104 protein-coding genes and 4 pseudogenes (2 of these 108 cut by a window edge) are annotated in these 114,874 nt (G+C 60.7%); 73 read left to right on the top strand and 35 right to left on the bottom strand.

The window, feature by feature from the left end:
* Positions 1-457, bottom strand: partial view of a 3-hydroxybutyrate dehydrogenase gene (locus FHT82_RS02835; protein WP_183726117.1) — the 5' portion only. The gene continues 374 nt to the left of window position 1, outside the view; the window shows 457 of its 831 coding nt (coding positions 1-457); it begins with the start codon at positions 455-457; the stop codon falls past the left edge of the window.
* A 181-nt stretch (positions 458-638) separates the two neighbouring features.
* On the opposite strand from FHT82_RS02835, the gene FHT82_RS02840 reads away from it, so the two are divergent.
* The 4 genes from FHT82_RS02840 to FHT82_RS02855 all read left to right on the top strand — a co-directional run bounded on the left by FHT82_RS02840 (position 639) and on the right by FHT82_RS02855 (position 4,073).
* Positions 639-1,535, top strand: a complete 897-nt coding sequence (locus FHT82_RS02840) for a LysR family transcriptional regulator (protein WP_183726119.1) — start codon at positions 639-641, stop codon at positions 1,533-1,535.
* A 194-nt stretch (positions 1,536-1,729) separates the two neighbouring features.
* Positions 1,730-2,230 (top strand): cupin, encoded by a 501-nt coding sequence (locus tag FHT82_RS02845; protein ID WP_183727243.1) that lies wholly within the window; start codon positions 1,730-1,732, stop codon positions 2,228-2,230.
* 91 nt (positions 2,231-2,321) lie between these two features.
* Positions 2,322-3,527 (top strand): MFS transporter, encoded by a 1,206-nt coding sequence (locus tag FHT82_RS02850; RefSeq protein ID WP_183726121.1) that lies wholly within the window; start codon positions 2,322-2,324, stop codon positions 3,525-3,527.
* A gap of 63 nt (positions 3,528-3,590) precedes the next feature.
* Positions 3,591-4,073 carry a DUF302 domain-containing protein gene (locus FHT82_RS02855; RefSeq protein ID WP_246698035.1) on the top strand — a complete coding sequence of 161 codons (483 nt, stop codon included), beginning with the start codon at positions 3,591-3,593 and terminating at the stop codon, positions 4,071-4,073.
* 396 nt (positions 4,074-4,469) lie between these two features.
* Here FHT82_RS02855 and FHT82_RS02860 read toward each other — a convergent pair whose 3' ends face one another.
* The gene (locus FHT82_RS02860) at positions 4,470-4,736 is read right to left on the bottom strand and encodes a hypothetical protein (RefSeq protein ID WP_183726123.1); all 267 of its coding nucleotides are present in this window, start codon (positions 4,734-4,736) and stop codon (positions 4,470-4,472) included.
* Positions 4,737-5,097: 361 nt separating this feature from the next.
* Here FHT82_RS02860 and FHT82_RS02865 point away from each other — a divergent pair, with 361 nt between their 5' ends.
* Positions 5,098-6,156, top strand: coding sequence for a LysR family transcriptional regulator (locus FHT82_RS02865; RefSeq protein ID WP_183726125.1), 1,059 nt, complete (start codon positions 5,098-5,100; stop codon positions 6,154-6,156).
* Here the strand turns inward: FHT82_RS02865 and FHT82_RS02870 are convergent.
* Positions 6,122-6,349 carry a hypothetical protein gene (locus FHT82_RS02870; protein ID WP_183726127.1) on the bottom strand — a complete coding sequence of 76 codons (228 nt, stop codon included), beginning with the start codon at positions 6,347-6,349 and terminating at the stop codon, positions 6,122-6,124. The genes FHT82_RS02865 and FHT82_RS02870 overlap by 35 nt on opposite strands.
* Positions 6,346-6,897 (bottom strand): hypothetical protein, encoded by a 552-nt coding sequence (locus FHT82_RS02875; protein ID WP_246698036.1) that lies wholly within the window; start codon positions 6,895-6,897, stop codon positions 6,346-6,348. The genes FHT82_RS02870 and FHT82_RS02875 overlap by 4 nt, the downstream gene beginning before the upstream one ends.
* Before the next feature lie 86 nt (positions 6,898-6,983).
* Between FHT82_RS02875 and FHT82_RS02880 the strand changes: the two genes are divergently transcribed.
* Positions 6,984-7,184 (top strand): hypothetical protein, encoded by a 201-nt coding sequence (locus FHT82_RS02880; protein WP_183726129.1) that lies wholly within the window; start codon positions 6,984-6,986, stop codon positions 7,182-7,184.
* Positions 7,185-7,234: 50 nt separating this feature from the next.
* Positions 7,235-7,588: a helix-turn-helix transcriptional regulator gene (locus FHT82_RS02885; RefSeq protein ID WP_183726131.1), complete on the top strand. Its 354-nt coding sequence runs from the start codon at positions 7,235-7,237 to the stop codon at positions 7,586-7,588.
* A 102-nt stretch (positions 7,589-7,690) separates the two neighbouring features.
* Here the strand turns inward: FHT82_RS02885 and FHT82_RS02890 are convergent, their stop codons facing one another.
* From FHT82_RS02890 to FHT82_RS02915, 6 genes are all read right to left on the bottom strand, one after another.
* A complete protein-coding gene (locus FHT82_RS02890) occupies positions 7,691-8,632 on the bottom strand; it encodes a dihydrodipicolinate synthase family protein (protein WP_183726133.1) in 942 nt (313 codons plus the stop codon).
* A 155-nt stretch (positions 8,633-8,787) separates the two neighbouring features.
* Positions 8,788-9,492, bottom strand: coding sequence for a GntR family transcriptional regulator (locus FHT82_RS02895; protein ID WP_183726135.1), 705 nt, complete (start codon positions 9,490-9,492; stop codon positions 8,788-8,790).
* 140 nt (positions 9,493-9,632) lie between these two features.
* Positions 9,633-10,406, bottom strand: a complete 774-nt coding sequence (locus FHT82_RS02900) for a FadR/GntR family transcriptional regulator (protein WP_183726137.1) — start codon at positions 10,404-10,406, stop codon at positions 9,633-9,635.
* 105 nt (positions 10,407-10,511) lie between these two features.
* Complete coding sequence (gene araH / locus FHT82_RS02905) at positions 10,512-11,468, bottom strand: L-arabinose ABC transporter permease AraH (protein WP_183726139.1); 957 nt, start codon at positions 11,466-11,468, stop codon at positions 10,512-10,514.
* A gap of 16 nt (positions 11,469-11,484) precedes the next feature.
* Positions 11,485-12,990, bottom strand: coding sequence for an L-arabinose ABC transporter ATP-binding protein AraG (araG, locus tag FHT82_RS02910; RefSeq protein ID WP_183727247.1), 1,506 nt, complete (start codon positions 12,988-12,990; stop codon positions 11,485-11,487).
* 69 nt (positions 12,991-13,059) lie between these two features.
* On the bottom strand, positions 13,060-14,043 hold the full coding sequence (locus FHT82_RS02915) for an arabinose ABC transporter substrate-binding protein (protein WP_183726141.1): 984 nt from the start codon (positions 14,041-14,043) through the stop codon (positions 13,060-13,062).
* Between the two features lie 440 nt (positions 14,044-14,483).
* Between FHT82_RS02915 and FHT82_RS02920 the strand changes: the two genes are divergently transcribed.
* The 7 genes from FHT82_RS02920 to FHT82_RS02950 all read left to right on the top strand — a co-directional run bounded on the left by FHT82_RS02920 (position 14,484) and on the right by FHT82_RS02950 (position 22,682).
* Positions 14,484-15,260: an SDR family oxidoreductase gene (locus FHT82_RS02920; protein ID WP_183726143.1), complete on the top strand. Its 777-nt coding sequence runs from the start codon at positions 14,484-14,486 to the stop codon at positions 15,258-15,260.
* Between the two features lie 135 nt (positions 15,261-15,395).
* Positions 15,396-16,382: a BMP family protein gene (locus FHT82_RS02925; RefSeq protein WP_183726145.1), complete on the top strand. Its 987-nt coding sequence runs from the start codon at positions 15,396-15,398 to the stop codon at positions 16,380-16,382.
* 12 nt (positions 16,383-16,394) lie between these two features.
* Positions 16,395-17,843, top strand: coding sequence for an amidase (locus FHT82_RS02930; RefSeq protein ID WP_183726146.1), 1,449 nt, complete (start codon positions 16,395-16,397; stop codon positions 17,841-17,843).
* Positions 17,840-19,369, top strand: a complete 1,530-nt coding sequence (locus tag FHT82_RS02935) for an ABC transporter ATP-binding protein (RefSeq protein ID WP_183726148.1) — start codon at positions 17,840-17,842, stop codon at positions 19,367-19,369. The genes FHT82_RS02930 and FHT82_RS02935 overlap by 4 nt, the downstream gene beginning before the upstream one ends.
* A complete protein-coding gene (locus FHT82_RS02940; protein ID WP_183726150.1) occupies positions 19,359-20,408 on the top strand; it encodes an ABC transporter permease in 1,050 nt (349 codons plus the stop codon). Before FHT82_RS02935 ends, FHT82_RS02940 begins: the two co-directional genes overlap by 11 nt.
* Entirely contained in the window at positions 20,405-21,349 is a 945-nt protein-coding gene (locus tag FHT82_RS02945) for an ABC transporter permease (protein ID WP_183726152.1), read from the top strand. The genes FHT82_RS02940 and FHT82_RS02945 overlap by 4 nt, the downstream gene beginning before the upstream one ends.
* A gap of 37 nt (positions 21,350-21,386) precedes the next feature.
* The gene (locus FHT82_RS02950; protein ID WP_183726154.1) at positions 21,387-22,682 is read left to right on the top strand and encodes an amidohydrolase family protein; all 1,296 of its coding nucleotides are present in this window, start codon (positions 21,387-21,389) and stop codon (positions 22,680-22,682) included.
* A gap of 17 nt (positions 22,683-22,699) precedes the next feature.
* On the opposite strand, the gene FHT82_RS02955 is transcribed toward FHT82_RS02950, so the two are convergent.
* Positions 22,700-23,716 (bottom strand): GntR family transcriptional regulator, encoded by a 1,017-nt coding sequence (locus FHT82_RS02955; protein WP_183726156.1) that lies wholly within the window; start codon positions 23,714-23,716, stop codon positions 22,700-22,702.
* The gene (locus FHT82_RS02960; protein WP_183726157.1) at positions 23,688-24,677 is read right to left on the bottom strand and encodes an alpha/beta hydrolase; all 990 of its coding nucleotides are present in this window, start codon (positions 24,675-24,677) and stop codon (positions 23,688-23,690) included. The genes FHT82_RS02955 and FHT82_RS02960 overlap by 29 nt, the downstream gene beginning before the upstream one ends.
* A gap of 151 nt (positions 24,678-24,828) precedes the next feature.
* On the opposite strand from FHT82_RS02960, the gene FHT82_RS02965 reads away from it, so the two are divergent.
* The 7 genes from FHT82_RS02965 (at position 24,829) to FHT82_RS02995 (ending at position 32,833) form a co-directional block, all read left to right on the top strand.
* Complete coding sequence (locus tag FHT82_RS02965) at positions 24,829-25,854, top strand: sugar ABC transporter substrate-binding protein (protein ID WP_183726159.1); 1,026 nt, start codon at positions 24,829-24,831, stop codon at positions 25,852-25,854.
* Between the two features lie 85 nt (positions 25,855-25,939).
* Positions 25,940-26,959: an ABC transporter permease gene (locus tag FHT82_RS02970; protein WP_183726161.1), complete on the top strand. Its 1,020-nt coding sequence runs from the start codon at positions 25,940-25,942 to the stop codon at positions 26,957-26,959.
* Positions 26,956-27,912 carry an ABC transporter permease gene (locus FHT82_RS02975; RefSeq protein WP_183726163.1) on the top strand — a complete coding sequence of 319 codons (957 nt, stop codon included), beginning with the start codon at positions 26,956-26,958 and terminating at the stop codon, positions 27,910-27,912. Before FHT82_RS02970 ends, FHT82_RS02975 begins: the two co-directional genes overlap by 4 nt.
* 1 nt (position 27,913) lies before the next feature.
* Entirely contained in the window at positions 27,914-29,437 is a 1,524-nt protein-coding gene (locus FHT82_RS02980) for a sugar ABC transporter ATP-binding protein (protein ID WP_183726165.1), read from the top strand.
* An 8-nt stretch (positions 29,438-29,445) separates the two neighbouring features.
* Positions 29,446-30,564: a mandelate racemase/muconate lactonizing enzyme family protein gene (locus tag FHT82_RS02985; protein WP_183726167.1), complete on the top strand. Its 1,119-nt coding sequence runs from the start codon at positions 29,446-29,448 to the stop codon at positions 30,562-30,564.
* Between the two features lie 4 nt (positions 30,565-30,568).
* Positions 30,569-30,898: an L-rhamnose mutarotase gene (locus FHT82_RS02990; RefSeq protein ID WP_183726169.1), complete on the top strand. Its 330-nt coding sequence runs from the start codon at positions 30,569-30,571 to the stop codon at positions 30,896-30,898.
* A 162-nt stretch (positions 30,899-31,060) separates the two neighbouring features.
* A complete protein-coding gene (locus tag FHT82_RS02995; RefSeq protein ID WP_183726171.1) occupies positions 31,061-32,833 on the top strand; it encodes an SLC13 family permease in 1,773 nt (590 codons plus the stop codon).
* Positions 32,834-33,090: 257 nt separating this feature from the next.
* On the opposite strand, the gene FHT82_RS03000 is transcribed toward FHT82_RS02995, so the two are convergent.
* On the bottom strand, positions 33,091-34,038 hold the full coding sequence (locus tag FHT82_RS03000; RefSeq protein ID WP_183726173.1) for a LysR substrate-binding domain-containing protein: 948 nt from the start codon (positions 34,036-34,038) through the stop codon (positions 33,091-33,093).
* A 120-nt stretch (positions 34,039-34,158) separates the two neighbouring features.
* Here FHT82_RS03000 and FHT82_RS03005 point away from each other — a divergent pair, with 120 nt between their 5' ends.
* Both FHT82_RS03005 and FHT82_RS03010 read left to right on the top strand, forming a co-directional pair.
* Positions 34,159-34,704, top strand: coding sequence for a peroxidase-related enzyme (locus tag FHT82_RS03005; protein WP_183726175.1), 546 nt, complete (start codon positions 34,159-34,161; stop codon positions 34,702-34,704).
* A gap of 56 nt (positions 34,705-34,760) precedes the next feature.
* Positions 34,761-35,393, top strand: coding sequence for a pyridoxamine 5'-phosphate oxidase family protein (locus FHT82_RS03010; RefSeq protein WP_183726176.1), 633 nt, complete (start codon positions 34,761-34,763; stop codon positions 35,391-35,393).
* A gap of 61 nt (positions 35,394-35,454) precedes the next feature.
* On the opposite strand, the gene FHT82_RS03015 is transcribed toward FHT82_RS03010, so the two are convergent.
* Positions 35,455-35,676 (bottom strand): hypothetical protein, encoded by a 222-nt coding sequence (locus tag FHT82_RS03015; RefSeq protein ID WP_183726178.1) that lies wholly within the window; start codon positions 35,674-35,676, stop codon positions 35,455-35,457.
* Positions 35,677-36,014: 338 nt separating this feature from the next.
* Between FHT82_RS03015 and FHT82_RS03020 the strand changes: the two genes are divergently transcribed.
* The gene (locus FHT82_RS03020) at positions 36,015-36,524 is read left to right on the top strand and encodes an Hsp20/alpha crystallin family protein (protein ID WP_183726180.1); all 510 of its coding nucleotides are present in this window, start codon (positions 36,015-36,017) and stop codon (positions 36,522-36,524) included.
* Positions 36,525-36,599: 75 nt separating this feature from the next.
* Here the strand turns inward: FHT82_RS03020 and FHT82_RS03025 are convergent.
* Positions 36,600-37,006 (bottom strand): annotated as a pseudogene (locus FHT82_RS03025) (hypothetical protein).
* Positions 37,007-37,218: 212 nt separating this feature from the next.
* Between FHT82_RS03025 and FHT82_RS03030 the strand changes: the two are divergent.
* Positions 37,219-37,773, top strand: a complete 555-nt coding sequence (locus FHT82_RS03030) for a hypothetical protein (protein WP_183726182.1) — start codon at positions 37,219-37,221, stop codon at positions 37,771-37,773.
* Between the two features lie 225 nt (positions 37,774-37,998).
* The gene (locus FHT82_RS03035; RefSeq protein ID WP_183726185.1) at positions 37,999-38,742 is read left to right on the top strand and encodes an SDR family NAD(P)-dependent oxidoreductase; all 744 of its coding nucleotides are present in this window, start codon (positions 37,999-38,001) and stop codon (positions 38,740-38,742) included.
* A gap of 63 nt (positions 38,743-38,805) precedes the next feature.
* On the opposite strand, the gene FHT82_RS03040 is transcribed toward FHT82_RS03035, so the two are convergent.
* Complete coding sequence (locus FHT82_RS03040) at positions 38,806-39,510, bottom strand: transcriptional regulator NanR (protein WP_183727249.1); 705 nt, start codon at positions 39,508-39,510, stop codon at positions 38,806-38,808.
* A 181-nt stretch (positions 39,511-39,691) separates the two neighbouring features.
* Here FHT82_RS03040 and oiaX point away from each other — a divergent pair, with 181 nt between their 5' ends.
* The 9 genes from oiaX to FHT82_RS03085 all read left to right on the top strand — a co-directional run bounded on the left by oiaX (position 39,692) and on the right by FHT82_RS03085 (position 50,578).
* Entirely contained in the window at positions 39,692-40,948 is a 1,257-nt protein-coding gene (gene oiaX, locus FHT82_RS03045; RefSeq protein WP_183726187.1) for a 3-oxo-isoapionate-4-phosphate decarboxylase OiaX, read from the top strand.
* A gap of 5 nt (positions 40,949-40,953) precedes the next feature.
* Positions 40,954-42,288 (top strand): four-carbon acid sugar kinase family protein, encoded by a 1,335-nt coding sequence (locus tag FHT82_RS03050; protein ID WP_183727251.1) that lies wholly within the window; start codon positions 40,954-40,956, stop codon positions 42,286-42,288.
* Positions 42,289-42,439: 151 nt separating this feature from the next.
* Positions 42,440-43,267: a phosphogluconate dehydrogenase C-terminal domain-containing protein gene (locus FHT82_RS03055; protein ID WP_183726190.1), complete on the top strand. Its 828-nt coding sequence runs from the start codon at positions 42,440-42,442 to the stop codon at positions 43,265-43,267.
* 159 nt (positions 43,268-43,426) lie between these two features.
* A complete protein-coding gene (locus FHT82_RS03060; RefSeq protein ID WP_183726192.1) occupies positions 43,427-44,368 on the top strand; it encodes a D-ribose ABC transporter substrate-binding protein in 942 nt (313 codons plus the stop codon).
* Between the two features lie 77 nt (positions 44,369-44,445).
* A complete protein-coding gene (locus FHT82_RS03065; protein WP_183726194.1) occupies positions 44,446-45,090 on the top strand; it encodes a DUF2291 domain-containing protein in 645 nt (214 codons plus the stop codon).
* Positions 45,087-46,637, top strand: coding sequence for a sugar ABC transporter ATP-binding protein (locus tag FHT82_RS03070; RefSeq protein ID WP_183726196.1), 1,551 nt, complete (start codon positions 45,087-45,089; stop codon positions 46,635-46,637). Before FHT82_RS03065 ends, FHT82_RS03070 begins: the two co-directional genes overlap by 4 nt.
* The gene (locus tag FHT82_RS03075; protein ID WP_183726198.1) at positions 46,634-47,698 is read left to right on the top strand and encodes an ABC transporter permease; all 1,065 of its coding nucleotides are present in this window, start codon (positions 46,634-46,636) and stop codon (positions 47,696-47,698) included. Before FHT82_RS03070 ends, FHT82_RS03075 begins: the two co-directional genes overlap by 4 nt.
* A gap of 1 nt (position 47,699) precedes the next feature.
* Complete coding sequence (locus tag FHT82_RS03080; protein ID WP_183726200.1) at positions 47,700-48,734, top strand: Gfo/Idh/MocA family oxidoreductase; 1,035 nt, start codon at positions 47,700-47,702, stop codon at positions 48,732-48,734.
* On the top strand, positions 48,731-50,578 hold the full coding sequence (locus FHT82_RS03085; protein WP_183726201.1) for a hypothetical protein: 1,848 nt from the start codon (positions 48,731-48,733) through the stop codon (positions 50,576-50,578). Before FHT82_RS03080 ends, FHT82_RS03085 begins: the two co-directional genes overlap by 4 nt.
* 117 nt (positions 50,579-50,695) lie before the next feature.
* On the opposite strand, the pseudogene FHT82_RS03090 reads toward FHT82_RS03085, so the two are convergent.
* Positions 50,696-50,901 (bottom strand): annotated as a pseudogene (locus FHT82_RS03090) (IS6 family transposase); the annotation flags it as partial.
* On the opposite strand from FHT82_RS03090, the gene FHT82_RS03095 reads away from it, so the two are divergent.
* Entirely contained in the window at positions 50,824-51,180 is a 357-nt protein-coding gene (locus FHT82_RS03095) for a hypothetical protein (RefSeq protein ID WP_183727341.1), read from the top strand. The pseudogene FHT82_RS03090 and the gene FHT82_RS03095 overlap by 78 nt on opposite strands.
* 138 nt (positions 51,181-51,318) lie before the next feature.
* Positions 51,319-53,388 carry a choice-of-anchor Q domain-containing protein gene (locus FHT82_RS03100; protein ID WP_183726203.1) on the top strand — a complete coding sequence of 690 codons (2,070 nt, stop codon included), beginning with the start codon at positions 51,319-51,321 and terminating at the stop codon, positions 53,386-53,388.
* Positions 53,389-53,462: 74 nt separating this feature from the next.
* Here FHT82_RS03100 and FHT82_RS03105 read toward each other — a convergent pair.
* A pseudogene (locus FHT82_RS03105) lies at positions 53,463-53,585 on the bottom strand (ATP-binding cassette domain-containing protein); the annotation flags it as partial.
* 512 nt (positions 53,586-54,097) lie between these two features.
* Between FHT82_RS03105 and FHT82_RS03110 the strand changes: the two are divergent.
* From FHT82_RS03110 to nuoG, 14 genes are all read left to right on the top strand, one after another.
* Positions 54,098-54,598: an NADH-quinone oxidoreductase subunit J gene (locus FHT82_RS03110; RefSeq protein ID WP_183726205.1), complete on the top strand. Its 501-nt coding sequence runs from the start codon at positions 54,098-54,100 to the stop codon at positions 54,596-54,598.
* A complete protein-coding gene (gene nuoK / locus FHT82_RS03115; protein ID WP_007819572.1) occupies positions 54,598-54,900 on the top strand; it encodes an NADH-quinone oxidoreductase subunit NuoK in 303 nt (100 codons plus the stop codon). Before FHT82_RS03110 ends, nuoK begins: the two co-directional genes overlap by 1 nt.
* Positions 54,901-54,905: 5 nt before the next feature.
* Positions 54,906-56,369, top strand: coding sequence for a monovalent cation/H+ antiporter subunit D family protein (locus tag FHT82_RS03120; protein ID WP_183726207.1), 1,464 nt, complete (start codon positions 54,906-54,908; stop codon positions 56,367-56,369).
* The gene (locus tag FHT82_RS03125; RefSeq protein ID WP_183726208.1) at positions 56,366-56,620 is read left to right on the top strand and encodes a hypothetical protein; all 255 of its coding nucleotides are present in this window, start codon (positions 56,366-56,368) and stop codon (positions 56,618-56,620) included. The genes FHT82_RS03120 and FHT82_RS03125 overlap by 4 nt, the downstream gene beginning before the upstream one ends.
* Positions 56,613-58,388 carry a Na(+)/H(+) antiporter subunit D gene (locus FHT82_RS03130; protein ID WP_183726210.1) on the top strand — a complete coding sequence of 592 codons (1,776 nt, stop codon included), beginning with the start codon at positions 56,613-56,615 and terminating at the stop codon, positions 58,386-58,388. The genes FHT82_RS03125 and FHT82_RS03130 overlap by 8 nt, the downstream gene beginning before the upstream one ends.
* Before the next feature lie 8 nt (positions 58,389-58,396).
* Complete coding sequence (locus FHT82_RS03135) at positions 58,397-59,872, top strand: NADH-quinone oxidoreductase subunit M (protein WP_183726212.1); 1,476 nt, start codon at positions 58,397-58,399, stop codon at positions 59,870-59,872.
* Complete coding sequence (locus FHT82_RS03140) at positions 59,869-61,308, top strand: NADH-quinone oxidoreductase subunit N (protein WP_183726214.1); 1,440 nt, start codon at positions 59,869-59,871, stop codon at positions 61,306-61,308. The genes FHT82_RS03135 and FHT82_RS03140 overlap by 4 nt, the downstream gene beginning before the upstream one ends.
* Positions 61,309-61,436: 128 nt before the next feature.
* A complete protein-coding gene (locus FHT82_RS03145) occupies positions 61,437-61,802 on the top strand; it encodes an NADH-quinone oxidoreductase subunit A (protein WP_183726216.1) in 366 nt (121 codons plus the stop codon).
* Complete coding sequence (gene nuoB, locus FHT82_RS03150) at positions 61,790-62,293, top strand: NADH-quinone oxidoreductase subunit NuoB (protein WP_183726218.1); 504 nt, start codon at positions 61,790-61,792, stop codon at positions 62,291-62,293. Before FHT82_RS03145 ends, nuoB begins: the two co-directional genes overlap by 13 nt.
* Positions 62,290-62,826 (top strand): NADH-quinone oxidoreductase subunit C, encoded by a 537-nt coding sequence (locus FHT82_RS03155; RefSeq protein WP_183726220.1) that lies wholly within the window; start codon positions 62,290-62,292, stop codon positions 62,824-62,826. Before nuoB ends, FHT82_RS03155 begins: the two co-directional genes overlap by 4 nt.
* Before the next feature lie 28 nt (positions 62,827-62,854).
* Positions 62,855-64,069, top strand: coding sequence for an NADH dehydrogenase (quinone) subunit D (gene nuoD, locus FHT82_RS03160; protein ID WP_183726222.1), 1,215 nt, complete (start codon positions 62,855-62,857; stop codon positions 64,067-64,069).
* A gap of 16 nt (positions 64,070-64,085) precedes the next feature.
* The gene (gene nuoE, locus FHT82_RS03165) at positions 64,086-64,595 is read left to right on the top strand and encodes an NADH-quinone oxidoreductase subunit NuoE (protein WP_183726224.1); all 510 of its coding nucleotides are present in this window, start codon (positions 64,086-64,088) and stop codon (positions 64,593-64,595) included.
* Between the two features lie 4 nt (positions 64,596-64,599).
* On the top strand, positions 64,600-65,904 hold the full coding sequence (gene nuoF / locus FHT82_RS03170; protein ID WP_183726226.1) for an NADH-quinone oxidoreductase subunit NuoF: 1,305 nt from the start codon (positions 64,600-64,602) through the stop codon (positions 65,902-65,904).
* Complete coding sequence (nuoG, locus tag FHT82_RS03175) at positions 65,897-68,476, top strand: NADH-quinone oxidoreductase subunit NuoG (protein WP_183726228.1); 2,580 nt, start codon at positions 65,897-65,899, stop codon at positions 68,474-68,476. The genes nuoF and nuoG overlap by 8 nt, the downstream gene beginning before the upstream one ends.
* 75 nt (positions 68,477-68,551) lie before the next feature.
* On the opposite strand, the gene FHT82_RS03180 is transcribed toward nuoG, so the two are convergent.
* The 4 genes from FHT82_RS03180 to FHT82_RS03195 all read right to left on the bottom strand — a co-directional run bounded on the left by FHT82_RS03180 (position 68,552) and on the right by FHT82_RS03195 (position 71,495).
* The gene (locus tag FHT82_RS03180; protein ID WP_183726230.1) at positions 68,552-68,992 is read right to left on the bottom strand and encodes a CBS domain-containing protein; all 441 of its coding nucleotides are present in this window, start codon (positions 68,990-68,992) and stop codon (positions 68,552-68,554) included.
* Positions 68,993-69,037: 45 nt separating this feature from the next.
* The gene (locus FHT82_RS03185) at positions 69,038-69,604 is read right to left on the bottom strand and encodes an NADH-quinone oxidoreductase subunit I (RefSeq protein ID WP_183726232.1); all 567 of its coding nucleotides are present in this window, start codon (positions 69,602-69,604) and stop codon (positions 69,038-69,040) included.
* A gap of 10 nt (positions 69,605-69,614) precedes the next feature.
* Positions 69,615-70,616, bottom strand: coding sequence for an NADH-quinone oxidoreductase subunit NuoH (nuoH, locus tag FHT82_RS03190; RefSeq protein WP_183726234.1), 1,002 nt, complete (start codon positions 70,614-70,616; stop codon positions 69,615-69,617).
* Between the two features lie 195 nt (positions 70,617-70,811).
* Positions 70,812-71,495, bottom strand: coding sequence for a helix-turn-helix domain-containing protein (locus tag FHT82_RS03195; RefSeq protein WP_348647580.1), 684 nt, complete (start codon positions 71,493-71,495; stop codon positions 70,812-70,814).
* A gap of 166 nt (positions 71,496-71,661) precedes the next feature.
* On the opposite strand from FHT82_RS03195, the gene FHT82_RS03200 reads away from it, so the two are divergent.
* From FHT82_RS03200 to FHT82_RS03210, 3 genes are read left to right on the top strand one after another with little or no spacing between them, the layout of a single operon-like run.
* On the top strand, positions 71,662-72,636 hold the full coding sequence (locus tag FHT82_RS03200) for an efflux RND transporter periplasmic adaptor subunit (protein ID WP_246698076.1): 975 nt from the start codon (positions 71,662-71,664) through the stop codon (positions 72,634-72,636).
* Between the two features lie 6 nt (positions 72,637-72,642).
* Positions 72,643-73,884, top strand: a complete 1,242-nt coding sequence (locus FHT82_RS03205) for an ABC transporter permease (protein WP_183726240.1) — start codon at positions 72,643-72,645, stop codon at positions 73,882-73,884.
* Positions 73,881-74,582 (top strand): ABC transporter ATP-binding protein, encoded by a 702-nt coding sequence (locus tag FHT82_RS03210; protein ID WP_183726242.1) that lies wholly within the window; start codon positions 73,881-73,883, stop codon positions 74,580-74,582. Before FHT82_RS03205 ends, FHT82_RS03210 begins: the two co-directional genes overlap by 4 nt.
* A 181-nt stretch (positions 74,583-74,763) precedes the next feature.
* On the opposite strand, the gene FHT82_RS03215 is transcribed toward FHT82_RS03210, so the two are convergent.
* Both FHT82_RS03215 and FHT82_RS03220 read right to left on the bottom strand, forming a co-directional pair.
* The gene (locus tag FHT82_RS03215) at positions 74,764-75,537 is read right to left on the bottom strand and encodes a slipin family protein (RefSeq protein ID WP_183726244.1); all 774 of its coding nucleotides are present in this window, start codon (positions 75,535-75,537) and stop codon (positions 74,764-74,766) included.
* A gap of 31 nt (positions 75,538-75,568) precedes the next feature.
* Complete coding sequence (locus tag FHT82_RS03220) at positions 75,569-76,897, bottom strand: nodulation protein NfeD (RefSeq protein WP_246698077.1); 1,329 nt, start codon at positions 76,895-76,897, stop codon at positions 75,569-75,571.
* A 705-nt stretch (positions 76,898-77,602) separates the two neighbouring features.
* Here FHT82_RS03220 and FHT82_RS03225 point away from each other — a divergent pair.
* Entirely contained in the window at positions 77,603-78,583 is a 981-nt protein-coding gene (locus FHT82_RS03225) for an AraC family transcriptional regulator (protein WP_183726248.1), read from the top strand.
* Between the two features lie 59 nt (positions 78,584-78,642).
* The gene (locus FHT82_RS03230; protein WP_183726250.1) at positions 78,643-79,851 is read left to right on the top strand and encodes an MFS transporter; all 1,209 of its coding nucleotides are present in this window, start codon (positions 78,643-78,645) and stop codon (positions 79,849-79,851) included.
* Positions 79,852-79,974: 123 nt separating this feature from the next.
* On the opposite strand, the gene FHT82_RS03235 is transcribed toward FHT82_RS03230, so the two are convergent.
* On the bottom strand, positions 79,975-80,895 hold the full coding sequence (locus FHT82_RS03235) for a DNA-binding response regulator (protein ID WP_183726253.1): 921 nt from the start codon (positions 80,893-80,895) through the stop codon (positions 79,975-79,977).
* A complete protein-coding gene (locus tag FHT82_RS30615; protein ID WP_183726255.1) occupies positions 80,888-84,265 on the bottom strand; it encodes an ATP-binding protein in 3,378 nt (1,125 codons plus the stop codon). The genes FHT82_RS03235 and FHT82_RS30615 overlap by 8 nt, the downstream gene beginning before the upstream one ends.
* Positions 84,266-84,611: 346 nt before the next feature.
* Between FHT82_RS30615 and urtA the strand changes: the two genes are divergently transcribed.
* From urtA to FHT82_RS03275, 7 genes are all read left to right on the top strand, one after another.
* Positions 84,612-85,874 carry an urea ABC transporter substrate-binding protein gene (gene urtA / locus FHT82_RS03245; protein WP_183726257.1) on the top strand — a complete coding sequence of 421 codons (1,263 nt, stop codon included), beginning with the start codon at positions 84,612-84,614 and terminating at the stop codon, positions 85,872-85,874.
* A gap of 81 nt (positions 85,875-85,955) precedes the next feature.
* Positions 85,956-86,882 carry an urea ABC transporter permease subunit UrtB gene (gene urtB / locus FHT82_RS03250; protein ID WP_183726259.1) on the top strand — a complete coding sequence of 309 codons (927 nt, stop codon included), beginning with the start codon at positions 85,956-85,958 and terminating at the stop codon, positions 86,880-86,882.
* Positions 86,883-86,895: 13 nt separating this feature from the next.
* Positions 86,896-88,029 carry an urea ABC transporter permease subunit UrtC gene (gene urtC / locus FHT82_RS03255; RefSeq protein WP_183726261.1) on the top strand — a complete coding sequence of 378 codons (1,134 nt, stop codon included), beginning with the start codon at positions 86,896-86,898 and terminating at the stop codon, positions 88,027-88,029.
* Between the two features lie 12 nt (positions 88,030-88,041).
* Positions 88,042-88,794: an urea ABC transporter ATP-binding protein UrtD gene (urtD, locus tag FHT82_RS03260; RefSeq protein ID WP_183726263.1), complete on the top strand. Its 753-nt coding sequence runs from the start codon at positions 88,042-88,044 to the stop codon at positions 88,792-88,794.
* Positions 88,795-88,803: 9 nt separating this feature from the next.
* Complete coding sequence (gene urtE, locus FHT82_RS03265) at positions 88,804-89,493, top strand: urea ABC transporter ATP-binding subunit UrtE (RefSeq protein WP_183726265.1); 690 nt, start codon at positions 88,804-88,806, stop codon at positions 89,491-89,493.
* Positions 89,494-89,535: 42 nt separating this feature from the next.
* Positions 89,536-90,768 carry a formamidase gene (gene fmdA / locus FHT82_RS03270; protein ID WP_183726267.1) on the top strand — a complete coding sequence of 411 codons (1,233 nt, stop codon included), beginning with the start codon at positions 89,536-89,538 and terminating at the stop codon, positions 90,766-90,768.
* A 68-nt stretch (positions 90,769-90,836) separates the two neighbouring features.
* Positions 90,837-91,169, top strand: coding sequence for a zinc ribbon domain-containing protein (locus FHT82_RS03275; protein WP_183726269.1), 333 nt, complete (start codon positions 90,837-90,839; stop codon positions 91,167-91,169).
* A gap of 305 nt (positions 91,170-91,474) precedes the next feature.
* Here FHT82_RS03275 and FHT82_RS03280 read toward each other — a convergent pair whose 3' ends face one another.
* The gene (locus tag FHT82_RS03280; protein ID WP_183726271.1) at positions 91,475-92,122 is read right to left on the bottom strand and encodes a TetR/AcrR family transcriptional regulator; all 648 of its coding nucleotides are present in this window, start codon (positions 92,120-92,122) and stop codon (positions 91,475-91,477) included.
* Positions 92,123-92,188: 66 nt separating this feature from the next.
* Between FHT82_RS03280 and FHT82_RS03285 the strand changes: the two genes are divergently transcribed.
* Positions 92,189-93,349 (top strand): serine hydrolase domain-containing protein, encoded by a 1,161-nt coding sequence (locus FHT82_RS03285; protein ID WP_183726273.1) that lies wholly within the window; start codon positions 92,189-92,191, stop codon positions 93,347-93,349.
* A gap of 334 nt (positions 93,350-93,683) precedes the next feature.
* Here FHT82_RS03285 and FHT82_RS03290 read toward each other — a convergent pair whose 3' ends face one another.
* The 3 genes from FHT82_RS03290 to FHT82_RS03300 form a co-directional block, all read right to left on the bottom strand.
* Entirely contained in the window at positions 93,684-95,828 is a 2,145-nt protein-coding gene (locus FHT82_RS03290; protein ID WP_183726276.1) for a methyl-accepting chemotaxis protein, read from the bottom strand.
* A gap of 14 nt (positions 95,829-95,842) precedes the next feature.
* Positions 95,843-96,772: a substrate-binding domain-containing protein gene (locus FHT82_RS03295; protein WP_183726278.1), complete on the bottom strand. Its 930-nt coding sequence runs from the start codon at positions 96,770-96,772 to the stop codon at positions 95,843-95,845.
* A gap of 141 nt (positions 96,773-96,913) precedes the next feature.
* Entirely contained in the window at positions 96,914-97,450 is a 537-nt protein-coding gene (locus FHT82_RS03300; protein WP_183726280.1) for a YqhA family protein, read from the bottom strand.
* 119 nt (positions 97,451-97,569) lie between these two features.
* Here FHT82_RS03300 and FHT82_RS03305 point away from each other — a divergent pair, with 119 nt between their 5' ends.
* The 4 genes from FHT82_RS03305 to FHT82_RS30620 all read left to right on the top strand — a co-directional run bounded on the left by FHT82_RS03305 (position 97,570) and on the right by FHT82_RS30620 (position 103,657).
* On the top strand, positions 97,570-98,268 hold the full coding sequence (locus FHT82_RS03305) for an MgtC/SapB family protein (RefSeq protein WP_183726282.1): 699 nt from the start codon (positions 97,570-97,572) through the stop codon (positions 98,266-98,268).
* A 299-nt stretch (positions 98,269-98,567) separates the two neighbouring features.
* Positions 98,568-99,740 carry an efflux RND transporter periplasmic adaptor subunit gene (locus tag FHT82_RS03310; protein ID WP_183726284.1) on the top strand — a complete coding sequence of 391 codons (1,173 nt, stop codon included), beginning with the start codon at positions 98,568-98,570 and terminating at the stop codon, positions 99,738-99,740.
* Positions 99,737-102,943, top strand: a complete 3,207-nt coding sequence (locus FHT82_RS03315; RefSeq protein ID WP_183726286.1) for a multidrug efflux RND transporter permease subunit — start codon at positions 99,737-99,739, stop codon at positions 102,941-102,943. The genes FHT82_RS03310 and FHT82_RS03315 overlap by 4 nt, the downstream gene beginning before the upstream one ends.
* A gap of 12 nt (positions 102,944-102,955) precedes the next feature.
* Positions 102,956-103,657, top strand: coding sequence for an alpha/beta fold hydrolase (locus FHT82_RS30620; RefSeq protein ID WP_183726288.1), 702 nt, complete (start codon positions 102,956-102,958; stop codon positions 103,655-103,657).
* Between the two features lie 35 nt (positions 103,658-103,692).
* On the opposite strand, the gene FHT82_RS03325 is transcribed toward FHT82_RS30620, so the two are convergent.
* The 4 genes from FHT82_RS03325 to FHT82_RS03340 form a co-directional block, all read right to left on the bottom strand.
* The gene (locus tag FHT82_RS03325) at positions 103,693-104,733 is read right to left on the bottom strand and encodes an AI-2E family transporter (RefSeq protein WP_183726290.1); all 1,041 of its coding nucleotides are present in this window, start codon (positions 104,731-104,733) and stop codon (positions 103,693-103,695) included.
* Between the two features lie 178 nt (positions 104,734-104,911).
* Positions 104,912-106,156, bottom strand: a complete 1,245-nt coding sequence (gene arcA, locus FHT82_RS03330) for an arginine deiminase (protein ID WP_210276650.1) — start codon at positions 106,154-106,156, stop codon at positions 104,912-104,914.
* Between the two features lie 19 nt (positions 106,157-106,175).
* A complete protein-coding gene (locus tag FHT82_RS03335) occupies positions 106,176-107,609 on the bottom strand; it encodes a basic amino acid/polyamine antiporter (protein ID WP_183726292.1) in 1,434 nt (477 codons plus the stop codon).
* 305 nt (positions 107,610-107,914) lie between these two features.
* Positions 107,915-109,345, bottom strand: coding sequence for a basic amino acid/polyamine antiporter (locus tag FHT82_RS03340; RefSeq protein WP_183726294.1), 1,431 nt, complete (start codon positions 109,343-109,345; stop codon positions 107,915-107,917).
* Between the two features lie 393 nt (positions 109,346-109,738).
* Between FHT82_RS03340 and FHT82_RS03345 the strand changes: the two genes are divergently transcribed.
* On the top strand, positions 109,739-110,941 hold the full coding sequence (locus FHT82_RS03345) for a helix-turn-helix domain-containing protein (protein ID WP_246698038.1): 1,203 nt from the start codon (positions 109,739-109,741) through the stop codon (positions 110,939-110,941).
* A 9-nt stretch (positions 110,942-110,950) separates the two neighbouring features.
* Here the strand turns inward: FHT82_RS03345 and FHT82_RS30260 are convergent.
* Positions 110,951-111,144: pseudogene (locus tag FHT82_RS30260) on the bottom strand (sugar ABC transporter ATP-binding protein); the annotation flags it as partial.
* 194 nt (positions 111,145-111,338) lie between these two features.
* On the opposite strand from FHT82_RS30260, the gene FHT82_RS03350 reads away from it, so the two are divergent.
* From FHT82_RS03350 to FHT82_RS03365, 4 genes are all read left to right on the top strand, one after another.
* Complete coding sequence (locus tag FHT82_RS03350) at positions 111,339-112,721, top strand: cache domain-containing protein (protein ID WP_183726296.1); 1,383 nt, start codon at positions 111,339-111,341, stop codon at positions 112,719-112,721.
* Entirely contained in the window at positions 112,718-113,365 is a 648-nt protein-coding gene (locus tag FHT82_RS03355) for a response regulator transcription factor (RefSeq protein WP_183726298.1), read from the top strand. The genes FHT82_RS03350 and FHT82_RS03355 overlap by 4 nt, the downstream gene beginning before the upstream one ends.
* 117 nt (positions 113,366-113,482) lie before the next feature.
* Positions 113,483-114,031 carry a TRAP transporter small permease subunit gene (locus FHT82_RS03360; RefSeq protein WP_183727257.1) on the top strand — a complete coding sequence of 183 codons (549 nt, stop codon included), beginning with the start codon at positions 113,483-113,485 and terminating at the stop codon, positions 114,029-114,031.
* A gap of 16 nt (positions 114,032-114,047) precedes the next feature.
* Positions 114,048-114,874: the 5' portion of a TRAP transporter large permease subunit gene (locus FHT82_RS03365; protein WP_183726300.1), read on the top strand. 754 nt of this gene lie beyond the right edge of the window; 827 of the gene's 1,581 nt are visible here — the first part of the coding sequence; it begins with the start codon at positions 114,048-114,050; the stop codon falls past the right edge of the window.

Raw genomic sequence — 114,874 nt, forward strand, 5'->3', positions numbered from 1 at the left:
TCCGGCCATAGCGCCTAGCGCACATGTTGTCGAACGTTGCCCGGACGAGATGAAAGGCGGAAGAGAGATTGATGGCAAGGATGGCGTCCCACTTTTCCGTGGGAAACTTGCCGACCGGCGAAACATGCTGGATTCCAGCATTGTTGACGACAATATCTACCTGCCCAAATCGCGCCACCGCCCTCTCGACCATCATGCGGATGGCTTCCGGCTTCGTCATGTCAGCGGCATCATAGGCGACGTCGACATCGTTATCGGCGGCAATGCCGGCGCGCAGCATTTCGATCTCGGCCGGGTCGCCAAAACCGTTCAGCATGACGGCGGCCCCCGCCCTCGCAAGCGCTTGTGCGATGCCGAGGCCGATCCCGCTGGTCGAGCCGGTGACGATGGCGCTGCGCCCCTCCAAGGGCTTGCGGCCGACGAGAGTATCAGTTTCGGGATCAAAGGCGTTCAGCATAGCTCTCTCCACTACGATCGACTACGCCGTCTGGCGCGTTCTGTAATCACAGTGAATGACGGACCTTCGCTTTAGAAATGCCGGTCTGCTATGGAATTGATAAATCCATGGCATTGGAGGAGAATGCCGCCCGCGGAGAATATGAGGGCATCGCAAATCGAGTTCATGCCGAGGGGCGGCCATGGATATCCATCATATAAGATACTTCCTGGCCGTGTGCGAAACGCGCAACTTCACGCGCGCGGCGGAAAAGTGCAATGTCACCCAGCCGGCTCTCAGTCGTGCCATCCAGCAGCTCGAGGACGAGGTCGGTGGCCTGTTGTTCCGCCGCGAGCGCAACCTGACGCACATAACGGATCTCGGCAACCTGCTTCGCCCGCGATTCCAGCAGATCCAGGACGAGTTGACGGGTGTGCGTACGGAGGCGTCACGATTTCTCTGTCTCAGCGAAGCACATCTCAAAGTTGGCATCATGTGCACGATCGGCCCGCGCCGGTTTACCGGCCTTCTCACCGATTTCAACATGCGCCACAAGGGTGTCCAGCTGCAGTTGATCGAGGGCGTGCCCACCCGCCTGTCCGATCTGCTGGAGACCGGCGAAATCGATGTGGCGCTGATGTCGACGGCAACGAGCTTTCCAGAACGCTTCGACGTAACCTCGCTCTTTCGCGAGAGGTTCATGCTCGCTTTCCCCGCCGGCCACCGACTTAGCCAATACGATGCCATTCCTATTGCGGCGATCGACGGTGAAGTCTACTTGCGTCGCGTCAACTGCGAATATTGGGATTACCTCACGGACCTCTGCGATGCGCAAGGCGTTAAGACGCTCGTCTCCTATTCCAGCGAACGCGAGGACTGGATCCAGAACCTGGTCGCCGGCGGCCTTGGCATCTGTTTCATTCCCGAATACAGCGCCGTCATTCCCGGATTGCAAGTGAGACCAGTCGCGGAACCGGAGGTCTTCCGTGACGTCTGTCTCGTGACCGTCGCGGGCCGCCGCTTCTCCCCGGCGGTTTCGGTCTTTGTCGGCGCCGTAAAATCCTACGGCTGGGCAAACTCAATGAGCCGTTCGCACTGACGACCTCATATTAAGACCCGTGGCGAACACAGCCTGGCAAACCACCGGGCATTCGGCGTTCGCGCCGCGGTTGGCAATAGCCCACAGCTATCAAATTCAGAAGCATCTGGCATTTCTCTTTCGGTCGGGGCTCCGCCAGTCTTTGCACATGCTCGGCACCGTCCTCGCCGAGCTCCAACAAGGAGAAACCGATGATGAAGCCCGTATTGAACACCGACCGCCTTTCCTTCGCAGCCCTTGCCTTGGCCGCATTGGCCTTCGGCGCCGGCCTGCCCGCCACGTCCGCCCTCGCCGGCGAATGCCCAGCCGATCAAGTCGCCGAAGATGGCATGAAGCCTGGCCCGATGATGCCGAAGGGCGTTACCGACACTGTGATCAAGACAATCGATCTCTCGTCCAAGGGCGACGCCTGGAAGGGCAGCATGCTGCGCATGCGCAAGCTCGTCGTGCAGCCGGGCGGCATCGTTCCCTGGCATTCGCACGAGATGCGCCCGGCAAATATCCTGATCATCTCCGGCTCGATCACCGAATACAGCAGCACCTGCAAGGTGCCGATCCGGCACAAGAAGGGCGAGGTTACAGCCGAGTTCGGCCATCTCTCCCACTGGTGGAAGAACAACGGCAAAGTTCCGGCGGTGCTCTATTCCTCCGACATACTGAGCCCGGAAATGCACGGCGATGACGCAGCTATGTAACAGCTGCCTTACTATCAGAAGCAAGCCCTTATCCGCTCGCGGCGTTTCCCGCTTGCAGGGAAACGCCGAATGGTCCCCGGAGGATTACGCAATGACCGATATCGAACAGCCGCTCGGGCCGTCCGTGCACGCGCGCAAGGTCGTTTGCGCCGACAGCTGGCGCTTTGGACTGATCGCGCTCATCGCCTTTCTGACCTTGGTCGACCTCTTCGCGGCGCAAGCCGTATTGCCTTCCCTCGTCGACAAGTTCCAGGTCAGCCGCGCCACGATGGGGTTCGCCGTCAACGCCAGCACCTTCGGCATGGCCGTCGCCGGTCTGCTCGTCGCCTTCTTCGGCAGCGGCCTAGATCGGCGCAAGGGCATCTGGATCAGCCTCGCGGTCCTGTCAGTTCCAACGACGCTTCTGGCCTTTACCGACAACATCATCGTCTTCGCAGCGCTACGGGTGCTCCAGGGGCTTTGCATGTCGACGGCCTTCACGCTCACGGCCGCCTACCTGTCCGAGCACTTTTCCGCCGGCAAAGCCGCCGGAGCTCTGGCCGCCTATGTCACCGGCAATGTCGCCAGCAATCTCTTCGGCCGGATGCTGTCTGCCGCCGTTGCCGGCCTTGGCGGCCTCTCGGTGACTTTTCTGATGTTTGCCACCCTCAACCTCCTCGGCGCCGTCCTGGTGTGGATCACGCTCAAAAGAACGGCCGGCATGATGAGGACCGATGCTCGGGGAAGCCTCACCATGCGCATTTGGGACGTTCATCTCGCCGATCCGGATCTGCGCCGCGTCTTTATTATCGGCTTCCTCATCCTCTTCGTCTTCATCGGCACCTATACCTATGTCAACTTTCAGATCGTCGCGTTGGGGGTAAGGCCGATGGCGCTCGGCCTCGTCTATCTCGTCTTCCTCCCTTCGATCCTGACCACGCCTTTCGCCGGCAGGCTCGCAGCCAATATCGGGCCGGCCACCGGAACCGTACTGACCCTGGCGATCGCTGTCGTCGGGCTCGTATCGCTTCTCAGCACATTTTTGCCGATCATCCTGCTCGGATTGACGCTAGTGGCTGTCGGCACCTTCCTCGCGCAGGCGATAGCGACCGGTATAGTCGGCAGGCGTGCCATGAGCGACAAGGCGGGAGCCAGCGGCATCTATCTGGCGTCCTACTATACCGGAGGCATGATCGGCAGCCTGGTCCTTGGCCAGGTCTACGACCACTTCGGCTGGAACGCCTGCGTCTACGTGCTGGTCGCGGCACTCGGCGCAGCAATGCTGCTCGCAGGTTCCCTGAACGCGCCGCCCCGATAGGCCCCGCTCGAACCCGGCAACGATTTGAAAATGCAACCCTGCCAACCTCAAGGAGAGAGTGACATGCAAAGAACGATCAGCCTATTTTTCATGGCGGTACTTTCATTGACAGGAATAATCCTGTCGGCACCGGCCGCCGTCGTCCAGGCAGGTACCCGTGATGGTGTCGTTGTTCTGGAAAGCCGCTATTCGGTCGACGAGACCGTCAGAAAGATCAAAGGCAGCGTCGCCGAGAAGGGCATCATGCTGTTCGACGATATCGATCAAGCAGCGCTTGGTACCGCGGCCGGCAACCAGGTCCGCCCTTCGCGGCTCATCCTGTTCGGCAATCCGGCGCTCGGAACGACGTTCATCACCGCCAACCCGGTGGCCGGGCTCGATTGGCCCGTCCGGGTTCTCGTTTACCAAACGAAGGATGGGACCGTTCGGGTCGCCTATACAGATTTTGACTGGATCGCGCACCGCCATGGCATCACCAGCCGCAAGAAGGAGTTCAAGATGGCGTCCGAGGTCATCAAAGCGGTGACGGCGCCGGTCCGTCAGTGAGTTTGCGACGATGCATCAGCAATGAGGTGGGATCGACTTCCTCCTCATTGCGAAACGATGCGGCAAGCCTCTCATCCCACACCCTGGCCTTCACGGAAATAAACCTGAGACCGACCCATCGGTCGTAAGGCGTGCAGTTGAAAGGAATCGAACCAGCGTGTGCTGCTGCTGAAGTAATCGCATATTGATTTCATTGTGAAAAGCGCACCGTGTTCATCGAGTTTCCAGATAGCGGTTATCGCCCAGTCTTGGGAATAGGTCATCGAATGCAGCCATCGGACATTCCATTTCGGCTCGGCTCAACCGTGCCACACGAGTGCTCTCGTTAGTCTTTTGTCCGATGGGATTCCCGCTGGCTGTATGGGCGGGTTGCAATCCCGTCTGTAATCACGCCAATCAATTTGAAACAGGGTGGATATGCGTCTGATGGGCGATTTGCTGCTTCTCGCGGATGAGGTTCAGGAAGGCGCGCTCATCCAGGTTTTCAGCATCAAGGCCGTCCCAGTCTAGCGCCGTCTGCATGAGCGCCATATCCATCAGGCGCACGAGATCCATGAGCTGCAATGATGAAGCACTGTCTCTTGCTGCGGAGATGAGGCGGAAGAGCCGCAGGAATCCCACCGGCTCATAGCTGTCAACCACGTCAGGAATTGCGTCGGCCATTGCCTTAATTTGCCTCCAAGCTTGGCAGAGGTTCCGAGATCGAGCGGGTCTGCCTGCATCGTTCCCGAAACGGAATGTTGAATCGGATCTTGCCCGCGGAAAACGCTAACACACCCTATGAGTTGCGTAAACGATCCAACTGGATCGATTTAAAGACCGAAAATGCTGTACACTGGCGACACCTCTGCAATAGGATTAAACATCTCATTGGTAGTAGTTCTGGTTAGGCCAGCGATCAAAATCGGCTCTTGCGATCGTTAAACTGCGACTTCTCAGCACCGATGAGCTGCCGTTCTTCAGCAATTGCCCGCAATCCCCGACTAAGTATATTGTTACGCTTCCACTAATACGCGAGGCGGTCGTGAATAAACCCTTCCCTCCTCTTCCGTTCGGCAGCGAACGCGCCGATCTGGACAAATCGCCACTTGAAATCAGGGGCCTGCTTTCGCGGCCGATCTGGCGCGAGCTCAGAACCTTTCTGGCGGTCGCCAAAAGCCCCTCCTTTGCTCAAGCCGCGGAACTGCTCGGAACCAGCGCGCCCACCGTCAGCCGCGATGTGAAGCGCCTCCAGGACCAGATCGGTTCGCAACTTGTCATCTCGACCTTTTCCGGCGTCACCCTGACGGAAACCGGCCGCAAGCTCGCCATCCAGGTCGCGGAACTGGATTTTCAGTTGTTCGCCCTTTCCAACGACCTGAAGGATGAGATGGATGCCGTCACCGGGCGGGTCGCCGTCAGCGTGACCTCCGGCCTTGCCGTCGCCATCGTCGCTCCTGCGGTACCCCGGCTGAACGACAGCTATCCGCGCCTCAATCTCGACATCCGGGAACAGGTGTCGCTGGTCAATTTCGAGAAGAACCAGGCCGACCTGATGATCTCGCTGTCTCCGATCTCGAGAGCGGATGTCGATTGTGTCGAGATCGGCACTCTTCATCTCATTCCGGTGGCCAGCCGTGATTATCTGAAAAAATCCGGCGTTCCGCAGCGGCAGTTCATTTCCCAGCATGTCTATGTGCAGTGCAATTATTATGACTCCGACCGAGAGATCTGGAACGGCTGGCGCGGTCTCGTTCACGCCGGCCACCAGACCCACAACTGCGAGAACTCGCTCGCCTATTATGCGCTCGTTCGAAACGGCGCCGGCGTCGGGCTGCTCGGCAACTATGTTCTTGCAGATCCCGAACTCGTGCCGCTTGAACTCGGCGTTCATGTCGCTCTGCCGATCTACCTGATTTCCGTTGCCAATCGCAGGCAATCGAGACCGGTTGCCGCCGTCTATGACTGGATCGTCGATGTTTTCAGGACCAATCCGTCATTCGGGACTGGATTGACCTTCCCGTCCGGACGGCACGAGCAGGAAGAAAGCCTGCGCAAGATGCTTGAAACTATCGCTCCTCCGCCGCCTTCACAATCTGGCTGAGCTCTTCCGAGATCGAAAGATAGGCATTCGCGACATCCTCGAGGAAGCCGGCAAGCTCGACCGGCTGCACTGTCGGATCGTTGATGAGACGACGCACCATTTCGGTGTGCAGTTTCGTGCGGGTCAGGATTTCCTCCTGCAGCGCCGCTGTTGCGGACTTGTCACCGGCATTTCGCAAATCTGCCATGGTCATGCTGTCTCAAACGAACTCGGTGCGTCCCATTGGCCTTCGACACGCAACAGCAAAGCACTGCTGCTCTCCATCGTAATCGGGTCAGACGAGGCGGGAATTGTGCCGACAACGGTCAGATAAGGCTCCGGATGGCCGGCGATCTCTACCGGGGGGCCGTCGACGATCTCCAGATCGAACAAAATGGTCCACAACCGCGCGAGGCGCTGCTCGGCCTGGGTCAGAACCTTAGTATAGCCCTTGCGCGCCACGTGATCGAACGTCATCTGAATGCAACGCTTAACCGTAAAAGGGTGTCGGTACTTTTCGCGGAAGCAGGTTCGTTCATACTTAGCAAAATCGGCGAACCAGCGGATGCGAAGGGAACCAACCGGCTCTTCGCCATCATAAAAGACGAAATGCGTGGCCTGGTGATCATTGCCATCGAAGATGAAGGAGGGCGAGATACCGTGCTCATGGACAAAGCAGATGCTTCTGAGGATCATCGCATCCCGAACATGGTCCGGGGTCGTTGCCACTTGGCATCGAAGATTGGGATATTTGTTCACCATCGGTCGGCCTCGTTGTCTGTGCAACCCACTTCAACTCCAGAATGCGAGCTGCGCGAAGGACGAAGATTTCAGGGGGGATTTCAAAAATGACGGACCCTGCCAATCCGATGGCAACCATCATCGCTCTCTGCGCCGAAGGGGCACGTCGGTTCGGCGACGACCCGAGGGCCATTGCGAGCTTCGTCGAAAATGAGATCGCCCGCCTCTCCGAGACAGAACAGCGGCAACTCAAGGAACAACTGACGCTTTTGACCGATGGAGGTGGATCTCAAAAGCCGATCATGTAAAGACAATCCACAAGATTTGACGATTTCCGGAAGTATTCTCAAGGATAGGCATGAAAGATCAGGAACTGAATTTGGCAATCGGCCAAAGGCTGCGCTCCGTGCGTGCCGCTCGTGGCGTCACCCAGAGCGAACTGGCCGCGCATATCGGTGTCGCGTTTCAGCAGATTCAAAAATATGAGAATGGTATAAACCGTCTGTCCGTTGCGGTCATGCTGCGGCTGTGCAGCTTCATGAAGGTGGATGCCGGTTGGTTCGTCAACGGCATCGAAACCGAGGCGGGCGCTGGTGTCGAGGACGAGGCGGCCTATCTTGCGGAGGAAATCGGGCGCATCTCCGATGAGAAGATCCGCCGCAACCTGACGATGCTGATCCACTCCCTGACCGTCACCGATGTGGCGAACTGAAGGCAATCCGGCTGGCTTCGGCACAGCGTTGACCTGACGAGGCCGTACTTGCTGCGAGTGGCCTCGCAGGCAAGCTGCGAGGCCTGGAGATCATTGATAGTCTCAAGCCGCGTTCGGATAACGCGCGGCGTACCAGTTCCTGAACAGGCGATACTGGTTTTCGAGGTGGCGGCGCTGCGAGTCGCTGAGCTTGTCGGTCTCGTTGAAGTGCAGCGTGTATTCCGTCTCGCCATTCAGCACCATCAGATACTTGTAGTGCAGCACCAGATCCGGGCCTTCGTCATAGGTCGAAAGAACCATCAGCGCCTCTTCGAGCTCGCGTGCGGCGCTGCGGGCAACGGCATCGCCCTCTGCTGCCTTTTCGCAGAGCGAGACGAGATGCAGGACTTCCTTCGGCAGCGCATTGCCGATGCCGGTAATGGCGCCGCCTGCACCGCAATTGACGAAGCCGTGATAGACGCCGGTGTCGACGCCGACCATCAGCGTCAGCGCATCATCGCCCGACGTGATGTTTTCGGCCGCATAGGTCATGTCGCTCTTGCCGCCGAACTCCTTGAAGCCGACGAGGTTCGAGAAGCGCGAACGCAGATCGAAGAAGAGATCGGCGCGCGTTGCAAAGCCGTAATAGGGGCTGTTGTAGATGACTGCCGGCAGGCCCTTTGCAGCCTCGAGGATCGCCGAGAAATGATCCCGCTGGGCCGAGACAGACGAGCCGCGCGACAGGACGCGCGGAATGACCATCAGTCCCTTGGCGCCGACGGCGGCCGCATGCGCGGCATGGGCAACAGCCGACTTAGTGTTGACGGCACCGGTGCCGACGATGACGGGAACACCCGCCTCGACGAGGCGCTTAACGCCTTCCTGGCGCTGCTCGTCCGTCAACAGCGGCCAGTCGCCCATCGAACCGCAGTAGACGACGGCGGACATGCCGAGGTCGATCAGTTCCTTGCCCTTGCGAGCAAGCGCGTCGAAGTCAGGGGTACGGTCATCGTTGCAGGGCGTCATGAGCGCCGGGATGCAGCCTTGGAATACGGAACCAGTCATCGCCAATCTCTCGTTATCTTAAAACTCCCCGGACATGGGGTTGATGAGGCATTTAACACCTTGCCGACTTCTTGTCGACAATAAAAATACAAAGCGCAATTTTCCTTCGACGCTCGACGAAGCGTTTACCCGGCGGCGCAAGAGTTTTGTAGCGACTAGAGCGCCAACCCGGCGGTCTGGCGGGAATCGGCAGTGATGTAAGAGCGGATTTGGCCGACGATCTGATCAGCGTGAGCAGATGCCAGGCTGTCGGCGCGCGCCACGTCGCGATTGATGATCGCCTGGATCATCTCCTCGTGCTCGCCGACATATTGGCGCGGCAGGACATCGTTGAAGGAGGAATAGTAGAGCCTCAGGATGCGGCGTCCCTCGTCCAGCAGCCGGGTGAAGAGCTCGACATAGTATCGGTTCCGACCGGCCTGGGCGATCGCGATATGGAAGTCGCGGTTGGTCGAAATCATGCCGAGCACGTCGCGATTGGTGACCGCTATCTCGAAGGCCTTCTGCTGAACACGGATGGCGGCGATATCCCCTTCGGTGTGATTGGTGGCCGCAAGCCGGGTGGTGACGCGATACATCAGCGTAAGGGCATCGAAAAACTCCGGCAGGCCGAGGAAATCGATGTTCGAGACGATCGTCGCGCGGTTGGTCAGCGTCGTGATCAGCCCTTCGGCGGCAAGCCGCACCAGCGCTTCGCGGATCGGCGTTCGCGACAGCGCAAAACGATCGGACAATTGCTGTTCGTCGATCGGGCTGCCGGGCGGCAGTTTCAGCTCGATGATCTCGTTTCGAAGCGTCTCATAGACCGTCGATACGCCGGAGCCGCGCCGGTGTGTTTGCAGTTTTTCGGTCTCGTCCACGCTTTCATCGTCCTTTCAAGCAGCCGAGTTGATACTCAGTTTACTAGCGAATCCGCTGGACAACTTCAAACCTTATATACTTTCTGTCGGCAGATGAAATTTTGAATGTTCCCTTTTGCCTCGACAAGAGGCAGCGGTGCCTATTCCCGTTTTCCCGGCTTGCCGACGCGCAACGCATCGCTCAATTCCATCCGCGCTGTGCCGATCAGCTGCTCCATCGCAAAACGCGCCGCATCTGGCCGTCGCATGCGGATCGCGTCCAACACGTCCTGATGCCGGGCGATCGCATAGTCGTGGCTCTGGCTCGCCCGGTTGGTCAGGCGGAAACTTGCAAGCAAAGCAGCGCGGATGGCGGTGGCAAACTGACGGAAGACCCAGTTGCCGCTGGCATTGATAATGGCGGTATGAAATTCGAGGTCCGCCTGGCTCCAGGCCTCGTTGTCACGGGCATTGGCCGCCACCATGTCCTCGAAGGCTTCAGCGATCTGGGCAAGCTGCCTGGCCGTCGCATTGGCTGCGGCCTGTGCAGCAGCGGCCGGCTCCAACAGCTGGCGGGCGTCGAGCAACGAATCGTAGAAGCCACGGTCATCGCTGAATTCGAGCGTCGCATCGAGGACCAGGGGATCGAGATAGTTCCAGTTCTCGCGGGGCAGCACGCTGGTGCCGGCGCGCGTGCGCGAACGGACCATGCCGAGGGCCGACAGATATTGCATCGCCTCCCTGAGGCTGGTGCGGCTGACACCATAGAGTTCGGAAAGCTCCGCCTCGTTCGGCAGAAGCGAGCCTTCGGCAATATCGCCGGAGACGATCTGCCCGATGAGCTTCTTCAACAGCTCCTCGCGCACGGTGCGCCGTCCCTGTTCAGGCTTGGTCGCCGCACTTCCCGTTCGCAGAAGTCCCGATCGCGTACTCATCACGTCCCCCGTGCCACTGGTCTTGTTTTCATCATGGGCGGCGCCTCGCTCAAGCTTCAATCTACAACTGCAGGCTCAGCAGGCTTCTCCCAAGAAATCTGATCGTCACGCGCGGCTGCCGCGTCTCGCGGCCGACGAGCGCATGTTGTCGAGCAGGACGGCGATCAGGAGAATAAGACCGCGCACCACATATTGATAGAAGGCCTGGATGTTGAGCAGATTCATGACATTTTCGGCAATGCCCATAATGAGCACGCCGACGATCACACCGGTCATCGCCGCGCGGCCGCCGGCGAGCGACACGCCGCCCAGCACGCAGGCCGAGATGACGGAGAGCTCAAGGCCGGTCGCCGCATTCGGCTGACCGGATGTGATGCGCGAGGCAAGCAGAATGCCGGCGATGCCGCAGACGAGACCCTGCAGGGCAAAAATCCAGATGCGCATGGTAGCGACATTGACGCCCGCAAGGCGCGAGGCCTCAGGATTGCCGCCGATCGCCAGCGTGTTCTTGCCGAAGACGGTGCGGTTCAGAACGAAACCGAAGACGATGAAGAGCAGCACCATGATCCAGATCGGCGTCGGCACCGTCAGGAAGCGTGACAGCGCCAGCTGGTAGAAGGCGGGGTCGTTGATGCCGACGGCGCGACCATCAGAAGCGATCAGCGCCAGGCCGCGCACGATCTGCATGGTCGCAAGCGTGGTGATCAGTGCGTTGATGCGAAAGCGGGCGATGACCACACCATTCACAAAGCCGACGATGCTGCCGCAGACGAGAGCCGCCAGCAGGCCAAGCGGAATAGAGCCGGTGGAATTCGACACCATGACGGCAATCATGCCGGAGAAGGCGACCGTCGAGCCGACGGAAAGGTCGAAATCCCGCGAGGCAAGGCAGAACATCATCGTGCAGGCGACGATGCCGATCGTCACCACCGACTGCAGCAGGCCGAGCATGTTGCGTTCGGTCAGGAAGCTCGGAACGGTCATCGAGACGATCACGAAGGCGATCGCGAAGATCACCACCAGCCCCTGTTCGCCGAGAAGGATTTTTTTCAACGCGTTCATCACTACAGTTCCTGAATTAGATTGTACCGGCGACATTCTTGTCGGGCAGCGCCGCGGTCAGAATGCTGCGTTCGTCGAAATCGGCGCGCTCCACATCGGCGGCCACACGACCCTGGCACATGACCATGATGCGATCCGAGATACCCATGACCTCGGGAAGCTCGCTGGAAATGACGACGATCGCCATGCCACCGGCAGCAAGTTCATAGAGGATTTCATAGATTTCCGACTTGGCGCCGACATCGATGCCGCGCGTCGGCTCGTCGATGACAAGCACCTTGACGCCCTGCTCCGAAAGCCAGCGACCGAGGATGACCTTCTGCTGGTTGCCGCCGGAGAGATTGATGATGTCCTGCTTGCGCGAAGGCGTGCGAACCCTAAGCTTGGCAATGAACTGGTCGGCGATCGAAGCTTCCTTCTTCGAGTTCAGCACGCCGAATGGAGAGAAATGCCGGCGTGAGGAGATCGCAATATTCTCCTCGATCGAGCGTCCCTGAATGATGCCGTCGAACTTGCGGTCCTCCGGGCAGAGAACCATGCCGGCATTGATCGAGGCCTTCGGATTGTTGGGTGAAACGGCAACGCCATCGATCGCGACATTGCCCTGATGACGGTGGTCTGCGCCATAGAGCAGCCGCGCCATTTCGCTTCGTCCCGCACCGATCAGGCCGAAGAAGCCAAGAATTTCGCCCTTGCGAACGGAGAAGCTGATCGGATTGCGGAGCTTTGAGCCGGACAGGGTTTTGACCTCAAGGCGGACATCGCCGAGTGGCCGCTCGCGCCAGCCCCAGATATTGGCGATCTCGCGGCCGACCATTTCGGCGATGATCTGCTCGCGTGTCGTCTTGCCGATATCGGGATGGTGGGCGGCAAGCTTACCATCGCGCAGAACCGTCAGGCTGTCGCAGAGACGAAAGATCTCATCAAGGCGGTGCGAGACATAGATAATGACCGTACCCTTGGCCTTCAGCTTGCCGATGAGGGAAAACAGGATTTCGCTTTCACGCGAGGAGAGCGAGGAGGTCGGCTCGTCGAGCGCGATCACCCGCGCGTCGAGCATCACGGCCTTGGCGATCTCCACCATCTGGCGGGCACCGATCGGCAGCGAGGAGACCTTTGCGAAAGGGTCGACGTCAATGCCGATCTCGTCAAGCTTGGCGCGAACCGTCTCGATCAGCGTCTTGCCATTGATGACGCCGGCCCTGCCGGGAAAGCGGCCGAGCCAGAGATTTTCGGCGACGGTCAGTTCCGGGACGAGCTGAAGCTCCTGATGGATGACGATCACGCCGGCGTGGAAGGCATCGCGGACGGAGCTGTATTTCTGCTCGACGCCATCGATGAGAATGCTGCCTTCATCGGCAGACTGGTCGCCGGAGAGCACGCGGATCAAGGTGGACTTGCCGGCGCCATTTTCGCCCATCAGCCCGTGCACGGCGCCTTTTTCGACGCCGAAGGAGATGTTGGAGAGCGCCTGGACGCCCGGATAACCCTTGGAAATGGTCTTGAATTCGAGGAAAGCCATCATCGCTCCGTCGAGAATGTGCCCGGCGGCTTGAAGGGCCGCCGGGATGAAATCATCACCAAGGGATGATTATTCGATGCCGAGGTCCTTGCGAACCTTTTCATAGTCGCCGCGCAGCGCCAGCGAACCTGACGTCAGCGTCACCTTTGCCGGCTCCTTGTCGTTGGCGATCCAGTCATACATGTTGAGCGCGGTTTCATAACCGTGACGCTTCGGCGAGATGATGACCGTGCCGAAGAAACCGGTCGCAGACGGCTTCTTGAACTCATTGATTGCCGATTCCGCACCACCAATGCCGACGCCAATCATGTTGTCGGCGGAAATGCCGACCGATTCCGATGCGCGCACAGCGCCGAGCACAGCTTCATCGTTGAGGCCGAAGGCGATCCAGTACTTCACATCGGCATGCTTGTTGAGAACAGTTGTGGCGGCGTTGAGCGCTGCCTCGGTGTCCGTTTTTGCCTGCGGCGCGTCATAGATGTTTTCGGCCGGGAAGCCGGCAGCCTTCAAAACCGAGATCGCGCCTTCGACACGGTCGACAGCCGTCGGAAGCTGATCGTAGGAGACGCGGATCGCGCCGACATTCTTCATGTCCCAACCGCGCCTCTTCATCTCGTCAACGAGCGCCTGGCCGACGCCTTCGCCGATCTTCGTGGCGGAAATGCCCATATGCGGCACATCTTCCAGCGGCTTGCCGTCGGCATCGACCAGACGGTCGTCGACGGTCATCAGCTTGAGTTGGTTGGCAGCGGCCTTGGCAACAATGCCAGGACCAAGCTTGACGTCAGGTGTGCAGATGATGAAGCCCTGGGCACCCTGCGCACCGAGGTTATCGATCGCCGACTGGACCTTTTCGCCATCTTCGGCGCCGATCTTGACGACGGTAAAACCCTTTTCCTTGGCGGCCTGATCGGCAAATTTCCATTCGTCCTGGAACCAGGGCTCCTCCGGCTGCTTCACGATGAAACCGATCTTGACGTCCTCTGCCAAGACGGAGCCGGCGGCCAGAACGGCAAAGGCGCCAGCGAGGATGGCTGCTTTGACGAAGCGCATAATCTCTCTCCCTAAATCTCGATCTGCCGCTCATCGGCGGCAGTCATTGAATAGGAACAAACATCATACCAGTCAATATTTATGTATGATTATTTATGCGAATCCACCATGAAAGCCCGCATAAAATCACCGAAACGCCAAGCCGTAGGTCGAGAGCGAGCCGACAACGCCGTCGAAGACGAAAATAAATCCTATATATATTGACATTTAGTCGACCGATAATAGGGTGCCGCCACAGTTCGGATCAGCCTCGATCTCTTGGGGAAAGCATCGCTTCATGGCCATCATCGATCTGCAGGACGGGCCACTTTCGGCTCATGTATCGCCGATCGGGCCGGTCCTTCATTTTTCGTGATGCGAGAAGGTCGGGATGCGCTGTCCTCCGCTGCAGCCGCAGGAAATTCCTGATCATGGAGAAAGAGCATAAGAGGAAGTAGACGATGCCAAACCGCCTTTCCGGAAAACGGGTCTTCATTACAGGTGCCGCGCAAGGGATCGGCCAGGCCATCGCCGAGGCCTTTGCCGCAGAAGACGCGCGCCTCTTCCTAGTCGACCGCGACGAGAAACTGCTTGAAGAAACCGTCGCGCAATTGGCGGCGAAGGACGCCGTGCTCGGCTATCAGGCGGCCGACATCACCGATGCTACCGCCATAAAGGCTGCTGTGGCCAAGGCAGGGGAACAGATCGGCAGCATCAATGCCCTCGTCAACAATGCTGGCGTCAACGTCTTTGCCGAGCCTTTGCAGGCAACGGATGAAGAATGGCAGCGCTGCTTCGATATCAATCTCAAGGGCGCCTGGCATTGCTGCCGTGCCGTCCTGCCGCAGATGATCGCCGATGGCGGCGGCGTCATCCTTAATATCGCCTCGACCCACGCCTTCACCATCATCCCGCACACCTTTCCGTACCCGCTCGCCAAACATGCGCTACTCGGCATGACCAAGTCGCTCGGCATCGAATATGCCCCACAGCATGTGCGTGTAAACGCGATTGCGCCCGGCTACGTCTCGACCCAGAAGGTCATCGACTACTGGAACAGTTTCCCCGACCCGGAAAAGGCCAAGGCTGAGACGATGAAGCTGCATCCGGGCGGGCGCATTGCCACACCGCAGGAAATCGCCATGGCGGCGGTCTTCATGATCTCGGATGAATGCACCTTCATCAATGCCACCTGCCTGACGATCGACGGCGGCCTGAGCGTCATGCAACACCAGTGATCGTTTCCGCCTCTCGCCAGAGTCCTAAAGCGCGGCGCACACTGTTATTGTCTAGTTTTTGCGCAGCAGCATTACTTGACACAATTTTGGGCGATCCATAGAGTTTTATCCATCTGGTAAAAAAGAGGGGAACTCATGAAAAATCAGATCATTATGTCTCGCCGCACGGTGCTCGCTTCCGGCATGGCGCTCGGTGCAACCGCCTTTGCACCCAAGCTCTGGGCACAGGAAAAACTGAAGGTTGCCGGCATCCATGCCTCGCCGGTCGAAAATGCCTGGAACTCCTGTCTGCACAAGGCGCTTCAGGATGCCGCTTCCGAAGGTGTGATCGAATACGTCTTCTCCGAAGGCGTCTCGGGCACCGACTATCCGCGTGCCATGCGCGAATATGCCGAACAGGGCGCAGCACTCATCGTCGGCGAGGCCTATGCCGTGGAGCGTGAAGCCCGCCAGGTGGCCGCCGATTATCCGAAGACCGCCTTCATGCTCGGCTCCAGTGGCGAACCGTCCGGCGACAATTTCGGCGTCTTCGGTACCTGGAATCACGACGGCGCCTATCTCGCCGGAATGCTCGCCGGCAAGATGACGAAATCGGGTATTGTCGGCTCGGTCGGCGCGCTGCCGATCCCCGAAGTCAACATGCTGATGAATGCCTTTGCCGCCGGCGTGAAGGAAGTCCGCCCGGATGCCAAGCACCTCGTCGCCTTCATCGGCACTTTCTTCGATCCACCGAAGGCGCGCGAAGCCGGCCTTGCCCAGATCGATGCCGGCGCCGACATTCTCTTCGGCGAGCGCATCGGCACGGCTGACGCTGCCAAGGAGCGCGGCATCAAGTCCGTCGGTTCGCTGATCGACTATACGCCGCGTTATCCGGATACGGTCTTTGCCAACGCCATCTGGGGCTTCCGCCCGATCCTCAATGCGGCGATCGCCGATGTGAAGGCCGGCAAGCCGACCGGCAACAACTACACGCGCTTCGGCCTGATGAAGGAAGGCGGCAGCGATATCGTCTATGTCAAGGGCATCGCACCGGCTGATGCCGAAGCGGCGATGGAAGCCAAGCGCGCCGCCATCAAGTCCGGCGCCTTCGAAGTGCCGATCATGCCTGAGGAGCCGAAGTAAGCCGGCATCCGCATGACCAGGATTGATGCAAGCAAGGGCTCGATACCGGGCGGCGACGCGATTGCGCTCGCCGCCCGAATCGAGAGCGGTGCATTTGATTGTACCGAGGCGATGGAAAAGGCGATTTCCGCCGCCAGAACCAATGAGGCGCTTGGCGCGATCTGTCATCTCGACACCGACCTCGGCATGGCAAATGCCGCCGCCCTCGATCGCGAGCGCCGCGATGAGCCGGATCGCTTCGCCGTCCGGCCCTTTGCCGGCGTGCCGACGCTTGCCAAGGATCTCGGCGGCCCGTTCAAAGGGCTTGCCGTCCATGCCGGCTCAAGACTCTTCGACGGAATGCTCGATGCATCGGCCGATTCCGATCTTGCGGCGCGCTTCCGTCAGGCCGGTTTCAGCCTCTTCGGCCTCACCACCAGCCCGGAAGTCGGTCTTTCGCTTGCAAGCGAACCGGCGCGTGGGCCTGTCTGCCGCAATCCGCTCGATCCGTCCCGCACCGCAGGCGGTTCGTCCGGCGGTGCAGCGGCGGCGGTTGCAGCGGGTATCGTCGCAATCGCTCATGCGACGGATGCCGGTGGCTCGATCCGCGTGCCGGCCGCCTGCTGCGGTCTCGTTGGCCTGAAACCCAGTCGTGGCGCCATGCCCGGCGGTCCGGGCTTCGGCAATCATCTCGGCGGCATCGCCAGTGAGCTTGCGATCTGCCGTTCCGTTCGCGACGCAGGGGTAATTTTAGACGCCCTGTATGGAAACCCAGACGGTCCCTATGCGGCACCCGCTCTCGACAGCGGTGAAAAGCCCCGCCTTCGCATCGGCCTGCTGACGGATACCGGCAGCGACCTGCCGACCAAAGCAGCAAGGCAGCAAGCCGTGGAGGCCGCAGCCCGGAGCCTCGAACAGGATGGGCATGAGATCGTCACGATCGAATGGCCGCGCCTTGCGCCGAGCGTTACCGCAAGCGCGGCCATTTTCGCCGACATCATTTCCATCAATCTGGCATGGCTCACCGAGAGCCTGCGGCTCGACCTTTCAAAGGCCGAGCCTCTGACGGCCGCCTTCGCGGCACGCGGGGCGGCGCTTGCGCCAACCGCTCTCTGGCAGAGCCTCAGCGCCATGCCGCATGTCAGCCACGACCTCTGGCGGCTCTTCGACGGCATCGACTGCCTGCTGACGCCGATGCTTGCGACAGCCCCTCTGCCGATCGGCTCCTTCCCGACCGACCATCAGGATACGGACCTGCATCTGAACCGCATGGCGCGCTTTGCGCCGCTCGCCTGCCTTGCCAATATTTCCGGCTTTCCGGCGCTGACACTGCCTTTTGGAAGCGATGCGGACGGAATGCCGCTGCCCGTGCAGTTGCTGGCGCCGATGGGCCGGGAACCGCTGCTGCTTGCCCTTGCCTCGCGGCTGGAAGCAGAGCAACGTTGGATCCACCCCCATGCCATTGTGGGACTTGCCTCATGACATCAGCTCCCGTGCTCCAGCTCGACGGTATCAGCAAGCGTTTCGGAGCGATCCAGGCCAATGACGATATTTCGCTGAGCCTCGCCAAGGGCGAAGTGCTGGCGCTCCTCGGCGAAAACGGCGCGGGCAAGACGACGCTGATGAGCATTCTCTTCGGCCACTATGTGCCGGATAGGGGCACGATCCATATCGAAGGCAACGAGTTGCCGGCCGGCCGGCCGCGTGCGGCGATCCGCGCCGGCATCGGCATGGTACACCAGCATTTTTCCCTGGCGGCGAACCTGACAGTGCTCGAAAACGTCATGACGGGAACGGAAAAGCTCTGGTCCTGGAAATCGGAAAAGACCACCGGCCGTGCCAAGCTCCTGTCGATTGCCACCCGCTTCGGCCTCGAGGTCGATCCCGATGCCCGGCTCGGCGACCTCTCGGTCGGCGAACAGCAGCGCGTCGAAATCCTCAAGGCGCTCTATAACGATGCCCGCATCCTGATCCTCGACGAACCGACGGCGGTGCTCACCAATATCGAGGCGGAACGTCTCTTCCAGACGCTTCGGGAAATGGCTCGGCAGGGCCTATCGCTGATCTTCATCTCCCACAAGTTGGACGAGGTGATCAGTGCGGCAGACCGCGTCGTCGTGCTGCGCGGCGGAAAGGTCGTCGCCGAGCGGCTGACCGGTGAAACCAGCAAGGCGGAGCTTGCCGAACTCATGGTGGGCAGGCGGGTGACCCGCCCGGTCCGCGAGGCGTCCACACCCGGCGAGGTCGTCTTCGAAGCGGTCGGCGTCACCGTTCGCGATGGCGGCCAGGAGCGGCTGAAGGATATCAGCTTGCGGCTCCATGCCGGCGAGACACTCGGCATTATCGGCGTCTCCGGCAATGGCCAGGCGACGCTCAGCCATCTTGTCAGCGGTCTGGCCGGCTGGAGCAGCGGCGACATCCTTCTGTTCGGACAGCCGGTCACCGAGATCAGCGTCGAAAGCCTGATCGACGCCGGCATCGGCCGCATCCCCGAAGACCGCAACAAGGAAGGCGCGATCGGCGAATTCACCGTCTGGGAAAATGCCGTGCTGGAGCGCATCGCCTCACCGCGCTTCTCGCGCCACGGACTGGTCGACCGCAAGGCCGGCATGGCCTTCGCCCAGGAAATCATCGGCGAATTCGACATTCGTGGTGGCGGACCGGCGACGCGCACCCGGCTTCTCTCGGGCGGCAACATGCAGAAGCTGATCCTCGGCCGCAACCTGCATGACAGGCCGAAGATCCTGATTGCGGCGCAACCGACACGCGGGCTCGACGAAGGCGCCGTTGCCGCCGTTCACGCCCGCATATTGCAGGCACGTAAGGAGGGCACGGCCGTGCTTCTGATATCGGAGGATCTGGACGAGGTGATCAGCCTTGCCGATCGCATCCAGGCAATCGTCAAGGGGCGCCTGTCGCTGCCGGTTAATGCGGAAACCGCCAATCCCAGAAAACTCGGCCTGATGATGTCAGGCGAATGGACGTCCGAGGCTCAGCATGCGTCTTGAACGCCGCGATCATCGCCCGCTCTATCTGGTCGTGGCAGCCCCTGTCGCTGCCGTCATAGCAGCGCTCGCCATTTCCGGTGTCCTCATCGCACTTGCCGGTGCACCCGTTTTCGAGGCCTATTGGCGTATCCTGACCGGCGCCTTCGGTACGCGGCTTTCGGCCACGGAGACGCTGACAAGGGCGACACCCCTGATGCTGACCGGCCTTGCCGCAGCCGTCGCCTTTCGGGCACGTCTCTGGAATATCGGCGCCGAGGGCCAGTTCTATCTCGGCGCCATCACTGTTGCCGCGCTCGGCTCCAAACTGCTGGCGGGGCTGCCGGCCGTGCTCCTGATTCCATCCCTGCTGATTGCGGGTGCCGTCGCCGGCATGGTGCTGATCCTTGTGCCGCTCTGGCTCCGGCTGCGCTTTTCCGTCGATGAGGTCGTGACCAGCCTGCTCTTGAATTTCGTCGCCCTGCTCTTCGTCTCCATGCTGATCGACGGCGTGCTGAAGGATCCGCTGGCCTTCGGCTGGCCACAATCCATGCCGGTCAGCGATCACGCGCTGCTGCCGAAGCTGATGGCGCGCTCACGCCTGCATGTCGGCTTCATCATCGCCATCGCGATCGCATTTGCCGTCTATTTCCTCCAGTCACGCACGGTCTTCGGTCTGCGCTCGCGCGCTGCCGGTCTCAATCCTGCCGGCGCCGTGTTTGCCGGCGTGCCGCTCGGCATGACGCTGGTCAAGGTCGCCTGCCTTTCCGGCGGCCTGGCGGGCCTTGCCGGCGCGATCGAGGTAATGGGCGTGAAAGGCTACGTGACGACCGATCTGTCGCCGGGCTTCGGCTATTCCGGTATTATCGTCGCTATGCTCGCCAACCTGCACCCGATCGGTGTGATTGCCGCAGCACTTTTCACCGCCACTATGTTCGTCGGCGCCGACGGCATGAGCCGGGCGCTCGGCATACCCACCTATATCGCCGACGTGACCGTCGCCGTCTCGCTGCTGACCATGCTTATCGCGCTGTTCTTCACCCAATACAGGATCCGCAGGTGATGGCTCTGATCGACATTGTCTCATCCGCTGGCCTCTGGGCCGCTGTGCTGCGCATCGCGACACCGCTGATCTTCGGCACGCTCGGCGCGCTGCTCTGCGAAAGGGCGGGCGTGCTCAATCTCGGTATCGAGGGTATCATGACCTTCGGGGCGATGATCGGCTGGCTTGCCGTCTTTCACGGCGCTGATCTCTGGACCGGGATTCTGGTCGCAGCACTCGCCGGGGCGATCTTCGGCCTGCTGCATGCGCTTCTGACCGTGACGCTCGGCCTGTCACAGCATGTCACAGGCCTTGGCATTACCCTTTTTGCCTCCAGCCTCAGCTATTTCATCTTCCGCCTGGTCGTGCCGCTTGCCGGTACACCGCCGACGATCGTACCGTTCCAACCGCTCGACATTCCTGTCCTCTCCGGCGTGCCTTTCCTCGGCCAAGCCCTTTTTGCCCAGACTGCGCCGACCTACCTTGCCATCCTGCTTGCCGTCATTCTGGGCTATCTGATCTTCCGCACGCCGCTTGGCCTGACGATCCGTATGACCGGCGAAAACCCGCATGCGGCGGAAGCACAAGGCATCGATCCGATCAGGATCCGTTATGGCGCCATCATTGCTGGAAGCGCAATCATGGCCATCGGCGGCGCCTTCCTGACGCTTTCTGCCTTCAACAGCTTCTTTCCGACCATGGTTCAGGGACGCGGCTGGATTTCGATCGCGCTCGTCGTCTTCGCTTCTTGGCGGCCGGGTCGCGCCCTCCTAGGCGCCTTGCTCTTTGCCTTCTTCGATGCCTTCCAGCTCAGGCTGCAGACCGTACTCGGAGGCGTCGTTCCCTATCAGCTTTTCCTGATGACGCCCTATCTCCTGTCGATTGCCGCACTCGCCGTGATGGCGCGACGTGCCCGCGTTCCGCAGGCGCTCATGCAGCCCTATCGCCGCGGCGAGCGCTGATTGCCAATTCCCAGTTCCACAACAGACCGGTACCGCCATGTTTGACCTGATCATCCGAAACGCAAATCTTCCCGATGGCCGCAGCGGCATCGATATCGCCATCCAGAAGGACAGGATCGCCGCGGTCGCGGCCAAGATCGAGGCCGAGGCCGGCGAGGAGATCGACGCGACGGGGCGGCTCGTCAGCCCGCCTTTCGTCGACCCGCATTTCCATATGGATGCGACGCTGTCCCTCGGGCTGCCGCGCATGAACCGCTCCGGCACCTTGCTCGAAGGTATCGCTCTCTGGGGTGAACTCAGGCCGATCCTGACCCGCGAAGCTCTGGTGGAGCGGGCCTTGCGCTATTGCGACCTCGCCGTCTCCCAGGGACTGCTCCACATCCGCAGCCATGTCGATACCAGCGATCCGCGGCTGGTGACCGCCGAAGCATTGATCGAAGTGCGCGAGAGGGTCGCCCCCTATATCGACCTGCAGCTCGTCGCCTTCCCGCAGGACGGCTACTATCGTGCCGCTGACGGCGTCACGGCGCTGAACCGTGCGCTGGACATGGGACTCGATATCGTCGGCGGCATTCCGCATTTCGAGCGCACCATGGCCGATGGTGCGGCCTCGGTTGCCGCCCTTTGCCGTATCGCAGCCGACCGTGGCCTGCCCGTCGACATGCATTGCGACGAGACCGACGATCCGATGTCGCGCCATATCGAAACGCTTGCCGCCGAAACCGTCCGCTTCGGCCTGCAGGGCCGTGTCGCCGGGTCGCACCTGACATCGATGCATTCGATGGACAACTATTACGTCTCCAAGCTCATTCCGCTGATGGCGGAGGCAAAGATCAACGTCATCGCCAATCCGCTGATCAATATCATGCTGCAGGGCCGGCACGACACCTATCCGAAACGGCGCGGCATGACGCGGGTACGCGAGCTGATGGAGGCGGGCCTCAACGTTTCCTTCGGCCATGACTGCGTTATGGATCCCTGGTACTCGATGGGTTCCGGCGACATGCTGGAGGTCGGCCATATGGCGATCCATGTGGCGCAGATGGCTGGCATCGAGGACAAGAAGAAGATTTTCGATGCGCTGACCGTCAATTCGGCCAAGACCATGGGCCTCGAAGGCTACGGACTGGAAAAGGGTAAAAACGCTGATCTCGTCATCCTGCAGGCGCGCGATCCGCTGGAAGCGCTGCGGCTGAAGCCAAACAGGCTTGCCGTCATCCGCCGCGGCAAGGTCATCTCGCGGTCTGCGCCGCGCATCAGCCAATTGCATCTCGACGGACGTCCGGCAACGGTCGACGGCGCAGCCTATGCGCCGAGCGTCCCCCACGCATGAGGCTCAAGTGAGCGCGCTCAGCGCTCGCCCTTCACTTGGATCAGATAGGGTGGCGTCAGGCCCGCGGGCATCGCAGGCAGGTGCTGGAGGATCTTCAGGTTGGGGTCGAGCGCCCGGCGCAAGTGATCGGCGAGTGCGGCACAGGCCTCGTCGATACCGCCGGCCAGAAGCGCGTCATAGACACGCGTATGTTCTGATATCATCATCGAAATTTCCGCTTCAGTGCGAAGCTTGGCGAAGGTCGAGTGGGTGGCGATGAGGACGCGTTGGCTTCGGCGTACGGCTGCAAGAAGCACCGTGTTGGGGCAGGGTGCGAGTGAATCGAGATGCAGGTCGGCTTCAGCCTGCTCCAGCCTCTCCGGCGCCTGCGGATAGGGGCCGAGAGCTTTCAGCCTTTGCCGGCGCTCTTCAAGGCCTTCCATCTGCAGGAAGGGATAGGCCTGGCGCAGGGCCTCCGGCTCCAGCAGACGGCGCATGTCGTAGTGATGGCGGAAAACCTTGGCGCTGAGCGGCCCGGCATACCATCGGTTGTTGCTGTCCTGCTCGATAACACCGCTGCGTTCGAGCTGCGTCAGCACTTCATGGGCGATGGTGCGGCTGACATCGTAATGCTGGGCCAGCGCCGTTTCGTTCAATAGGAAACGGCCATAGGCAAGACAGACGGCAACGGCGTGCTCGACTTCCGGATAGATCTGCTCCCGGCGATTGACGACCGGCACGGTGAGCGAATGCGGCAGGTCGAGGCCGGCCGCAAAAAGGTCACCGCGCCGCGGATCACCGCCGGGCACGATGTAGCCGCGCCCTTCGAAGGTTTGAATAAGGTCTTCGGACAGGAGCCGGGCCAGCGCGATCCCTGCCGGAATACGACTGACATTGAAAGCGCGCGCCACGTTGGCCTGGCCGAGAACGAGGCCCGGCGTCAGCGCGCGCCGTTCCAGATGGTCGCGTAGAACCTGGTAGATCGTCAGATAGATCGGCTCCGACCGAACAGCCGCAGCGGCGGCTTCAGTCTCCACCTCGCTCGGCATCGTCATGTCTGTTCCAGAGGCTCTCTGCCCATTCCCCGATGCGCCCGATCAGCTTGCGGGCGGTCTTGCCTGCGCGATCCATGATGAAGAAACCATGGATGGTTCCCTGCCACTCCTCGTAACAGACGTCATTTCCGGCGGCAATCAAGCGCTGTGCATAAGCACGGCCCTCATCCCGTAACGGATCGTGATCGGCGGTGATCAGCAAGGCCGGCGCGAGGCCCGCGAGGTTGCTCGCCAGCAGCGGCGATACCCGGGGATCAGCAGGCGGCGTGCCGCCGGAGAGATAATTTTCCGCAAACCAGATCATCGTCGATTGATCGAGCGAAAAGCCGGTTGCGAACTCAGCGCGGCTTGCGGTCGTGCCCGAGAGATCGGTCGCCGGATAGATCAGGACCTGCCCCGTAAGCCCGACGCCAAGATCGCGCGCGCGGATCGCAAGAGATGCGCAAAGGCTTGCGCCCGCGCTGTCGCCTGCGAGGATCAGCCTGCCTGCCTCGAGCCCCCGCGCCTCACCATTCTCCTGAAGCCAGAGAAGTGCCGCTTCAGCATCCTCGAAAGCGGCCGGAAACGGCGCTTCCGGCGCCTTGCGGTATTCGACCGACAGCACATTGGCGCGGGCGGCATTGGCGAGCGCCCGAACGGGACCGTCATGAGTTTCGATGCTGCCCACCATCCAGCCGCCGCCATGGAAGAACAGAATGGTCCGCTTCCTTCCAGCAATGCGATAGAGCCGCGCCTTCAACCTGGTATCGCCATTTGGAATTTCGAGATCGTCGATGCCGGAGACCTTGTCCTTTTCGCCCCAATGAAGGGCGAGCCGCATCTCGGAATCGGCGCGTGCCTGCTGTGGCGGGAGCGTCTCCATCACAGCTCCGCCAAGCGCGTCCTGCTCCTCCAGCATGATCCGATATTCCGGCAGAAGTCTCGATCGGTCGACATGTGCCTGTTTCTCTTGCGGCTCCATCAACGCCTCCCTGTCGATTGCCCGGTGCGATGGAAACGGAAGATGACAAGAAAGTCAATAATCGAATATTGCATGCGATATTCGATCGTGTTAGCGATTGGATATGGCAATGCTGGAAGAGGACCGGACTTGCCCAAAACGGGAGGATGTCATGACAATTCGCAGTTTCGTTGCTGCAGGCCTTGCATGCTCCGTGGCAGTTGCGCCGCTCAGCGCCTTCGCCTCGGATAACAAGATCGCCCTGGTTCCGGGTGGTCCGCACCCCTATTTCGCGCCCTGGGAACAGGCTGCAGCTGATGCCGTGAAGGATTTCGGCATCGCCGCGGTCGAGTACAAAGTGCCGAGCGAATGGAAGCTTGAGGCGCAGACCGAGCTTCTGGAGAGCCTCGCGGCACAGGGCACCAACGGCTTCGGCGTCTTTCCGGGCGATGCGGTCGGCGTCAATGCCACGGTCTCGGAAATGAAGAGCAACAGCATTCCATCCGTCGCGCTCGGCGGCTGCGCGCAGGATCCGACCGATGTCGGGCTTTGCCTGGCGACCGATGTTTCGCAGTCGGCCTATCTCGGTACCAAGGCGCTGATCGAAGCCATGGGCGGCAAGGGCACGATCGTTCATCTGGCCGGCCTGCTCGTCGATCCGAACACGACGCTGCGCGTCAAAGCCGTCGAAAAGGCAGTCGGTGAAACGAACGGCGCCGTCACGCTGCTGCAGACGGTCGGCGATACCGATAGCCAGGAACAGGGCGACCAGAAGATCAACGCGCTGCTCGCTGCGCAGAAGGACAAGATCAACGGGCTGATTGCCACCGGATACATTTCCTCGGTGGTGGCCGCGACTGCACTCAAGAACCTCGGTGACAAGAAGATCAAGCTCGTCGGCATCGATGACGACAAGATCATCCTGGACGGCATTCGTGACGGCTTCGTCGCCGGCACGATGGCGCAGAACCCCTATGGCCAGGCCTATATCGGCGCCTATGTGCTGGACCAGATGGCAGGAGGCTGCAGCGTGAAGGCCGACGCCCCGTGGATCGCAACGCCGCAGACGGCGCATTTCGTCGATTCCGGCACGCTGCTGATCTCCGCCAAGAACGTCGACAGCTATAAGGACGACCTGAAGGCGCTGACGAAGAAGCTGCAGGCTGGTTTCAAGGACACCTACCTCTCCTGCAAGTGAGGAAAATGGCGCGAGGCCGAACAGGCCTCGCCCCAGATTATCCACGTTACCCACTTCCATTTAACGATACCGGTCATCCCAGCACATGGCACCCATCGACAATGATAGTCCCGTCCCCGATACAGGCAGACACAGCCTGCTCGGATTGTTGACCAGAGGACCGGCGCAGCTTGGGCTTCTGATCGTTCTTCTGATCCTGTGGGCCGTTTTCACCAGCCTTGCGCCGGGCTTCCTGTCGCGCTTCAACCTGAATTCAATGGGGCGTTCGGTCGCGATCGATGTCGTGGTCGGCTTTGCGCAGATGGTGGTGCTGGCAACCGGCGGCATGAACCTCTCGGTCGGTGCCATCGGCGTCTGCTGCGTGATGGCCGCCGGCTATCTGATGCAGATGGCCGGCCTTCCCATTCCGGTTGCGATCCTCCTGACCCTTGCCTTTGGCGGCTTGCTCGGCGCGCTCAACGGGCTGGCCATCGTCAAGACCGGAGTCAACAGCTTCATCGTCACGCTTGCGAGCGCCAGCCTGTTTTCCGGCGGCATGCTGATCTTCACCAAGGGCGTGCCACTGAACGGATTGCCGGCAACATTCGGTGCCTTCGGCCGCAGCAGCATCGGCCCGGTACCGTCTCTGGCGATCGTCGCCCTTGTGATCGGCGCAACGCTCTACATCCTGTTCAAGCATACGGTGCTCGGCCGGCAGGTCCTGGCCGTCGGCGCCAACGCGCGCACGGCGGAAATGTCGGGCATCCCGGTCGGGCGGATCACCATTCTCGTTCATGTGCTCTCGGGTGTGCTCGCTGGTGCTGCCGCTTTGATGCTGACATCGCGGCTTTCGGCGGCCATGCCCGCGGTTGCCGGCGACGACTGGCTGCTTCCCTCCTTCCTCGCGCCCGTCATCGGCGGCACGGCGCTGGCCGGCGGCATGGTCTCGGTCATCGGTACAGTCCTCGGCGCGCTGCTGGTCGCAACCATCCGCAGCGGCCTGCTCGTGCTGCAGGTCGGGAATTTCTGGCTGCAGCTCTTCCTCGGCATCTTCCTGCTCTCGGCGATCCTCTTCGAACGCTACCGGACGAGGCTCGCCATCCGCGAACAGACGAGGCGTGCATGAAGACGCTCATTTCTCTGGCCGCACGGACGCAGTGGTCCGGCATCCTTGTCGGTGTGATCGCCGGCGGCATCGCGCTCAGCCTCGCCTCTCCCGCCTTCATGACGGAATTCAACTGGTTCGTCATGCTGCGCAGCATCTGCGTGTCGCTGCTCGTTGCCTTCAGCCAAATGGTGATGCTCGGCGTCGGACAGATGAACCTTTCGGTCGGAGCGCTCGGTGGGCTCGTCGCTGTCGTCACCGGCGGCCTGATGGACGTCTGGGGCTTGCCGGCGATCGTCGCCATCATCATTGGCATCGCGTTCGGCGGCTTTGCCGGTTTCGTCAATGGCTGGCTGACGGTGCGCACCGGCATCAACGGTTTCATCGTGACGCTGGCAACCGGTTCGGCCTTTGCCGGCATCAATCTCGGCATCACCAGGGCCATTCCCTTCTACAATCTCTCGCCGGCCTTCGTCGCTTTCGGCAATGGGCGGTTCGGGCCTTTCCCGATGCTGCTGATCGTGCCGCTGCTGGTCACCGTGCTGCTCGTGATCTTCTTTGCCCGCACAGTTGAGGGCCGCTATATGCTGGCGGTCGGTGGCAACAGCCATGCAGCGGAACTCTCCGGCATCTCCGTTGCGCGTGCCACCATCATGGCGCATGTACTGTCAGGCCTGCTTGCCGCGACTGCCGGCGTGCTCGCGGTCGCCCAACTCGGGTCAGCGCAGCCGACGATCGGCGCGGATTGGGTGGTCATTTCCTTTGCGGCTCCGATCATCGGTGGTGCGAGTCTCGCCGGCGGCTCCATATCCATTCTCGGCACTTTCATCGCCGTGCTCTTGGTCGGGCTGATCCAGAACGCCATGGTACTGCTGGCAGTCGATCCCTATTGGGTCACCTTCCTGCTCGGCGCGCTGATCCTTGCCGCCGTCTGGATCAACCGCTATCGCGCAATCCGGGTCGGGGAGGATTGAGATGGCGCTCGTTCTCGACAAGATCGGCAAGTCCTTTCCCGGCGTCAGGGCGCTCAACTACGCCTCGCTGACGTTGAATAGCGGCGAGATCCACGCGCTGATGGGCGAAAACGGCGCCGGCAAATCGACGCTGATCAAGATCATCACCGGCGTTCACCGGCCCGACAGCGGGACAATGACGCTGGACGATGCGCCGCTGTCGCTTGCCTCGCCGCGGAATGCGATCGCGCTCGGCATTTCTGCCGTGCATCAGGAGCGCAACCTCATTCCACGCTTCTCGGTTGCCGAGAACATCCTTCTGGAGGGCCTGCCGGTTCGAAACGGCCTCGTCGATTTCCGCCGCGCCAACGATGAGGCGCGTGAGCATCTGCTCAAGGTCGGCCTCGATATCGATCCGGCAATGGAAGTCCGGCGTCTCGGCGTCGCGCAGATGCAGATGGTGGAGATCGCCAAGGCTCTCAGCCACAAGGCGAAGGTGCTGCTGCTCGACGAGCCGACCGCATCGATCACCGATGCCGAGACCGAAATCCTCTTCCGCCTCGTGCGCCAGCTGCGCGATCAGGGAACGGCAATCCTCTTCGTCAGCCACAAGCTCGAAGAGGTCTTGAGCCTTTGCGACCGCGTCACGGTGCTGCGCGACGGGGAAACGACACTGCGCGGCGCGCCGATGGCCGGCATGACAAGGCAGACGCTGATCGAGGCGATGATCGGCCGCGCCGAACGGCCGGTGATCGCCCGCGCAGGCAAATCACAGGAAGGCATGCCCAAGCTTGAGCTTTGCGACGTTGCCACCGCTGCCGGCCACAGCGATATTTCCTTCTCGCTGCGCCGTGGCGAAATCCTTGGCCTCTACGGCCTTGTCGGCGCCGGACGCACCGAACTGATCCGCGCCATCATCGGCAAGGACAAGGTAACGTCCGGCACAATTGAGATCGACGGCAAGCCTGTACGTATCCGCTCAGTGGAAGAAGCGATCAAGCGCTTCCGCATGGGCTATGTCAGCGAGGACCGGAAACATGAGGGTGTCATCCTTGCCCATCCGATCCGCTCCAACATTGCCATGACGGTCTGGGGCAGGATCGCCTCGACCCTTGGCCTGATTGGCGCCGGCCAGGAATTGAAGACCGCTACCCCGCTTGCACGACAACTGGAAATCCGCACGCCCAATCTGGAGCAGCTCGTCGGCAACCTCTCGGGCGGCAACCAGCAGAAGGTTTCGCTCGCCAAGTGGCTGGCAGCCGATGTCGATATCCTTTTCATCGACGAGCCGACCGTCGGCATCGACATCAAGGCCAAGGCCTATATTCACGAGCTGATCAACGGGCTCGCCGACAAGGGCATGTCGATCCTGCTGATCTCGAGCGACATGCCGGAAATGGTGGCGCTCGCCGACCGCATCCTCGTCATGCACGACTTCAGGATCGTCCACGAATATCAGAACGACCGCAAATATGAGACGGCGAGCCGCGCCATCATGTCGGCAATCCACGCGGCCGAACCCGGTCAGACCCGCACGGCAAGTTAGGAGGAAGCATGGCCCGCATTGAAAAGATCGAACTGCGCATGGTGGACCTGCCGCCCAAGGTGAAGCGGACCGATGCGATCCAGAGCTTCGTCAGCCAGGAAACGCCAATCGTCACCATCACCGATTCCGACGGTGCTTCCGGCATCGGCTATTCCTATACGATCGGCACCGGCGGCTCCTCCGTCATGCGGCTTCTGTCGGACCATCTGGTCCCGCTGCTGATCGGCGAGGATGCCGATTGCATCGAGGCGATCTGGCACAAGCTGGAATTTGCCACCCACGCCACGACGATCGGAGCGATCACGGCGCTGGCGCTCGCCGCCGTCGATACCGCACTGTGGGATCTAAAAGCGAAGAAACAGAAACTGCCGCTCTGGAAACTCGCAGGCGGCGCCAAGGACAGCTGCCCGCTCTATACGACCGAAGGCGGCTGGCTGCATATCGAGAAGCAGGCGCTCGTCGAAGACGCCCTGCAGGCCAAGGCCAAGGGCTTTTCCGGCTCGAAGGTGAAGATCGGCAGGCCGCACGGCGCCGAGGACTATGACCGGCTGTCTGCCATGCGCGCAGCACTCGGTGACGGTTTCGAGATCATGACCGACTGCAATCAGGGCTTTACCGTCGATGAAGCCATCCGCCGGGCAGAACGGCTGAAGGAACTCGACCTCGCCTGGATCGAGGAACCGCTGCCGGCCGACGATCTCGACGGGCATATCCGGCTTTCCCGCTCAACCCCGACGCCGATCGCCGTCGGCGAATCCCTCTATTCGATCCGGCATTTCCGCGAATATATGCAGAAGGGTGCCTGCTCCATCGTCCAGGTCGACGTTGCCCGCATCGGCGGCATTACGCCCTGGCTCAAGGTGGCGCATGCGGCCGAAGCCTTCGACATTCCGGTCTGCCCGCATTTCCTGATGGAACTGCATGTCAGCCTCGTCTGCGCCATTCAAAACGGCAAGTATGTCGAATATATCCCGCAGCTCGACGACCTGACCACCAAAGGCATGGAAATCCGCGATGGCCGCGCCATCGCCCCCTCCGAACCCGGCATCGGCATCGATTGGGATTGGGATGCGGTGAAGGCCCGCAGCATCGCCGAATTCACGACGGACGTTACGCAAAGGCAGTAGCGACATGCAGCGTATGGGCATGGTGATCGGCCTAGAGCCGGACAAAGTCACGGAATACAAGGCGCTGCATGCGGCCGCCTGGCCGGAGATCCTGGCGCTGATCTCCGCCTGCAACATCACCAACTATTCGATCTTCCTGAAGGAGCCGGAAAACCTGCTCTTCGGCTATTTGGAATATGTGGGCGACGATTTCACGGCCGATATGGCCAAGATGGCCGCCGATCCGGCAAACCAGGCATGGTGGGCCGCTTGCATTCCCTGCCAGAAGCCTCTCGCGACCCGCAAGGATGGTGAGTGGTGGGCGATGATGCCGGAGGTGTTTCACCTCGATTGAGGCAGGAGCGATGAACCGCCGCGCACCTATCCTGTGTCGTGGATCACCGGTTCCGATTTAGCGGCAAGCCCGTGGAACTCATCAGTCCCGGAAGACGTTTTCCGTGCATCCTCGCCTGTCTCATTTCGAGTTCATCGATAATTCGCACACCCATGGAGCCGGATGTCAACGCAGCAGATCCTCGCATTCTCGGTCATAGCCATGATGATGGGGGTCTTTATCTGGGATCGGTTCAGATATGACGTCGTCGCGTGTTGCGCGCTTGTTCTCTCCGTCGCGGTCGGAATCGTCCCTCCGGACAAGGCATTTTCCGGTTTCTCCGATGAGATCGTCATTATCGTCGGCAGCGCGTTGATCGTCTCAGCCGGGGTCGCACGTTCGGGCGTCGTCGACATGGCGATCAAGCGATTCTTTCCGAACCTCAATACGCTGCACAGCCAGCTTGCCCTGCTGATGATTGCCGTGGCATTGCTTTCCGCGTTCATCAAGAATATCGGCGCGCTGGCGATCATGATGCCGGTCGCCTTTCAGTTTGCCCGGAAGTCGGGCTTCTCACCGTCCAAATATCTGATGCCCATGTCGTTCGCCGCCTTGCTTGGCGGCCTGATGACGCAGATCGGTACGTCGCCGAATATCGTCGTCTCGCGGCTGAGGGCGGAAATGACGGGCAACTCCTTCACCATGTTCGATTTCACGCCGGTCGGCGGCGCCCTGACGATCGTCGGCATCACCTTTCTGATTTTCTTTCACTGGCTGGTGCCAAGTCGTACGAAACAGGGCAGCTCGATCGAGGAAGCGGTCGAGATCAAGAACTATACCTCGGAAGCGCTGGTTACGGCTGAATCGGCTGTCTTGGAAAAGCCGATCAGCGTTCTCGTCAAACCGGGCGACGGCGAAGCGATCGCCACTGCCATCCTGCGCGGCGCGACGCGCATGTCCCCTTTCCCTGATCTGACACTCCGGGAAAACGATATCGTGCTTCTGGAAGGTCCGCCGGCCGCGCTCGACCGCATCGTATCGGCCGGAAAGCTGCAGCTCTCCGGCAAGCCAATCATAGGGAGCGGGCAGATGAAGGCGGAGGTCATCTCGATCGAGGTGGTGATCGGCCAGGAATCGCCCCTGAAGGGCCGTTCCGTCAAGCAACTTGCACTCGCCTATACGCGCGGCGTCAATCTGCTGGCCATCAGCCGGCATGGCGAACGGCTGAAGGAGCGCCTTGCCAATCTGACACTTGCAGCCGGCGACGTGCTGGTGCTGCAGGGAAGCCGTGAGAACCTGCCAGTCGTCATGCAGGATCTTACCCTCTTGCCACTTGCCCAGCGCGAAATATTGCTCGGCACGCGCCGGCGGGCTTTCATTCCGCTGATCATCCTGGCGCTTGCCATGGCGACGACGGCGGTCGGCGTTGCGCCGGTGCCTGTCGCCTTCTTTGCGGCGGCGCTTGGCATGGTCGTCTTCCGGGCGATCCCGCTTGCCGATATCTACAAGTCGGTCGACGGCCCGATCCTCATCATGCTTGCAGCCTTGATCCCCGTCTCCGATACCTTGCGCACTTCAGGCGGCAGCGATCTCATCGCCCATGGGCTTGGCGACATCGCCAAGGGCGTGCCGGCCTGGGGCGCGCTCGGCTTGATTCTTGTCGCAGCGATGGCCGTAACGCCCTTTCTCAACAATGCCGCCACCGTGCTTGTCATGGGGCCGATCGCCGTCGGTTTTGCCACCGATCTCGGCTTCCGGCCGGAGGCCTTCCTGATGGCGGTGGCGATCGGTGCCGGCTGCGATTTCCTGACCCCGGTCGGCCACCAATGCAACACACTAGTCTTCGGTCCGGGAGGATATAAATTCTCCGACTACCCGCGCCTCGGCCTTCCGCTGTCGTTTCTGATCATTATCGCGAGCGTGCCGGTGCTGTTGTACGTGTGGCCCGTGAACTGATTGCTGGTACGCGCGGGTCAACAGAACGCGCCAGACGCACGGAGAGAGCCAGTCTTGCTACACGTTCTGCCTATGAACCGCATAACAGCCGTAGCGCTCCACATGGAGCATGATCCCATACTTTTCGAAAATTCTTCCATTGATTGCGGAATCGGCAATGCCACCCAAACCCGGCGTCGTATCCGAATAGCGACGGTCCTTTACCGAAACTCTTGCCGGCGAAACCTTCTTGACATGCTTTCGGTATGCCCGCCGCCTCACGGTGGGCGTACCGCGGGTTCTTCGTGCAGGGAAGAAGATTGCAGGGAGGCTACGCTTGTCCGCAGCCGGGGGGCGGCGAAATCCAGAAAGTGGCGCATCTTGAGCGGCATCTGACCGCGGGCGAGATGAACCAGATGGATCGGAGCGGGCTCCGGTTCGAAGTCCTCGAGTACGAGCTTGAGCGCGCCGGCCGCGATCTCCCCCACGACCTGATAGTGAAGCAGCCTCGTGACACCGGTGCCGCGGATGGCGGCTTCGGCCGCCGCCTCGGTCGTGGTAACGGAAAGCCGCGGCGTGATCGCCACCTCGATGGGTTTCGACTGACCGGGTTTCCGGAACTGCCAACCGGTCATCGAGGTCAAAACCTCGACGCTGATGCAGGGAAAGTCCATGAGATCGGCCGGCTCCTTCGGCATGCCGCGGCTGGCAAAGAGGGCCGGACTGCCGCAGACCACCCTGCGAACCGAACCGACTCGCGTTGCGACCATGGTGCTGTCGGGCAGATTGCCAATACGCACGGCCATATCGACATGTTCGTCGACGAGATCGATATTGCGATCCGCCAACATCAGCCGCACGTTGATTGCCGGAAAGGCTGCCAGAAAGTCCACCACGACAGGCAGCACATGAAGACGGCCGAACTGCATCGGTGCGGTGATCACCAACTCGCCTTTCGGCATGGCGAATTCGCCCGATGCCTGACGCTCGGCCTCTTCCACTTGCTCGAGGATGCGCCTTGCCGCCTCGACATAGGTGGCGCCCGCATCGGTCAGGGCGATTTTCCGGGTGGTGCGGGTCAACAGCTTCGTTCCCAGCAGCGTTTCCAGCTCGGTGATCCTGCGGCTCAGCGTCGGCAGGGGAATTTTCAGCGACCGGCCGGCCGCAGACAGGTTTCCCTTGTCCACCACCTCCAGCAGCATCGACATGGCTTCGAACCGGTCCACTTATTCTTCCAATTTCTGGTAAAATCACTTTCACTTAGAGCATATTCTCTTTGTGATTGGAAATCGACACATTGAGCTCGCCAAGCCAATTGCAGCTCGGCTGTCCCGAAGGAGATTTCCATGTCCCGTATTTCCATCCCCACCCGCGACGACGTACCGGAAGCAGCCAAGCCGACGCTTGACGGCATCCAGAAGGCGCTCGGCTTCGTCCCGAACCTGTTTCGTCTGATCGCCAACAGCCCGGCGGCCCTGGCGGCATTCACCGGCCTTCAGGGCGGGCTTTCCAAAACGCTCGATGTCAAGACGCGTGAGCGGATCGCGCTTGCCGTCGCAGAGGTGAACGGCTGTGACTATTGCCTGTCCGCCCACACCTATCTCGGCCTCAACCTGGCAAAGATCAGCCCGGAAGAAATTGCCCTCAACCGCAAGGGCGCATCAGCCGATGCCAAGGCGAATGCCGCCGTCGGCTTTGCGGCAAAGATCGCCGAGGCACGCGGCCACGTCTCCGACGCCGATATCGCTGCCGTGCGAGCTGCAGGCTTTTCGGATGCGCAGATCGTCGAAATCGTCGCTCTGGTCGCCGAAAACACCTTCACCAACTATCTGAACGAAGTCGCCAAGACAGATATCGACTTCCCGGCAGTCCCCGCTGCCAATGCGGCCTGACGGACGAGGAACGGGGCTGAAGCTCCGCCCCTCCCAACCCTTTGAGGAGATGGATCATGTCCTATGGATTTCTCGACATAGCCTCGACCCCTAGCGTGCGCGCCGCGCAGGCGGAAATGGGTGTCCAGGACTTCTGGACGAACCTGCCGACCGACCGGAGCTTCGACCGCTTCACCGAAAACGAGAGCGCCTTCATTGCTTCCCGCGACAGCTTCTACATGGCCACCGTTTCCGAAACCGGCTGGCCCTATGTGCAGCACAGGGGTGGTCCGCAGGGTTTCCTGAAGGTACTCGACGATCGCACGCTTGCCTTTGCGGACTATCGCGGCAATCGCCAGTACATCAGCACCGGCAATCTCGCCGCCAATGATAAGGTGTGCCTGTTCTTGATGGATTATCCCCGCCGCGCACGGCTGAAGATCTATGCCCATGCCGAAAAGCTGGGGCTTGATACCGATCCCGCACTTACCGAGCTGCTTGCCTCTCCTTCCTATCGGGCAAAGCCGGAACGTCTCTTCCGCCTGCGCCTCGAAGCCTTCGACTGGAATTGCCCGCAGCATATCACGCCGCGCTATACCGAAGCGGAAATTGCCGTCGCCGTAGAGCCGCTTCGTCAGCGCCTGACGGAGCTGGAAGCAGAAAATGCCGCCTTGCGGGCACAGGTCGCGCGCGGTGGAGATGTCGGCTAAAACTCGGCTATTGCGCTGATACCGAGCCACTGTCTGGAAGGGGACGGCATATCTAACATTCCTATTGCGGCTCCTCTTCATCCGAAGTCAGCAGCTCAATGAGCGCAGCAACCCTGCCGCTCGCCAGGCGTCGCCCCTCGCCCATCAAGGCCTCGTCATTATTGACCCACGCAAATGCCTCTGCAAGTTCGGCCTGCGTTGCACCGGTCGCAATGATGTCGGCCACAAGTGTATTATCGACAGGCCCAAGGATGGCGATGACATCGTCTGAAGTCATTGTCATATCCATTCCTCCTCTCTTTACCTCCGCTTGAACCTAGTGACGCTGCTGGAAAGATCAATTTCTCTGTCGGGAAGTTCCTCCCCTTGAATCCGCAAGTTGCTGAATTACATCAATATTGTCGGCTGCCCGATAAGGCCTGACTCCGGTCAGGAGGCGCCGGTTTCTCCTGGCGTTTCTTGTATCGATGCTGCTGGCGAGGAGGATATGGCTGTGAGGGCAACCCTCGATTCATCTTTCCGCTTCCGGTCAAGCATCTTCCACCAGCCCGAAATGTCGGGGCTGCGCCCGCACCCACAGGTGGAGGCTTTACCAATGGAATCAACAGAAAGGAGAAAACCATGAGTGTTCGTGATCTGATCCCGTGGGGCCGTGACACTGGCAACCACGTTCCAAATCTCTTGCGCGATGACGACCGTGATCCCTTCCTGTCGCTGCATCGTGAGGTGAACCGGCTGTTCGACGACGTCTTCAGGGGGTTCGGCTCCGGCGTGCCCTCCTTCGGCAGCCGCGGCGCTTTTAGCGCCGGCTGGCCGAATATCGAGATCTCCGACACCGACAAAGAGATCAAGGTGACCGCCGAGGTGCCCGGCCTCGAAGAGAAAGACATCGAGGTCCTGCTGAATGACGGCGTGCTGACACTGAAGGGCGAGAAGCGATCCGAGACTGAGGACAAGGACCGCCAGTTCTCCGAGCGCTACTATGGACGCTTCGAACGGCGCATCCCGCTCGGCGCTGAGGTTATGGAGGCCCAGGTCGAGGCTCGTTTCAAGAACGGAGTGCTGACGGTGACCTTGCCGAAAACCGAGAAGGCGCAGTCGCAGGTCAAGCGCATCGCCATCAAGAGCTGATCGAAACGAAGACGCGGCCGCCGTCTGGCGGCTGCGTCTTCGGCCAGATGGGAGCCCGCGCCTCTCGCCCTTGTCTCAGTCGGAAACCGTCACATCGATCCAGCGTCCGGTCCCCTGGCTGCCATAGATCTCGACATCAACCCATACATTGCCGTGAACGATCATTGCCGAAGCTTCCCGGTCATGGTGCCGTTGCGGAGCATGGTTTCGAGTGATTGACGATTGGCGGGATCGGCAAAGAAGGAGCCGACTGGTCGTCATTGTCAGGAATACTATACTGATGGAAATTCGCCCGATCCTGGCGGATGATCTGCCAAGGTTGTGTGAGCCCGGTCCTTTGAATTGAAGAGATCGGCCTCGCCGATATAGGCGCGGTAGTGCTCGATGGGGCGGTTCGTATGCGTGGCGGTCACGTTCGACTGGGCAAAAGCGGGCGCGCCGACAAGCAGGACACTGACAGCGATCGAAATGAGTTTTTTCATGGTGACCCTCTCCGGCATGAATATTGCGCGTTGACGATCTTTGCCAGGGGCAAGGCCCTGGATGGTCAGCTGCGATCGGACCTTCTCGCCGCGGTCGACATGAACCCACGGCAAGCTTTGGGTGCTGCGGCCATGATTTCTCCCTTTTCATTGCAATGCTAAGGTGGATAGTGCCGGCATGGAACATGCCGGGGAGGCATTGAGGCTGACATATGGCAAGCAAGCGCAGGATCACAGACTGCCTCTCGACGGCGATCCTTCTCACCGGCCTTGCGGGCGCAGCGGCGGCCGACCAGCCGGATCCGTTTGGTCAATTCGGTGAACGCTGCCTCGGGCGGGGGCCGGATTTCCAGCGCACCGTCGCCGCTGCGAAGGACCGGAACTGGCCGGCTCTTGCAACGGATATGACCACCAGCCTCACGCCGGTAGAAAATCCGGTCGCGCTGGAGGGCTGGAATCTGACCGCGGAAGCAGACGGCTCATTTGAAGCCCTCGTCGTCGCGCGGGCGTCTGTGGGCGAGAGCAGGGTGGAAAGCTGCACCATGGCCTTCGCGGAAATCGACGCCGCAGCCTTTGAGCGTCGCCTCGTCGATGAGACACGCGCCAAGGCGTCCGGCGAGAAGAATGGTCAGGGGCGCATCAGGAAATTCTTCGAGGCGTCGTCTTCCGAGCGCAGGCAAGCGATCACGCTCGACCTGCCTCTCTATCCGAACGGAAACGACGAAGTCGTCGTCAGCGTCGTCTCGGAGCAGCAGATCGAAAACTGATCAGATGATCGGGTTTGCCCTCGTGTCGCCGGCCGGACTGTTGATTGCGCGACAATTCGGCTATCCGCCCCGGCCGTGGGAATCCCGGCAAGGCAGGGTCGCGAGAGGGCACCCCAGAAATCCCGCCAACCTTGTTACTCCTGCATATTGGCCGCCCAGGCTTAGGCTCCTCGCCGATCATCAGGGAACCCCTCCTGATGGCAAGATCAGTTATAGGAGCATGTCTTGAACATCGAAAACAAAACGGTCCTGATATCAGGCGCCAATCGCGGCATCGGCCGGGCTCTCATGGACGAAGCGCTGCATCGCGGTGCAAAGCGCGTCTATGCAGGATCGCGCAGCGAGCAGCGCCATGAGGATGAGCGCGTCACCTTCGTCAAACTCGATATTACCGACGAGTGGGATGTCCAGAAGGCGGCCGCCACTGTCGAGGGCCTCGATATCCTCATCAACAATGCCGGCATCTTCATGCCCGACGATCTCGCCGATAAAGATATCATCAATCGTCATCTGGCAGTCAATTTCTTCGGGCCGCTGCGGGTGACCCAGGCCTTTCTGCCGGCACTGGTGCGATCGAAAGGCGCCATCGTCAACAACCTCTCTCTATCGGCGCTGGTGCCGGTTGCTTCCACACCGGCCTATTCGATTTCGAAGGCGGCGGCACATAATCTGATGCAGGCCTTCCGAGCGCTGCTGTCAGCGCGCGGTGTCGCGGTGCACAACTGTTTCACCGGCCCTGTTGATACCGACATGACACGCGGCTTCGAGGTACCGAAGTCGCCGCCCGGCCTGGTGGCGTCAGGAATATTCGACGGCTTCGAAAGAGGCGAGGAGGATATCTTTCCCGATCCCTATTCCGACCGCATTGCCGATGGCTGGCGCACCAGCGTCATCAAGGCTCTCGAGCAGGAATTTGCCGCTTACGTTCCGCCGGCGGCTGAAGTGGCTGAGGACTGCTGTCACCACTGACGTTCTGTTTGCGGGCGAACGGCAGCCCCGTTCGCCGCAAGTGGCTGCCTACTTCATTATTGCCTACTTCATATAGAGCGAACGCGAGCGTTCCAGATGCTTGAGTACTGCCGCCTCGGCGCCATCGGCGTCGTTGGCAGCAAGGCGTTCCAGAATCTCTTCATGTTCGGCAAGAGTGTATTTTTCCTTGCCGGTCCAGATCAGCATTTCCGTGTGATATTCCTTCAGCCATGCCAGCATGGCTTCGCTGACGGCCACATAGATCGGGTTGCCGGAAATCTGGGCGATGCGGGTGTGGAACCGCATGTCGGCGGAAATGAATTCTTCGGCATGGCCGAGAGATGCACGCTGATGGTCGATGATCTCGCGAAGCGCCTCGACATCAGCCCGTTTGGCGCGTTGCGCCGCTTCGCGCGCCATGCCGCGCTCGAAGAAGATACGGGCGCTCTTCAGGTGTTCCAGCGAATCGGCCGATTGCGACAGCATGATCTTCGCCGTCAAATCGACCTGCCGGAAGATCGACTGGGCGGTCAGCTTCAGGACCTTCGCGCGCTCGCCGTGCGAGATGCTGACGAGGCCCTTGTTGGCGAGAGACTGCATCGCCTCGCGGATCGCCGGGCGGCCGACGCCGAAGCGTTCCATCAGAACGCGCTCGGAGGGCATCTCGTCGCCCGGTTGCAACTCTCCTGAGGTAATCAGCCGTTCCAGCCGGTCAAAAACCTCGTCAGACAGTTTTCGACGAACAATGGGCTCGATGGCTGAGGTCATGGCGTCTCGCTGGCTCAAATCTTCTCTCCCTTAGCATTTTCACCGACCGACGACAAAGCGCGCCACGCGAAATTCACACCTGTTGAAAATATCCGTTGCAGAAAATGGAATACTCATTATACCAGATTACAAGTTGACGCCATGGCTTCTTGACGTGGCGAGAGGAGCAACCGGCAATTTCATGATGATAACCCTGACCTACCGCATCGAAACGCCTGGCAGCGTCGAAGCGATGGCGAACAAGATCGCTTCCGATCAATCGACCGGCACCTTCGTTCCGGTTCCGGGCGAGACGGAAGAGCTGAAGTCGCGGGTGGCTGCACGCGTGCTCGCCATTCGGCCGCTGGAAGATGGGCGCCATCCCTCCTGGCCGGAAGCGCCCGAGGGCGTAGGGCTGCAGCGCGCCGATGTCGATATCGCCTTCCCCCTCGATGCAATCGGCACGGATCTTTCGGCGCTGATGACGATCGCGATAGGCGGAACCTTCTCGATAAAAGGCATGACGGGCCTACGCGTCGTCGATATGAAACTGCCAGAAGCCTTTAGGGATGCCCATCCCGGCCCGCAATTCGGCATTCCCGGCAGCCGACGCCTGACCGGTGTCGAAGGCCGGCCGATCATCGGCACGATCGTCAAGCCGGCGCTCGGCCTGCGGCCGCATGAAACTGCCGAGCTCGTCGGCGAACTGATCGCATCCGGCGTCGACTTCATCAAGGACGACGAGAAACTGATGAGCCCTGCCTATTCGCCGCTGAAGGAGCGTGTGGCGGCGATTATGCCCCGCATTCTCGATCACGAGCAGAAGACCGGCAAGAAGGTGATGTATGCCTTCGGTATCTCGCATGCCGATCCCGACGAGATGATGCGCAACCACGATCTCGTGCTGGAAGCGGGCGGCAACTGCGCCGTCGTCAACATCAATTCGGTCGGCTTCGGCGGCATGAGTTTCCTGCGCAAGCGCTCAGGCCTCGTGTTGCATGCGCATCGCAACGGCTGGGACGTGCTGACACGCCATCCCGGCATCGGCCTCGATTTCAAGGTCTATCAGCAGCTCTGGCGGCTGCTCGGCGTCGACCAGTTCCAGATCAACGGCATCCGCGTGAAATATTGGGAGCCGGACGAGAGTTTCGTCGCCTCGTTCAAGGCGGTCAGCACGCCGCTCTTTGCCCCCTCCGACTGCCCGTTGCCGGTTGCCGGTTCCGGCCAGTGGGGCGGCCAGGCGCCGGAGACCTATCAGCGCACCGGCCGCACGACCGATCTCCTCTATCTCTGCGGCGGCGGCATCGTCAGCCATCCGCAGGGACCGGCAGCTGGCGTGCGCGCCGTGCAACAGGCCTGGCAGGCGGCGGTCGCCGACATTCCGCTCGACGACTATGCCAGGGATCATCCGGAGCTTGCCGCATCAATCGCCAAATTCGGCGACGGCAAGGCGGGGTGAGCGATATGCACGACCTGCTCGTCAGCTACTACGGCGACGATTTTACCGGCTCCACCGATGTGATGGAGTCGCTCGCCATCAACGGCATTCCGACGGTGTTGTTCCTCGGTACTCCCGATCAAGCGATCCTCGACCGATTCCCGGATTGCCGTGCCGTCGGCATTGCGGGAACGAGCCGCAGCGAGACCCCTGCCTGGATGCAGGAGCATCTTGCCCCAGCGCTTGAATGGCTGAAGGCGCTTAAGGCCGGCATCTGCCACTACAAGGTCTGCTCGACCTTCGATTCAGCGCCCGAGGTCGGCAATATCGGCAAGGCAATCGAGGTCGGCAGCGCGACATTCGGGCAGAAGCTTGTGCCCGTCATCGTCGGCGCGCCGCAACTGAAGCGCTACACAGCCTTCGGCAACCTCTTTGCCGCCTATCAGGGGCGCATCTTCCGCATCGACCGGCACCCCGTCATGAGCCGCCACCCGGTCACCCCAATGCATGAGGCGGACCTTGCGCTTCATCTCGGCAAGCAGACCGATCTTCCCGTCTCATTGGCCGATCTGGTGCTGCTTTCTTCGCCCGATGCCGATGCGGGGATCGATCAGCTGATTGCCGATCTATCCGGTATCCTGCTTCTCGATGTCGATTCCGCCGAGAGCCAGGCGGCAGCCGGCCGACAACTCAAGCGGATCACGGCCGCAAAAGGCAGCTTCGTCGCCGGTTCCTCCGGTATCGAGTACGCACTCATCAATGCCTGGCGCGAACAGGGGCTGATTGGTCCCGGCGTCGAGTTCCAGTCTCCGGGCAAGGTCGACCGGCTTGCCGCCGTCTCCGGCAGCGTGTCGCCGACGACCGAGCGGCAGATCCGCACGGCCATCGCCGATGGCTTCGAAGATATCCCGCTTGATCCGCTGGCGCTCGTCGGCACGAATGCGGAGGCCGCACTGGATGCAGCGGTTGCCGCGGGGCTCGTCGCTCTGAAAACAGGCCACAGCGTCATCCTGCACACTGCGCTTGGCCCTTCGGCCGACCGTGGCGCCGATATCGATCAACTGCCCGGCGCTCGTCATCGGCTGGGTCGGGCGCTTGGCACCATCCTGCGCCGCCTTGTCGAAACCGAGGGGCTTTCGCGTGCGGTCATCGCCGGTGGAGATACGTCGAGCCACGCGCTGAAAGAATTGCGCGTCGATGCGCTGACGACCCTGCTGCCGCTGCCGCAGACCCCCGGTTCACCGCTTTGCACGGCCCATGGCGGTTACGCGCCCACGGATGGGCTGCAGATCGCGCTGAAGGGTGGGCAGGTCGGTGCAGACGGCTATTTTGCGCAGATCCGTGATGGAAGGAAGGCCTGATGACCTATTGGGTGGGCAACAGTGTCAAGATGAACAAGATGCTCGCCGAGACCGTCGGTTTTGCGGAGCGCCACAACCTGTTTACGATGGCATGGTGATTGACTCATCATACCAGTTACGATACCAATCCCGCATACAAAGGTGAGGAAACATGACAGCAATTGCCCTCTTTGGCGCCGGCGGAAAAATGGGATACCGGCTGGCCAAGAATCTCAAAGGTTCCCGTTTTCACGTTCGCCATGTCGAGGTCAGCGATGCCGGCAAGGCGCGCCTGAAGAACGATCTCGGCATCGATTGCACCCCGGCGGATGCCGCGCTCGACGGTGCAGACGTCGTGATCCTGGCCGTGCCGGACACCGCGATCGGCAAGGTTGCCGCTGGCATCGTCGACAAGCTGAAGCCGGGCACCATGGTCGTGGCTCTCGACGCCGCCGCGCCCTTTGCCGGCCACCTGCCAAAGCGTGACGACCTCACCTATTTCGTCACCCATCCCTGCCATCCGCCGATCTTCAACGACGAGACGGACATGCAGGCGAAGAAGGATCATTTCGGCGGCCTTTTTGCCAAGCAGCACATCGTCTCGGCCCTGATGCAGGGTCCGGAAAGCGCCTATGGCCTGGGTGAGGAGATCGCGAAGGTGATCTGGGCGCCGGTCATGCGTTCGCATCGCGTCACCGTCGAGCAGATGGCGATGCTGGAGCCCGGCCTTTCGGAAACAGTCTGCGCCTCGCTGCTCGTCATCATGCGCCAGGCCATGGACGAATGCGTCGCCCGCGGCGTCCCGGCGGAAGCCGCCCGTGACTTCCTGCTCGGCCACATGAACGTGCTCGGCGCCGTCATCTTCAAGGAAGTCGACGGCGTCTTCTCGGATGCCTGCAACAAGGCGATCGAGTTCGGCATTCCAGCCCTCATGCGCGACGACTGGAAGAAGGTCTTCGAACCTCAGGAGATCGCCGACAGCATCCGGCGTATCACCTGATCAATGGCAAGGCTCTAGCCTTGTCGCACGCAAGGCGCAGGCCTTGCCGTTCTGCCGGCCCGTATGGGGACTTTGAAGACGGGCCGGTTTTCGATTTCGCATGGATTTCAACCGAACCGGGGTTGGTTCGGCCATGCGTCAAACCTGGGAGGAGAAACCATGAAACTTACACGTAGACTGACCCTGGCGGCCTTTGCCGGTGCACTTTCGCTCGGTGTTGCCATGCCGGCCCTTTCGGCCGACCTGATCGCCATCATCACGCCAGCTCACGACAACCCGTTCTTCAAGGCGGAAGCTGTCGGCGCCGAAGCCAAGGCCAAGGAACTCGGCTATGAGGCGCTCGTCATGACCCATGACGACGATGCCAACAAGCAGTCGGAAATGATCGATACCGCCATCGGCCGCGGTGCCAAGGCGATCATCCTCGACAATGCCGGCGCCGATGCTTCGGTTGCCGCCGTCAAGAAGGCCAAGGATGCCGGCATCCCGTCCTTCCTGATCGACCGCGAAATCAATGCCACCGGCGTGGCCGTCGCCCAGATCGTTTCCAACAACTATCAGGGCGCCCAGCTCGGCGCGCAGGAATTCGTCAAGCTCATGGGCGAGAAGGGCAATTATGTCGAGCTCGTCGGCAAGGAGTCCGATACCAATGCCGGCATCCGCTCGCAGGGCTATCATGATGTCATCGACGACTATCCGGACCTGAAGTCGGTCGCCAAGCAGTCGGCCAACTGGAGCCAGACGGAAGCCTACGCCAAGATGGAAACCATCCTGCAGGCCAATCCCGACATCAAGGGCGTGATCTCCGGCAACGACACGATGGCCATGGGCGCGATCGCCGCTCTCCAGGCTGCCGGCCGCAAGGACGTGATCGTCGTCGGCTTCGACGGTTCGAACGATGTTCGCGACTCCATCAAGTCGGGCGGCATCAAGGCAACCGTGCTGCAGCCGGCCTATGCACAGGCCCAGATGGCTGTCGAACAGGCTGACGCCTACATCAAGAACAAGACGGCACCAAAGGAAGAAAAGCAGCTCATGGACTGCGTTCTCATCAATGCCGACAACGCCGGCAAGCTCGAGACCTTTGCTCTGGCAAAGTAAGGCGGACCGACCGCTGCAGGGAGCGCGGGAAACTGCGCTCCCTGCAGCCTATTTCCATTGATTTCGAGGTTTATCGCATGTTGAGGATCAGGGGCGCCCTGATCGCCGCTCTCGTGGCGGCGGCTTTGCCCGGCTGCAAGATCATCAAGACACCGACTGCGGAGGAAAAAGCCGCAGCGGCGGCAAAGAGCGCTTTCGATCCGAATGCCAAGGTCGAAGCGATGTGGCAGCCGCAGGTCGTTCCCTATTATGAAAAGCGCGCCGGCGAGTTGAAGGATGTCGCAGCCCTTGCCGCTTCGAGCCCCGACCAGGCCGGCGAAAAATACGGCAATCCGCACAAGCAGGCGAGTTCGCCCTGGACCTATGCGGTGAAATTCACGGGCAAGGTCGTCGCGGCCGACACGGCTTCGCGCGCCGCAACGCTCGATGTCGATGCCGATGGCGACGGCAAGGCGGATGCCAAGGTGCAGATCGGTCCGGCACTCCGGGGCACGGCGCTGCGCGACACGCTAGACTTCGTCAATTTCAACGAATTCAAGAACCAGATCGAATGGGCGCAGTTCGGCAAGTCCTTCAACGAGAAGGCCAATAGTGCCTTTCTCTCGGCAATCCCGCGTGACGGGCTGGTCGGCAAGACAGTTACCGTCACCGGCGCCTTTCCTTTGCCGTCGGGCAGCGATCTGCCGCTCGTCACCCCTTCGGCCCTGACGGTGGCACCATGACCATCACCGAGGCACCCAAGGACGATATCATCCTGCGCCTCGACGACGTGTCGAAGGTCTATTCCGGCATCGTCGCCGTCAAGCGCGCCAATCTCGAGCTGCGCCGCGGCGCCGTCAACGTGCTCGTCGGCGAAAACGGTGCCGGCAAATCGACGCTGATGAAGATCATCGCCGGCGTCGAGCGGCCGACGCTCGGAAGCATCATCCTGGAAGGCGAAACCGTTTCCTTCGCCAACCCGGCCGATGCGCAGGCGCACGGCATCGGCATGATCTTCCAGGAGCTCAACCTTTTCGCCAACATGTCGGTCGCCGAAAACATTTTTGCCACGCGCGAACTGACCCGCGGCATCATCGGCATCGACCATAAGGAACAGGTCCGCAAAGCCAACGAATTCCTCGAGCGACTTGATGCCGGCATCGATGCCGAGGCGATGGTCGAGGACCTGCCGATCGGCCAGCAGCAGCTCGTCGAGATCGCCAAGGCAATGTCGCTGAACGCCCGCATCCTGATCATGGACGAGCCGACATCGGCACTGTCTGCGGCTGAGGTCGAGATCCTCTTCAAGGTGATCGGTGAGCTGAAGGCGCAGGGCGTGGCCATCGTCTATATTTCGCATCGCCTCGAAGAGCTGATGCGGATCGGCGACTACATCACAGTGCTGCGCGATGGGCAGGTCACCGGCCAGGCGATGGTCAAGGATATCGACACGCGGTGGATCGTGCGCTCGATGATCGGTTCGGATGCCAAGGATTTCGCCAAATCCGTGAACCATACGGTCGGCAAGGAAATGTTCCGCGCCGAAAACATCAGCCTGCCTCGCCCGACGGGCGGGCTTGCGGTCGACGATGTCTCGCTTTCCGTCAAGGCGGGCGAGATCCTCGGCATTTACGGGCTGATGGGCGCCGGACGCAGCGAATTCTTCGAATGCGTCATCGGCCGTCATGCGCACTCGACCGGCAAGATCTTCATCGACGGCGAGGAAGTGCGCGCTCGCGATACCACGCGGCGCATCCGCCGGGGCCTCGCGCTTATTCCCGAGGACCGGCAGCGCGAAGGGCTGGTGCAGGTGCTCTCGATCGCATCCAACCTGACGCTTGCAAGCCTCGCCCGCTTTACCCGCCTCTTCCACATCAATGCCAAGGCAGAGAAGAACGCCATCGGAGAGGCGATCCGCGATCTCGCGATCAAGGCGCCGAACCCGGACTTCGAGGTGACCTCGATGTCCGGCGGCAACCAGCAGAAAGTGGTCATCGGCAAGGCACTGATGACCAATCCGAAGGTTCTTTTGATGGACGAGCCGAGCCGCGGCATCGACGTCGGCGCCAAGGCGGATGTTTTCCGTACCATGCGACGGCTTGCCGCCGATGGTCTCGCCATTCTGTTTTCAACCTCCGACCTCGAAGAGGTCATGGCGCTTTCCGATCGTATCGCGGTGCTCAGCAACGGCCATCTCATCGCCGTCTTCGACCGTGACGACGCGACGGAAGATGCCATTATCGCTGCCTCGGCAAAGGGGCACGAACATCAAGGGAAACTCGCGTCATGACGGCGGCTACCGCATCCACCCCCGCGCCGAAGAGCGCGAACGGCTCCTTCCTGCTGACGCTGATGAAGCTTCGAACCTTCATCGCGCTCTTTGCCGTCATCATCTTCTTCTCGATCTTTGCGCCGAACTTCACCTCGACTGCGAACATGATCCTGATGTCGAAGCACGTGGCGCTGAACGCCTTCCTGGCAATGGGCATGACCTTCGTCATCATCACCGGCGGCATCGACCTCTCGGTCGGCTCGATCGTCGGCCTCTGCGGCATGGTTGCCGGTGGCCTGATCCTCTATGGCGTCGAACTGCCGATCGGCTATACGGTCTATTTCAATCTCGTGGAGATCGTGCTGATCACGCTGGCAATCGGCCTCATCATCGGCCTGATCAATGGGCTACTGATCACCAAGCTCAACGTTGCACCCTTCATCGCGACCCTCGGCACGCTCTATGTCGCCCGCGGCCTGGCGCTGCTTTCCTCCGACGGCCAGACCTTCCCGAACCTCGTCGGCCGGCCGGAATATGCAACGACCGGCTTCGATTTCTTCGGCGCCGGTCGCATTCTCGGCCTGCCGGTGTCGATCTGGATCCTGATTTTCCTCGCGCTCGTTGCTGCCTATGTGGCGCGCTCGACGCCGATCGGCCGCCATATCTTCGCCGTCGGCGGCAATGAGCGCGCCGCGCGCATGTCGGGCATCCGCGTGGATCTGGTCAAGATCTTCGTCTACATGTTCTCCGGTCTGTGCGCGGCGATCGTCGGCATCGTCATCTCCTCGGAGTTGATGGCGGCGCATCCGGCAACGGGCGAAAGCTTCGAGCTCAATGCGATTGCTGCAGCCGTGCTCGGCGGCACCTCGATGTCGGGCGGGCGCGGCACGATCGGCGGCACGATCATCGGCGCCTTCGTGATCGGCATTCTCTCCGACGGTCTCGTGATGATGGGGGTTTCCTCCTTCTGGCAGATGGTCATCAAGGGTCTGGTCATCATCATCGCCGTCGTCGTCGACCAGGCCCAGCGGCGGCTGCAGCAGCGCGTGACCCTCATGCAGATGGCAAAGGCAGGTTGAAATGGCTGACTTGAAAGGTGCGTTGATCGGTTGCGGCTTCTTTGCGATCAATCAGATGCATGCATGGAAGGATGTCGATGGTGCCGCGATCGTGGCGATCTGCGACCGCGACCCGGAGCGGCTCGACATCGTCGGTGAGCAGTTCGGCATCGAGCGGCGCTACATGGATGCCGCAGCCATGTTTGCCGATGGCGGCTTCGATTTCGTCGATATCGCTACCACGGTGCAAAGCCACAGGGCGCTGGTGGAATTGGCAGCCAGCCACAAGATCCCGGCCGTCTGCCAGAAGCCTTTCGCCAAGACGCTTGCCGACGCCAAGGCGATGGTCGAAGCCTGCCGGAAGGCCGGCATTCCGCTGATGGTGCACGAGAATTTCCGCTGGCAGACGCCGATCCAGGCTGTCCGCCGGCTTCTCGACAACAAAGCGATCGGCACGCCCTTCTGGGGCCGCTTCTCCTTCCGGTCCGGGTATGACGTCTTTTCCGGCCAGCCCTACCTTGCCGAAGGCGAACGCTTCATCATCGAGGATCTCGGCATCCACACGCTGGATATCGCCCGCTTCATCCTCGGCGACGTGAAAACGCTGACGGCCCGCACCAAGCGCGTCAATCCAAAGATCAAGGGCGAGGATGTCGCGACGATCCTGCTCGACCATGAAAGCGGCGCGACCTCGGTCGTCGATGTCAGCTACGCGACCAAGCTTGGCACGGAGCCTTTCCCGGAAACACTGATCGAACTCGACGGCACCTACGGAACGATCCGTCTTTCTGTCGGCTACCGGCTCGAGGTCACCAATGCGGCAGGTACCGTCGTTTCCGATGCCTCGCCGCAGTTACTGTCATGGGCATCGCGGCCCTGGCACAATATTCAGGAAAGCGTCTACGCGATCCAGAAACACTGGGTCGACCGGCTGAAAAACGGCGGTGAGCCCGCGACCTCGGGCGCCGACAACCTCAAGACCTTCGCCCTCGTCGAAGCAGCCTATGATAGTGCCGCGACCGGCAAAACCATCGACGTGGAGGCAATGCTGAGATGACCACGGACGCCTTCGCCCTCTACGGCACGCATGAGGCCGAAGAGCATCCGGTCCGCCTTACCGCCGGGCGTCTTTCCGCCGATCTCGCAAACGGCAATCTGCGGACGATCCGCTATGACGGTGTCGAGGTGCTGCGTGCGGTCTCCTATCTGGTACGCGACCGCGACTGGGGTACTTATAGTCCCGCGATCGACAACGTCTGGATCGAGCAGGGCAACGGTGCCTTTTCCGTCCGCTATGTCGCGCATTGCCGGGGACCCGAGGACAGCAGGCTTGCCATTTCGGTGCATATTGCGGCAACGGAGCATGAACTGATCTTCGAAGCCGGGGCGCTCTCGCCGACCGGTTTCGAAACCAATCGCTGCGGTTTCTGCATCCTGCACCCGATCGTCGGCATTGCCGGAAGCTCGGCCAAGGTCGAGCATGTCGATGGCAGCGTGGACGAGACGCGCTTTCCCGACCAGATCGAGCCCTGGCAGCCCTTTAGGGATATGCGGGCGATCACCCATCAGGTACTGCCCTGCGTTTCAGCCGAATGCCGCATGGAAGGCGATACGTTCGAGATGGAAGACCAGCGCAACTGGTCGGACGCTTCCTACAAGACCTATGTGCGGCCTCTGGCCCTGCCCTGGCCCTACCAGATCGCCGCAAACGAACCGGTGCGCCAAAGGATCGTCCTTGCGATCTGCGATACGAGAAACAGAGAGACGACGGCAGCCGACAGCGCGGAGCGCACCATCAAGCTCGAACCGGGCGATCGCAGCGGCACCATGCCTGACATAGGCGTGATCGTTACGCCTGATGAAGCCAAAGCGGTGCTTGCTGCTCGTAACCTGCTGTCCGACATCGCGCCGCAGGAACTGCTTTTCCACTTCGACCCCAATGCCGGGCATGGCACTGAGGCCTTGAGGGATTTTGCCGCGGTTGCCGCGCTTCACCGCGGACGATCGACGCTGGAGATCGCCCTTCCCTGCAAGCAACCGCCGGCAGCCGAAACCGCCGAGATTGCCAGGCAGATGCAGGCTGTGGGCTTCCACCCGGACGCAATCCTGATCTCACCCTCCGTTGACCGGCAGTCGACGCCACCCGGCAGCAAATGGCCGGAATGCCCGCCGCTGGAGGAGGTCTATGCCGCAGCACACGAGGCCTTTGCCGGCATCCGCATCGGCGGTGGCATGCTCAGCTATTTCACCGAGCTCAATCGCAAGCGCGTACCCGCCGATCGCCTCGGCTTCATCAGCCATTGCACCAATCCGATCGTCCATGCCGCCGATGATCTGAGCGTCATGCAGACCCTGGAAGCGCTGCCCTTCATCACGCGCTCGGTGCGCGCCATCTACGGCGACAAGCCCTACCGGATCGGCCCTTCGACCATTCCCATGCGCCAGAACCCCTATGGCAGCCGCACGATGGACAATCCCGCCGGCTCCCGCATTCCCATGGCAAACCGCGACCCGCGCCACAATGGCCGCTTCGCGGAGGCGTTCGCGCTCGGTTACGCCATCCGTGTGCTCGATGCCAACATCGAATGCCTGACGCTTTCAGCGCTCACCGGCCCCTTCGGCCTTGTTGCCGGTAAGGCAGAGCCAACGGAAGAAGGCGGCAATCGCCCGCTTTTCAACACCGTGAAGCTGCTGTCCGGCCTTGCCGGATCAGCCTGGAATGGCTGCACATCTTCGCATCCATCGGAGGCATTGGCCTTCCAGTCAGGCTCGACTGTGCATATCCTCAATCTGACGGCCGAAGAGCAAAGCATCGATATCAGTGCCTTTGGGTCGGCCTCGCAAGGCAGGAGCATGGCACTCGCACCGTTTAGTACGGCTTCGATCAGCCTCGCCGTTTAGGGCTTTCGGGCACATCGCACAAACCGTTGGGCAATAACACCCGTGGTGCGTCTTGGAGGAACGTCTTCGATGTATCGCCCGGCTGCTCGAGGGCGAGGGTATGAGCGATGTGTGCCGGGCAAATTCGCGGCCGAACTTGGTCGCCCACTCAGACACAGTCTGGAACGAGACATCGATACCACGTTCGGCAAGCAGATTTCGACATGACGCCGGCTCAGCGGAAACCGAAAATATAGTCGCACCGCATGCCCGATGATCTCGGCGCAAAAGCGCTGGCGCTTGAAATGCCGCGCAATGGATTTGCTCGAATCGGCTACGATCATGCCCTCCCATTGCCCTCTCGATTAGTGCCAATTGGTAAGCCGACGCTGCCAAAAATCGTTAAATTCAGCAAAAAATGTCGATTCCGCCTCTGGCAAGAGGAATCCGGGCACGTCCATCATATTTTTCTAATGTTTTCAGTGCGCGCATATCGCTATAGTTGCGGAAAGAATTATTCGCGGCGTGCGAGACATAAATATTGTCTCAATTTTGGCATCCGAATTTCACCAAGTATTTCAAAACGTAACTTCGGATCGATTCGGATATTGTGGCAGCAATAAGGCTATGCTTCTCAAGCACTTACTGTCGCGTTGCTGTTGCGCCATCCAAAACGTCGCCCTATAACCTGCCGCCGTAACGGCTGATTAACTACAAATAGTAACCGGCAAACACAACGCTAACGGTTGAGGAACAAGACCATGACGACATACTACGTAGCGACGACAGGCAGCAGCGGCGGCAACGGAAGTGCCACCTCTCCTTTTCGCACTATTAGCGATGCGATGTCGTCGAACCTTAAGCCCGGCGACGAGGTTGTCGTGAAGCCGGGGACTTACAACGAGGCCATCAACATCGACAAGGACGGCTCGGCGGCAGGCGACATCACGCTGCGCTCTGAAGTGCCCGGCGCGGCACTGATCCGGCCGCCCGCGGGCTCGTACAACGCCATCAGCGTCAACGCCAACTACGTGACAATCGATGGCTTCGACATCAAGGGCGGCCCCGGCGACGGTATCGAAGCGAACAACGTCCATCACGTCTCGGTTCTCAACAACAAGGTTCACGACGCCGGGGAATCGGGCATTCAGTTCAACGGGGCGGACTTCGTCAGAGTCGAAGGGAACGAGACCTATCATAACGCGTCGTCGGGCTGGTTCTCGGGCATCTCGATCTACCAGAACCGGAACATCACCGGCGATACCTCGACGGACGGCTACCGGAACATCGTGCGCAATAACATCTCCCACGACAACGTCACGAAGTCGGGTGAGCACACCGATGGCAACGGCATCATCATCGACGATTTCCAGAGCACGCAGGCGGACGGTCATCCGAACTACACATTCAAGACCCTGGTCGACAACAACCTCGTCTACGGGAACGGCGGCAAAGGCATCCAGGTTACCTGGAGCGACTCCGTCACTGTGTCGAACAACACCGCATACCACAACAATCAGGACCCGCTGAACACCGGCACCTGGCGCGGTGAGCTCAGCAACGCGCAGTCGAGCAACAACACCTGGGTCAACAACATCGCCGTAGCCGACCCATCGGTGAACAAGAACAACACCGCGATCGATAACACGTCGACCAACGGCTACGTCAACAGCAACGTCGTCTGGGCCAACAACACCACCTACAACGGCACCGCCGGCCAGGCCTCGGTCAAGACCGACGGCGGCAACGCGATGCCAAGCACGGCGAACGGCAACCAGCTCGGCGTTGACCCGAAATTCGTGAACGCAGCGAACGGCGACTTCCACCTCGCCTCCGGCTCGACGGCGATCGACCACGGAACCAGCAAGTACGGCGTCGACACGGTCGATCTGGACGGCCACGCTCGCGTCGTTGGAACCGTCGATATGGGTGCCTACGAATCGGGCTCAAGCTCGGCACCGTCGACGCCAACCACGCCGCCGACTTCGGGCGAGCCGACAACGCCGCCGACTTCGGGTGAGCCAACCACGCCGCCGACATCGGGAACGCCAACCACGCCGACGCAACCGTCGACTCCAACCACGGGGACGAAGGTCTATACCGGCACCGCCGGCAACGACACCATGCCGCACACCGGCCAGTCCAACGGCGGCAACGAAACCTACAAGGGTCTCGGCGGTAATGACGTGTTGAAGGGCGGCGCCGGCGCGGACGTGCTCGACGGCGGTACTGGCAGTGACACGGCCAGCTATGCGGGCTCCGGCGCAGTCAGCGTCAACCTGGCGACGGGGGCCGCATCGGGCGGGCATGCCGCCGGTGACAAGTTCGTCAGCATCGAAAACGTGACCGGCTCCAGCTACAACGACGTGCTGAGAGGCAATAGCGGCAGCAACGTTCTCAATGGCGGGGCTGGCGCGGACAAGCTGGACGGTGGCGCCGGAAAGGACGTCCTCATCGGTGGCGCCGGAAAGGACATGATGACCGGTGGCGCTGACGCGGATATGTTTATCTTCAAGACAGCGGCGGAAGCCGGGTCCGGCTCGACCCGCGACTTCATCACCGACTTCCAGCACGGCGTCGATAAGATCGACGTTTCGGCGATCGATGCGAATGGCTCTGCGGCAGGCAATGGAACCTTCCATTTCCAGGCGCAGGAAAATGCCCTCTTCGACAAGAAGGCCGGCGCGCTCGCCTGGCACTATGATGACCGCTCTGGAACCGCGAGCGATACGACCGTTATCCAGGGCGACCTGAACGGCGACGGCGTTCATGACTTCGAGATTCAGCTGCAGGGCCTCGTCCACCTGGGTTCAGGCGATTTTCTCCTGTAACCATACTCGTTGCGGCGGTCGTCCGATCGCCGCAACAATCGTGCTGACAACACGGAATATGTCAGCGGCGGAGCGCCGCCGGTAGGCTCGGCCACCCCCGCGAGCAGCCTTGCCAGAGATGATTTTCCCGAACCGCTTGGACCAAGGATCGCGAGCGCCTCGCCCGGCTTCAGGTCGAAATTTACGTCTTTGATGATCGCGGCCGACGCGTCGGCAGGGGCCTGAAGCCACAGAGGCTTGTAACTTCGGGCAGAGCAAGCGGTGTTATTTGGAAGTAACTTTCCACTACGCCGTAACAAAATTCGGCACCAACAGGCTCGGCCATTTGCCTATAGGACAGTAAAATCGGGTGAGCTATCGCCACCTAATCAGACCGATGCTCCGTCGTCGCTTAGAAAGCCTTTCAGTCGGCGGACGCAAGATGCTGCTGCCTCCCGCAAGGAAGCCCGACCGATACCCCTCCAGTCGGCCGGAACCGTCTGCCCCTAACAGCCACGCTAGATCCCCGCTCGCTATGGCGCTATCGAGCGCGCGCTCGCGAGCGGCCTTCGTCATATCCGGACTGGCCTGTTTTGCTGCGCCGATGACAATAATCTTGTGAAAAATCCGATACTAGGGCACAATTTGTGAACGCATCTGAAGTTGCGGCGCAATCTCAAATCCGGCCGTCTCGCGCCGAGTGACAGTTCGCGTCGGAGGATCGGCGTCGATGGATCAGGGGTTCTTTCTTCTGTTCGCTGCGGTATCCGTGATCACGGCGCTGACGGTGGTCCTGGCGCGCAATCCGGTTCACAGCGCATTGGCGCTGATGGCGTGTTTCCTGCAGGTCTCGGCAATTTTCGTCTTGCTCGAGGCACCGTTGCTCGCGGTCATCCAGATCTTCGTCTATGTCGGCGCGATCATGGTCCTGTTCCTGTTCGTGATCATGATGATCGATGTGCGCGAGGCGGTGTTGCAGCGGTTCTTGCCGGGCGGCAACCTCCCGGCTCTGGTACTGCTCGTCCTGCTCGGGGTCGAGATGCTCGTGCTGGTGCTCTGGAGCAACCGCTTTTCGGTCATGGAGCCAGCCGCCATGGGCGGCGGCGATGACGTCAGGCAGCTCAGCACAGCACTTTTCGCCGACTATCTCCTGCCGTTTGAAACCGCCTCCGTAATCCTGCTGGCGGCCCTGGTCGGCGCCATCATGCTGGCGCGGAAGGAGCAGGGGTGATGGTTCCGCTCTGGTGGTATATTGTGCTCGGAGTGGTCCTATTCGTGATCGGAGCGGCGGGCGTGCTGCTCAGGCGCAATATTCTGGTCGTACTGATGTCGCTAGAGCTACTGCTCAACTCGGTCAACATCAATTTCATCGCTTTCGGGCGTTACCACGCCGATTTCCGCGGGCAGATCTTCGCGATCTTCGTCATCGCAATCACCGCGGCGGAAGTTGCCGTCGCCCTCGGTATCCTGGTCGCCCTCGTGAGGAACAAATCCACCCTCAAGGTCGACGACGTGACGGTGATGAAAGGATAGCGGCTTTGGACCCGGTTGTATCGATCCGGCCGTTGCTTGCCATTACCGTCGCCGGTCTGGCGGCCCTCGCAGTTCTCCTTTTGAACAATCGCGAGAAACTTCGCGATCTGGTCTCGCCGTTGGCCGCGATCGCCATGTTCGTAATTGTCGTGTCGATGGCGCCCACGGTGCTGTCGGGCGGGACAGTCGAATTGCGCCTGTTCGAGATTCTGCCGGGGATCGACTTTGCTTTCCGGGTCGATGCGCTCGGCATGGTGTTCGCCACCGTCTCGTCGCTGCTGTGGATCGTGGCGGCGATCTATTCCATCGGCTACATGCGGCATTTGAACGAGCATGCGCAGACCCGGTTCTTCGCCTGCTTCGCCAGCAGTCTTGCGGCCGCCGCCGGGGGCGCCTTCGCCGCCAATCTGTTTACGCTGGTGATCTTCTACGAAGTGCTCAGCCTCGTCACCTATCCGCTCGTCTATCACCACGAGGACGAGGAGGGATGGAGGGGCAGCCGCAAATACCTCGTCTATCTGATGGGCGCCTCGAAAAGCGCACTGCTCGCCGCCCTGGCGCTGACCTATCATATTGCGGGGTCGCTCGACTTTGTCGCGGGGGGGCTGCTGGCCAGGAGCGATGCCTCGGCGGCGCTGCTGACGGTCATCTATTTCTGCTATCTTTTCGGCTTCGCCAAGGCCGCTGTGATGCCGATGCACGCCTGGCTGCCCGCCGCGATGGTCGCGCCGACACCGGTCAGCGCGCTTTTGCATGCAGTGGCAGTTGTCAAGATGGGCGTGTTCTGCGTGCTGCGGGTGGTGTTCCATGTCTTCGGCACGGGGCTGGTGGGCGGGCTGGGCCTCGGCATCGCCACGGCCTATCTGGCTTCGTTCACGATCCTGATGGCGTCGGTTTACGCCCTGACGCGGGACGACCTGAAGGCCAGGCTCGCCTATTCGACGGTCAGCCAGCTCTCCTACATCGTGCTGGGCGCGGTTCTGTTGTCGCCGGTCGCGATGGTCGGCGGGATTATCCACATCGCGGCGCACGCATTCTCCAAGATCACGCTCTTTTTCTGCGCCGGCTCGATCTATTGCGCGTCGGGCAAGCGCAACATCAGCGACATGGCCGGTATCGGCCGCAGGCTGCCCTGGACGATGGGGGCATTTTTCATCGCTTCGCTCAGCATGATCGGGATACCACCAACCGCTGGCTTCGTCAGCAAGTGGTATCTGGCGGAGGGCGCCGTGGCGGCGGGAGAGACCGCATTCCTGGTCGTGCTCCTGGTGAGCTCGGTCCTGAACGCCGCTTATTTCCTGCCGGTCAGCTATGCCGCCTTCTTCCAGGCGGAGAGGCCGGAGAGCCGGACGACGGTCCGTGAAATTCCGCTGGTGACGATTCCATTGGTCGCGACGGCGATCCTGTCGGTGCTGATGGGCATTTTCCCGGGCTATTTTCTCACCCTGGCAGACGGAGTGATCCGATGATCAAGCGTGTCGTCGACTTCTTTGGTGACGAGCAATATGCGAGGCCGCGCCGCCGACTATTCTACCTCGTGCTCGTCCTGATCGTCGTCGCCGACTTTCTGGTCTTGCGCGAACATGCCGAATATCTGTGGGACAGCCTGCCGGGCTGGTCGGCCGTCTACGGTTTCGTCTCCTGCGTCCTGCTTATCTTCGTTTCCAAGTTTCTCGGCCATCGGGTCGGGCTGATGCGGCGCGAGAACTATTATGACTGACTTCATCCATCCGGCTCTGCTCTTTATTCTTGGCGCCCTGCCGATCCCCTTCCTCAGCGGCTCGGTCCGCAAGGCCTATCTGCTTCTGATACCTGCGCTGGCGATCCTCGCCGTGCTTGCGATGGAGCCGGGCAGCTATGGCGAAGCGCGGTTCATCGGGCAGGAGATCCTGATCGCGAAGGTGGACAAGCTCAGCATCGTCTTCGCCACCGTTTTCACCATCATGGCGCTGATCGGCATGGTCTACGCGCTGCACCTGACGGATGCCGGCCAGCACGTGGCGGCATTCGTCTATGTCGGCAGCGCGCTTGGCGTGGTGTTTGCCGGCGACTACCTGACTCTCTACCTGTTCTGGGAGGGCATGGCATTCGCTTCCGCCTATCTGGTCTTCGCGCAGCGTGGTGGGCCGGCGATCCGGGCCGGGTTCCGCTATCTCATGGTCCATATTACCGGCGGCGTCGTCCTGCTCGGCGGCATCATTTCCCACGGGCTCGCCACCGGTTCACTGCTTTTCGGCCCGATCGCGGGCGGCCTCACCAACGGGGGAATGGGGGTCGGCGACTACCTGATCCTTGCCGGCTTCATCCTCAACGCGGCCGTGCCGCCGCTCAATGCCTGGCTGACCGATGCCTATCCGGAGGCGACCGTCACCGGGGCGGTGTTCATGAGCGCTTTTACCACCAAGACCGCCGTCTATGTGCTGGCGCGGGCGTTTCCGGGGACCGAGCTCCTGGTCTGGCTCGGCACCATCATGGCGCTCTACGGCGTCATCTACGCGGTGCTGGAGAACGATTGCCGGCGGCTTCTCGCCTATCACATCGTCAGCCAGGTGGGCTATATGATCGCGGGTATCGGCATCGGGACCGAGATGGCAGTGAACGGAGCCGCCAGCCACGCCTTCGCGCATATCCTCTACAAGGCGCTGCTGTTCATGGGTGCCGGGGCAGTCATCTACGTCACCGGCCGACGCAAGCTCACCGAGCTCGGCGGGCTTTACAAGACCATGCCGCTGACCGTGGCGCTTTACATGGTCGGCGCCTTCGCGATCTCGGCGTTTCCGTTCTTCTCGGGTTTCGTCACCAAGTCGATGGTGATAGCGGCCGCCGGAGCGGATCACCGCGCGCTGGTGGTGCTGGCACTGACGATGGCATCGTCCGGGACGTTCCTGCACACTGGCCTCAAGCTTCCCTATTACATGTTCTTCGGGACGGACCGGAAACTGGAGGCGCGGGAGCCGCCGCGCAACATGCTGATTGCCATGGGCATGGCGGCGGTGCTCTGCATTGCGATCGGGGTGTTCCCCCAGCCGCTTTATGCGCTTCTGCCCTATCCGGTGGATTTCGAACCCTATACGGGCCAGCATGTCATGGAGAGCCTCGGGCTCTTGATGTTCACCGCCCTGGGGTTCGTGCTGTTCCTCTGGGCGCTCGATCCCGAGAACACGATCAGCCTCGACACCGACTGGTTTTATCGCAAGGGTGCGCGGGCCTTCATGTGGCTCGCCGAAAGGCCGCTGGCGCGCTATGAGCAGGCGGTGAGCAATGTCTCCGAGACCGCGGCGCTGCCCTTGCTGCACGGCGCGGCGCGGGCAGGCCTCCGGCTCGACCTTGCCGGCGTGGATGCCGTGGTGAATGGCATTGCCCACTCGATCCTGCACGGCGGCGGGCGGCTCAGGCGGCTCCAGACGGGTGTCGTGACCCATTACGTGCTGGCGATGGTCGCCGGTCTGATCGCAGCCACCGCCGTCTTCGTCGTGGCCTGGCGATAGGGGGTGCCATGGGCTTCCCGCTGCTCAGCTTCATCATATTCACACCCGTCGTCGGGGCTGCGGTTCTGATGTTCCTGCGCGGTGACGATGCGGCGCGGTGGACTGCCCTCTCTTTTACCGTCCTCGACCTTGCTCTCTGCATCGCCATGCTGGTCGGCTTCGACACCACGACCCATGCCATGCAGTTCACCGAGACGCACCCGTGGGTGCCCGCGCTCGGGATCAATTATGCGCTTGGCATCGACGGAATCAGCGCGCTCTTCGTGTTCCTGACCGCACTGTTGGGATCGATCTGCGTGCTCGCCTCCTGGGTCGCGATCGACCGCAAGGTGAAGGAATTCATGATCAGTCTGCTCTCCATGCAGGCGCTGATGCTCGGGGTCTTCTGCGCGCTCGATCTGTTCCTTTTCTACGTTTTTTGGGAAGCAATGCTGATCCCGATGTACCTCATCATCGGCGTCTGGGGCGGCGAGGGTCGGGTCTATGCGGCGATCAAATTTTTCCTCTACACGCTGGCGGGCAGCCTCCTGTTCCTGATCGGTGTCATCGTGCTCTATTTCTACGGTGGCAGGACCTTCGATATCCTCGCTTTGACAGAGCAGGACTTGCCGTTCCGGATCCAGTCCTGGCTGTTCTTCGCCTTCCTGATCGCTTTTGCGGTCAAGGTGCCGATGGTGCCGCTCCATACCTGGCTGCCGGACGCTCATGTGCAGGCGCCGACGGCGGGCAGCATTATCCTCGCCGGCGTGCTCCTGAAGATGGGTGCCTACGGATTCCTGCGGTTCTCGCTGCCGATGCTGCCGGAGGCATCGATGTATTATTCGACGCTGATGCTGGCGCTTTCGATACTTGCGATCGTCTATGGGGGGTTGCTCGCGCTGGCGCAGGACGATCTGAAGAAGCTGGTGGCTTATTCCAGCATCAGCCATATGGGCTTCGTGACGCTGGGGATTTTTGCGCTGAACCTCCGCGGGCTCGAGGGCGGTATCCTGCAGATGTTCAATCACGGCGTGACGACAGGCGCCCTATTCCTGTTCGTCGGGCTGATTTACGAGCGGACCCATACCCGCAGCATCGCCGACTATGGCGGGTTGATGAAGGTGGTGCCGGTCTACACCACGTTTCTGGCACTATTTACCCTGTCGTCGATGGCGCTGCCGGGAACGAATTCGTTCGTGGGCGAGTTGCTGGTGCTGTCAGGCGGGTTTGCTGCCAACCTGGTCGCCGGCTCGGTCGCCGTTTTGGGCGCATTGCTGGGGGCTGCCTATCTGCTCGGCATGTATGGGAAAGTCGCGCTCGGCCCGGCCCGCGTCGGTGCCCGATTGACGATACGCGACGTGAACGCCCGTGAGATGGCTGCGATCCTGCCGCTGGCCGTCTTCGTGCTCTGGGTTGGGCTCTATCCGAAACCCTTTCTCGACATCATCGATGCCTCGGTGAAGCATCTGCTGACACACGTGCAGAGCAGAGGGAGCGGCCCATGACCGCCGCCGCGCTTTTCCAGTCGGCCCTAGCGAGCCTGCCCGAGATCGTGGTGATCACCGGCGCCTGCATCCTGCTGATCCTGGGACAGTTTGTGCGAAAGGGACAGGAATATTTCCTTGTCTGGGCGTCGATCGCGATCGTGTTGATTGCCGCCTTGGCGACACTCATGCCGGCGAGCGAAGTGCGGCCGGCCTACGCGGGCATGTTCATCGCCGACCGCTTCGCGGTCTTCTTCAAGTTCGTTTTCTACCTGGCCACCGTTCTGACATTCCTCCTTTCGCAAAAATATGCCGATATCGAAGGGATCGGGAGCAGCGAATACTATGTCCTGCTGCTCTTTGCGCTTTCGGGCATGATGATCATGGCCTCGGCGACCGATCTTCTGTCGATCTATGTGGGCCTCGAGCTGATGGTGATTTGCACCTATGTGCTGACCGGCTTCCTGCGGCGTGAGCGGCGGTCGAACGAAGCAGCGCTGAAATACGTAATCCTTGGCGCGGTCTCGACCGGGATTTTCCTCTACGGCGTTTCGCTGGTCTACGGGCTCACCGGCACAACGCAACTGGACGGGATGGCTGCGGCCGTGACCGGCGATCCGCTCGATCCCGGATTGCTGCTGGCGGTGGTCTTCATCGTCGCGGGACTGGTCTTCAAGGTCGGCGCGGTTCCCTTCCATATGTGGGTGCCGGACGTCTATGAAGGCGCTCCGACGACGATCACCGCCTTCATGTCGGTAGGCCCCAAGGCGGCAGGGTTCGCGGTGATCCTGCGGGTGTTCCTCAACCCTCTGGTCGCAGCCTCAAACGTCTGGATCATCGTCGCCGTCATTGCGGTGGTGACGATGGCGCTCGGCAGCTTCGTGGCGCTGGTCCAGGATAATTTCAAGCGTCTTCTGGCCTATTCCAGCATCGCCCATGCCGGCTTCGCCATTTTCGGCGTGGCCGCTGGAGGCGCCGATGGGATCGCCAGCGTGATGCTCTATCTGCTGATCTACGCCTTCATGAATCTCGGCATTTTCGGCACCGTCATCATGATGCGGAACGGCGATTTCTCAGGCGAGGTCATCGAAGACTATGCGGGTTTCGCCAAGTCACATCCGGGACTGGCGCTTCTGATGCTGCTCTATCTCTTCTCGTTGGCAGGCATTCCGCCGACGGCCGGGTTTTTCGCCAAGTTTTACGTGCTGGTCGCTCTCGTCGAGCATGGTTTCGTCATGCTGGCGGTCATCGCAGTGCTGCTCAGCGCCATCGCCGCCTATTTCTACATCCGCATCGTCATGGTGATCTACATGCGCGAGCCGAAGAGGACGTTCACCCCGGCGCTGACGCCTCTGGTGGGCGCGACGCTCGCCATCACCGCTGCCGGCACCATCGGCATCGGCCTGTTTCCGTCGTGGTTTCTGAAGCTTGCCCAAGGCTCGGTCTTTGGCGGGTGAGCGATTGGATTTGCAATGATCACACCGACGGAATAAACTTGCAGGTGGAGAAAGGATTGCCCAAGTCGCGCAGCGCGTGACCGATTTACCCCTTCGGGATGAGGTCGGTGGGCAACCGGTGCAGTGATATGACTGCAATGGAATTCTTGCCGGTTCTTTTCATGGTCGCCGGAGTCGTTCTGGTGGCGGGGGTGACGTTGTTCGTTTCCTCGCTGCTGCGCCCATCCAATCCCTATCCCGCCAAGAACATGCCCTATGAATGCGGCATGGACGCAGCGGGCGAGGCGGCAGCGGGCCGCTTCAGGGTGCCGTTCTTTATCCTCGCGATCCTGCTGGTCGTTTTCGATGTCGAAGCGATGTTCCTTTTTCCCTGGGCCGTCGTCCTCAAAGAGATCGGGCTCGTCGGCTATATCGAGATGTTCATCTTCATATTGCTGCTTCTCGTGGGCTTCGCCTATGCTTGGCTGAAAGGAGCGCTGGAATGGGAGGCGTAAACAACGCGATCCGCGACAGCGTGCTGTTCACCACGGCCGACAGCATCATCAGTTGGAGCCGGAGATCGGCGCTGTGGCCGGAGACCTTCGGCATTGCCTGCTGCGCCATCGAGATGATCTCGGCCGGTTGCGCCCGCTACGATCTCGACCGGTTCGGCGTGGTCTTCCGCCCTTCGCCGAGACAATCCGACGTCATGATCATCGCCGGCACCGTGACACGGAAATTCGCGCCCGTCGTGCGGCGGCTCTATGACCAGATGCCGGAACCGCGCTGGGTGATCGCCATGGGTACCTGCGCTATTTCGGGCGGGGTCTACAACACCTATGCCGTGGTGCAGGGATCGGAGACCTTCGTGCCCGTCGATGTGCATGTGCCTGGCTGTCCGCCCCGGCCCGAGGCGCTGATGCACGGCTTCCTCCTGCTTCAAGAAAAGATCAAGAGGTCCCGGTCGCTCGCCGGCACACCTCTGGATCGGGTTATAGCGTCATGAGTGTGGAGCCGTCCCTCAATCGCGCTCCGATCCTGGAGCGCTTCGGAGAAACAATCGAGGACCTCGGCACTGCGCACGGTATCGATGCTTTTGCCATTCCGCCCGCAAGGATCGTCGAGTTCTGCCGGTTCCTGAAAGAGCATCCGGCGCTGCAATTCAATTTCCTCTCGGACATTTGCGGGGTCGATCACTATCCCGAAACGCCGCGGTTCGAGGCAGTTTACCATCTTTATTCGCTGCCCAACAGGTGGCGGATCCGCATCAAGTGCCGGCTTGGCGATCCTCCTGAAGTGCCTTCGGTCACGGGAGTCTGGCGCACCGCCAACTGGCATGAGCGTGAGGCCTGGGACATGTATGGCATCCGGTTTGCGGGACATCCCGATCTGCGCCGGATCTACATGTGGGAAGGCTTCGAGGGCTTTCCCCAGCGCAAGGATTTCCCCTTAAGGGGCTATAAGGACAAGTTGAACCCCTTCGGTGCCGAAGGTCCGCCGCCAACGCAGCCCGACCTTGCCACCAGGGACATTCCGTAAGGGAGGCCGTCTACGCCGGAACGTTGAGATGACCGAAGTCACCGAACTCAGCAGGCCTGAGGGTGAAGCGCTCAAGACCAGGGAAGTGCTTCTCAACCTCGGTCCGCAGCACCCCAGCACCCATGGGGTTCTTCGGCTCGTCCTCGAACTGGACGGCGAGTTCGTCGAGCGCATCGATCCGCATATCGGCTACCTCCATCGCGGCACCGAAAAACTGGCGGAGAGCTTCACCTATACCCAGATTTTCCCGCTGACGGACCGGCTCGACTATCTCTGTCCGCCCTCGAACAACCTCGCCTTCGCGCTGGCGGTGGAGAAACTCCTCGGCATAGAAGCGCCGATCCGGGCGCAATATATCCGCGTGATGATGGCCGAGCTGGCACGGATCTCCGGTCACCTCCTGATCACGGGCGCGCTGCCGATGGATCTCGGCGCCATGACCGCATTGCTTTACGTCATGCGCGAGCGCGAAATGATCATGGACCTCCTGGAAATGATCACCGGTGCGCGCATGCACACGTCCTTCTGCCGGGTCGGCGGGGTGCGCGAGGACCTGCCTGACGGGTTCTTCCCCAAGATCCGGGAATTCTGCGACATCTTCCCGAACCGGATCCGCGACTATGAGCGACTGCTCGAAGATAACCGGGTGTTTCTCAATCGCACGAAGGGGATCGGCGTGATCTCCGCCGAGGATGCTGTCGATCTCGGCCTCAGCGGCCCGAACCTGCGTGCTTCCGGTGTCGACTGGGACATCCGCCGCGATGAGCCCTACGAGATCTACGACCGGCTCGATTTCAACGTCATTACCCGTAACGAAGGCGATTGCTACGCACGCTGGCGATGCCGCGTCGACGAAATGCGCGAAAGCATGGGGATCATCGAACAATGCATCGACCAGATGCCCGAGGGGCCGTTCCAGATCGACATGCCGACAATCGCCTTCCCGCTGGACAAGGATCGGGTGCACTGCTCGATGGAGGCGCTGATCCAGCATTTCGACCTGTCGGCCTACGGCTTCAAGGTGCCGAAGGGCGAGGTCTATTCGGCGATCGAGGCGCCAAAGGGCGAGCTTGGCTTCTACATCATCAGCGACGGGTCGCCAAAACCATTCCGCATGAAGGTGCGGGCACCCTCGTTCGTCAATCTTCAGGCCCTCTTCGGGGTCACCAACGCCCGCTATCTGGCGGACATGATCGCCGTGCTCGGCAGCCTCGACCCTGTGATGGCGGAGGTGGACAAGTAGCAAGGATTTGAATGCGATGACCATGCGCGAAAAGATCGAAGAGGCGGCGGCGCGCTATCCCGACCAGCGCTCTGCGATCATGCCCGCGCTCCTGATCGCGCAGGAAGAACATGGCCATCTGCCTGGGCCAGTGCTGGAAGAGGTCGCCGACATTCTCGGAGTCGAGCGGATCTGGGTCTACGAGTTGGCGACTTTCTACACCCTCTTCCACACCGAGCCGGTGGGGATGTTCCACCTGCAGCTCTGTGACAATGTTTCCTGCATGCTGTGCGGATCAGAGGAACTGCTAAACCATCTGGAAACGGTGCTGGGGATCAGGAAAGGCGGCACCACCCCGGACGGGCTGTTTACGCTTTCGACCGTCGAATGCCTCGGCGCCTGCGAGATGGCTCCGGTGATGCAAGTCGGCGACGATTACCACGGCGACCTTGATGTGGCGCGGATAAACGCACTGTTGGACAGCCTGCGGGCGACAGCGGGAGCCGCGAGCGCCGAGCACGCCTCTGCGCGGCTGCCGGGGGAGTAGCGCCATGTTCGAGCCGGTTCTTCTCAAAAATATCGATGTGGCGGACGGTCATTTGGTGTCGACCTACGAGGCCGGCGGCGGCTACAAGGCGCTAGCGAAGGCGCTGCGCGAGTACACGCCTGACGAGGTTATCGACCTCGTCAAACGGTCCAACCTGCGCGGTCGCGGCGGTGCCGGATTCCCAACGGGCATGAAATGGGGTTTCGTGCCGAAGCGCACCGGCAAGCCGACATATCTGTGCTGCAACGCCGATGAGGGCGAGCCGGGCACGTTCAAGGACCGGATCGTCATGGAGCGCGACCCGCATCAACTGATCGAGGGGCTGGCGGTCAGTGCCTATGCGATTGGGGCCGAAACCGCCTATGTCTACATTCGCGGAGAATATGTGACGGCGATCCGTCGTCTGCAGCAGGCGATCGCCGAGGCCCACGCAAAGGGCTATCTCGGAAAGCGCATTCTGGGCTCGGATTTCAATTTCGCGGTACACATCCACTGCGGCGCCGGCGCCTATATCTGCGGCGAGGAGACTGCAATGCTCGAGTCGCTCGAGGGCAAGCGGGCGCAGCCGCGATTGAAGCCGCCATTTCCGGCCGTGGCCGGGCTCTACGCCAGCCCGACAGTGATCAACAATGTCGAGACGCTCGCTTGCGTGCCGCATATCATTATGCGGGGGGCGGACTGGTTTCGGGGCATCGGCCCGGACAAGAGCCCCGGCCCGAAGCTCTACTGCCTCAGCGGGCAGGTGCGCAAACCCGGCCTCTACGAGTTGCCGATGGGCATAGCGCTGCGCGAACTGGTCGAGAACCACGCCGGCGGCCCGCTGCCGGGACGTAAGATCAAGGCGGTGATCCCGGGCGGGGTCTCAGCGCCGGTCATACCGGAGCACGGGCTGGAGGTGAGGATGGATTTCGACTCGCTGGCTGCCGCCGGCTCGATGCTCGGTTCTGCTGGCGTCATCGTGATCGACGACTCGACCTGCATGGTCAAGGTCGCCACCCGGATCATCGAATTCTTCCACCATGAGTCCTGCGGCAAGTGCACGCCATGCCGGGAGGGATTGAACTGGGTCGTGAAGGTCCTGCGCCGGATCGAGGCCGGGGAAGGTGCCGCCGGCGATCTGGAGCAGCTGGAGATGCTCTGCAAAGGCATTTTCGGCAACACGTTCTGCGCCCTGGGTGACGGCGCGGCGATGGGATTGCGGGCAGCACTCGCGCATTTCCGCGATGAGTTCGTTGCCCATATCGAGGAGCAAAGGTGCCCGTTCACGGAGGGAGCGCGCTGGGACGGGGCTGCGAGGAACTATGGTTAGCATTACGATCGATGGACAAACGCTGGAAGTTGAGGCTGGCTCGACAGTGCTGCAGGCCGCCCGGCGTTTGGGCATCGATATCCCGACCTTCTGCTATCTGAAGCGTCTGCCGGCGCTGGCCTCCTGCCGCATGTGCCTGGTGGAGATCGAGGGGCAGCGGCGGCTGCAGCCGTCCTGCGCCACCGCCGTCACCGAGGGAATGGTGGTGCGGGCGAATACAGCTCTGATCGAGGAAACGCGCTCTTCCATGCTCGATATGCTGCTCGCCAACCACCCCCTCGACTGTCCGATCTGCGACAAGGGCGGTGAATGCGAGCTTCAGAACATGGTGATGGCCTATGGCCCCCGCGAGAGCCGATTCCGCGATGACAAGCGTGTGTTCCACTCCGAGGACATCCGTCTGAGTCCGGTCATCATCATGAACGTCAACCGCTGCATCCAGTGCCAGCGCTGTGTCCGGATGTGTGAGGAGGTGGTCGGCGCGGTCGCCCTGGGCACCATCGAAAAAGGCATGGATACCGCCGTCACCGGATTCGAGGGCAGTCTCGCGAGTTGTGATCAGTGCGGCAATTGCGTCGAGGTCTGCCCGGTCGGCGCGCTGATGAGCTTCCCCTATCGCTACAAGGCACGGCCCTGGGATCTCACCGAGACCGACACGATCTGCCCGCATTGCGGCACGGGCTGCCAGCTGACGGTGGGCACACGCAAGGGCGAGTTCATGCGGGTGCGCTCGAAGTGGGACGAGGGGCTCAACCGCGAAACGCTCTGCGTTCGGGGACGCTTCGGCCTCGATTTCGTCGCGAGTCGAGACCGGATCAAGCGGCCGATGATCCGTCGTGATGGCGCCCTGGTTCCGATTTCCTGGGATGAGGCTGGGGACTATCTGCGCCGGCGGCTATCGGCGGTCGAGGGCAAGGCTGCCGGAGGGCTCGCTTCGCCTCGCCTCCCCAACGAGATGCTCTATCAGTTTCAGAAGCTGATGCGGACGGCATTCTATACCAACAACATTGATTGCTCGTCACGCTGGTCTACGCCCTTCGATACGCTCGGCCCGCTGCTGGCAGCCTTCAACAGCCGCGCACCGCTGGACGACGTGATCGGCAACGACTGCGTGCTTGTCGTCGGCGGCAACGTCACCGAGGAGAACCCGGTCACCGAATACCTGCTGCGGGATGGCGTGCGGCGGCGGGAGACCAGATTGCTCATGCTCTCGGCGCGGCCGTCCCGTCTGGATGCCGATGCCAGGATGGTGGTTCGCGTGCTGCCGGGCGGAGAAGCGGCGAGCCTTGCGGCGGTGGTGGCCGGTCTCGCAGCGGCAGTTGGTCCGGCTTTGCCTGCCGACGTTCTCGCGGGCATCGGCGCGACAATTGGCAAACCGGTGGCGGAAACCGGCATTGACGGGCCGGGTCGTCTGGCAGCCGTGCTCAAGGAAGGCCGCAGCGTCACCGTGCTTGTCAGCGTCGACCTCCTGAGATCACCCGAAGCGCGCGCGACGCTGCAGCAGATCAATAACCTGCTGCAGGTTCTGCGCCTGCTCGGCAAGGGCCTGGCGATGCAGTTCCTCTTCGACCGTGCCAACCAGATGGGCGCCTGGGACATGGGAGTTCTGCCGGCGGCTCTGCCGGGGCTGCGGGCGGTCACCGACGATGTGGCGCGCACAACTCTTGCGCGGAACTGGGGCGCCGAAATCCCGTCTGAACCCGGCGCGGATCTCGATGCCATTCTGGAGCTCTGCGTCGGCGGACGGATGGGCGCTCTCTACGTCGTCGGAGCCGACCCCCTGATCGCCTATCCTGACAGGGATTTCGTGAGGCGGGCGCTTGGCGCCGCCGATCTCCTGATCGTGCAGGACGCCTTCCTCACGGATACGGCGGGCCTTGCCGAGGTCGTCCTGCCCGCGGCAGGTTACGGCGAGGAAACCGGCACGTTCACCAACAACGAGGGCCGGACCCAGACGGTCCGCAAATTCCGCGAACCCGCCTTCGAGGCGCGGAGCAACCTAGCGATCTTCGATTTCGTCGCGGCGCTTCGCAACCAGGCACTGCGCCCGTCGACGCAAGGCGAAATTTTCGACGAGATCGCACGGCTGGTTCCAGCCTATCAGGGATTGACGCAGGACGCGCTTGGTGCCGACGGCGTATTCACCAAGGCAGTGCCCACGCCACCGGCGGCCAAGTTCTTTGCGCCGCCGCCCGTCCCGGCAGCAGCCGACCGGCTCATGCTGATCACCGGCGACTGCCTGTTCCACAACGGATATCTTTCCGAACGGTCGGACACCCTGAACACGGTCGCCAATGATCCCTATGTCGCGATGAGCGCGCAGGATACCGCAGAGCTTGGCCTTTCGGATGGCGATCAGGTCATTGTGCGTTCCGCCCAGGGAGAACTGACGGCGCAGCTCAAGGTCGATAGGCGGTTTCCCAAGGGTCTCGTCTTCGTTCCGGAAAACTATAGAGCCTTGCGTCTCAACGGCCTGATGCGGCGGGGCGAATACCCATGCCCGGTGGAGGTTCAGAAGGTGCATGCCACTCTTGAGGTCGACCGCCCGAGCAGGATCTGGCGTGGGGTTTGAAGATTGGGGCCGAAGCACCGCAAGGCCCCCGAGCAAGCTGCCCTGCCCCAGCGTCTTCGCATCAAGCTGGCGACGTCAGTGATACCTGGTCCCGCAGATGTAATCCTGCAGATCCTGCTCTGTGCGCTGCGCTTCCTCGAGCCTGTGTTTAACCACGTCGCCGATACTGACCACGCCGACAACGTCGCCACCATCCAGGACCAGCACATGACGCGTGCGCCGCTGGGTCATGATCCCCATCGCGACGGGTAGCAAATCCCGTGTCGAACAGGTCGCCACGTTGCGGTTCATGATATCCGCGACCCGCATCATCGCCGCCTCGGCCCCGTATTCCGCCACGGCGTTGCAGCAATCCCGCTCCGATAGCGAACCGAGGTATTCGTCGTTCGATCGGCTGACGACGACGAAGCCGATATTGTTGTCGCGAAACAGCCTCAAGACTTCCACCATCGTCTGATCGGGTGCCACCGTGATGACACCGACACCCTTGTTTTTCATGATCTCGCCGACAAGCATCTGAGCCTCCTGTCTGCGCGCTCCGGCTCGACGGATGGCGCGCGTTCACGTTCGCCGGATATTCCGCCACCAGTTGTAGCCCTGCGTCTCTTTCGTCTCGACCAGCACGTCCTTCCTTGTATTCAGGCGCGCGGCAACCACGCCGCCGCCGGTTGCCGCCTTGCCCGGCTTGGCGAGCAGGTCGTCGCGCCCGATCACCAGGTCGGCTGAGGAAAAACTCGAAAATTCGTACTGCTGGCCAAGCTTAATTGCATCCGCTGGGCAGGCGTCCTCACACAGCCCGCAGAACAGGCAGCGAGCGGTGTCGATCTCGAATTTGGCCGGGTGCCGATTGCCTTTCTCGTCCTCGTAGGGGACGACTTCGATGCAGTCGCAGGGACAGATCCGCGCGCAAAGTTCGCAGGCCACGCACTTGATCTCGCCCTCTTCATCACGCGTCAGGAAGTGATGCCCGCGATAGCGTGAGTAGGGTAGCCATTTTTCCTTGTCCGGATACTGCATGGTTACGGTTCTGGAGAACAGGTAGCCGAAGGTCAGAGCCAACGCATTCGCCAGATCGGCGAAGAACGCCCAGCCAATCCATGTTCCAACTCTGTCCTGCGCGTGCGACATCGCCGCCTCGCTACGGAGCCGCTATGGCTCCTAAAAGTACACCGGTTATAATTATGTTCGCCATCGACAGAGGAAGCAAGACTTTCCATCCGATCGCCATCAGTTGGTCGTAGCGGTAGCGGGGGAAAGTGAAGCGGAACCAGATAAATACATAGACGAAGAATGCGACCTTAAGCACAAACCAGAGAAGTGGTGGCAAGGGGATCAGGACACCGTTCCAGCCGCCGAAAAACAGGATCACCACCAGGACCGACACCAGCAAGACGATGGCATATTCGCTGACCATGAAAAACGCAAAGCGGATACCGCTGTATTCGGTATGGAAGCCGGCCCCCAGATCACCCTCCGCTTCCGAAAGGTCAAAGGGAATACGCTGCGCTTCAGCCAATCCGGCGACGAAGAATACGAAGAAGCCTACCGGTTGGTAGACGATGTTCCAGACATCGGTTTGCGCCCGCACGATGTCGAGCAGGCTCATGGACTGCGCCAACATGACCACCCCGATCACCGCGAACCCCATCGGAATCTCGTAGCTGATCATCTGCGCGCAGGTCCTGAGGCTGCCGAGGACCGCGTATTTGCTGTTAGCGGCCCAGCCACCGAAGATGACACCATAGACCTCGATCCCGATCACGGCAAAGACGAAGAGTAACGCCACATTCATGTTGGAGACGTAGAGCGTGATCTCTGCGCCAAGGACCGAGATGCTTTCGCCGAAGGGGATCGCGACGAACACCACAAAGGGCGGGGCGAGCGCCAGGACTGGCGCCAGTTTGAACAGGAAGCGATCGGCCTCGGCCGGAATGTGGTCCTCTTTGGTCAAGAGCTTAATTCCGTCCGCCACCGGCTGCAGCAGCCCGTGCCACCCGACACGCATCGGCCCCATCCGCTGCTGGATGTGCCCGGCGATCTTGCGTTCCAGCCATGTCAGCGGCAACGGCAGCAGCAGCAGGATCGCAATCAGAAACGCGACCTTGAAGACAATCAGGCCAAGGGCGACGATAAGTTCCATGATCCGCGGCCACTTATTCATCGGGTTGAAGCGCGCGACCGGACTTTGGCTCCTGTCGGGCTACATGGTACAATGGCCACGCACCTCATACAATGCCATCGCAGTTATGTCGTCGCGATCGTCTCTTTGTCTTTCCCAATCTCGAAGCGAGCCGAACACGCATCCAACAACACCCGCCTTTTTTGCACCGGCGACCTAAGGATCCGCCTCCAGAAAGGCTCGGGCAAAGCCCGGCTGCGCGGAATCAATTGTCCCGTCGGGCAGTTTTAGGAGTCGCTCGAAGGCAATGCCATAGAGCCGCAGCCGCTCCTCGAGCATCCATACGGCTTCGTCGACATTTCCTCGTTCGGCCATGCGCGTGGCCTGATGCATCACGTCCCGGAAGATCAGCCTGAGCTGTAGCAGCATTTCGGCGAAAGCCTCCGGATCAGGCACGTCGAGCACCCCTTCTTCACTCCCTTTCCTGAGAAGATCGGTGAAGATCGGCATGGCAAGTTCGCGGCCCGCCTGGTCGACACGATGGAAGAGCGCGATATTCTCCGGCCGGAAGAGCACCGAGAACGTCTTTCTGAGGCGCGGAGCAAGCTCGATGTTCAACTGTCGCGCCCCGGAGAAAAGCGCGTTGATCCTGCCGATTGCGTCGAGCGACGGGTCTTCGAGCAGGGGCCGCAGTTCGGCGATGCTGTCGCGGGCAAGACGTGCCGCCAAAGCCTCCAGCAAGGCCTCCTTCGATACGAAATAGTGATAGAACGCCCCTTTCGACAGACCGGCTTCGCGAATGATGTCGTTCACGGTCGTATTGTCGTAGCCGCGCTCGAAGAACAGGCGCTGGGCGCAGTCGAGAAGCTCGGCAGATCGTATCTCCGGCTGTTTGATCACTCTGGGCAAGACAGTCCTCGCTTCATGCGTGTCGCGCAATGGAAGCATGATCCGCTTCTATATGCAATATTTATAGACCGACGGTCGGTCTAATGATAGGTTTTTGGCAATGAAGAACCGAATGGAGCGTTTCGTGAGGCCTTTGCGCTGGATTGCCGGCATTGCGATGGTTGTCGCAGTGGCTGGCGCCGTCGCCTGGTATATCTTGCGGCCGGCAGCGATTTCCATCGCGACGCCCATGCGCGGCGACGCAGCGGAGATCGTCTATGCGAGCGGTGTCGTTGAGCCGCGCATCTGGGCCAAGGTAGCGCCGGTGGTTCGCGAGAGGATCGTCGAACAATGCAATTGCGAAGGATCGAGGGTCGCGAAAGGCGACGTGCTGGCCCGACTCGATGACAGTGAAGCGAGGGCTACTCTCGGCGAGCTCGAGGCGCGGCAGGTTCTCGCGCAGCAGGAGTTTCAGCGCCAGACCGCGCTTGCGGAAAAGTATGCGGCAAGCCAGCAGGAGGTCGACCGTGCCCGCAGCGAACTGTCGCAGATCCAGGCGTTGCTTGTCGCCCAAAAGGCTCGACTCGAATCCCATATATTGCGCGCACCCAGCCCCGGCGTCGTCTTGAGACAGGATGGTGAGGTCGGCGAGGTGGCCGAACTCGGCAGCGTGCTGTTCTGGGTTGGCGAGCCACGGCCACTGCTCGTGGTCGCAGAGGTCAACGAGGAGGACATTCCGCGGGTGGCGGTGGGGCAGCGCGCGCTTCTCAGGGCCGATGCATTCCCCGGACAAAATCTCGAGGCGGTGGTCGACAGCATCACGCCGAAGGGCGATCCCATGACGAAGACCTACCGCGTCCGTTTTCGCCTGCCGGACGACACGCCGCTTCACATCGGTATGTCGACGGACGTCAATATCGTCATTCGCGTGTCCAAAAATACGCTTTTGGTCCCGTCCGTGTCGATCGAAGGAAACAAACTCTTCGTCGTCGAAGGGGGCATGGCGCGACTGCGCCAAATCCAGACGGGTATTCGTGGTATCAATGGCATCGAGGTACTTTCCGGTCTTGACGAGAAGGCCCGGATCATCTCGCCCTATCCGGCCAACCTGGCCGATGGCGCGCGCGTGACGATTGCCACGCCACAGGAGTAAGCCGATATGCCGCTTATCCTCGACATCGCCGTTACGCATATCGTCGGCCGTGGCCGCCAGACGATCGTTGCCGTACTCGGGGTCGCGGTCGGCGTCGGATTCTCCATCGCGATGGCAGCGCTGATGCAGGGAGGACAAGACGACTTCATCAGGCAGCTTGTCGACACGATGCCGCATGTCGACATCACCGACGAACATCGCACGGCGCGCCGCCAGCCAGCGGAGGACGTCTTTACGACCGTTGCCATTTCGGGGCTGAGACCACGCGATGACCGCCGTGGCATCATCAACCCGACCGCCGCGACCGCCGGGCTCGAGAGTTGGGTCTCCGGCCGCTTTGCGGAGAGCCTCAAGGCGCAGGGCGTGATCCGCTATTCCAGCCGCGAGGTGGGGGCTGCGATCATCGGCATCGACCCCGAACGGGAACCGGGCGTGTCACCGATCGTCGAGGACTTCGTGAAAGGCAGCTTTGCGGCATTGACCGCAGGCGGCAACAACGTTGTCATAGGCGAGACAATGGCGGGCCGGCTCGGCGCCGGGCTTGGCGACACGATCACGGCAGTCTCCTCCGAAGGCCTGACCCGCGACTTCAAGATCGTCGGCCTGTTCCACACCGGCACCACGGCGCGGGATGAAGGGGAAGCCTATCTTCTCCTGAAGAATGCCCAGATCCTGTCTGCCCGGCCGAACGCCATCAACGAGATCCGCATCAAGCTCGACGATCCGAACCGCGCGCCCGACGTCGCGCGTCGTGCCGAGGCGGAGCTTGGCTACAAGGCCGTTGCCTGGCAGGAGGCAAACGAATCCATCCTCGAAGCGCTCGTGGTGCGCAACGTCATCATGTATACGGTGGTCGGCGCGATCATGCTGGTTGCGGGCTTCGGCATCTACAACATCATCTCCACCATCACGCATGAGAAGGCGCGCGACATCGCCATCATGAAATCGCTTGGCTTCCCTGAGTCGGATATGCGCCGGTTGTTCCTGCTTGAGGGCATGGCGATCGGGGCGGCGGGTTCGGCAATCGGCTGTGCGTTCGGCCTTTCGATGATCTATGCGCTGTCCCTTATCCGGTTCGAAATCGCAACAACCGGGCAGGAGATAACGCGACTGCCGATTGCCTGGAGCGCGCTCCACTATGTCATTGCCTCGGCTTTTGCGCTCGGCTCGGCGGCGGTGGCAGGATATCTGCCGGCGCGCCGTGCGGCGCACTTGAACCCCGTCGAGATCATCAGAGGGGCGACATGAGCGCCCTCGTCGAGACGGAGAAACTGACGCGCATTTTGCCGGAGACGGTGCCTGTCACGCTCGTCAAGGACGTGACGCTTTCCATAGGCGAGACGGAATTCGTCGCCGTCACCGGCCCGTCCGGATCCGGCAAGTCGTCGTTGCTTTACCTTCTCGGGCTGCTCGACAGGCCAACCGATGGAAAGCTGAGCATCGGCGGCCGCGACACCGGGCCGATGACGGAGCGGGAGCGGGCGGCGACGCGGCTTTCGATGATCGGCTTCGTATTCCAGTTTCACTTTCTGCTGCCAGAATTCACTGCGCGGGAGAACGTCGAGATTCCGATGCGGAGGCTCGGCCGATTGGCGCGGCCTAAGATGCGCGAGCGGGCCGGCGAGTTGCTCACATCCCTGGGGCTGGGCGAGCATCTCGACAAGCGGCCCGACCAGCTCTCGGGCGGCCAGCGTCAGCGCGTCGCCGTGGCACGCGCACTCGCCAACGATCCACCGCTCATACTCGCCGACGAGCCGACTGGAAGTCTCGATAGCAGGAATTCCGAACAGGTCTTCGCGACCCTCGAGAATCTGGTACGCGAACGCGGGAAGACGGTAGTGGCGGTAACTCACGATCTCGACATGGCGGCGCGCATGGATCGCCGCATCCATATCGTCGACGGAAAGATCGATCTGCTGCCGGAACTGCCGCATTTGCAGGCTTAACAGCCCGAGTTGCCGCGAGACGGGCTCGGCTCGTTATGGCGTCAGGTAAAAGGACCACCGGTCGCACTACGATCGAGATAAGCCCTGAACGGGCTGAGGCGGCGGTTTTGCGGCCACCGACCAGAACAGAGCTCCAGCGTTTGCATATGAATCACGGCATCAGATTGAACTTCTCGTAAGCTTATTCCCGTGGTCTTCCCGCCTGAAGCGGGATCAGGTTGCCGATTTCCATCGGGAACGGGAATATGATCGTCGAACTCTTTTCGCTCGCGAGAACGTTCAACGTGCTCAGATAGCGAAGCTGCATGGCCTGCGGCTTGCGGGCGAGGATCTCCGCCGCCTCGAGAAGCTTTGCTGCCGCCTGCTGCTCGCCCTCTGCATTGATAACCTTCGCCCGCCGCTCCCGCTCGGCCTCCGCCTGGCGGGCGATGGCGCGGATCATCGATTCGTTGATATCGACATGCTTGATCTCGACATTGGCGACCTTGATGCCCCACGCATCCGTCTGCGCGTCGAGGATTGCCTGGATATCGCTGTTGAGCTTGTCGCGTTCTGCAAGCATCTCGTCGAGATCATGCTTGCCGAGCACTGAGCGCAGCGTCGTCTGTGCGAGCTGGCTGGTGGCAGCCATGAAGTTTTCCACCTGGATGGTCGACTTTTCAGGATCGATGACCCTGAAATAGATCACCGCGTTGACGCGAACTGAAACGTTGTCTCTGGAAATAACATCTTGGCTCGGCACGTCGAGTACCCGGGTGCGCAGGTCCACTCGTATCATCTGCTGCACGTAGGGAAAGAGCAGGATCAGGCCCGGTCCCTTGACGCCGGTGAAGCGGCCGAGTGTAAAAACGACGCCGCGCTCATATTCGCGCAGGATCTTGATCGCCGATCCGATGATGAGCAGCAAAATGAGGATGACGACGCCATAAAAGGCAAAGCCCACGAACATGCTCATGATTTCCTCCTGCCTTTGAATATTTTCTGCCCTACCTTTCCTGCCGCTGGCGAGCGACTTCGAGCGTCAGGCCTTTGCGGCCGGTAACCTTGATTTCGTCGCCGCTGGACAGTGGTTCGGCGGCGATCGCTCTCCAGCGTTCGCCATGTGCGATCACGTAGCCCGTCATATCTTCCCAGCTCTGAACCTTGCCGGAAAGACCGATCATCTGCTCGGCTCCCGTAGCCACGTCGCGCCGGCGCGATGTGAAGGCGAGAAACGCGATCAGAAGGCTGAGCGCCGAGATTACAATGGCGATGGCGCCCAGCATCGGCCATGAGACGCTGAAGCCCGGTATGTCGGTGTCGAACAGAATCGCCGCACCCAGCACCAAAGCCAGTCCGCCGCCTATGCCGAGCGCGCCGAAAGACGGCGAGTGCACTTCTGCGACGGTCAGGCCCACGCCCAAAACAATCAAGCCGACGCCGGCATAGCTGACTGGCAGTAGGGCGAGCGCATAGAGGCCAAGCAGCAGGCAGATGGCGCCGATCGTTCCGGGCAAGAACGTTCCCGGCGCGAGAAATTCAAAGATCAGTCCATAGATGCCGATCATCATCAGAATGAGAGCGATGTTCGGATCGGTGATCACCGAAAGCAGACGGATCCGCCAGTCCGGCTCGAACGCCTCTATGGCAAGGCCTGCCGTATCGAGCCGCACGTCAGCCTGGCCGATTCTCACCACGCGCCCTTGCGCCTGGGCCAGAAGGTCGGCGGGGCTGGCAACCATGAAATCGATGACGTGTTCGCGCAAGGCCGCGGTCGCCGAAAGGCTGGCCGCCTCGCGCACCGCGCGCTCAGCCCAGTCGGCATTGCGGCCCCGCAGTTCCGCAAGCCCGCGGATATAGGCCACGGCGTCGTTGACTGCCTTGGTCTCCTCCGGACTGCGCGGTGCCTGCCGCTTGTTGCCTTCCGGATTGGTCTGATCGTCTCCCGTGCCTTTGTCCGGCGGTCGGCCGAGTGCGATCGGCGTTGCGGCACCGAGATTGGTGCCAGGCGCCATTGCCGCGACATGACTTGCATAAAGGATATAGGTTCCGGCGCTGGCGGCACGCGCTCCGGGAGGCGCGACGAAACCCGCGACCGGTACCGGCGACGCAAGGATTGCGCGGATGATGTCACGCATCGACGTGTCGAGACCGCCCGGCGTATCCATCTGCAGAACAACAAGCACCGCCCCGCGATCGGCGGCGTGCTGAAGACCGCGCTTGATATAGTCAGCCGTCGCCGGACCGACGGCACCATTCAGCTGAAGGATGATCGCGACCCGATTGGACTCCCCCTGCGCCGCGATGGCACCAAATGCCGGCATCAGGCCCAGCATCAGGGCAAGCACTTGCGATATTCTTCGCCAGAACCTCGAATGCCATGCCAATTTTCGCCGATTATCCATAGGCGGGAATATATAGCGGCACGGTCAAACGGTAAGACCGGTCGATTGGGCTAGCGCCCGTCGAGACGCAGCGCGTGTTCCAGTCGTCGATGTCGATGGAGGTCACACGGGGTATGGTTTTGAGCTGCTGTTTAAGCAAGCTGCCGTTTTTTTAATAGGGAAGAAGCTAAGGTACGCCCAATTCGACGCTTTGATGATAGCAGCACCTGAGGCCTCGCTACTCGACGTCTGGCGCAGTTGATGGGATACGTGCCGCCGTACAGCGGGCAAGATTCTACTTCGCATCAATGACTTCCCACACATAGGGATGGAGGGCGTTGGAGACCGATGTTTTTGCATCTGATTGCTTTACTGTCGACCGCCGACGGGTCCGGCAGCGGTTCGCAGTCTTGAGAGGTGGTCGTGGAAGACCAGTCGAGCGCGCGTCAGGCAGCGGATAAACCACCCGCCAACACTCTCGCGGGTCGGAAAGCGCCGAAAAATGATCAGGAATGAACGGCTCCGTCGATTCGAAGCTCCTCACGAATCACAATCGCACCTCTGCCGGCCACAACGAAATGCAAAGCTGAAGCGATTGTCCTGCATGGCACAGATGCCTTACTTGCATGCCGGACGTCCGGCATATAAATTGGCCCAATGCTTGATCGTTCATCCCAATCTCCGACACATATTCCTACGGACGCACTAAGCGAAGTTCTACAGGACTTTCGCCTGAGTGGGGTCAACTACGGTCGTTGTGAGCTGCGCCATCCATGGAGCATCGCCTTTCCGCAGCAACAGCTGCTTCGCTTCCATTTTGTCAGTGAGGGGCCATGCTGGGTCCATACCGACGCCCAGGGATGGCAGGAGTTACAAGACGGCGATCTGGTGTTGTTGCCACAAGGTGTCGAACATCGACTGGCCAGCAAGCCTGATGTTGTCGGGGACTCGCTTAAGAGCTGTCACGTCACCAAGTTGGGGGGCAATGTCTGCGAAGTGCTGCATCAAGGAACAGGAGCGACGAGCACCCTGTTCTGCGGTTCGATGGCTTTGGGTGCGAATGCCCTCAACCCTTTGATCGCTCTGATGCCACCGATCATCAAGGGCTGTGATGTTGCTGGCAATGATCCGGTCGTCGGCCCTCTCCTCGCCGCCATGACGGCAGAGGCGTCGCAGCCCCAGATAGGTAGCGCTACGGTCTTGTCACGCATGGCGGACGTACTCGTCGCGCGGCTTATTCGCTGCTGGGTCAATTGCAGCGGAGCCTCGACCAGCGGCTGGCTCGCCGCGATCCGTGATCCTCATATCGGTCGTGCGCTGGCAGCCATGCACCGAGATCCAGGCCATGACTGGACGCTTGAGACCCTTGCTGGCGTGGCAGGTCAATCGCGCTCGATCTTCGCGGAACGCTTCAGCGCCATATTGGGGGAAGGCGCGGCACGCTATCTCGCTCGTCTGCGCATGCAGCTTGCACGAGAGTTACTCGGTCAAAACATGTCGGTTGCCGAGGTCGCTTCTCAACTGGGCTATGAATCTGAAGCTTCTTTCGCTCGCGCCTTCAAGCGCATCACCAGTGTTTCACCTGGCGTTGTGCGCCGCACCATTTCCGGACGAACGGACATAGAATTCGGACTTTAGGGCACATATCATCCTGAAAGACTCCGCTATGAAGACCTTCAAACCTTGGAGGTACTGCAATGACGGACACAACATCACAGCTTGACGGCCCCGCGATTGACCTCGATTCTGCCGTTCCGAGTGCATGGAGCCCCACTACCTGGCTTGCCGTTATTTCAATGGCAGCCACAAGCTTTGCGCTGGTGTCAGCTGAATTCCTGCCGGCAGGCCTGTTGACGCCAATGGCGCGTGACCTTGGCATCAGCGAGGGAACCGCCGGTCAGGTTGTCACCGCCACCGCGTCTGTTGGCGCGGTGACGGCCTTGTTGAGCAATGTTCTGATCGGCAAACTGAACCGGAAGACTGTCCTGGTTGGCCTAAGTGCCTTGGCTATCGGCTCCAATCTTCTGGCCGCGCTCGCGACCGATTTTTGGCTATTGTTGTTGGGCCGAGCCGGGCTGGGCGTGGCGCTAAGTGGTTTCTGGGCGCTTTCAGTTGCCGTTGTGGCGAGATTGGTTGGCACCAATGCGACAGGTCGGGGCATGGCTATAGTCACCCTCGGCGTCTCTCTCGCCACCATCGCTGCACCATCGATGGGTGCTTTGATCAGCGATTGGCTCGGCTGGCGTACCGCCACAGGCATGACGGCAGGGCTCGCAGCGGTTGCGATGCTGCTGCAGATACTCAGCTTGCCGACACTGCCCGCAAGCACAAGCAACAGTCTTTCTGACGTCTTCCGGCTGACGAAACGGCGCACTGTTCAGCTCGGAATGCTTGCCATCCTCTTGCTGATGACCGGACATTTTGCCGGCTCGGTCTACGTACGGCCCTTCCTCGAACAAGTGACGCTCCTTGGCACGGGGCCGATTGCCTTGGCGCTCCTCGGGTTTGGCATCGCCGCTGTGATTGGCAATGTCGCCGGCGGCCGACTGGCAGACGCCAATATCCACATGGCACTCGCTGTCACTGGCGTATTGATGGCGTTTGCGGCTGTTGCTCTCGTGCTCTGGGGTGCACATAGCGGCATCGCGTTTGCCCTGGTTACACTTTGGGGTTTAGCTTTTGGGATGGCTCCGGTGGTATTGCCTACTAACTTGTCCCGGGGCGCAGGGGATGCCTTGGAGGCTGCTGGCAGCTTGATGGTCGTTTCGTTCCAGGTCGCCATCAGCATGGGTGCGGTGTTCGGCGGCTACATCGTCGATCAGCATGGCGCTTCCGGGCCGTTGATCATTACCGCCCTCTTGGCGGCATCGACCATCGTCCTGGCGTTGCTGCAGCCCCGCAGCTGACTCTTAGGGTCCCAGCGAAGGTGAGCAGAGGCCGCCGCCGAATGGTCAATGCGCGACGGTGGCTTCAGCCGATCAACGCTTCGGCATCGCGACGCCGGCATCACCGGCTTTGTGACATCGCCATCACTCCCGCCACAAGACCTTGACCGCCAGCGTGGCGGCCGAAGTACGCTTTTCCACGGCGAGCTTGTTGAAGATCTGCTCCATGTGCTTGTTCACCGTCCGGGGCGACATGTCGAGAATGTCGGCGATCTCCTTGTTCGACTTGCCGTGTGCGACCCAGAGCAACACCTCGGCCTCGCGCAGCGTCAGGCCGAAGGCCTTGACGAGCTGTTCCTCGTCGGTGCCACGGTGACGGTCGACGAGCCTGAGCAGGATTTCCCCATCCTGGCTATGCGACAACAGGCGGAACTCAACATCCTGGGAATGACGCGAGTAGCGCAATGCCTGCGGCAATGGCGGTCCGTCCTGGGATTTCGGTTCACTCAGCCAACCGGCCACCTCCCACGGCAAATAGGCACCGGCATCGGGCCGCACCCCGACCCGCAGGAGCAATTCGCTGGCTTGTGGCGTCGACCAGCCGATGCGGCCGTTGCCGTCGCAGGCGACGATCCAGCGTCCGGTGGAATCGAGCGCGTTGCGGGCTGACCGGGCGCGCCTGGCATTGCCAAGATGCACCCGCATCCGGGCGAAGAGCTGGTCGAGCAGGATCGGCTTGCTGACGAAATCGACGCCCCCCGATGCAAGCGCCTTCACCACATGTTCACTTTCGTTGTATCCGGTCATGAAGATGATCGGCAGGTCCTCGAACCCCCGCGCGGCCTTGAGGATCTGGCAGGTCTCGAACCCGTCCATGCCCGGCATGATCGCATCCATCAGGACAATATCGGGGACTGTCGTGTTAGCAAGCGTGATCGCCTGCCTGCCGCTGCTGGAGACCACCACGTCCATGCCCTCGAGGCTCAGAGCGTCGGAGAGCATGGCGAGCGCTTCGGGGGAGTCGTCGACGATCAGGACTTTGCTGCAATCGGACGTCTCAGGCATTGTTCTTGGTCTCCTCGATTACGGCGAGGAAATCGCGCAGGCGATAACTCGTGGCCAGATGACGCATGTGTCTACAAAACCGCACGGTTTCCGGCGCGGAAACTTCGAGATCGTTCAGCATGGCCTCGATCGAGCGGACAAAACCCGTCTGGCCGAGGGTGCGCAACTGGCGCAGCTTCTGCCTGTCCGGTAATTCCGCATCCAGGAAGCGCGGCGGCACCTCGACCTCCTCCGGCCGACCGTCGTCATAGGTCCAGCTCAATGGAACGAGCGCTGCCAGTCGTTCGAAGAGTTCCTCGAAGCCGAAGGGCTTGATCAGGTAGGAATCGTAAAGGTCCGTGTACTCGGGCCTGGTTCGCTCGGTGCCGGCATCGGCGGACAGGATGAGGATCGGCAGGTCGCGGCCGAGACGCTGCCGAATCCGCCGGGCCACCTCCCAGCCGGACATCGTAGGCATAGCAACATCGAGGATGACGATGTCGGGGCGATGAAGCGCCAATTGCGACAGGCAGGCAGGTCCATCAGTCACGGTGATGACCGAGAAGCCCATCGGCACCAGGACGTCCTCCATCAGCGCCCGCTGGACCGGATCATCGTCGGCGATCAGCACCGTCCGGCGCGGACCTTCATACCCGATGATGGCAAGTGCCAGTCCCGCCATGTCGTCCGGCTTGGCCGCCGAAGACAGCATGAGCCGGATGGTAAAATGTGTGCCCCTCCCGGGCGTGCTTTTCAGGGTAAGCTCGCCGCCCATAATCTCCACCAGCAATTTGGTGATGGTCAGGCCAAGGCCGGTGCCGGGCGGACTGATGTGTCCGACCGCAACCTCGGCACGCTCGAAAGGGAGAAATATTCGCTCTATATCGCTCGCCTTTATCCCGACGCCGGTATCCTGGACCTCGAAGGTCGCCACCTGCCCGCGATAGGACAGGCTGAAGCAAACTCTGCCGGCATGGGTAAACTTGATGGCGTTGGAGAGCAGGTTGATAAGCACCTGGCGCAGCCGCTTCTCGTCGGTGTAGACATAGTCGGGCATGGTCGAGGTCGAGCGAAATTCGAAGCTGATGCCCTTGGCCTGCGCCTGCAGGCTGAACATGTCCACGATCTGATCGAGGAAGGGGCCGAGCGCGATCTTGTGGCGGTAGATCTCCAGCTTTCCAGCCTCGATCTTGGAAATGTCGAGCAGCCCCTCAATCATGTCGGCCAGATGCTCGCCGCTTCGCTTGATGGTACGCGCGGCATTGTGGACATAGCCGGGCATGCTCTTCTGCCGCTCCAGCAACTGGGCATAGCCGAGAATGGCGCTTAGCGGCGTGCGCAGCTCGTGGCTGAGGCCCACCACATACTTGCTCTTTGCGACGTTGGCGGACTCGGCCGCCTCCTTGGCCTTCTGCAGCAGCCTGTCGGTCTCCTCGTGCGCCTTGATCTCGTCCATGAGCAGGCGCGTGTGACGGCGCGATTCCTCCTCGGCGAATTTCCGGCTTTCCTGGGCCAGCACGAAAAGCCAGACAATGATGCCGGAGATGATGAAGACGATGATGAACAGTTTCCACAACACCGCCGAGATCGGCCCGGCCGGCAGTGACCGGTCGATTGTACTCTGGAAATAGATCAGCCAGAATAGCACTCCGATCAGTAGCGTGACCATCGTCAGGATGGCGGCATAGCGCATCAGCCGGCCCTCCACCCAAACCGCAAAACGGGCCGGCAGCAGAGCGGCGGCGGCGCTGCGTGCCTGGTCCATGAGCCGGGCATCGGTCTTGCAGAGATCACCGCAACGGGCATCGAGCGAGCAGCAAAGCGAGCAGATCGGCCCGGAATAGACCGGGCAGCCGGCCATGTCCTCGCGGTCGAAGCTGTGCTCGCAGATACAGCACTGGATCATCGGCTGATTGGCCCAGTCAGCCTTGGTTTCCCGGGCTATATAGTAGCGACCGCGCGTGGCGGCCGCGATCAGCGGTGCCAACACGAAGGCCGAGGCAAGCGCCACGTAGATGTAGGCCTGAGCCAGGAAAGTGCCGAAGAAACCGAGATAGGCGAGAAGGCCGGCGAGATCGGCGATGCACATGGCACCGAAGCCTGCCGGATTGATGTCGTAGAGGTGGGCGCGCTTGAACTCGATGGCGGCCGGCGACAGGCCCATCGGCTTGCTGACCACGAGATCGGCGACGATCGCCGCCATCCAGGACACGGCGACGATGGCGTAGAGGCCAAGCGTCTGTTCGAGTGCCTTGTAGACGCCGAATTCCATCAGCAGCAGGCCGAGCAGCACGTTGAACACCAGCCACACGACGCGGCCCGGATGGCTGTGGGTCAGGCGCGAGAAGAAGTTGGACCAGGCGATCGAACCGGCATAGCTGTTGGTGATGTTGATCTTGACCTGGCAGACGACGACGAAGATGCCGGTCAGCCCCAGGGCCAGTTCAGGCGAGACCAGCATCTCGCGAAAGACGCTCAGATACATCTGGGTAGGGTCGGCGGCATCGGCGAAGCCGACCCCGTGCTGAAAGGCGTAGAAGGCCAGGAACGATCCCGCGAGAATTTTCAGCCCGCCGATCAGGATCCAGCCGGGGCCGGCGAACATCAGCGCCGCCCACCAACGCAGCCGGTTCTTTCGGTCCTCGCGCGGCAGGAAACGCAGGAAATCGACCTGTTCCCCGATCTGCGCGACCAGCGAGAACAGGACCGCAGAGGCCGCGCCGAAATGGGCGAGATCGACAGAGCCATCCGGCTGGCCCCACAGGCCGGTATAGCCAGTCCACTGGCGCACCGAGACGTGGCTTTGCGCGGCGATGAAGATGAAGGGTGCGAGCTGGAGCACGATCCAGAAGGGCTGGCTCCACGCCTGAAAACGGCTGATGAAGGTCACTCCGTGCGTCACCAGCGGGATGATCAGCAGTGCGCTGGCGATATAGCCGATCGACAGCGGCAGGCCGGTGCAGAGCTCCAGCGCGGTCGCCACGATCGCCGCCTCGATGGCGAAGAAGATGAAGGTGAAGGTGGCATAGATCAGCGAAGTGACCGTCGACCCGATATAGCCGAAGCCTGCGCCGCGGGTGAGAAGATCGATGTCCACGCCGAACTTGGCGGCATTGTAGGCAATCGGTATCCCCATCAGGAAGATAATCGTGCAACTGACGAGGATTGCCGCGACCGCGTTGGGGAAGCCATAGTTGAGCGTAATAGATCCGCCGATCGCCTCCAGCGCCAAGAAGGAAATTGCGCCGATCGCTGTGTTGGCGATGCGGCCGTTGGAGAAACGACGCACGCGATAGGCGGTGAAGCGCAGCGCATAGTCTTCCAGGGTCTGGTTGGCGACCCATTTATTGTAAGTCCGGCGATTTCTCGGGATCCTCTCCGCTGTGGTCACGACAGGTCACTCCGCGGGGTTGCAGGCCCGTCCGCCGTATGAGGCGCGTCCCGAATTCGCTGCAACTGCAAAGCAAGAAACGTTCCAGCCACGTCGCCGCGCAGCGAAAGTGGCCGAAACCATTTGCCGCCGACCGTCATTTCGGGATTCGGACCGTCCTCTTTTTTCAATAAATTCAATCCTCCGATGTCTTCAAACCGTCATTTGGCCCGATGCTAGGGGGAAAATGGGCAAGGACAAATACGTCAAACGCTCCATTGTTGCGTTGCAGCACCGCCGCAACACTCGCGTCAGTTGGCCGGATCGAGCCAGCACCTTCCGAACACAAGCGAAATGAGGCTCTGCCATGAAGGACGAACCATCGAAAAGACTGATGCCCGTGACCCGCAGGACGCTGCTGGCCGGCATTGCCGCAATGCCTTTCCTCACCACGGGCGTCGTGCCGGTTGTGGCCGCCGACTATCCGACCGCCGCCGTCAACACGACGGGGCTCGCCGTCACCGACGATACCGTCAAGGTCGGCATCCTGCATTCCGTCACCGGCACGATGGCGATCAGCGAGACCGGTTCGGTCCAGGCGGAGAAGCTGGCAATCGAGCAGATTAACGCCATGGGCGGCGTGCTCGGCCGCAAGATCGAATTCATTCAGGAAGATGGCGCTTCCGATTGGCCGACCTTCGCCGAAAAGGCCAAGAAACTGCTTGTTCAGGACAAGACGGCGGCCGTCTTCGGTTGCTGGACGTCCGCCTCGCGCAAGGCCGTGCTGCCGGTCTTCGAACAGTATAACGGCATGCTCTATTACCCGACCTTCTACGAAGGCCTCGAGGAGAGCCCGAACGTGATCTACACCGGCCAGGAGGCGACCCAGCAGATTCTCGCCGGTATCGACTGGGTGGTGAAGGAAAAGGGCGCCAAGTCCTTCTACCTGCTCGGTTCCGACTATATCTGGCCGCGCACCTCCAACAAGATCGCCCGCAAACATATCGAGAAGCTCGGCCTCGAGGTCGTCGGCGAGGAATATTATCCGCTCGGTCACACCCAGTTCAATTCGGTGATCAACAAGATCAAACTGAAGAAGCCGGACGTGATCTATGCGATCGTGGTCGGCGGCTCGAACGTCGCCTTCTACAAGCAGCTGAAGGCCGCGGGCATCGACCTGTCCAAGGAAAAGCCGCTTCTCCTGACGATTTCAGTGACCGAGGACGAAATCCTCGGCATCGGCGGCGAGAACATGGCCGGTGCCTACGCGATGATGAAGTATTTCCAGAGCCTGGAGAACGACAACAACAAGCAGTTCGTCGCCGAGTTCAAGAAGATGTGGGGCGACAATATCGTCATTGGCGACGTCACCCAGGCGGCCTATCTCGGCCCTTGGCTGTGGAAGGCCGCCGTCGAGAAGGCTGGTTCCTTCGATATCGACAAGGTCAAGGCCGCGTCGCCGGGCATCGAACTGACCACGGCGCCGGAAGGCTACGTCAAGATCCACGAGAACCATCACCTCTGGTCGAAAGCGCGCGTGGGCCATGCCCAGCTCGATGGCCAGTACAAGGTGGTCTACGAGACGACCGACCTGATGGAACCGAACCCCTTCCCCGAAGGCTATCAATAAGCCTCGCCTAGCGCCGCCCCGCCTGACTGCCCGGGCGGCGTCCCTTTCCTTCCATCCTCAATTGCGAACGGCGAGGCCGCGATGATTGGCGACTATACCTTTGGCGAGTTCACTTCGATTTTGGCCATGCAGGGCTTCGCAGGCCTCAGCCTGTTTTCCGTCTTCGTGCTGATGGCGCTGGGTCTTGCGATCATCTTCGGCCAGATGGGCGTCATCAACATGGCCCATGGCGAATTCATGATCCTTGGTGCCTATGTGACTTATCTCTGCTCCCATCTGGTGACCGAATATGTGCCGGTGTTGTTTCCGGTCTATTTCTTCGCGGCCATGGCGCTCGCCTTCTGCACTTCCTTCGGGCTCGGCGTGCTTGTCGAGTGGGGCTTGATCCGGCATCTCTATCGTCGGCCGCTCGATACCTTACTTGCCACCTGGGGCCTGTCGCTGATCCTGCAGCAGGTCTACCGCTCGGTCTTCGGCGCCCGCGAAGTGGGCGTCACCCTGCCGGACTGGATGATGGGCTCGGTCGCGCTGACCGACATGATCGAGATCCCGATCAACGGCCTGTTCGTCATGGGTCTGACCATCCTGATCGCCTTCGCCGTCTATCTGATGATGGCGCGCTCCACCTTCGGCAAGCAGGTGCGTGCCGTGCTGCAGAACCGGGTGATGGCCGGCGCCGTCGGCATCGACACCAAGCGCGTCGACCGTATGACTTTCGGGCTCGGCTGCGGCATCGCCGGGATCGCCGGTTCCGCCTTCACCATGATCGGCTCGACCGGGCCGACCGCCGGCCAGCTCTATATCGTCGACACCTTCCTGGTGGTCGTCTTCGGCGGCGCCGGCAGCCTGATCGGCACGATCGCCTCCGCCTTCACCATCTCCCAGGCCCAGTCGACGATGGAATTCTTCATGAGCGGCTCCATGGCCAAGGTACTCACGCTGCTCACCGTCGTCGGCATCCTGATGCTGCGCCCGCAAGGCCTGTTCACGCTCAATATCCGCCGCTGAGGAGTACCGAACCATGACCTCCGAGACTTTTCTGTTCAAGCAACGCGAATGGGTGGCGCTCGCCGTCCTGGCCGCCCTGATCCTCCTCGTCCTGCCCGCCACCGTCGATGTCTTCCGGCTCAACCTGGTCGGCAAATACCTGACTTATGCCTTCGTCGCGCTCGGCCTCGTGCTCTGCTGGGGCCTTGGCGGTATCCTGAGCCTCGGCCAGGGCATCTTCTTCGGCCTCGGCGGCTACTGCATGGCGATGTTCCTGAAGCTGGAGGCCTCGACCCCGGAGGCGACGAAGATCCAGTCGACGCCTGGCATTCCTGATTTTATGGACTGGAACCAGGTGACCGAACTGCCCTTCTGGTGGCAGCCGTTCCATTCCTTCGGCTTCACGCTGATCGCAATCGTCGCGGTACCGACCGTGTTTGCCTATGTCATTGGTGCCGCGATGTTCAAGCGGCGGGTCGGCGGCGTCTATTTCGCCATCATCACCCAGGCGGTGGCCGCGATCCTCACCATCCTGATCATCGGTCAGCAAGGCTATACCGGCGGCGTAAACGGCATCACCGACCTGCGCACGCTGCTTGGCTGGGATATCCGCACTGACGAAGCCAAATTCGTGCTGTATTTCGTCAATGCGTTGCTGTTGATCGGCTGCCTGGTTCTCGCCCAGTTCGTCCGGGTATCGAAATTCGGTCGGTTGCTGGTTGCGATGCGCGATCGCGAGGACCGCGTGCGCTTCTCCGGCTATGACGTGTCGAACTTCAAGATCTTCGTCTTCTGCCTGGCGGCCGCCTTTTCCGCCATCGGCGGGGCGATGTTCACCCTGCAGGTGGGCTTCATGTCACCCTCCTTCGTCGGGATCGTGCCGTCGATCGAAATGGTGATCTTCTGCGCGGTCGGCGGTCGCCTGTCGTTGTTCGGCGCGGTCTACGGCGCGCTGCTCGTCAACTTCGCCAAGACCTCGTTTTCCGAGAGTTTCCCCGAACTCTGGCTGTTTGCCATGGGCGGGCTGTTCATCGCCGTGGTCATGACCTTCCCCTTCGGCCTTGCCGGGGTCATCCGCGAGCATGTCGAGCCGGCGCTGTTGAAATTCACCCGGCGCGTGGCGCTGCTGCGCCCCGGCGCCGCGGCTGCGTCATCCTCCTCGAAGTGAAAGGCCAAGGCGATGGACCCGAACGCACCTGCCGACTTCCTCCTGAGTGTCGAAAGCCTCACGGTTTCCTTCGATGGCTTCAAGGCGGTCAACGACCTTTCCTTCTATGTCGATGAGAATGAGATCCGCGTGATCATCGGTCCGAACGGCGCCGGCAAGACCACCGTGCTCGATCTAATCTGCGGCCGCACCAGACCGACCGAGGGCTCGATCCGCTTCAGGGGCCAGGAACTGACCGGCATGCGGGAGCACGAGATTGTGCATGCGGGCATCGGCCGCAAATTCCAGAACCCGTCGATCTACGAGGACCTGACGGTGTTCGAGAACCTCGAACTCTCCTTCCCGCGCGGCCGCAACGTGTTCGGCGCGCTGTTCTTCCGCCGCGACGCCGAGGTGCGCGACCGGGTTGAGGAGATCGCCAAGATGATCTTCCTTAAGGACCACCTGAGCACCGAGGCGGCGATCCTCAGTCACGGGCAGAAGCAATGGCTGGAGATCGGCATGCTTCTGATCCAGAGCCCCAAGCTCTTGATGCTGGACGAGCCGGTTGCCGGCATGAGCATCGCCGAGCGCAGGAAGACCGCGGAACTCCTGAACACTATCATCCGCAACCAGTCCGTGATCGTCATCGAGCACGACATGAAATTCGTCGAGGACATCGCCCACCGGGTCACGGTGCTGCACCAGGGACGGGTGCTCTCCGAGGGGTCGATGGAGCGCGTCAAGAACGACCCGAAGGTCGTTGAAGTCTACCTCGGCCATTAGGAGGATGCCATGCTCACAGTCGAAAACCTTCACGTCGCCTATGGCCAGAGCGAGGTCATCCATGGCCTCGACCTCACCGTCGCGGCTGGCGAAATCGTCGCCATCATGGGCCGCAACGGCATGGGCAAAACCACGCTGATGAAGTCGCTGATCGGCATCGTGCCGTCCAGCCGAGGCATGATCCGCATCGCCGACCGGTCAATCGAGACGCTCGAAAGCTACCAGCGCGTCGGCGCGGGCCTCGCCTATGTGCCGCAGGGCCGCATGATCTTCTCGGCCATGACCGTCAGGGAGAATATCGAGACCGGTCTCACCGTGACGGGTGAAACCACCGTGCCGGACCAAATCTACGAATTGTTTCCGGTGCTGCTGGAAATGAAGGGGCGGCGCGGCGGCAATCTCTCCGGCGGCCAGCAGCAGCAGCTGGCGATCGCCCGGGCGCTCGCCTCTCGGCCGAAAGTGCTGATCCTCGACGAACCGACGGAAGGCATCCAGCCGTCGATCATCAAGGAGATGGGGCGCACACTCCGCCGTATCCGCGACGAGATGGGCCTTTCGATCCTTGTTTCCGAACAGGTGCTGAGCTTCGCCCTCGACATGGCCGACCGGGTGCTCGTCATCGAAAAGGGCCAGATCGTCCACGAGTCCCCGCGCGCCGGCATCGACGAGGAGAAGGTCTCCGCCTTCCTCTCCGTCTGACCACATTCCCACCCGATACATTCACGAAGCAAGGAGAACGGCATGCCCGATACCCTCATCAAGGTGGACCTAAGCGAGTCCGCCTACAGCAACGAGAAGATACACAACCGCTGGCACCCCGACATTCCAATGGCCTGCTGGGTCGAACCCGGCGACGACTTCCGGGTCGAGACCTATGACTGGACCGGCGGCCAGATCAAGAACGACGACGATGCCTCCGACGTGCGCGACGTCGACCTCTCGCAGGTCCACTTCCTGTCCGGCCCGATCGGCGTGAAGGGTGCCGAGCCCGGCGACCTGCTGGTGGTCGACATCCTCGACATCGGCGCCTTCGACAACAGCCTGTGGGGTTTCAACGGCTTCTTCTCCAAGAAGAACGGCGGCGGCTTCCTGACCGAGCATTTCCCGGAGGCGCAGAAGTCGATCTGGGACTTCCAGGGCATGTTCACCTCCTCGCGCCACGTGCCGGGCGTCAAATATGCGGGCCTCATCCATCCCGGCCTGATCGGCTGCCTGCCGGACCGCAAAATGCTAGACCTGTGGAACAACCGCGAAAAGGCGCTGTTCGACACCGATCCCGCCCGCATACCGGCGCTTGCCACCCTGCCGGATGGCGGCCCGACCGCGCATATGGGCGCTCTCAAGGGCGAGGCCCGCGACAAGGCAGCCGCCGAGGGCGCCCGTACGGTCCCGCCGCGCGAGCATGGCGGCAATTGTGACATCAAGGACCTGTCGCGCGGCTCGAAGATCTATTTCCCGGTCTATGTCGACGGCGCCGGCCTTTCCATGGGCGACCTGCATTTCAGCCAGGGCGACGGCGAGATCACCTTCTGCGGCGCCATCGAGATGGCGGGCTGGCTGCATATCAAGGTGTCGCTGATCAAGGACGGCATGGCCAAATACGGGATCAAGAACCCGATCTTCCGACCCTCGCCGATCACGCCGAAATACGACGACTACCTGATCTTCGAGGGCATCTCGGTCGACGAGGGCGGCAAGCAGCATTATCTCGACGTGCATATCGCCTACCGCCAGGCCTGCCTCAACGCCATCGAATATATGACCAAGTTCGGCTACACCCGCGCCCAGGCCTATGCCATCCTCGGCACGGCGCCGATCCAGGGCCATATATCCGGCGTGGTCGACATTCCAAACGCCTGCGCGACGCTGTGGCTGCCGCTCGACATCTTCGAATTCGACATGAAGCCCGGCGCCGACGGTCCGAAGATATTCCTTGACGGCACGGCCGACGTGCCGCTCGCCCCCGATCTTTGATCATACAAGGCAATCAGGGCGGCCATGCCGCCGCCCTGATTGCGCATCTCGACGACCCGGAGCCAGCCATGCCCTATTACGACTATTCCTGCGACGCCTGCGGCCCCTTCACCGAACTGCGCCCCATGGCGCGCTCGGCCGAACCTTGCGACTGCCCGACCTGCGGCACGCCGGCACCGCGCGCCTTCTTCACCACGCCCTTCTTCGCCAAGATGGAAATGAGCGCACGGGTGGCACATCAGACCAACGAGAAAGCGGCGCACGAGCCCAAGACCTCGAAAAGCCTCGGTCACGCCCCCGGATGCGGCTGCTGTAGCAGCAAGGCCAAATCGAAGGCGGTCTATCGCGCCGACGGCGCCAAGACCTTCCCTTCGGGGCGGCCGTGGATGATCAGCCATTGAGCGAGCCTCTCGGTGATCGGCGTTTCGAAGACACCTTGGCAGGATAATTCCAGACAAGGTGAGGCTGAGGCCTAAATTCAATCCAGGGCTATACCGACCGAACCACGCACACCCCCTTCCGGCTCTAAATAGCCCAAAGCACCGAATTCCCCTCCGCATTTTTTTGGATTTGCAGGGCTATCAAGACGATCGGATGGGAACCGTAGTCATCGGCGCTGCTATCCTTGACCCCAACCTGGCTGCTGTGAGCTCCGCGCTATCGTCTGGTCCGACGAAATCGGCACACAGCGCGTATCAGCTATTCTTCAGATGGAACGGTAGCGGCCGAGTTCGTTCATGGCGTGCTTCACCATTTCCATCAGTTCCTCCGACGTGGCGCCGTCACGCGCCTGGACGGACATGCCCTGCACGATGGCACCGAGAAAACGCGCCAGCGACTTGGCATTCGTGTCCGGGCGAAGCTCCCCTTCCGCTATTCCTCGCTCGATTCGCGTCGTGAAGGCATCGAGCGTCTGTTGGCGAAGCGCGGAGACATAATAGGCAATGTCCTCGTTTTCCGAAGCGCAGTTCAGCACGGCCGTGGAAATCATGCAGCCTTTCGGATGATCGGGAGCCGTGAAGATCATCGCTGAATTTCTCAGGAATCGTTCGAAGGCGGCGACGGTTTCGATCTCTTCCCTCAGCGGATTGCCCGGATACGGCCGGGGCATGCGGCGATATTGGTCGAGAGCCTCCCGGTAGAGGTCCGCCTTCGACTGAAATGCTGCATAGAGGCTTTGCGGCGTGATGCCCATGGATGCCGTGAGATCGGCAATCGACGAGCCGTCGTAACCATGCTCCCAGAACACGTCGCGCGCTGCCGCAAGCACCGTCTCGCGATCGAACGCCGGCGGGCGGCCACGCTTGCGTGGCGTGGATTCCTTGTCGCCATCGTTATTTTTCACAATGATCACTCTAGAAATACGAATCGATTCGGTTTATTCAGGAACGGTCATTGTGATTATAGGAGGTTTGGTCGCATGTGTCTCCGTCTCGATACTGCTGCTGCAGATAATTCCCTGGGTGAAAGCCTCGATGCCGTCCTCGACCACACGCTCTACGACAAGCGGCTCGTCGGTATGGTCGTGCTTGTCGCCCAGCACGGGCAGCTCGTCTACCGACGCGCTGCCGGCCTGGCAGACCGCGAGGCGAACCGTGCGATGACGGAAGATACGATCTTCCGACTGGCCTCGGTAACGAAGCCGATCGTTGCGATTGCGGCCATGCGCCTCGTCGAGCAGGGCCTGATCGGGCTGGACGATCCGGTGACGAGATGGCTGCCGGATTTCCGGCCTCATCTCCCGGACGGCAACGAACCGGTTATCCGTATCCGCGATCTTCTGACGCATACGGCCGGGCTGACCTACGGATTCATGGAGGAGAATGGCCCTTACGTTCGCGTCGGCGTTTCCGACGGTCTGGCGGAACCAGGCCTGCCGCTGGACGAAAACCTCCGGCGTATCGCAAGCGCGCCCCTGCTCTTCACGCCGGGCACGAATTGGCAATATTCGCTGGCGATGGACATCATCGGCGGTGTCATCGAGGAGGAGACCGGCACGAGGCTTGGCGAGGCGGTTGAAAGGCTAGTCACAGGCCCGCTTGGACTACGCGACACCGCGTTCCGGATCACTGACCGCGAGAGACTGGCGGCGGCCTATCAGAACGGCTCGCCGGAGCCCGAGCGCATGGGCACGGAATCATCCGTCGTCGCATTCACCGGAACGGTGAGATTTGTGCCGGACCGCATCTTCGATCCCAATTCCTATCATTCCGGCGGCGCCGGTATGGCGGGGACCGCGCGTGAGGTGCTCGCCATACTGGAAACGGTCCGTAAAGGCGGAGCACCACTTCTTACCAAGGAGACGGTCGACCTCATGACCAGCGACCAGGCGCACGGCGTGCGCCAACCGCTTGACCCCGGGATCGGCTTCGGTTTCGGATGGGCCGTGGTCACCGATCCCGTCGCCGCGCAGGCTCCGTGGTCAAAGGGTACCTATCGCTGGGGTGGCGCCTATGGTCATAGCTGGTTCGTGGATCCGCAAAAGGCGCTGACGGTGGTAGCGCTGACCAATACTGCGCTGGAGGGCATGTGGGGACAGTTCACCGTCGACCTGCGCAATGCCATCTATGGTGCCCTCTGATCTCGTATCCGCCCAGGCGAACGATTAGAAGTCCTTGCGCTGGTTCCGGCTGACGGGCGCAATTCAGGGAAAGTCTTTCTTGGAGCGACCGCTTCTCAGGTGACTGAGCTCCGGAGAATAGAGACACCTGCACAACAAAGAAGCGTATCGGAGCGTTCAGCATAGCGTCGCGCGGGAAAGCGGAAATTCGCGTCACACGAGGGCGCGAGGATGGGCAGGCGCTTCGGTGTCAGCGGTGCGCACCGACCATCCGCCAGAGCGCGGACGGTCGGGGCCGGAATGCTCCGCCACATTCGGCAAGGTTCTGCGATCGAAAGCGAGTGCCAAAAGAGCGTCACGATGCCATCGCATAATGCCGGTTTTCTGAGATGGGAGCGCTGCTTGTCCGGAACCGATACAGCAATTCTGCTAGGTTCTCAGTTTCCTGCGTCAGGCTCTGGGCGGCAGCCGTGGTCTGTTCGACCATCGCAGCGTTTTGCTGAGTCACCTTGTCCATCTGATCGCCGGCAGCGGAAACCTCACGCAGGCTCGTGGCCTGCTCGCGGGCCGCCACCGCGATCTCGGCGACGGTCGTATTCATGGCCGTCACCTGCTCGACGATCTGGTCGAGCGAGACGCCGGATTCGCCGACCAGCTCGACGCCCGTCTTGACCTGCATCGAGGAGGTGGAGATCAGCTCCTTGATCTCTCTTGCCGCATTGGCCGAGCGCTGGGCGAGTTCGCGTACTTCCTGCGCGACGACGGCAAAGCCCTTGCCGGCCTCACCGGCGCGTGCGGCTTCGACGCCGGCATTCAACGCCAAGAGGTTGGTCTGGAAGGCGATCTCGTCGATGACGCTGATAATGTTGCCGATCTTCGACGAAGAGTTCTGGATTTCCGTCATCGCGGCGATGGCGCGGGAGACGATCTCGCCGCCCTTTTCGGCATTGGTGCGGGCCGTCGCCACGACAGCCTGGGCGCGGCTGGCGCCTTCTGCCGTGCCGTTGACGCCGCGGGTGACGTCGCCGAGAGCCGCTACGGTCTCTTCCAGCGAAGCGGCCTGCTGCTCGGTGCGGCGAGCAAGATCGTTGGAGGCGGTGGAGATTTCGGCAAGGCCGGAGCGGATGGTCGTGACCGCGCGAATGACGGAGTCGATTGCTTCTTCCAGGCTTGCGACCGAGTTGTTGAAGTGATCGCGGATCCTGACGTAGCGGTGGTCGACTTCGCCGACACGGACCGAGAGATCGCCCTTGGAAAGCGCATCCAGGCCAAGCGAGATCTGGCGGAAGGCATGCTCCATCACCTGCGCATCGCTGAGGCGCTCGGCTTCCTGGCGAAGCCGTTCTTCCTCCGCGGCCAGGCGCGCGCGTTCGGCATTGGATTCGGCGATCAGCTTGGCGCGACCGGTCTCCTGGAAAACCTTCAGCGAACGCGCCATGGCGCCGAGTTCGTGGCGATGTTCGACGCCCGTGATCACGATGGCGTCGTCGCCGCGGGCAAGCCGCTCCATGGACTGCGCCATGCCCCGGACGGCGGAGGAAATCAGCCGTCCGACGAAATAGGAGAGCACGAGGCCGATGACAATCAGCAGGCCACTGATGACGAGTGTCGCGCTGGTGGCCGAGGCAACCGTTGCTTCCACCGAACCGTCAAGATTCTTCTGCGCGCCGGTCACGGTCGCCTGCAGGTTCTTGAACTCGCCCGATATCTTCGGAGCCAATACGTTGAGCTGCGTCTGGCGGATATTTCCGGATGCCTGCAGCACGTCCTTCATGTCGCCAAGACGGGCGGTATAATTCTGCATGAGCTGGCCGGCGCCCATCAGACGCTTCTTCTGCAGCTCGTTCTTGGCAGTCTTGGCGGCGGCATCATTGAGCGCCACCGCTTCGGCCAGCGCTGCCTGAGCCGTGTCATAGGCGGCGAAATCGTCCGAATGTACGAAGCGTTCGGAGAAATAGAGGCTGCGGTTCAAGGCCTCCAGCGTCTGCGCCGTCATGTGCAGCAGAGCCACGTCGTTCTGACGCCAGGCGCTGCGCATGACGTCGTTGAGCGCGATGCTGGTCCAAGGGCCGAATTCGGTGACCTTGGAAATCAGCATGTCGCGCCTGGCCTGTAGGGAGACGATCTGTTCGAATGCCTTGCCGTAGGCGGCGATGTCTTGACGGATCGTCGTAAGGCCGGACTGCAAGTCCTTGTTGTCCGCAAAACGCGGATCGTCCGCCTCGAAGGCTTTCACGCCGGCACGGAAGCTGTCGACGACGGCCTGTGTCGGCGTGGAGCGGAAAGCTTCCGCCGACATCTGGATTTCGTGCAGCTGGTCGCTGTAATCCGATATGGCGAGGCTCTGGCCTGCCGTGGCGCGGTAGGAGGCGAAGATGGCGGCAAGCCCGTTCATGCCGGAGATCGCACTGACGGTGAGAAGGCTCATCAACAGGAACAGCGGTACGAAGCCCGACGTAATCTGCGCGCGGATGCCGAATTTATTCCAGAAATGCAACATGATAGCCCTCTTATTCACTGGGTCTTCGGCAGATACTTGGCGATGTTCTCAGGCGTCACGAGTTCGAAGGGAACGTTGTTTTCCCGCGGCACCTTCTCTTTGTTGACGAGCTTGACGGCGGCATCGACCGCGGTCGCACCCTGTCCGACCGCGCTCTGAAGAATGGTGACGTCGAGATCGCCGGCCGCCATCGCGGCGAGCGCGTCGTCGGTCGCATCGACGCCAGCGACGACGACGTCCTTCATCGGCATGCCGGCCTTCTTCATGGCGCGGATTGCGCCGAGCGCCATTTCGTCATTGTTGGCGATGACAGCGTCGAACTTGACGCCGGCCGCAAGCCATTCCTGCATCTGCTGGTCGGCATAATCGCGCGACCAGTAGGCGGCCTGCCGCTCGACGATCTCGAGGCCCTTGCATTCCGGCGCGGCGATGACGTCCGATATGTCCTGAGTGCGGGCGCGGGCGGCTGCGTGGAAGGGTTCGCCCATCAGCACGACGACGCGGCCCTTGCCCTTCAGGAGCGCACAGACCTGCTTCGTTTCCAGCGTTCCCGATTCCTTCTCGTTGGAGGCGACCACCACCTGATTTTCCGGCAGGTCGAGCAGGTTGGAGGGGACATTGTTGATGTAGATTAGCGGAATACCTGCATCTACCGCCATCTTGGTCATCTGCGGCCCGAGATCGCCATCGGAAACCGCCAGGATGATCGCATCGACCTTGTCGGCAATAAGCTTCTGGACTTGCTGCTTCTGCAGCTCGTTGTCACCCTTTGCGTTCTCGGTGACGAGCTTGAGGCCGGAAATCGTCTGCCCGTGGGTGACGACGCCGTTCAGGAGCGCCGTTCTGAATTTGTCAAGATCGGACATTGAGACGCCGATCGTCTGGGCGCCGGCGGCGGAGACCGACATCGCCAAAGCGATGGATGCGAGTGTGGCAGTTTTCACAAAATTCCTCCGCGATTTGGATAGAGGCGGATCGTTACAAATCTTGGTAAATTTTACCTTTCACTCGCACGATGCTGTAGCCAAACGCTGCAGACGTCCCGACGCATCAAGGAGCACCGGATTAGGATCGCGCATGTGAATTTAGGAATCATCGATGCTGGCAATGGAAGCGGGTGGTTTGTTTTGAACCGAAGCGTGGTCACCGTAAGCGCCGTGCCCAGGCGAACCGGCGATCAGTCTCATCGCGCCGGCCAATAGCAGGATCGAAATGGGAAGGACCAGCGCGTTCCATTGCAGCATCTGGTCGGTCTCCGCGACGAGCGTGGCGAAATGGACCACCAGATAGAGGATAATCATCTGGATGAAGAGATTCTTGAGTTCGGCGACACTGTCGATGACCATCCAATCGGGCAGCGCCGCGCGTTGTTCGGGCGACAGATCGACGAGAAAGCCAAGCGCGATGGCGCAGCCGAAGATGACGAGGACGATCGCAAACAGCAGCTTATCCGTCGCACGCATGACGGCCGCAACGACGGCAAGGTCCGGGTCGGTTCTCACATAGGCAAAGGCATGCCATAATGTCAGCAGGCCCTCCCAAAACATCAAACCGGCGGCGGCAATAACACCTATGGATGCAAGCGCCATGACGAAGCGTAACTTCAGCAGGATGTTTATCATGGTCTCTCCGATCGAACTTCAACGTCCAAATCAAAGTAAGAAAAAGACGAGAGGATGCTGGTTTCTTTCTGCACGAGGGTAGGTGCCACTCACACCCGATAAACATAGAGGCGATCGATATGGACGCCAGCCAATCAATTCTCCTCAAACTGGTGACCGCGTTGCTGCTCGGAACGCTGATCGGCGCCGAAAGACATTTGAAGCAGCGGAACTCAAATCTCGTAACGCATGCGCTCGTTTCCCTTGGTGCCGCATCCTATGCGTCGCTTCCGAGTGCGATGGGCTTCGAATTCGATCTGCGGATGGGCGCTCAAGTCGTTACGGGCATCGGCTTCCTTGGGGCGGGTCTCATTATCCGCGACGGCACCAACATCAAAGGCTTGAGCACGGCTGCGACAGTCTGGAGCACCGGCGCTGTAGGTGTCTTCGCTGGCTATGGGCAGCTTCTTCTGGCTAGCGAAGCGGCCTTTTTCATTGTCGCCTTCAACTACACGCTTCCTAAGCTTGGATCGTATATCGAAGCCTGGTCTGTGGTCGCACCAGAACAGGAACGTATCTACGACATAAAGCTCAAATGCCCAACGGATCATGAAATAGCAGTCCGGGCGACGCTGCTGCAATCGCTGAACGCCAACAAACTGCAATTCCGATCGATAAAAAGCCGCCTGTGCGATGCCGACGACAGAATGGAAATCGAAGCGATCGTTTTCACAAAAACCGACCAGGACAGCGTTGTCGAACAACTCGTGGCCCAGCTGAGTTTGAGATCGGACGTCGCACAAACAAGCTGGTCAAAAACCGACGATGAGACCAACTGAGACGTGAGATAGCGCTCCTTGGGAAGAGCATGAAAGACAGTGCAAGAATCCCGCCTCTCGCCGCTTCAGGGTTCGACTTCGGCAGCGGTGGCATCAGCATCTGATCGCGACGCAATCAACAGTGCAGCACTTATCCGGCGATGGGTCGTCATGGCGCCAAATTAGGGCAGGACGCGCCAGCAGTAGCGCTTGCTGCTTTCCACGACTGGTAGTAGCATTTGAGCATATGCTAATTTTTGCAGACTGCTTCCATCCGCCTTGAGTTGTCAGATTTTCTCGGTCCTGTTGGAGACATGTCGATGACGTTGCATCGTCGAGTTCCGCCGACATTCCTGATGTTATTGTTCGCAGCTCTGATGTCAGTGCCGCAGGACGTGGCGGCACGGGCTGGTCCGTCCGTCGGCGTCCTCACCGTGCCGGTTCAAGACGTTTCGCCGAAACACGAATTCGTCGGACGTGTGGAGGCAGTCAATGCCGTCGATATCCGTTCGCGCATCGAAGGCTTCGTCGACCAACGTCTTTTTGATGAAGGCCAGTTGATCAGGAAGGATCAGGATCTCTTCCTGATCGACACGCGATCCCTGGAAATAGCGCTGGCGGACGCCAAAGCAGCGCTTGCGAGCGCCCAGGCGACATTGGCGGATGCTCAACGCCGCGTCGCGCGCAATCAATCGCTGAGCAATCAAACCGTATCGCGCGCGACGCTGGAGGAAAGCCAGACCGCCCTTGAAACCGGCCAGGCAAACCTTCTGTCGGCACAAGCGCGCGTGAGCCAGGCCGAGCTCAATCTCAGCTACGCCAGGATAGTCTCGCCGATTGACGGCCGCATCGGAGCTGCGGAACTGTCGGTCGGAAGCTTCGTCAGCGGCAGTTCAACGGCACTGGCTCGCGTCGTCGAAATGGATCCGATCCGTGTCGTGTTCTCGGTGAGCGATCGATCGATCCTCGAACTGCGCGCGGCCGCAGGCAATATCGGCAAGGAGGCGCTTGCCAGCAGCTATAAGCCCAGCCTGCGGCTGTCGAACGGCCAACCTTACACGGAGCCGGGAAGGATCGAATTCTTCGGTAACGAAATCGACCCGGCGACGGGAACACTGGCCGTTCGGGCGCTATTTCCCAATCCAGATGCCCTGCTTATTCCAGGTCAGTTCGTAACAGTTGTCATATCGGAAAGGGAAAAGACGCTCCGTCCGGTTGTGCCGCTCGGGGCGTTGCAGCAGGATCGGGACGGCAAGTACGTCCTGCTCGTCAACGCGCAGAATGCCGTCGAGCTGCGTCGAATAAGGATTACCCGGCAGATCGGTGGCAGCTGGGCAGTAGACGATGGTCTTAAAGGCGGGGAGAAACTGATCGTCGACGGCCTGCAGAACGTCTCGGAAGGCCTCGTCGTCGAGCCTACGGAAGTCTCTCCAACCGACAGCAGCGCGATCTCACTCGCGCCCATGGAACCGCAACCGGGTTCAGCGCAATGAACCTTTCGGCGCACTTCATTGCCAGGCCGAGATTTGCAATGGTCATCGCAGTCGTGATGATGATCGCAGGTGGCCTATCCCTCTTCTTGATACCCGTCGCCCAGTTTCCGCAGATCACACCGCCCGAAGTGCAGGTGACGGCAAGCTATCCCGGCGCGAATGCCAGCGTCATGACCGACAGTGTGGCGGCGCCGATCGAGGATCAGGTGAACGGCGTTGAAGACATGCTCTACATGTCGTCGTCAAGCACCAATAACGGCACCTACAGCCTGACAGTTACGTTCGCAGCCGGCACGGATCCAGCAATCGCCCAGGTCAACGTGCAAAACCGCGTTTCAATGGCATCGCCGCGGCTTCCCGCTGCCGTTACACAGACAGGCGTCTCGGTCAGAACTCGTTCATCGAGCATGCTGCTCGGCTTTGCGGTCTACTCGCCGAAGGGCACCAGGGACGATGTCTTCATCAGCAACTATGCCATGATCAACATCCGGGACGCGATCGCCCGCCTGCCGGGCGTCGGTGAAGCGAGCGTGTTTGGCCCGGCCTACAGCATGCGGATCTGGATGAACCCCGATCGCATGCAGGCCCTTGGGGTAACCGCGGCAGACCTGACGGCAGCGATCCAGGCCCAGAACGTCCAGGCATCCGCCGGCCAGCTCGGTTCGCCCCCGTCGCCCACCGGTCAGCAGCTGCAGTTGACCGTCATGGCCAGAGGAAGGCTTGCGGATGCAACCGAGTTCGGCAACATCATCATCCGCACCAACCAGGACGGAGCGATCGTCCATCTCCGCGACGTCGCCCGGATCGAACTCGGCGCACAATCCTACGATACGGCATCGACCCTGAATGGCAGGCCCAGCGCGACCGTCGTCGTCTATCAATCGACCGATGCGAACGCGCTGGCGGTATCGAACGCTGTTCTCGGCGAGCTGCAGACATTGTCGAAACAATTTCCTGATGACCTCGCCTACACGGTCGTTTTCGACACGACCGCCTTCGTTCGGCAGACCATCCACGAGATTTTTGTCACATTGGCGATCACCTTCGTGCTCGTTGTCGTGGTCGTATTCTTATTCCTGCAGGACTGGCGCGCGACGATCATCCCGACGCTGACCATACCCGTTTCGCTGATCGGCGGTTTTGCCGTGCTTTATCTCATGGGTTATTCGGCCAATACGATCACGCTTTTCGCGATGATACTCGCGATCAGTCTTGTCGTGGACGACGCGATCATCGTGGTGGAAAATGTCCAGCGCATCATTAGCGAGATGGGCGTCGACGTGCGTGAAGCGACGCTACGCACAATGAGCCAGGTCACGGGTCCAATCGTTGCAACAACGTTGGTGCTGGCCGCCCTCTTCGTGCCGGTTGCATTCCTCGCCGGTATAACCGGTGAACTCTACCGTCAGTTCGCGGTTACCATCTTGATCACGATCACCTTCTCGACGATCAATGCCTTGACCCTCAGTCCGGCACTCTGCGTCCTCATCCTCCGGCCGGCACACGAGAGCCGGTCGAAGCTGTTCGGCAGAATAAACCGGGGCCTCGATGCGTCGCGACGGTTTTATGTTTCGTTGCTGGCGGTTTTTGCCCGCAGGATTGCCCTCAGCCTGCTGTTTCTCATGGTTACCGTCGTGGGCGTCTACGGTCTTTATCGCATCCTGCCCGTGGGTTTTGTCCCCGCGGAAGACCAGGGCTATCTCTTCATGAACGTGCAATTGCCCGATTCCGCTTCCCTCGAGCGCACGCAGGAGACAGTCGCGACGGTCACCACTGTGCTCCAGCGGACGCCTGGGATTGCAAACACGATCGCCATTGCCGGGACGAGCATGATAGGCGGTGGCGGCTCCAATTCGGCAATGATCATCTCGGCGTTGAAGCCGTGGAGCGAACGCGGGCCGGACCAGAGCGTCTTTGCGTTGATGAACGAGCTTCGAACGGAGTTCAGAAAGGTTTCGACGGCGTCGGTTGTCCCGTTCAATCCGCCAGCGATACCTGGTCTCGGGACGACAGGCGGCTTTGACTTTCGCCTTCAGGCCCGCGCCGGGCAAAGTCAGGAGGAACTTGCCGAAGTGATGCGCGGGCTGATCGTCGCAGCAAACCAGACGGAGCGGTTAACAGGCGTCTTCAGCACGTTTTCGGCCGATGCGCCGCAGATCTATCTCGACATCGACCGGCGGCGGGCCGAACTTTTCGGCGTTTCGCCAGCGACGATCTTCAGCACGCTGCAAGCACATCTGGGATCGGCCTATGTCGACGACTTCAATATATTTTCGCGCGTATACCAGGTTCGGATCCAGGACGAGCCGACGTTCCGCTCACGCATCGAGGACATCCAGCGGCTGAGGGTGCGAAGCCAGTCAGGCGATCTGGTCCCCTTACAAGGATTGCTTTCCATCTCGACCATCTACGGACCAAACTCGGTCAACCGCTACAACCTTTTTCCATCCGCCGCGATCAACGGGCAGGCTGCGGCGGGTGCGAGTACCGGGGATGCCCTGAACGCCATGGAAGCGCTTGCTGCGGAAAAGCTGCCGCCAGGCTTCGGATATGAATGGACGGGACTTGCCCTTCAGGAAAAGCAAGCGGGCGGACAGACGGTCGTCATCCTGACCATGGGGATCATTCTCACCTATCTCTTCCTCGTCGCCCAATATGAAAGCTGGAGCGTCCCGCTCGCCGTGATGATGTCCGTGATCGTCGCGGTGCTCGGGGCCTTGGCGGGACTGGTGATCGGCAGCATCGATCTCAATATCTACGCCCAGATCGGCCTGCTGCTGCTGATCGGGCTGGCGGCCAAGAACGCCATCCTCATCGTGGAGTTCGCCAAGGAGCGGCGGGAAGAAGGTCTCAGCATCATAGAAGCGGCACACGAAGGAACGTCACAGCGCTTCAGACCGGTATTGATGACGGCGATGGCGTCCATATTGGGCGTGGTACCGTTGGTGGTGGCGACGGGAGCCGGAGCAGGCAGCCGCCAGGCGATCGGTGTTACCGTTCTCGGTGGGCTGCTGCTCGGAACGATCGTCGGTCTCCTCACCATTCCTTTGCTCTATATATTCGTTCAGACGGTGAGGGAGGCCGCAAAGCGGAAACTATTCGGTGCCGCCCATGCCGAGAAGACCCGTGGTCCTACCGCGGCGACCAACACGAATGAAGGGTCGGTCGGTCGGGTCGAAGCTGGAAACGCTGAAGTTGAGTAGGTCCGGGGCGTGATGGGTAATGCAAGTGAGGATGATGCGGAATGCGTCGTTTTGGTGCATGGGCTTGCGCGCGGCAGCGGATCCCTTCGGCTTGTCGAGAAGGCGCTGGCACGGCGCGGATTCCTCGTCATCAACAACGAATATCCCTCAACGCGCGCGACAATCTCCGAACTTGCAGGCTACGTCGGTGATGCTGTGGCGATGTGCGGGCAGAGACGCGTCAATTTCGTAACCCACTCCATGGGCGGAATTCTTGTTCGCTATTGGCTGACCCATCGGCGTCCGCCAAATCTCGGGCGGGTCGTCATGCTGGCGCCACCCAACAACGGATCCGAGATCGTGGATGTCTTCGGAGAGATGCTGCCATTTCATTGGATCAACGGCCCAGCCGGACGCGAGCTTGGAACCGGTCAGACGGCGTTGCCGAAGCTTCTGCCGCTTCCGGATTATCCCGTTGGCATCATCGCGGGCGACATATCCGTCAATCCGCTTTTCAACTCCATCATCAAGAGGAGGAACGATGGAAAAGTGTCCGTGGCATCGACGAGATTGGAGGGTGCGACTGACCATCTGGTGCTACATACCACGCACACCTTCATGATGTTCAACCCGATCGTCATCGCCGAGATAGTCAATTTTGTCGAAAAAGGCGCGTTTCAACACGGCCTGACAATGCAGGAGGCGAGCACGGCGCTCCTCGCGATGTTTCGATAAAGGACCTGGTGCCTCACCGCTGGCGCAGTCTCAGATCAGACGCCGCCGGCTTCGCTACCGCGTCCCAAAAGTTCGGACACCCATCGGCTGGAAGGATGATGGCGGCAGAATGTCACCAGCGCGATCGAGATCGGTACGCCGATGAACGCGCCGAAAATCCCCCAGAGATAACCCCAGGCAAAAACGGAAAGCAGCACGACGACTGGCGAAAGGGAGAGAGCGCTGCCGGATATGCGCGGTTCGATATAGCTGCCAAGTGTGAACTGAATGAGGTTGAGCCCCAGGAAGATGGCAATCGCCGATTGCCAGTTATCAAGCTGAATGAGCGCAAAGGCGGTGGGAAGCAGCGTTGCCACGAGCGGACCGATGAAGGGTATGTAATTCAAAACGAAGGCAATCGCGCCCCATTCCTTTGCAAGTGGCAGCCCAAAGCTGCTGGTGAATAACCAGATGAAAAGCCCCGTTGTGATGCTCATGATCGTCCGGATCCTCATGAAGCGTCGAAGCTTTTGCGCCGTTTCCCGGCTGCCGTCGAGCAGGAATTTTCTTGCCACCGGATTACGCATCGCCTTGATCCGGCTCTCAAAACCCTCGACCTCCATCAAGCCGAGAAGAAGGTAAGTGAGAGCGATCAGCCAAAAGCTGAACGTGCTGTTGACGCGGCTCGTCACGGCCTGAACCACACGCATTGCCCAAGCGGCGCCGACATTGTCGGCCCAGAGCACATCAACGTCGATGCCGTGTCCCTCCAGCCACTGACGAAGCTCATCATAGTGTTGTTGAAAGCGAGCGGTATTGTCGATCATCCATCCGCCGACATGCCCGAAGGACCAGGTGGAGATCCAGCCGAACGCTAGAAGGGCCAGCATCATAACGGCCAATGTCACGAGAAGCGCGACGTATCGTGGAAGGAAGGTCTGCACGCGATGCTGGACCGGCCATAGAAGGGCGATCGCCAGGAGCGCTAATGCGAGCGGCGCAAGTACCGTTGCACCCGCCGGCAACATGGCGATCACGACAAGCACCGCAATGACGACCTGAGCCGAAGGAACTGCTCGATGTCGCCCTGCCCGCATTATTGCCCTCGCCTGGATAGGTCAGAGTGTGTTGTTGAAAATCCGGCCATCCTTCATGACGACCTTCAGACTCTACTCGAGATTTCGATGAGTTTCAGGTCGTCGAGCGGATTGCCGCCGCGTCCCAAGCGACGGCAAGCAGGGCGCTATAAGGTGGGCCGACTTTTTCTTGCCACAACTAATAGTCGATGGCGTCACGAGCGATAGGGCATGTCATGCAATGCCCGCCGCCTCGCCCACGCCCAAGCTCTGCGCCCGTGATCGTGATCACCTCGATGCCTTGCTTGCGCAATAAGGTATTGGTGTAGGTATTGCGGTCGTAGGCGTAGACGACACCCGGCGAAGCGCAGACCAGATTGGCGCCGCTGTCCCATTGGGTTCGCTCGCGCATATAATCATTTCCGCCGGTCTCGACGACACGCATCGCCTTGAGTCCGAGCGCGTCGCGCACGGTCTCGACAAAGGAGCCCTTGTCCTTGTGAAGTTCGATGCCGCCATTGCCATCAGGGCGATAGGAAAAGGCTTCGATATTGTTGACGATATCGGGGTAGATCAACACGCAATCGCGGTCCGCAAAGGTGAAGACCGTGTCGAGATGCATGGCAGCGCGCAGTTTTGGCATGGCCGCGACGATGACGCGCTCGGCGGCGCCTTTCTCAAACAGCGCTGCCGCCACCTGGCTGATCGCCTGTCGCGACGTGCGCTCGCTCATGCCGATGAGGACGTTACCCCTACCGATCGGCATGACATCGCCGCCTTCTATCGTCGCAAGGCCCCAGTCCTTCGTTGGGTCGCCCCACCATACGTTGACCTTGCCGGCGAAATCCGGATGAAACCTGTAGATGGAGGTGGTGAGGATCGTCTCCTCGTGACGCGCCGGCCAGTAGAGTGCGTTCAATGTTACGCCGCCGTAGATCCAGCAGGTGGTGTCTCGGGTATAGAGCGTATTCGGCAGCGGCGGCAGCAGATATTCGTTGACGCCGGCTGCATCGCGGATCAACGCCAGTTGCTCGCCCCCGATGGCTTCCGGAAATTCAAACGTCGACAGGCCGCCGATCAGCGTTTCGGCCAGATCCCGGTCGGAAAGCCCTTCCAGATAGGATCGAACTTCATTCAGAAGACCGAGACCAATCTGGTTGGCGACGACCTGGTTGTCCAGTATCCACTTCTTGGCCTCGGGGATCGCAACCGTCTCGGCAAGCAGATTATGCATCTCCACCACGTCGATACCGCGGTCGCGCATTTTGGTTATAAAGTCAAAGTGGTCGCGCTTGGCATTATCGACCCAAAGAACATCGTCGAAGAGAAGCGCGTCGCAATTTGTCGGCGTCAGACGCTGATGGGCACGGCCGGGCGCGCAAACCATGACTTTTCGCAATTGGCCGACTTCGGAATGCACGCCAAATGTGATTTCCTGTGTCATCGATCTACTCCCTATGTCATCAAGGCGTGATGGTGCCGCTGAGCAGGCCGTAAAATCCTACGAGTCCCGCAATCACGGTGACGGCGAAAACGATGAGTTCGATGCTGGTGAAAAGCGTCAGTTTCTGCTCGCGCCGCGCCCAGACGTAAAGGATGGTGCCCGGCACGAACAAAACGCTGACGAGCAGAACGTATTTGAGCCCGGCGGCGACGAACATGATGATCGTGTAAATGACGGCGATCCAGGCAAAGACCTGGTCGCGGCCGCGCTCCCCGGGTGTCTCCTCGTAGCCTTCGCCGCGGCGCGCGAGCAAAACGCCATAGCCTGCGACCAAAAGGTAGGGCAGAAGGGCCGTCACGCTGGTCATGTCGAGCATGAAGTTGAAAGCGTCGCGAGACCAGTAGGTCGAGATGACGAACAACGAGACGACGATATTCGTCAGCCACAACGCGTTGGCCGGTACCCTATTGCTGTTTTGCGCCGCAAAAAGCCTCGGCATGTCCGCCGATTTGGCAGCGGCAAACAGCACTTCGGCGCAGATCAGCGACCATGCGAGATAGGCGCCAAGGACCGAAACCAGCACGCCGATCGAAATGAATACCGCGCCCCAATGGCCGACGACCACTCCGAGGACGCCGGCAAGCGAAGGATTTTGGACTCCCGCGATCGTTGAGCGCGTCATCGCAGCATAGGGAAGCAAGGTGATCGCCACCATCAAACCGGTCACTCCGATGAAGCCCAGAATGGTCGCGGTACCGACATCGGCGCGGGTCTTGGCGAAGCGGGAATAGACGCTCGCTCCTTCGATCCCGATGAAGACGAAGACGGTAATGAGCATCGTGTCACGAACCTGCGCGACCAAAGATTTTTCCGGCATATCCACGCCGCCGAAGAAATTGGCGGAAAACTGCGCGTAATTGAACGCGAAGGCCATAACCAGGATGGCGACGATGATCGGGACGATCTTGGCAATTGTCACGATCACATTGATGAATGCGGCTTGCTCGACGCCGCGCAGGATCATGAAATGGAAGGCCCATATCCCCAGGAGGGAAACGACAATGGCGATGATGGTGCTTCCGTCGCCAAAGATCGAAGGGAAGAACAGACCGAGCGTGGAGCCGATCAGGACCCAGTAAAAAACGTTGCCAAGGCAGCTGCCAAGCCAGTACCCGAAGGCGGAAAGGAAGCCCATATAATTTCCAAAGCCCTCTTTGGCATAGGCAAAAACACCAGAATCGATTTCCGGTTTTTTCTCCGCCAGGGCCTGAAACACGCGTGCAAGCATGTACATGCCAGTGCCGGCTATCAACCATGCTATGATCGCACCGAACGGACCGGTCGCCGTCCCGAAACGGCCGGGAAGATTGAATATGCCAGCGCCGACCATCGAACCGACGACCATCCCGGTCAGTGCGAAGAGGGATAATTTTTGCGTGGAAGCCGAAGCCATAATGCCCTCTCAGGAAGGTTGTTCGGACTTTTCGAAGATGTCATGCAGCAGGAATGTGCGTTTTAACCCACACTATAAAGTGCTTCCGTTCCGGCCGTGATCGCACAGAATCTCAGAACTATGCTTTGCGTCTAAAAGTGACGAAATTCACGAAGTTAGCGAACAAGGCGTTAAGGTGCGCGTTGACGGCAGCGACTTGAGAAGCAGAAGACTGGTCGGCGTGAAGCCGGAAGGTTGGGGAAGCGCCGGTGGCGCGACATTTTCGCACAAATACGGCAACGGCACGGATCTGCGGTATGACTTGGCTAGACGGAGATTCGACCGGTTGCGAGTGCGTAAATGGCAATCAGCGCGCCTATCGCCACAACGATGAACACCGGCGTTTCGGTCATCTTAAACACAGGACGCTTCTGCTCACGGCGCGCCATGAAGAACAGAATGGAACCGGGTCCGTAGATGGCGGCGGAAAGCAGGAGATGGGTGCCCCCTGCTGCGGCGATAAGGAAGGAAGTGTAGATGAGTGCCATTGCCGAACACACGAATTCGCGTCGTCGGCTTGCGGAATCCCGTTCGTAGGTCTCGCCGGTCAAAACAAGCTTGAAAGAATAGGCGGAGACGAGGAAATAGGGGATCAGAATCATCGAGCTGGTCAGTTCGATAGCGAGGTGAAGCGCATATTGCGCAAACAGCGACAGGATCAGGAAGACCTGCACCACGATGTTGGTCAACCACAGCGCATTTGACGGCACGCCGGCGCTGTTTTCACGCCTCAGAAATTCAGGCATCGTCCCATATCTCGAAGCGGAAAACAGAATTTCCGCAGCAAGCAGAACCCAGGAGAGATAGGCCCCGCCGACCGAGATCATTAGCCCGGCGCTGACAAACAGGGTGCCCCAGGGGCCGACGACCGCCGACAGCACGCCTGCCATCGACGGATTGCGCAAATTCGCAAGATCGGCACGTGGCATGACGCCGTAGGAAAGGATCGTCACCAGGACGAGCAGACAAAGCACGCCCGCAAAACCCAGCAATGTCGCAATTCCGACATCAGAGCGATTGCGGGCATAGCGAGAGTAGACGCTTGCGCCTTCAATGCCGACGAAAACGAATACCGTCACCAGCATCGTCGCGCGCACCTGCCCTGCGATGGCGCTGAACGTGACTGTCTCACCTCCCCAAAAATTGAGCGCGAACATGTCGGATTGAAAACCGTAAATGACAAATACGATGAAAAGGATGATCGGGATAATTTTGGCGTAGGTGACGATCGTATTGATCGATGCCGCGCCACGTATACCACGCAAGATCAGGGCGTGAACGATCCACAGCAGCACCGAGGAGGTGGCGATGGCCAAAATGGTATTTCCATCGCCGAAGATCGGGAAGAACAGGCCAAGCGTCGACTTAATCAGCACAAAGTAGGAAACATTGCCAAGCAGCGCTGCGGACCAGTAACCGAGCGCGGACAGGAACCCCAGATAGTTGCCGAAACCCGCTTTCGCATAGGCGTAGATGCCGGCGTCCAAGTCTGGTTTGCGTTCTGACAACGTCTGGAAGACGAACGCGAGCATCAACATGCCGAGACCGGCGATCATCCAGGCGATCGTTGCGCCGAATGGGCCTGTCGCGCGTCCGAAAGCTTGTGGAAGCGAAAAGATACCAGCGCCGACCATCGACCCCACGGACATCGCCGTCAGGGTCCACATCGAAAATTTGCCTTCGGAAGAGGAGCTCATGACAGACAATCCAGGTAGGCCTATTCTCCACGGCACGAACGGCCGTCCATCAACTTACATTACCTGATCCTCGACGCCCCGGTGATGGCATGGAATCTCATGCCTATGCTCTCCGTCCACCAAGCAGGCCGACTTCAGATCTGTTGGCATGGCGGCTGCAGATGCCCCTTCCGAGCCAGATCGCGCCGTCTGAAGGCGAGAAACCGGCGCTGCGACAGCAGGCAAATTCGACGGAACCGAATACGTTATAGGGCGATAGTAAAGCTGTCCCTGCCCGGCTAGATTGTGCTTTATAGTCGGTTATGCTAATAGACGATCCGAAATCCGGCGTGCCCGAAATCCGGCGTGAGTGTCGTAAGAACGGCCGAACATCCAGTTGAATGCAAATTTTGGTTGGAGACCTTCGATGTCGAATTCCGCTTTTCAAAGCGCAGCTCGGTCTGCGCGCGTATCATGACAGTTTGCCAGATAGGGACGCAGCAGACAGCCTTTCACTCAGCGCGACTTGCGGCTGGAAGGAATGCGACGGAAAAACGCGCACTCGGACCGATTAACACGCCGCAGTCGTCAAATCTCTCTTCCTTTGAATTCGTAACGAGCGACGTACCGAGGATCCGCCAGTTCGAGGCGTGGCGCACGAATTTCGCCCCGATCGTTGATCTCGGTTCCACGCATGACATGAGGAGGGGGTTCTTCGGCCAGCAGCTCACCTGGGACCTCGGCTGCTTCGTGTTTTCGCATGTCACGACGGATCCCCTGCAGTTCAGGAGCATAACACGTCACCACCGCTGGGAGCCGCTCGACCATTTCATCCTATCGGTTTTGCGTGCCGGAGAGGCGTATACGGAAACCCCCACAGGGACATTCCGTGGCACTGTCGGAGTCACGCAGGTCCACGCAATGGGTCGCAGTTTCCATGGCAGTCTGACGGCGAGTGAGATACTCATGTTGTTCGTCCCGCGGGATTTTTGCCCCCAAGTGACCCGGACCCTGGGTGCTGCGGAATTCACAACATTGGAAGGCGGCATGGCGCGGTTATTCCATGACTATATGGTGGGGCTCGCCAACCAGCTCCCGTTTGTCCAACAGGCCGATCTTCCCGCCTTGGTCGAGGCAACGCGAGCGATGGTACTCGCGTGCGCCTCTCCATCGGCCGACAACGTCCAGACGGCAAGTCATCCGATTGCAGTAACACTACTCGACCGTGCGCAAAAGATCATACAATCGAGGCTGTTCGACCCGACCCTGGGACCTGAGACGCTCGAACGAGAATTGGGAATTTCGCGCTCGCGTCTTTATCGCATGTTTGAGGCTTTTGGCGGCGTTAAGCACTATATCCAACATAGGCGTCTGCTCGATGCACACGCAGCTTTGGCGAATCCGAGCGATCAACGCCGCATACTCGATTTGGCAGAGCAACGCTGCTTCAGTGACGGCACGGAATTCAGTCGCGCCTTCAAGCGGGAATTCGGCTATAGCCCGACGGACGTGCGGATCGGAAGAAGAAGCAATTTTCCTTGCCGACAGTCTCCGGGCCTTGAGGAAAGCGATCCCGCAAGCCGGCTTGGAACAATGCTGCGCAGGCTGCACGGCTGAACCGCTGGCGCCGCCCGAGAGATGACGCGGATGGCGATCGGGATAGGGTTCTAGCGCGAGGATCTTGGCGGCAGACTGCACCCGGCGGCCGATCTCCTCCTCGGCCCTGCCGCGCAGCTTCAGGGAAAACCCATATTCTCCGCCGCCGTCAGATGCGGATAGAGCGCATAGCTCCGGAACCCCATGGCAGTGTCCCGCACCTTCGACGCTCACGCGCTAGTAGCGCGTTTTGCACCAGCACACTTCAGGTTCCATCAAACGCAGCTTTCATGGAATCGCTCGTCTAGGCGCCGGTCAATGCTGTTTCACAGCTCGGCTTTGATGAGGCTTCACATTCGACGCTTGTTTCGAATAAAAACGGCAGGCTAGTCTCGCCGTTTCATGAGAGGCAATTACCTTGCAACTTCGCCATCAGATCCTTGCCCTTGCGGTTCTTCCACTTATGCTCGCGATCACCCTGATCACGGCCTTCACGACATGGCAGTCCTCGAATCTGGCCCAGAGCAGCATCGAGGCTTTCGAACGCAACATGCTGAAGGCCAAAGAGAGCGAGCTTCTCAACCTGACAAACCTTGCTCTGTCGGCGATCAAGGATGTCTACGACGCTGCGGGATCGGACGACGAGCAGGCAAAGGAACAGGTCAGGCAGATATTGACGTCCCTTGACTACGGGCAAGACGGGTATTTCTTCGTTTACGACTACGACGGCAATAACGTCGTTCATCCGCGCCAATCATTCAGGCCGGGCCGCAACTGGCTGGACCTCACCGATCCTGACGGTGACCAGGTGATTGCGAACCTGATCTCCAAGGCGAAAGAAGGCGGAGGCCTTCACCAATATAAATGGGAGAAGCCTTCAAGCGGATCGATGGCCGACAAGCTGTCCTTTGCGGCCGGCCTCGACAAATGGCGTTGGATGATCGGTACCGGCGTTTATCTCGATGATGTCTTTGCCCAGACCGCTGCCGCCAAGGCGGATCTAAAGCAGAGCATCAGGCACACCTTTGTCGTCGTGACATTGATCGCCATTCCGTCGGTTCTGCTTGTCTTTGTAACTTGCATGGGCATTACCCTTCATGAGCGCCGCATGGCCGATGGCAAACAGAAACTGCTGACGCAACGCATTATCGATACGCAGGAGGAGGAACGAGCGAGACTCGCGCGGGAACTGCACGATGGCGTGTCGCAAAACCTGGTCGGCGTCCGCTATGCCTTCGATCTCGCCTCTCGCAAGGTCAGAGCAAATACCGCCGACGCCGTTGCGGCGATCGATCGGGGGATCGACGCATTGAATGGAGCGATCAAGGAAGTCAGGGACCTGTCGCATGAATTGCGCCCACGTATTCTCGACGATCTCGGACTGACCGCCGCATTGACGTCGCTTGGCAATCGTTTTCAAGAGCGGACGGGCATCACCGTATCGGTGGAATCCTCAAGCCCCGACACGCTTAAACCCGAAGCCAATACGGCGCTCTACCGGATAGCGCAGGAGGCGCTCGCAAATGTTGAACGACATGCCGAAGCCTCTCAGGTCTCAATCAGGATCTGGAGTACGAAAGCCCGTGTACGCATGTTGATCGCGGATAATGGGATTGGGTTCGCCAGAAAACCAGCGAATGAAAGCCAGACCTACTCGGGTGGGCTCGGGCTTAGAAACATGCAGGAACGAATGGCGCATTTTCGGGGCATTTTGATCGTTCAGACCAATGAGCATGGTACGGCACTGACCGCCATGTTTCCCAAATCGGCCAATGCGACAACGCCAGCGAAAGCAGCATGAAGAGAAAGGGAGACATTTCCGTCATTCTTGTCGACAATCACCCGCTCGTTCTCGAGGGGCTGCGCGCAGTGCTGGAGACCTACGAGCACATAAAAGTCGTCGGCACCGCCGAAGCTGTTCAAGCCGGCCTGGACATATCAACGCGACAATCCCCGGACATCGTCCTGCTGGACATCAACATGCCGCAGATCAGCGGCATCGATGCAATAGAGCTCTTCAAGGGCGCTGCCCCGTCGACCAAGGTCCTCATGCTGTCGATGCATGACAGCCGCGAATATATATCCGCATCGGTCCTCAAAGGCGCCTCGGGCTATATCCTCAAAGACGTCCCCAATGAAGAGATTGTCCGAGCGATCGAAACAGTAGCCGCCGGCGGCACCTATTTTTCTACCGGGGTTTCGGAGGTGCTTCTCCAGCAAAGGCGGAAGCAGGACAACGATCCGTTGCCGATCACTGCACGCGAGCGCGAAATCCTGACGCATCTTGCCATGGGGCGCAGCAACCGGGACATAGCCGGACTGCTCAATCTGTCGGTCGCGACCATCGAAACGCATCGCAAGACCATCAAGCGCAAACTAGGGGTTTCAACCACAGCCGACCTGACGCGCATCGCGATCGAGCATGGTCTGACATCGGCGGGCTGAGCGTTCTACCCACTACTGGGTAGAGGCCCTCAATTGACCGCTCTCTCATATTGCGTCGGTTGAAAGCAGTCCGTACCTGTGTTCGCCGACCGCTGCCTGCGGCTTCGGGAGGACATCATGGCTGGATTTTTGGCGCTATCGCGGGCGGTAGACGCGATCAATACCTTTTTCGGGAAAGCTGTTTCCTGGCTTCTGCTGCTGGCAGTGCTGATCAGCGCCATCAACGCGACGACACGCAAGCTCTTCAATGTGAGTTCCAACGCGTGGCTGGAAGCGCAGTGGTACCTGTTCTCCGCCGCATTCCTGGTTGCGGCCGCGTGGACTTTGATGAGCAACGAGCATGTTAAGGTGGATCTGGTCTATGGGCGCCTTTCCCGCCGGGTCCAGCTCTGGATCGAAGTCCTCGGCACAATCCTCTTTCTGTTCCCGTTTTGCCTTATCACCATCTACCTCTCCTGGCCGACGGTGATCGAGAAGTTTTCGACCGGGGAAATATCCAACAACACCGGCGGGCTCATCCTCTGGCCGGTCTGGGCGATGATTCCGCTTGGTTTCGGGCTGCTCGCACTTCAGGGCGTCTCCGAACTCATCAAGCGGATTGCGATCCTTCGTGGCGACTTGCCCGACGCCATCGCGATCGCAGACACCGAAGCGCAGACCCTCTAAGGCCAGGATCCCGATCATGTTTGAATTTTTCGCGGAAAACCTCGCGCCGATCATGTTCCTGTCGCTGATCGTCGTACTCCTGCTCGGCTATCCCGTGGCCTTCGCCCTCGCCTTCGTCGGGTTCATCTTCGGCTTCGTGGGCATCGAGATGAGGCTTTTGCCCGTCAACCTCTTCGGTGCCATCCCCGATCGCATTTTCGGCCAGATGTCGAACGAGACGCTGTTGGCTATCCCGTTCTTCACCTTCATGGGACTGATCCTGGAACGAAGCGGCATGGCCGAGGATCTGCTCGACACGATCGGGCAGCTGTTTGGCCCGGTTCGCGGCGGTCTTGCCTTCGCGGTCATTTTCGTCGGTGCAATCCTGGCTGCGACGACCGGCGTCGTGGCGGCATCGGTCATCTCGATGGGCCTGATCTCGCTGCCGATCATGCTGCGCTACGGGTATGACCGGCGCGTGGCCGCCGGCACGATCGCGGCCTCAGGCACCTTGGCACAGATCATTCCGCCAAGCCTTGTGCTCATCATCCTCGCCGACCAGCTCGGCCGTTCTGTCGGCGACATGTACAAGGGTGCGCTCGTTCCGGGCCTGCTGCTCGTTGCCGCCTACGCTCTCTACATCATCACGATGTCGATCCTGCGCCCGCCGAGTGTACCGGCGCTGCCGGCCGCTGCGCGCACGCTCAAGGGCTGGAGGCTCCTGCAGCGCGTCATCATCTCGCTCGTGCCGCCGCTGGTCCTGATCTTTCTCGTTCTCGGCACCATCTTCATCGGCCTTGCGACGCCGACGGAAGGCGGCGCGATGGGTGCGGTTGGTGCTCTGGCACTCGCTGCCATCAACCG

Origin of the sequence: Rhizobium sp. BK275, assembly GCF_014193555.1 — a bacterium.
Classification (GTDB): domain Bacteria; phylum Pseudomonadota; class Alphaproteobacteria; order Rhizobiales; family Rhizobiaceae; genus Rhizobium.

What these genes read in the sequence shown, in the direction of transcription:
- FHT82_RS02920 (WP_183726143.1), top strand. Translation starts at nt 14,484, where the DNA reads ATGCCAAACCGCCTTTCCGGAAAACGGGTCTTCATTACAGGTGCCGCG.
- FHT82_RS02990 (WP_183726169.1), top strand. Translation starts at nt 30,569, where the DNA reads ATGCAGCGTATGGGCATGGTGATCGGCCTAGAGCCGGACAAAGTCACG.
- FHT82_RS03015 (WP_183726178.1), bottom strand. Translation starts at nt 35,676, where the DNA reads ATGACAATGACTTCAGACGATGTCATCGCCATCCTTGGGCCTGTCGAT.
- FHT82_RS03285 (WP_183726273.1), top strand. Translation starts at nt 92,189, where the DNA reads ATGTGTCTCCGTCTCGATACTGCTGCTGCAGATAATTCCCTGGGTGAA.
- nuoD (WP_183726222.1), top strand. Translation starts at nt 62,855, where the DNA reads ATGACCGAAGTCACCGAACTCAGCAGGCCTGAGGGTGAAGCGCTCAAG.
- FHT82_RS02870 (WP_183726127.1), bottom strand. Translation starts at nt 6,349, where the DNA reads ATGACCATGGCAGATTTGCGAAATGCCGGTGACAAGTCCGCAACAGCG.
- FHT82_RS03225 (WP_183726248.1), top strand. Translation starts at nt 77,603, where the DNA reads ATGCTTGATCGTTCATCCCAATCTCCGACACATATTCCTACGGACGCA.
- FHT82_RS03300 (WP_183726280.1), bottom strand. Translation starts at nt 97,450, where the DNA reads ATGATAAACATCCTGCTGAAGTTACGCTTCGTCATGGCGCTTGCATCC.
- FHT82_RS03180 (WP_183726230.1), bottom strand. Translation starts at nt 68,992, where the DNA reads ATGCTTGTCGGCGAGATCATGAAAAACAAGGGTGTCGGTGTCATCACG.
- FHT82_RS02965 (WP_183726159.1), top strand. Translation starts at nt 24,829, where the DNA reads ATGACAATTCGCAGTTTCGTTGCTGCAGGCCTTGCATGCTCCGTGGCA.
- FHT82_RS03070 (WP_183726196.1), top strand. Translation starts at nt 45,087, where the DNA reads ATGACCATCACCGAGGCACCCAAGGACGATATCATCCTGCGCCTCGAC.
- FHT82_RS02960 (WP_183726157.1), bottom strand. Translation starts at nt 24,677, where the DNA reads ATGGAGCCGCAAGAGAAACAGGCACATGTCGACCGATCGAGACTTCTG.
- FHT82_RS03140 (WP_183726214.1), top strand. Translation starts at nt 59,869, where the DNA reads ATGACCGCCGCCGCGCTTTTCCAGTCGGCCCTAGCGAGCCTGCCCGAG.
- FHT82_RS03050 (WP_183727251.1), top strand. Translation starts at nt 40,954, where the DNA reads ATGCACGACCTGCTCGTCAGCTACTACGGCGACGATTTTACCGGCTCC.
- FHT82_RS03075 (WP_183726198.1), top strand. Translation starts at nt 46,634, where the DNA reads ATGACGGCGGCTACCGCATCCACCCCCGCGCCGAAGAGCGCGAACGGC.
- FHT82_RS03145 (WP_183726216.1), top strand. Translation starts at nt 61,437, where the DNA reads ATGACTGCAATGGAATTCTTGCCGGTTCTTTTCATGGTCGCCGGAGTC.
- FHT82_RS03010 (WP_183726176.1), top strand. Translation starts at nt 34,761, where the DNA reads ATGTCCTATGGATTTCTCGACATAGCCTCGACCCCTAGCGTGCGCGCC.
- FHT82_RS03215 (WP_183726244.1), bottom strand. Translation starts at nt 75,537, where the DNA reads ATGAGCATGTTCGTGGGCTTTGCCTTTTATGGCGTCGTCATCCTCATT.
- FHT82_RS03235 (WP_183726253.1), bottom strand. Translation starts at nt 80,895, where the DNA reads ATGCCTGAGACGTCCGATTGCAGCAAAGTCCTGATCGTCGACGACTCC.
- FHT82_RS03185 (WP_183726232.1), bottom strand. Translation starts at nt 69,604, where the DNA reads ATGTCGCACGCGCAGGACAGAGTTGGAACATGGATTGGCTGGGCGTTC.
- FHT82_RS02840 (WP_183726119.1), top strand. Translation starts at nt 639, where the DNA reads ATGGATATCCATCATATAAGATACTTCCTGGCCGTGTGCGAAACGCGC.
- FHT82_RS03080 (WP_183726200.1), top strand. Translation starts at nt 47,700, where the DNA reads ATGGCTGACTTGAAAGGTGCGTTGATCGGTTGCGGCTTCTTTGCGATC.
- FHT82_RS03355 (WP_183726298.1), top strand. Translation starts at nt 112,718, where the DNA reads ATGAAGAGAAAGGGAGACATTTCCGTCATTCTTGTCGACAATCACCCG.
- FHT82_RS03095 (WP_183727341.1), top strand. Translation starts at nt 50,824, where the DNA reads ATGCCCGATGATCTCGGCGCAAAAGCGCTGGCGCTTGAAATGCCGCGC.
- FHT82_RS03055 (WP_183726190.1), top strand. Translation starts at nt 42,440, where the DNA reads ATGACAGCAATTGCCCTCTTTGGCGCCGGCGGAAAAATGGGATACCGG.
- FHT82_RS02890 (WP_183726133.1), bottom strand. Translation starts at nt 8,632, where the DNA reads ATGACTGGTTCCGTATTCCAAGGCTGCATCCCGGCGCTCATGACGCCC.
- araG (WP_183727247.1), bottom strand. Translation starts at nt 12,990, where the DNA reads ATGGCTTTCCTCGAATTCAAGACCATTTCCAAGGGTTATCCGGGCGTC.
- FHT82_RS02930 (WP_183726146.1), top strand. Translation starts at nt 16,395, where the DNA reads ATGACCAGGATTGATGCAAGCAAGGGCTCGATACCGGGCGGCGACGCG.
- FHT82_RS03040 (WP_183727249.1), bottom strand. Translation starts at nt 39,510, where the DNA reads ATGACCTCAGCCATCGAGCCCATTGTTCGTCGAAAACTGTCTGACGAG.
- FHT82_RS03065 (WP_183726194.1), top strand. Translation starts at nt 44,446, where the DNA reads ATGTTGAGGATCAGGGGCGCCCTGATCGCCGCTCTCGTGGCGGCGGCT.
- nuoF (WP_183726226.1), top strand. Translation starts at nt 64,600, where the DNA reads ATGTTCGAGCCGGTTCTTCTCAAAAATATCGATGTGGCGGACGGTCAT.
- FHT82_RS03125 (WP_183726208.1), top strand. Translation starts at nt 56,366, where the DNA reads ATGATCAAGCGTGTCGTCGACTTCTTTGGTGACGAGCAATATGCGAGG.
- FHT82_RS02940 (WP_183726150.1), top strand. Translation starts at nt 19,359, where the DNA reads ATGCGTCTTGAACGCCGCGATCATCGCCCGCTCTATCTGGTCGTGGCA.
- FHT82_RS02880 (WP_183726129.1), top strand. Translation starts at nt 6,984, where the DNA reads ATGACGGACCCTGCCAATCCGATGGCAACCATCATCGCTCTCTGCGCC.
- nuoE (WP_183726224.1), top strand. Translation starts at nt 64,086, where the DNA reads ATGACCATGCGCGAAAAGATCGAAGAGGCGGCGGCGCGCTATCCCGAC.
- FHT82_RS02925 (WP_183726145.1), top strand. Translation starts at nt 15,396, where the DNA reads ATGAAAAATCAGATCATTATGTCTCGCCGCACGGTGCTCGCTTCCGGC.
- FHT82_RS02955 (WP_183726156.1), bottom strand. Translation starts at nt 23,716, where the DNA reads ATGACGATGCCGAGCGAGGTGGAGACTGAAGCCGCCGCTGCGGCTGTT.
- FHT82_RS02985 (WP_183726167.1), top strand. Translation starts at nt 29,446, where the DNA reads ATGGCCCGCATTGAAAAGATCGAACTGCGCATGGTGGACCTGCCGCCC.
- FHT82_RS03005 (WP_183726175.1), top strand. Translation starts at nt 34,159, where the DNA reads ATGTCCCGTATTTCCATCCCCACCCGCGACGACGTACCGGAAGCAGCC.
- FHT82_RS02980 (WP_183726165.1), top strand. Translation starts at nt 27,914, where the DNA reads ATGGCGCTCGTTCTCGACAAGATCGGCAAGTCCTTTCCCGGCGTCAGG.
- FHT82_RS03305 (WP_183726282.1), top strand. Translation starts at nt 97,570, where the DNA reads ATGGACGCCAGCCAATCAATTCTCCTCAAACTGGTGACCGCGTTGCTG.
- nuoG (WP_183726228.1), top strand. Translation starts at nt 65,897, where the DNA reads ATGGTTAGCATTACGATCGATGGACAAACGCTGGAAGTTGAGGCTGGC.
- nuoB (WP_183726218.1), top strand. Translation starts at nt 61,790, where the DNA reads ATGGGAGGCGTAAACAACGCGATCCGCGACAGCGTGCTGTTCACCACG.
- FHT82_RS03340 (WP_183726294.1), bottom strand. Translation starts at nt 109,345, where the DNA reads ATGAGCTCCTCTTCCGAAGGCAAATTTTCGATGTGGACCCTGACGGCG.
- FHT82_RS03315 (WP_183726286.1), top strand. Translation starts at nt 99,737, where the DNA reads ATGAACCTTTCGGCGCACTTCATTGCCAGGCCGAGATTTGCAATGGTC.
- FHT82_RS03020 (WP_183726180.1), top strand. Translation starts at nt 36,015, where the DNA reads ATGAGTGTTCGTGATCTGATCCCGTGGGGCCGTGACACTGGCAACCAC.
- FHT82_RS02855 (WP_246698035.1), top strand. Translation starts at nt 3,591, where the DNA reads ATGCAAAGAACGATCAGCCTATTTTTCATGGCGGTACTTTCATTGACA.
- FHT82_RS03085 (WP_183726201.1), top strand. Translation starts at nt 48,731, where the DNA reads ATGACCACGGACGCCTTCGCCCTCTACGGCACGCATGAGGCCGAAGAG.
- FHT82_RS03290 (WP_183726276.1), bottom strand. Translation starts at nt 95,828, where the DNA reads ATGTTGCATTTCTGGAATAAATTCGGCATCCGCGCGCAGATTACGTCG.
- FHT82_RS03100 (WP_183726203.1), top strand. Translation starts at nt 51,319, where the DNA reads ATGACGACATACTACGTAGCGACGACAGGCAGCAGCGGCGGCAACGGA.
- urtB (WP_183726259.1), top strand. Translation starts at nt 85,956, where the DNA reads ATGATTGGCGACTATACCTTTGGCGAGTTCACTTCGATTTTGGCCATG.
- FHT82_RS02970 (WP_183726161.1), top strand. Translation starts at nt 25,940, where the DNA reads ATGGCACCCATCGACAATGATAGTCCCGTCCCCGATACAGGCAGACAC.
- FHT82_RS03230 (WP_183726250.1), top strand. Translation starts at nt 78,643, where the DNA reads ATGACGGACACAACATCACAGCTTGACGGCCCCGCGATTGACCTCGAT.
- arcA (WP_210276650.1), bottom strand. Translation starts at nt 106,156, where the DNA reads ATGACACAGGAAATCACATTTGGCGTGCATTCCGAAGTCGGCCAATTG.
- urtA (WP_183726257.1), top strand. Translation starts at nt 84,612, where the DNA reads ATGAAGGACGAACCATCGAAAAGACTGATGCCCGTGACCCGCAGGACG.
- FHT82_RS02915 (WP_183726141.1), bottom strand. Translation starts at nt 14,043, where the DNA reads ATGCGCTTCGTCAAAGCAGCCATCCTCGCTGGCGCCTTTGCCGTTCTG.
- FHT82_RS03335 (WP_183726292.1), bottom strand. Translation starts at nt 107,609, where the DNA reads ATGGCTTCGGCTTCCACGCAAAAATTATCCCTCTTCGCACTGACCGGG.
- FHT82_RS02975 (WP_183726163.1), top strand. Translation starts at nt 26,956, where the DNA reads ATGAAGACGCTCATTTCTCTGGCCGCACGGACGCAGTGGTCCGGCATC.
- urtD (WP_183726263.1), top strand. Translation starts at nt 88,042, where the DNA reads ATGGACCCGAACGCACCTGCCGACTTCCTCCTGAGTGTCGAAAGCCTC.
- FHT82_RS03155 (WP_183726220.1), top strand. Translation starts at nt 62,290, where the DNA reads ATGAGTGTGGAGCCGTCCCTCAATCGCGCTCCGATCCTGGAGCGCTTC.
- FHT82_RS02900 (WP_183726137.1), bottom strand. Translation starts at nt 10,406, where the DNA reads ATGAGTACGCGATCGGGACTTCTGCGAACGGGAAGTGCGGCGACCAAG.
- FHT82_RS03135 (WP_183726212.1), top strand. Translation starts at nt 58,397, where the DNA reads ATGGGCTTCCCGCTGCTCAGCTTCATCATATTCACACCCGTCGTCGGG.
- FHT82_RS03275 (WP_183726269.1), top strand. Translation starts at nt 90,837, where the DNA reads ATGCCCTATTACGACTATTCCTGCGACGCCTGCGGCCCCTTCACCGAA.
- urtE (WP_183726265.1), top strand. Translation starts at nt 88,804, where the DNA reads ATGCTCACAGTCGAAAACCTTCACGTCGCCTATGGCCAGAGCGAGGTC.
- nuoK (WP_007819572.1), top strand. Translation starts at nt 54,598, where the DNA reads ATGGTTCCGCTCTGGTGGTATATTGTGCTCGGAGTGGTCCTATTCGTG.
- FHT82_RS03210 (WP_183726242.1), top strand. Translation starts at nt 73,881, where the DNA reads ATGAGCGCCCTCGTCGAGACGGAGAAACTGACGCGCATTTTGCCGGAG.
- FHT82_RS30620 (WP_183726288.1), top strand. Translation starts at nt 102,956, where the DNA reads ATGGGTAATGCAAGTGAGGATGATGCGGAATGCGTCGTTTTGGTGCAT.
- FHT82_RS03130 (WP_183726210.1), top strand. Translation starts at nt 56,613, where the DNA reads ATGACTGACTTCATCCATCCGGCTCTGCTCTTTATTCTTGGCGCCCTG.
- urtC (WP_183726261.1), top strand. Translation starts at nt 86,896, where the DNA reads ATGACCTCCGAGACTTTTCTGTTCAAGCAACGCGAATGGGTGGCGCTC.
- FHT82_RS03220 (WP_246698077.1), bottom strand. Translation starts at nt 76,897, where the DNA reads ATGCTGGGCCTGATGCCGGCATTTGGTGCCATCGCGGCGCAGGGGGAG.
- FHT82_RS03310 (WP_183726284.1), top strand. Translation starts at nt 98,568, where the DNA reads ATGACGTTGCATCGTCGAGTTCCGCCGACATTCCTGATGTTATTGTTC.
- FHT82_RS03060 (WP_183726192.1), top strand. Translation starts at nt 43,427, where the DNA reads ATGAAACTTACACGTAGACTGACCCTGGCGGCCTTTGCCGGTGCACTT.
- FHT82_RS03200 (WP_246698076.1), top strand. Translation starts at nt 71,662, where the DNA reads ATGGTTGTCGCAGTGGCTGGCGCCGTCGCCTGGTATATCTTGCGGCCG.
- FHT82_RS02845 (WP_183727243.1), top strand. Translation starts at nt 1,730, where the DNA reads ATGAAGCCCGTATTGAACACCGACCGCCTTTCCTTCGCAGCCCTTGCC.
- araH (WP_183726139.1), bottom strand. Translation starts at nt 11,468, where the DNA reads ATGAACGCGTTGAAAAAAATCCTTCTCGGCGAACAGGGGCTGGTGGTG.
- FHT82_RS03030 (WP_183726182.1), top strand. Translation starts at nt 37,219, where the DNA reads ATGGCAAGCAAGCGCAGGATCACAGACTGCCTCTCGACGGCGATCCTT.
- FHT82_RS03110 (WP_183726205.1), top strand. Translation starts at nt 54,098, where the DNA reads ATGGATCAGGGGTTCTTTCTTCTGTTCGCTGCGGTATCCGTGATCACG.
- FHT82_RS03360 (WP_183727257.1), top strand. Translation starts at nt 113,483, where the DNA reads ATGGCTGGATTTTTGGCGCTATCGCGGGCGGTAGACGCGATCAATACC.
- FHT82_RS03325 (WP_183726290.1), bottom strand. Translation starts at nt 104,733, where the DNA reads ATGCGGGCAGGGCGACATCGAGCAGTTCCTTCGGCTCAGGTCGTCATT.
- FHT82_RS02860 (WP_183726123.1), bottom strand. Translation starts at nt 4,736, where the DNA reads ATGGCCGACGCAATTCCTGACGTGGTTGACAGCTATGAGCCGGTGGGA.
- FHT82_RS02885 (WP_183726131.1), top strand. Translation starts at nt 7,235, where the DNA reads ATGAAAGATCAGGAACTGAATTTGGCAATCGGCCAAAGGCTGCGCTCC.
- nuoH (WP_183726234.1), bottom strand. Translation starts at nt 70,616, where the DNA reads ATGGAACTTATCGTCGCCCTTGGCCTGATTGTCTTCAAGGTCGCGTTT.
- fmdA (WP_183726267.1), top strand. Translation starts at nt 89,536, where the DNA reads ATGCCCGATACCCTCATCAAGGTGGACCTAAGCGAGTCCGCCTACAGC.
- FHT82_RS02935 (WP_183726148.1), top strand. Translation starts at nt 17,840, where the DNA reads ATGACATCAGCTCCCGTGCTCCAGCTCGACGGTATCAGCAAGCGTTTC.
- FHT82_RS02875 (WP_246698036.1), bottom strand. Translation starts at nt 6,897, where the DNA reads ATGGTGAACAAATATCCCAATCTTCGATGCCAAGTGGCAACGACCCCG.
- oiaX (WP_183726187.1), top strand. Translation starts at nt 39,692, where the DNA reads ATGATGATAACCCTGACCTACCGCATCGAAACGCCTGGCAGCGTCGAA.
- FHT82_RS02950 (WP_183726154.1), top strand. Translation starts at nt 21,387, where the DNA reads ATGTTTGACCTGATCATCCGAAACGCAAATCTTCCCGATGGCCGCAGC.
- FHT82_RS02850 (WP_183726121.1), top strand. Translation starts at nt 2,322, where the DNA reads ATGACCGATATCGAACAGCCGCTCGGGCCGTCCGTGCACGCGCGCAAG.
- FHT82_RS03205 (WP_183726240.1), top strand. Translation starts at nt 72,643, where the DNA reads ATGCCGCTTATCCTCGACATCGCCGTTACGCATATCGTCGGCCGTGGC.
- FHT82_RS02995 (WP_183726171.1), top strand. Translation starts at nt 31,061, where the DNA reads ATGTCAACGCAGCAGATCCTCGCATTCTCGGTCATAGCCATGATGATG.